Origin of the sequence: Actinoplanes derwentensis (assembly GCF_900104725.1) — a bacterium.
In the GTDB taxonomy this organism is placed as follows: Bacteria; Actinomycetota; Actinomycetes; order Mycobacteriales; family Micromonosporaceae; genus Actinoplanes; species Actinoplanes derwentensis.
The window spans coordinates 3,081,133-3,196,475 of sequence record NZ_LT629758.1; the positions used below are offsets into that span (position 1 = coordinate 3,081,133).

General features: G+C 70.5%; 75 protein-coding genes and 2 pseudogenes (2 of these 77 only partly in view). 30 read left to right on the forward strand and 47 right to left on the reverse strand.

Translation table 11 applies throughout. The features are described from left to right. The 3 genes from BLU81_RS50620 to BLU81_RS13675 form a co-directional block, all read right to left on the reverse strand. A protein-coding gene (locus BLU81_RS50620) for a type I polyketide synthase (RefSeq protein ID WP_231954492.1) crosses the window boundary here: on the reverse strand, nt 1-27,055 show its 5' portion. It extends 15,020 nt beyond the left edge of the window; the window shows 27,055 of its 42,075 coding nt (coding positions 1-27,055); it begins with the start codon at nt 27,053-27,055; its stop codon lies beyond the left edge, outside the window. Between the two features lie 98 nt (nt 27,056-27,153). Then, entirely contained in the window at nt 27,154-28,626 is a 1,473-nt protein-coding gene (locus BLU81_RS13670; RefSeq protein WP_092544817.1) for a PH domain-containing protein, read from the reverse strand. Beyond that, on the reverse strand, nt 28,623-29,123 hold the full coding sequence (locus tag BLU81_RS13675; RefSeq protein ID WP_231954493.1) for a PH domain-containing protein: 501 nt from the start codon (nt 29,121-29,123) through the stop codon (nt 28,623-28,625). The genes BLU81_RS13670 and BLU81_RS13675 overlap by 4 nt, the downstream gene beginning before the upstream one ends. A gap of 151 nt (nt 29,124-29,274) precedes the next feature. Here BLU81_RS13675 and BLU81_RS13680 point away from each other — a divergent pair, with 151 nt between their 5' ends. Next, nucleotides 29,275-30,093 (forward strand): carbon-nitrogen hydrolase family protein, encoded by an 819-nt coding sequence (locus tag BLU81_RS13680; protein WP_231954494.1) that lies wholly within the window; start codon nt 29,275-29,277, stop codon nt 30,091-30,093. Continuing rightward, complete coding sequence (locus BLU81_RS13685; protein ID WP_197686223.1) at nt 30,090-31,745, forward strand: flavin monoamine oxidase family protein; 1,656 nt, start codon at nt 30,090-30,092, stop codon at nt 31,743-31,745. The genes BLU81_RS13680 and BLU81_RS13685 overlap by 4 nt, the downstream gene beginning before the upstream one ends. Before the next feature lie 20 nt (nt 31,746-31,765). Here the strand turns inward: BLU81_RS13685 and BLU81_RS13690 are convergent, their stop codons facing one another. The 4 genes from BLU81_RS13690 to BLU81_RS13710 all read right to left on the reverse strand — a co-directional run bounded on the left by BLU81_RS13690 (nt 31,766) and on the right by BLU81_RS13710 (nt 36,871). Further along, a complete protein-coding gene (locus BLU81_RS13690; RefSeq protein ID WP_231954495.1) occupies nt 31,766-32,635 on the reverse strand; it encodes a hypothetical protein in 870 nt (289 codons plus the stop codon). 797 nt (nt 32,636-33,432) lie between these two features. Beyond that, nucleotides 33,433-34,332: an ACP S-malonyltransferase gene (locus BLU81_RS13700; RefSeq protein ID WP_092544827.1), complete on the reverse strand. Its 900-nt coding sequence runs from the start codon at nt 34,330-34,332 to the stop codon at nt 33,433-33,435. Continuing rightward, complete coding sequence (locus BLU81_RS13705) at nt 34,329-35,732, reverse strand: class I adenylate-forming enzyme family protein (protein ID WP_092544829.1); 1,404 nt, start codon at nt 35,730-35,732, stop codon at nt 34,329-34,331. The genes BLU81_RS13700 and BLU81_RS13705 overlap by 4 nt, the downstream gene beginning before the upstream one ends. Before the next feature lie 20 nt (nt 35,733-35,752). Then, on the reverse strand, nt 35,753-36,871 hold the full coding sequence (locus BLU81_RS13710) for an agmatinase family protein (RefSeq protein ID WP_092544831.1): 1,119 nt from the start codon (nt 36,869-36,871) through the stop codon (nt 35,753-35,755). A 499-nt stretch (nt 36,872-37,370) separates the two neighbouring features. Here BLU81_RS13710 and BLU81_RS13715 point away from each other — a divergent pair, with 499 nt between their 5' ends. Further along, nucleotides 37,371-40,127: a helix-turn-helix transcriptional regulator gene (locus BLU81_RS13715; RefSeq protein WP_092544833.1), complete on the forward strand. Its 2,757-nt coding sequence runs from the start codon at nt 37,371-37,373 to the stop codon at nt 40,125-40,127. Nucleotides 40,128-40,134: 7 nt separating this feature from the next. Here the strand turns inward: BLU81_RS13715 and BLU81_RS13720 are convergent, their stop codons facing one another. Next, a complete protein-coding gene (locus BLU81_RS13720) occupies nt 40,135-40,998 on the reverse strand; it encodes a metallophosphoesterase family protein (RefSeq protein WP_373873382.1) in 864 nt (287 codons plus the stop codon). Nucleotides 40,999-41,032: 34 nt separating this feature from the next. Between BLU81_RS13720 and BLU81_RS13725 the strand changes: the two genes are divergently transcribed. Next, nucleotides 41,033-41,884, forward strand: a complete 852-nt coding sequence (locus tag BLU81_RS13725) for an ABC transporter ATP-binding protein (protein ID WP_092544835.1) — start codon at nt 41,033-41,035, stop codon at nt 41,882-41,884. Beyond that, nucleotides 41,881-42,729 (forward strand): ABC transporter permease, encoded by an 849-nt coding sequence (locus BLU81_RS13730; RefSeq protein WP_092544837.1) that lies wholly within the window; start codon nt 41,881-41,883, stop codon nt 42,727-42,729. The genes BLU81_RS13725 and BLU81_RS13730 overlap by 4 nt, the downstream gene beginning before the upstream one ends. Before the next feature lie 21 nt (nt 42,730-42,750). Here BLU81_RS13730 and BLU81_RS48230 read toward each other — a convergent pair. The 4 genes and pseudogenes from BLU81_RS48230 to BLU81_RS13750 all read right to left on the reverse strand — a co-directional run. Further along, a pseudogene (locus tag BLU81_RS48230) lies at nt 42,751-43,059 on the reverse strand (MMPL family transporter); the annotation flags it as partial. Nucleotides 43,060-43,089: 30 nt separating this feature from the next. Beyond that, nucleotides 43,090-44,094, reverse strand: a complete 1,005-nt coding sequence (gene meaB, locus BLU81_RS13740) for a methylmalonyl Co-A mutase-associated GTPase MeaB (protein ID WP_092544839.1) — start codon at nt 44,092-44,094, stop codon at nt 43,090-43,092. Beyond that, nucleotides 44,091-46,289 carry a methylmalonyl-CoA mutase gene (gene scpA, locus BLU81_RS13745; RefSeq protein ID WP_231954496.1) on the reverse strand — a complete coding sequence of 733 codons (2,199 nt, stop codon included), beginning with the start codon at nt 46,287-46,289 and terminating at the stop codon, nt 44,091-44,093. The genes meaB and scpA overlap by 4 nt, the downstream gene beginning before the upstream one ends. After that, the gene (locus BLU81_RS13750; RefSeq protein ID WP_197686224.1) at nt 46,286-48,136 is read right to left on the reverse strand and encodes a methylmalonyl-CoA mutase subunit beta; all 1,851 of its coding nucleotides are present in this window, start codon (nt 48,134-48,136) and stop codon (nt 46,286-46,288) included. Before BLU81_RS13750 ends, scpA begins: the two co-directional genes overlap by 4 nt. Before the next feature lie 102 nt (nt 48,137-48,238). On the opposite strand from BLU81_RS13750, the gene BLU81_RS13755 reads away from it, so the two are divergent. Both BLU81_RS13755 and BLU81_RS50630 read left to right on the forward strand, forming a co-directional pair. Then, nucleotides 48,239-49,189 (forward strand): alpha/beta fold hydrolase, encoded by a 951-nt coding sequence (locus BLU81_RS13755; protein WP_157751546.1) that lies wholly within the window; start codon nt 48,239-48,241, stop codon nt 49,187-49,189. After that, the gene (locus BLU81_RS50630) at nt 49,183-52,176 is read left to right on the forward strand and encodes a BTAD domain-containing putative transcriptional regulator (protein ID WP_231954497.1); all 2,994 of its coding nucleotides are present in this window, start codon (nt 49,183-49,185) and stop codon (nt 52,174-52,176) included. Before BLU81_RS13755 ends, BLU81_RS50630 begins: the two co-directional genes overlap by 7 nt. Nucleotides 52,177-52,346: 170 nt before the next feature. Here the strand turns inward: BLU81_RS50630 and BLU81_RS51520 are convergent, their stop codons facing one another. The 5 genes from BLU81_RS51520 to BLU81_RS13785 all read right to left on the reverse strand — a co-directional run bounded on the left by BLU81_RS51520 (nt 52,347) and on the right by BLU81_RS13785 (nt 56,738). Beyond that, nucleotides 52,347-54,188, reverse strand: a complete 1,842-nt coding sequence (locus BLU81_RS51520; RefSeq protein WP_092544843.1) for an alpha/beta fold hydrolase — start codon at nt 54,186-54,188, stop codon at nt 52,347-52,349. Continuing rightward, nucleotides 54,181-54,936 (reverse strand): GNAT family N-acetyltransferase, encoded by a 756-nt coding sequence (locus BLU81_RS13770; RefSeq protein WP_092544844.1) that lies wholly within the window; start codon nt 54,934-54,936, stop codon nt 54,181-54,183. The genes BLU81_RS51520 and BLU81_RS13770 overlap by 8 nt, the downstream gene beginning before the upstream one ends. 62 nt (nt 54,937-54,998) lie before the next feature. Beyond that, nucleotides 54,999-56,132 (reverse strand): glutamate--cysteine ligase, encoded by a 1,134-nt coding sequence (locus BLU81_RS13775; protein WP_092544846.1) that lies wholly within the window; start codon nt 56,130-56,132, stop codon nt 54,999-55,001. 19 nt (nt 56,133-56,151) lie between these two features. Then, nucleotides 56,152-56,361, reverse strand: a complete 210-nt coding sequence (locus tag BLU81_RS13780; protein WP_092544848.1) for a hypothetical protein — start codon at nt 56,359-56,361, stop codon at nt 56,152-56,154. Further along, complete coding sequence (locus BLU81_RS13785; RefSeq protein ID WP_157751548.1) at nt 56,358-56,738, reverse strand: hypothetical protein; 381 nt, start codon at nt 56,736-56,738, stop codon at nt 56,358-56,360. Before BLU81_RS13785 ends, BLU81_RS13780 begins: the two co-directional genes overlap by 4 nt. A 60-nt stretch (nt 56,739-56,798) precedes the next feature. Here BLU81_RS13785 and BLU81_RS13790 point away from each other — a divergent pair, with 60 nt between their 5' ends. Continuing rightward, on the forward strand, nt 56,799-58,313 hold the full coding sequence (locus BLU81_RS13790; protein ID WP_231954498.1) for a class I SAM-dependent methyltransferase: 1,515 nt from the start codon (nt 56,799-56,801) through the stop codon (nt 58,311-58,313). Here BLU81_RS13790 and BLU81_RS13795 read toward each other — a convergent pair. The 6 genes from BLU81_RS13795 to BLU81_RS13820 form a co-directional block, all read right to left on the reverse strand. After that, the gene (locus BLU81_RS13795; RefSeq protein WP_231954500.1) at nt 58,310-59,314 is read right to left on the reverse strand and encodes an endonuclease/exonuclease/phosphatase family protein; all 1,005 of its coding nucleotides are present in this window, start codon (nt 59,312-59,314) and stop codon (nt 58,310-58,312) included. The genes BLU81_RS13790 and BLU81_RS13795 overlap by 4 nt on opposite strands. Before the next feature lie 68 nt (nt 59,315-59,382). After that, nucleotides 59,383-60,684, reverse strand: a complete 1,302-nt coding sequence (locus BLU81_RS13800) for a UDP-glucose dehydrogenase family protein (RefSeq protein ID WP_231954775.1) — start codon at nt 60,682-60,684, stop codon at nt 59,383-59,385. A gap of 27 nt (nt 60,685-60,711) precedes the next feature. Continuing rightward, a complete protein-coding gene (locus tag BLU81_RS13805) occupies nt 60,712-61,923 on the reverse strand; it encodes an MFS transporter (protein ID WP_172890544.1) in 1,212 nt (403 codons plus the stop codon). A gap of 16 nt (nt 61,924-61,939) precedes the next feature. Then, a complete protein-coding gene (gene asnB, locus BLU81_RS13810; RefSeq protein ID WP_092544858.1) occupies nt 61,940-63,739 on the reverse strand; it encodes an asparagine synthase (glutamine-hydrolyzing) in 1,800 nt (599 codons plus the stop codon). A gap of 63 nt (nt 63,740-63,802) precedes the next feature. Continuing rightward, a complete protein-coding gene (locus tag BLU81_RS13815; RefSeq protein WP_092557046.1) occupies nt 63,803-65,563 on the reverse strand; it encodes an NAD-dependent epimerase/dehydratase family protein in 1,761 nt (586 codons plus the stop codon). 46 nt (nt 65,564-65,609) lie between these two features. Beyond that, nucleotides 65,610-66,386 carry a phytanoyl-CoA dioxygenase family protein gene (locus BLU81_RS13820; protein ID WP_092544860.1) on the reverse strand — a complete coding sequence of 259 codons (777 nt, stop codon included), beginning with the start codon at nt 66,384-66,386 and terminating at the stop codon, nt 65,610-65,612. 430 nt (nt 66,387-66,816) lie between these two features. On the opposite strand from BLU81_RS13820, the gene BLU81_RS13825 reads away from it, so the two are divergent. Then, on the forward strand, nt 66,817-67,413 hold the full coding sequence (locus tag BLU81_RS13825) for a hypothetical protein (protein WP_092544862.1): 597 nt from the start codon (nt 66,817-66,819) through the stop codon (nt 67,411-67,413). Between the two features lie 169 nt (nt 67,414-67,582). After that, on the forward strand, nt 67,583-68,014 hold the full coding sequence (locus tag BLU81_RS48250; RefSeq protein ID WP_231954502.1) for a hypothetical protein: 432 nt from the start codon (nt 67,583-67,585) through the stop codon (nt 68,012-68,014). Here BLU81_RS48250 and BLU81_RS13835 read toward each other — a convergent pair. From BLU81_RS13835 to BLU81_RS13845, 3 genes are all read right to left on the reverse strand, one after another. After that, nucleotides 67,954-68,721: a DedA family protein gene (locus BLU81_RS13835; protein WP_092544864.1), complete on the reverse strand. Its 768-nt coding sequence runs from the start codon at nt 68,719-68,721 to the stop codon at nt 67,954-67,956. The genes BLU81_RS48250 and BLU81_RS13835 overlap by 61 nt on opposite strands. A gap of 95 nt (nt 68,722-68,816) precedes the next feature. Further along, complete coding sequence (locus BLU81_RS13840; RefSeq protein ID WP_092544866.1) at nt 68,817-69,194, reverse strand: hypothetical protein; 378 nt, start codon at nt 69,192-69,194, stop codon at nt 68,817-68,819. Between the two features lie 62 nt (nt 69,195-69,256). Continuing rightward, complete coding sequence (locus BLU81_RS13845) at nt 69,257-70,819, reverse strand: sensor histidine kinase (protein ID WP_092544868.1); 1,563 nt, start codon at nt 70,817-70,819, stop codon at nt 69,257-69,259. 264 nt (nt 70,820-71,083) lie between these two features. Here BLU81_RS13845 and BLU81_RS13850 point away from each other — a divergent pair, with 264 nt between their 5' ends. From BLU81_RS13850 to BLU81_RS13875, 6 genes are all read left to right on the forward strand, one after another. Next, on the forward strand, nt 71,084-72,004 hold the full coding sequence (locus tag BLU81_RS13850) for a hypothetical protein (RefSeq protein ID WP_092544870.1): 921 nt from the start codon (nt 71,084-71,086) through the stop codon (nt 72,002-72,004). A gap of 67 nt (nt 72,005-72,071) precedes the next feature. Continuing rightward, the gene (locus BLU81_RS13855) at nt 72,072-73,079 is read left to right on the forward strand and encodes a FecCD family ABC transporter permease (RefSeq protein ID WP_231954503.1); all 1,008 of its coding nucleotides are present in this window, start codon (nt 72,072-72,074) and stop codon (nt 73,077-73,079) included. Further along, nucleotides 73,076-74,101, forward strand: coding sequence for a FecCD family ABC transporter permease (locus tag BLU81_RS13860; protein ID WP_092544872.1), 1,026 nt, complete (start codon nt 73,076-73,078; stop codon nt 74,099-74,101). Before BLU81_RS13855 ends, BLU81_RS13860 begins: the two co-directional genes overlap by 4 nt. Beyond that, nucleotides 74,098-74,901, forward strand: a complete 804-nt coding sequence (locus BLU81_RS13865) for an ABC transporter ATP-binding protein (RefSeq protein WP_092544874.1) — start codon at nt 74,098-74,100, stop codon at nt 74,899-74,901. The genes BLU81_RS13860 and BLU81_RS13865 overlap by 4 nt, the downstream gene beginning before the upstream one ends. After that, entirely contained in the window at nt 74,898-75,902 is a 1,005-nt protein-coding gene (locus BLU81_RS13870) for an ABC transporter substrate-binding protein (RefSeq protein ID WP_092544876.1), read from the forward strand. The genes BLU81_RS13865 and BLU81_RS13870 overlap by 4 nt, the downstream gene beginning before the upstream one ends. A 6-nt stretch (nt 75,903-75,908) precedes the next feature. Continuing rightward, nucleotides 75,909-76,727 carry an alpha/beta fold hydrolase gene (locus tag BLU81_RS13875; RefSeq protein ID WP_092544878.1) on the forward strand — a complete coding sequence of 273 codons (819 nt, stop codon included), beginning with the start codon at nt 75,909-75,911 and terminating at the stop codon, nt 76,725-76,727. Between the two features lie 46 nt (nt 76,728-76,773). Here BLU81_RS13875 and BLU81_RS13880 read toward each other — a convergent pair whose 3' ends face one another. Beyond that, nucleotides 76,774-77,268 (reverse strand): DinB family protein, encoded by a 495-nt coding sequence (locus BLU81_RS13880; RefSeq protein ID WP_092544880.1) that lies wholly within the window; start codon nt 77,266-77,268, stop codon nt 76,774-76,776. A gap of 97 nt (nt 77,269-77,365) precedes the next feature. On the opposite strand from BLU81_RS13880, the pseudogene BLU81_RS13885 reads away from it, so the two are divergent. Beyond that, nucleotides 77,366-78,502 (forward strand): annotated as a pseudogene (locus tag BLU81_RS13885) (NF041680 family putative transposase); the annotation flags it as partial. Here the strand turns inward: BLU81_RS13885 and BLU81_RS13890 are convergent. Further along, nucleotides 78,499-79,011 (reverse strand): hypothetical protein, encoded by a 513-nt coding sequence (locus tag BLU81_RS13890; RefSeq protein WP_092544882.1) that lies wholly within the window; start codon nt 79,009-79,011, stop codon nt 78,499-78,501. The pseudogene BLU81_RS13885 and the gene BLU81_RS13890 sit on opposite strands and share 4 nt — an antisense overlap. A gap of 185 nt (nt 79,012-79,196) precedes the next feature. Here BLU81_RS13890 and BLU81_RS49840 point away from each other — a divergent pair, with 185 nt between their 5' ends. Then, nucleotides 79,197-79,355: a hypothetical protein gene (locus BLU81_RS49840; protein ID WP_197686225.1), complete on the forward strand. Its 159-nt coding sequence runs from the start codon at nt 79,197-79,199 to the stop codon at nt 79,353-79,355. A 33-nt stretch (nt 79,356-79,388) separates the two neighbouring features. Here BLU81_RS49840 and BLU81_RS49190 read toward each other — a convergent pair whose 3' ends face one another. Beyond that, nucleotides 79,389-79,535 (reverse strand): hypothetical protein, encoded by a 147-nt coding sequence (locus tag BLU81_RS49190; protein WP_172890545.1) that lies wholly within the window; start codon nt 79,533-79,535, stop codon nt 79,389-79,391. Between the two features lie 235 nt (nt 79,536-79,770). After that, nucleotides 79,771-80,556: an inositol monophosphatase family protein gene (locus BLU81_RS13905; RefSeq protein ID WP_092544887.1), complete on the reverse strand. Its 786-nt coding sequence runs from the start codon at nt 80,554-80,556 to the stop codon at nt 79,771-79,773. A 67-nt stretch (nt 80,557-80,623) separates the two neighbouring features. On the opposite strand from BLU81_RS13905, the gene BLU81_RS13910 reads away from it, so the two are divergent. Next, complete coding sequence (locus tag BLU81_RS13910; RefSeq protein WP_092544889.1) at nt 80,624-81,535, forward strand: LysR family transcriptional regulator; 912 nt, start codon at nt 80,624-80,626, stop codon at nt 81,533-81,535. On the opposite strand, the gene BLU81_RS13915 is transcribed toward BLU81_RS13910, so the two are convergent. After that, nucleotides 81,505-83,760, reverse strand: a complete 2,256-nt coding sequence (locus BLU81_RS13915; protein ID WP_092544892.1) for a M4 family metallopeptidase — start codon at nt 83,758-83,760, stop codon at nt 81,505-81,507. The genes BLU81_RS13910 and BLU81_RS13915 overlap by 31 nt on opposite strands. A 223-nt stretch (nt 83,761-83,983) precedes the next feature. Between BLU81_RS13915 and BLU81_RS13920 the strand changes: the two genes are divergently transcribed. Then, the gene (locus BLU81_RS13920; protein WP_092544894.1) at nt 83,984-85,204 is read left to right on the forward strand and encodes an ABC transporter substrate-binding protein; all 1,221 of its coding nucleotides are present in this window, start codon (nt 83,984-83,986) and stop codon (nt 85,202-85,204) included. Nucleotides 85,205-85,258: 54 nt separating this feature from the next. Here BLU81_RS13920 and BLU81_RS13925 read toward each other — a convergent pair whose 3' ends face one another. Next, the gene (locus BLU81_RS13925) at nt 85,259-86,287 is read right to left on the reverse strand and encodes a substrate-binding domain-containing protein (RefSeq protein WP_157751550.1); all 1,029 of its coding nucleotides are present in this window, start codon (nt 86,285-86,287) and stop codon (nt 85,259-85,261) included. A gap of 89 nt (nt 86,288-86,376) precedes the next feature. On the opposite strand from BLU81_RS13925, the gene BLU81_RS13930 reads away from it, so the two are divergent. Beyond that, on the forward strand, nt 86,377-88,326 hold the full coding sequence (locus tag BLU81_RS13930; RefSeq protein ID WP_092544899.1) for a putative bifunctional diguanylate cyclase/phosphodiesterase: 1,950 nt from the start codon (nt 86,377-86,379) through the stop codon (nt 88,324-88,326). Between the two features lie 5 nt (nt 88,327-88,331). Here BLU81_RS13930 and BLU81_RS13935 read toward each other — a convergent pair whose 3' ends face one another. Continuing rightward, the gene (locus tag BLU81_RS13935) at nt 88,332-89,405 is read right to left on the reverse strand and encodes a cellulose binding domain-containing protein (protein WP_092544901.1); all 1,074 of its coding nucleotides are present in this window, start codon (nt 89,403-89,405) and stop codon (nt 88,332-88,334) included. 312 nt (nt 89,406-89,717) lie between these two features. Between BLU81_RS13935 and BLU81_RS13940 the strand changes: the two genes are divergently transcribed. Beyond that, a complete protein-coding gene (locus tag BLU81_RS13940) occupies nt 89,718-91,256 on the forward strand; it encodes a ricin-type beta-trefoil lectin domain protein (RefSeq protein WP_197686226.1) in 1,539 nt (512 codons plus the stop codon). A gap of 3 nt (nt 91,257-91,259) precedes the next feature. Here the strand turns inward: BLU81_RS13940 and BLU81_RS13945 are convergent, their stop codons facing one another. The 5 genes from BLU81_RS13945 to BLU81_RS13965 form a co-directional block, all read right to left on the reverse strand. Next, complete coding sequence (locus BLU81_RS13945) at nt 91,260-92,840, reverse strand: tetratricopeptide repeat-containing diguanylate cyclase (protein ID WP_092544903.1); 1,581 nt, start codon at nt 92,838-92,840, stop codon at nt 91,260-91,262. Between the two features lie 46 nt (nt 92,841-92,886). Continuing rightward, on the reverse strand, nt 92,887-93,846 hold the full coding sequence (locus BLU81_RS13950) for a hypothetical protein (RefSeq protein ID WP_092544905.1): 960 nt from the start codon (nt 93,844-93,846) through the stop codon (nt 92,887-92,889). Between the two features lie 69 nt (nt 93,847-93,915). Next, nucleotides 93,916-94,116 carry a hypothetical protein gene (locus BLU81_RS13955; protein ID WP_092544907.1) on the reverse strand — a complete coding sequence of 67 codons (201 nt, stop codon included), beginning with the start codon at nt 94,114-94,116 and terminating at the stop codon, nt 93,916-93,918. A gap of 58 nt (nt 94,117-94,174) precedes the next feature. Continuing rightward, nucleotides 94,175-95,773 carry a tetratricopeptide repeat-containing diguanylate cyclase gene (locus BLU81_RS13960; RefSeq protein ID WP_092544909.1) on the reverse strand — a complete coding sequence of 533 codons (1,599 nt, stop codon included), beginning with the start codon at nt 95,771-95,773 and terminating at the stop codon, nt 94,175-94,177. A 76-nt stretch (nt 95,774-95,849) separates the two neighbouring features. Continuing rightward, nucleotides 95,850-96,458 (reverse strand): CGNR zinc finger domain-containing protein, encoded by a 609-nt coding sequence (locus tag BLU81_RS13965; RefSeq protein ID WP_092544911.1) that lies wholly within the window; start codon nt 96,456-96,458, stop codon nt 95,850-95,852. Between the two features lie 78 nt (nt 96,459-96,536). Between BLU81_RS13965 and BLU81_RS13970 the strand changes: the two genes are divergently transcribed. Both BLU81_RS13970 and BLU81_RS13975 read left to right on the forward strand, forming a co-directional pair. Then, nucleotides 96,537-96,737, forward strand: a complete 201-nt coding sequence (locus BLU81_RS13970) for a hypothetical protein (protein WP_092544913.1) — start codon at nt 96,537-96,539, stop codon at nt 96,735-96,737. A 13-nt stretch (nt 96,738-96,750) separates the two neighbouring features. Next, nucleotides 96,751-97,410: a tetratricopeptide repeat protein gene (locus BLU81_RS13975; protein ID WP_092544915.1), complete on the forward strand. Its 660-nt coding sequence runs from the start codon at nt 96,751-96,753 to the stop codon at nt 97,408-97,410. A gap of 18 nt (nt 97,411-97,428) precedes the next feature. On the opposite strand, the gene BLU81_RS13980 is transcribed toward BLU81_RS13975, so the two are convergent. Genes BLU81_RS13980 through BLU81_RS13990 form a run of 3 tightly spaced genes read right to left on the reverse strand, consistent with a single transcriptional unit; the run spans nt 97,429 to nt 100,806 of the window. Then, nucleotides 97,429-98,745, reverse strand: coding sequence for an MFS transporter (locus BLU81_RS13980; RefSeq protein WP_092544917.1), 1,317 nt, complete (start codon nt 98,743-98,745; stop codon nt 97,429-97,431). Next, nucleotides 98,742-99,563: an SDR family NAD(P)-dependent oxidoreductase gene (locus BLU81_RS13985; RefSeq protein WP_231954507.1), complete on the reverse strand. Its 822-nt coding sequence runs from the start codon at nt 99,561-99,563 to the stop codon at nt 98,742-98,744. The genes BLU81_RS13980 and BLU81_RS13985 overlap by 4 nt, the downstream gene beginning before the upstream one ends. A 25-nt stretch (nt 99,564-99,588) precedes the next feature. Beyond that, on the reverse strand, nt 99,589-100,806 hold the full coding sequence (locus BLU81_RS13990) for a flavin-containing monooxygenase (RefSeq protein WP_092544921.1): 1,218 nt from the start codon (nt 100,804-100,806) through the stop codon (nt 99,589-99,591). Between the two features lie 130 nt (nt 100,807-100,936). Between BLU81_RS13990 and BLU81_RS13995 the strand changes: the two genes are divergently transcribed. Continuing rightward, nucleotides 100,937-102,001: a helix-turn-helix domain-containing protein gene (locus tag BLU81_RS13995; protein ID WP_092544923.1), complete on the forward strand. Its 1,065-nt coding sequence runs from the start codon at nt 100,937-100,939 to the stop codon at nt 101,999-102,001. Then, nucleotides 101,998-102,732, forward strand: coding sequence for a hypothetical protein (locus tag BLU81_RS14000; RefSeq protein ID WP_092544925.1), 735 nt, complete (start codon nt 101,998-102,000; stop codon nt 102,730-102,732). The genes BLU81_RS13995 and BLU81_RS14000 overlap by 4 nt, the downstream gene beginning before the upstream one ends. Before the next feature lie 30 nt (nt 102,733-102,762). Here the strand turns inward: BLU81_RS14000 and BLU81_RS14005 are convergent, their stop codons facing one another. Further along, nucleotides 102,763-103,455, reverse strand: coding sequence for a class I SAM-dependent methyltransferase (locus tag BLU81_RS14005; RefSeq protein WP_092544927.1), 693 nt, complete (start codon nt 103,453-103,455; stop codon nt 102,763-102,765). A 217-nt stretch (nt 103,456-103,672) separates the two neighbouring features. On the opposite strand from BLU81_RS14005, the gene BLU81_RS14010 reads away from it, so the two are divergent. Continuing rightward, a complete protein-coding gene (locus tag BLU81_RS14010) occupies nt 103,673-105,253 on the forward strand; it encodes a GMC oxidoreductase (RefSeq protein WP_092544929.1) in 1,581 nt (526 codons plus the stop codon). A gap of 129 nt (nt 105,254-105,382) precedes the next feature. On the opposite strand, the gene BLU81_RS14015 is transcribed toward BLU81_RS14010, so the two are convergent. The 4 genes from BLU81_RS14015 to BLU81_RS14030 form a co-directional block, all read right to left on the reverse strand. Then, nucleotides 105,383-107,062, reverse strand: a complete 1,680-nt coding sequence (locus BLU81_RS14015; RefSeq protein WP_092544931.1) for a cellulose binding domain-containing protein — start codon at nt 107,060-107,062, stop codon at nt 105,383-105,385. 164 nt (nt 107,063-107,226) lie between these two features. Then, entirely contained in the window at nt 107,227-108,570 is a 1,344-nt protein-coding gene (locus tag BLU81_RS14020; protein WP_092544934.1) for an endo-1,4-beta-xylanase, read from the reverse strand. A 29-nt stretch (nt 108,571-108,599) separates the two neighbouring features. Continuing rightward, complete coding sequence (locus BLU81_RS14025; protein WP_172890546.1) at nt 108,600-109,997, reverse strand: non-reducing end alpha-L-arabinofuranosidase family hydrolase; 1,398 nt, start codon at nt 109,995-109,997, stop codon at nt 108,600-108,602. Nucleotides 109,998-110,274: 277 nt separating this feature from the next. Continuing rightward, nucleotides 110,275-111,750 (reverse strand): non-reducing end alpha-L-arabinofuranosidase family hydrolase, encoded by a 1,476-nt coding sequence (locus BLU81_RS14030; RefSeq protein WP_092544936.1) that lies wholly within the window; start codon nt 111,748-111,750, stop codon nt 110,275-110,277. 294 nt (nt 111,751-112,044) lie between these two features. Here BLU81_RS14030 and BLU81_RS14035 point away from each other — a divergent pair, with 294 nt between their 5' ends. From BLU81_RS14035 to BLU81_RS14045, 3 genes are all read left to right on the forward strand, one after another. Continuing rightward, nucleotides 112,045-113,400: a sigma-70 family RNA polymerase sigma factor gene (locus tag BLU81_RS14035; RefSeq protein WP_157751554.1), complete on the forward strand. Its 1,356-nt coding sequence runs from the start codon at nt 112,045-112,047 to the stop codon at nt 113,398-113,400. 161 nt (nt 113,401-113,561) lie between these two features. After that, the gene (locus BLU81_RS14040; protein WP_092544941.1) at nt 113,562-113,756 is read left to right on the forward strand and encodes a hypothetical protein; all 195 of its coding nucleotides are present in this window, start codon (nt 113,562-113,564) and stop codon (nt 113,754-113,756) included. Between the two features lie 8 nt (nt 113,757-113,764). Then, complete coding sequence (locus BLU81_RS14045; RefSeq protein ID WP_231954509.1) at nt 113,765-114,298, forward strand: HAD family hydrolase; 534 nt, start codon at nt 113,765-113,767, stop codon at nt 114,296-114,298. Between the two features lie 6 nt (nt 114,299-114,304). Here BLU81_RS14045 and BLU81_RS14050 read toward each other — a convergent pair whose 3' ends face one another. Continuing rightward, nucleotides 114,305-115,343 carry the 3' end of a diguanylate cyclase gene (locus BLU81_RS14050; RefSeq protein ID WP_092544943.1) on the reverse strand. It continues 3,788 nt past the right edge of the window, so only the last 1,039 of its 4,827 coding nucleotides appear in the window; the start codon falls outside the window, past its right edge; the stop codon is at nt 114,305-114,307.

Genomic DNA, 115,343 nt, shown 5'->3' on the forward strand with positions numbered 1-115,343 from the left:
CGTACCGCCGCCGGTCCGCCGGAGTCAGCGACGCCAGCCGGGCGGCCAGGGCCGATCCACCGGCGGGCGCCGGAATCGGGACCACTCCCGCCTCGGGCAGATCACTCAACAGTGGCCGTGGCCGGGCCGCCGTGAACAGTGGCAGGAACTCGTTCCACCGCACGTCAGCGATGGTCACCAGTCCGTCACCACCACCCGGCCCCTTGTCGGCGCCGACGGCGAGAGCCAGTGCGGTGATCGCGGTCGCCGGGTCGAGGGCGACGAGCCCCTGACGGCGCAGCGCGGTGGCGGCTTCCGGATCGGCGGCCATGCCCACCCGGGCCCACGGACCCCACGCGATCGAGATTCCGGGCCGTCCAGCGGCGCGGCGGCGCCGGACGAGCGCGTCCAGGGCGGCGTTCGCGGCCCCGTAGGCCGCCTGGCGACCACTCCCCCAGACAGCCGAGATCGAGGAGAAGACGATGAACGCGTCAACATCCCCGATCAACTCGTCAAGATGGATCGCGCCGTCAACCTTGCCACGGACCACCCGGTCAAGATGTTCGGCGTCAATGTCGACGAGAGCCATGTCCTCGCTGACCCCGGCGGCGTGCACGACCGCGTCGACCGGCCCGACCGCCGCGAGCAGCGCCGCGACCTCGGAACGGTCCGCGAGGTCACAGGCATGCACCTCGGCGGTGGGCAGTTCGGCGAGCAGTTCGGCGACGCCGGGCGCGCCGGCACCGCGACGGGAGACCAGTACCAGCCGTTGCGCACCGTGCGCGGCAGCCCAGCGGGCCACCTCGGCACCCAGCCCACCGGTGCCACCGGTGATGAGCACCGTGCCAGCCGGCTGCCACGCGACGCCGGCTCCGGCCGGCACGTGCGACGGCGCCGGCGCGTGCACCAGCCGCCGAACGAGAACACCGGCCGGCCGAAGCGCGATCTGGTCCTCGTCCCCCAGCTCACCCCCGAGAACGGCGGCAAGCCGACCCGCAGCACGAGCATCAAGCCCGGCAGGTCCGCGCACGGCACGCGCGTCAAGAACGCCAGACCGCCCCTCGGCGTGAGCGCCAAGCCCATCGGACGTGCTCTCGGGGCGGCCATCAAGCTCACCCAGCCGCCCCTCGGCGGGAGCTTCGAGCTCACCGGGGCGGGCTGTGGCGGTGCCTTCGGGGGCGGTTGTGGGCTGGGGGACGGCGGTGGTGGGGAGGTCCAGCAGGCCGCCTCGGCGGTCGGGGTGTTCCAAGGCCAGGACCCGGCCCAGGCCCCAGACGGTGGCGGCCTCCGGGTCGGCGGTGTCGGAGCGGCCGGTGGCGATCGCTCCACGGGTCACCAGCCACAGAGGAGCAGGGGTACCGAGAGCAATCACGGTCTGGACCAGGGGCAGAGCATCCGTCGCGGAGACCGGCATCGCCAGGATCCCGGCGATCTCCCGGCCGACTGTCTGTGCCGTGATGTCGTGGACGGGGACGTTCACGACATCGGCACCGAGGCCGGCCAGGACCTCGGTGAGAGCGAAGCGGTCGGGGTCGGCGATGATCCAGGTGCCGGTGAGGGCCTTGCCGACGGGAACGTTGGCAGTGGGAGTGGTGACGCTGGCGGCAGCGGCGCCGGCGGCGGGGACAGCAGCAGCGGCAGCGGCAGCGACGTTGGCGGGCTTCCAGGTGATTCGGTAGCGCCAGCCGTCGATCAGCGATTGGTCCCGGCCTCGGTCGCGCCATGCGGCGAGGGCTGGGAGGAGGTCGGCGAGGGTGTTGGCTGGCACACCGAGGCGGTCCGCGAGTGTGGCCGCGTCGCCGTTCTCGACTGCGCTCCAGAAGCCGTCGTCGTCGTGGGGCGCGGTACCGGCGGTCACAGTGGGCCAGTAACGCTCCCGTTGGAAAGCGTAGGTGGGCAGGTCAGCGGGCTTGACCCCAGCGAACAGCGGCTTCCAGTCAACCTCGGCACCGCGAACATGCAGCGTGGCCAGAGCGGTCAGTGCGGTGGTGACCTCGTCGCGATCCCGGCGCAGCAACGGAACCGCAGTGCTGTGGGCACTGCTCAAGGCCGCGGCACTGGCGGAGTCACCCGGAACTGCGGTCTCCACCAAGGCCGACAGCACACCGTCCGGGCCCAGCTCAACAAACGTCGTCACGTCATCAAGAGCAGCGATCGCGTCAGCGAACCGCACCGGCTCGCGCACCTGACGAACCCAATACTCCGGATCCGTCCAGTCACCAACACGATCAACAGTTGACACCACAGCCACCCGCGGCGAATGAAACGTCAACCCCCGCACCACTGCACGGAACTCATCCAACATCGGATCCATCAACCGCGAATGGAACGCATGACTCGTCCGCAAACGCGTCGCCTTCCAACCCGGCATATCCGGAATATCCGAACCAGACACCACCACCGACCGCGGACCATTCACCGCCGCGATATCCACATCCGGAAACGCCGCCCGCACCTCAGCCTCAGACGCCTGCACCGCCACCATCACCCCACCAGCGGGCAACGCCTGCATCAAACGCGCACGAGCAGAAACCAGAACAGCCGCGTCCTCCAGAGACAACACACCAGCGACGTGAGCAGCAGCAATCTCACCGATCGAATGACCCACCACAACATCCGGAACCACACCCCACGACCGCAACAACGCCGCCAGAGCCACCTCCAGAGCAAACAACGCAGGCTGCGCATTGACCGTCTCATCAAGAGCCGACTCATCAATATCAAGATGAAGCGCAACTTCGTCGTAGACGTCGGCGTAGACCGGGAACACCTCGTAAAGCCCACGCCCCATACCAGGACGCTGCGAACCCTGACCCGTGAACAAAAACCCCAGACGCCCACTCGACACCACACCACGAACCGTCGCCGAACCCAGAACCACCGCACGATGCGGAAGCCCAGCACGCCGCACCGACGCCGCACCCACCGCCAGCAGGTCAATCCCGAGGGGAAGACGCGACTCCTGCGCCTCCAGAGCCGACGCTGTATGCCCGGAAGCAAGAACCGGCACGATCGGGAGCACCACGGGAGCCCTCGGAAGCACCACCGGCACGAGCACCGGCGCCTCCTCGAGGATGACGTGGGCGTTGGTGCCGCTGATACCGAACGACGACACCCCGGCACGACGGGGGCGGTCGCCGGCGGGCCACGGCTGGGTCCGGTGGAGCAGTTCGACGTTCCCCGCGGACCAGTCGACGTGCGGGGACGGCGTGTCGGCGTGCAGGGTCGCGGGCAGGGTCCGGTGGTTCAGGGCCAGGACCATCTTGATGATGCCGGCGGCTCCCGCGGCGGCCTGGGTGTGGCCGATGTTCGACTTGATCGAGCCCAACTTCAAAGGCCGATCACGATCGCGGCCGTACGTGGCCAGCAACGCCTCGGCTTCGATCGGATCGCCGAGCGTGGTGCCGGTGCCGTGTGCTTCGACCACGTCGATGTCGGCCGGGGCCAGACCCGCTCCGGCCAGGGCGGAGCGGATGACCCGCTGCTGGGCGGGACCGTTCGGAGCCGTGAGCCCGTTGGAGGCGCCGTCCTGGTTGACCGCTGTCCCACGTACCACAGCAAGAATGTCTCGTCCTGCGGCCCGGGCCGCGGAGAGGCGCTCGATCAGGAACACGCCGGCGCCCTCGCCCCACGCGGTGCCGTCGGCGTCGGCGGCGAACGACTTGCACCGGCCGTCGGCGGCGAGGCCGCGCTGCTGGCTGAAGTCGAGGAAGGCGGTCGGGGTGGCCATCACGGTGACGCCGCCGACCAGGGCCATCGTGCATTCGCCGGACCGCAGGGCCTGTGCGGCCAGGTGCAGGGCTACCAGCGACGACGAGCACGCGGTGTCGACGGTGACGGCCGGGCCTTCGAGGCCGAACGTGTAGGAGACCCGGCCGGAGAGCACGCTCGCGGCGTTTCCGGTGCCGATGTGGCCGGCCGATCCGGCGACGTCGGTGTGGGCTTCGTCGAGCAGCGCCACGTAGTCCTGGCCGTTGGTCCCGGCGAACACGCCGATCTGTTCGCCGCGCAGCGATAGCGGGTCGAGGCCGGCGCGTTCGAACGCCTCCCAGCTCGTCTCCAGCAGCAGCCGCTGCTGCGGATCCATGGCGAGCGCCTCACGGGGCGAGATCCCGAACAGGGCGGCGTCGAAGTCGGTGGCGCCGGAGACGAAACCGCCTGCCCTCGCGTACGTGCTGCCGGGGTGTTCGGGGTCCGGGTGGTAGAGGGTGTCCAGGTTCCAGCCACGGTCAGCGGGGAAGTCACCCATCGCGTCGGTGCCGGTGGCGAGCAGGTCCCACAGTGCCTCGGGGGTGTCCGCGCCACCGGGGAAACGGCAGGCCAGGCCCACGATGACGATCGGGTCGTCGCCGGTGTCCGGACCGGCCGGGTGCGGTGCGGCCGGGTGCGCCGCGGGCTGGACGAGCGCGAGCCGATCCAGGAGGAGACCGGTGAGGCGTTCGGCGTCCGGGTAGTCGAAGATCAGCGCCGCGGGCAGGGTGAGCCCGGTGACGGCGGCCAGCCGGTTGCGCAGTTCCATCGCGGTCAGCGAGTCGAAACCGAGGTCCTGGAACGATCGGTCCGCCGCGACGGCCGTGGCCGATCCGTGGCCGAGGACGGCCGCGGCGTGGTCCCGCACTTCGGTCAGCAGCGCGCGGCGCGCTTCCGGTTTCGGCAGACCAGCCAGCCGTACGCCGAGAGGCAGCCGCCCGGTCACGGTGATCTCCCGGGCGGCCGCCTGGACGCCCGGCAGGTCGGCCAGCACCGTGGCGGGCCGGACGGCGCCCAGCGCGGTGGCGAGCCGATCCCACCGTACGTCGGCGACGACCACGGCCGGCTCGTGCCCGCCGACTGCGGCAGCCATCGCGGCCAGGGCCGGAGCGGTGTCGAGCGGTTCCAGTCCGGCCCGGCGGAACTCGCTCCGGCCGGTGTGTCCCGCCATCATTCCGGCGTCGGCCCACGGCCCCCAGGCGATCGAGGTGGCCGGCAGGCCGTGGGCGGCCCGGTGCCGGGCGAGCCCGTCGAGGGCGGCGTTGGCGGCCGCGTAGTTGGCCTGACCAGGGTTGCCGAGCACGCCCGCGGTCGACGAGAACAGCACGAACGCGCTCAGCGGCCGGTGTGCGGTGAACATGTGCAGCCACCACGCGGCGTCGGCCTTGGGCTTGAGCACCGCGTAGAGGCGCTCGTCGTCGAGCCCGTCGATGACCCCGTCGGCGAGGGTTCCGGCGGCGTGCACGATCGCCAGGTCGTCCTCGTCGTCGAAGGCCCGCACGAGTGCCGCCACCGCGTCCCGGTCGGTGAGGTCACAGGCACGGAACTCGGCTACGGGCAGATCGGCGAGCAATTCGGTGACCTCGCCGGACTCCCCGGACTCGCCGCGGCCGATCAGGACGACACGGCGAGCGCCCTGTTCAGCGGCCCAGCGGGCGACCCGGCGACCGACTCCACCGGTACCGCCGGTGATCAGAACGGTGCCGTGCGGCTGCCAGGTCGCGCCGATGGTCTCGGGAGCCGGTACCAGGCGCCGAACCAGCAGACCGCCACCACGGATCGCGGACTCGGACTCGGTTCTGGGCCGGGCCTGGGTCTCGGCTGTCGTCTCGTTGCCGGGATGTCCGGCGAGGACGGCGACCAGGCGGGCGGCGGCTCGGTCGTCGAATCGCTCGGGCAGGTCGACGAGACCACCCCAGCGGTCCGGGTGTTCGAGTGCGGCGACACGGCCGAAGCCCCAGACCGCGGCCGCCTGCGGTGCTACGGCCGGGTCGGCGGTACCGGTGCCGATCGCGCCGCGGGTGACCAGCCACAACGGGGCTGTACTGCCCGCGTCCCCGAGAGCCTGGACGATCGCGAGCGCCGCCCGGACCTCTCCGGTTTCAGCGACGACACCGGCGATGGGCTCCTCGAGAGCGTTCAGGCGGCCGGCGAGTTCAGCCCGGCCCGCCCCGGCAACCCGGTCAGCCCGGCCGACCCCGTCTTCCCTGCCGACTCCATCGGCCTGGTCGGCCTGGTGGAACTGGTCAGCGGCCTGGATGGCCAGAGGCTCGGGCAGGGTTACCACTGTCGCGCCGTACCGGGTCAGGGTCTCGGCCAGGACTTCGGGGCCGATCACCAGCCAGGTGCCGGTCAGGCGGGAGTGGCCGGGATCGGGGATCGGCTTCCAGATCTCGCGGTGCCTCCACCCGGCGATCCGGGAACGCTGCCGGCCCCTGGCCCGCCACGTCGACAGGGCGGGCAGCACCGTGGCCACGGCTTCGCTGTCCACGCCCAGTTCGGCGGCCAGACCGGGCAGGTCGCCGCGCTCCACCGCGGTCCAGAAGCCGGTCTCGGCGTGAGTGCTGGCGGAACGGAGCCAGTACCGCTCCCGCTGGAAGGCATAGGTGGGCAGGTCAGCAGGCTGAACCCCGGCAAACAGCGGCGCCCAATCAACCTCGACACCACGCACATGCAACGTAGCCAACGCGGTCAGAGCCGTCGTGACCTCATCACGGTCCCGCCGCAGCAATGGAACAGCATTTTCAACCAGCGACGTGAGTACGCCGTCCGGGCCCAGTTCAACGAAGCTCGCCACGTCATCAAGGGCCGCGATCGCGTCAGCGAACCGCACCGGCTCGCGCACCTGACGAACCCAATACTCCGGATCCGTCCAGTCACCAACACGATCAACAGTTGACACCACAGCCACCCTCGGCGAACGGAACGTCAACCCATACACAACTGCACGGAACTCATCCAACATCGGATCCATCAACCGCGAATGGAACGCATGACTCGTCCGCAAACGCGTCGCCTTCCAACCCGGCATATCCGGAATATCCGAACCAGACACCACCACCGACCGCGGGCCATTCACCGCAGCGATATCCACATCCGGGAACGCCGCCCGCACCTCAGCCTCAGACGCCTGCACCGCCACCATCACCCCGCCGGCAGGCAACGCCTGCATCAACCCGGCACGAGCCGTGACCAACCTCGCGGCGTCCTCCAAAGACAACACACCCGCAACGTGAGCAGCAGCAATCTCACCGATCGAATGACCCACCACAACATCCGGAACCACACCCCACGACCGCAACAACGCCGCCAGAGCCACCTCCAGAGCAAACAACGCAGGCTGCGCATTGACCGTCTCATCAAGAGCCGACTCATCAATATCAAGATGAAGCGCAACTTCGTCGTAGACGTCGGCGTAGACCGGGAACACCTCGTAAAGCCCACGCCCCATACCAGGACGCTGCGAACCCTGACCCGTGAACAAAAACCCCAGACGCCCACTCGACGCCACACCACGAACCGTCGCCGAACCCAGAACCACCGCACGATGCGACAGAACAGCACGCCGCACCGACGCCGCACCCACCGCAAGCAGATCCATGTCGCGAGGAAGACGCGACACCTGCGCCTCCAACGCCGCAGCCGTCTGCCCCGACACCAGAACCGGCACCACCGGCAGGTCCGAAAACGGAGACACGGCCTCGTCAAGTGCCGGGGGCTCCTCCAGGATCACGTGGGCGTTGGTGCCGGACACGCCGAACGCCGACACGCCCGCGCGACGAGTCCGGTCGCCGGCGGTCCACGGACGGGCCTCGTGTACGAGTTCGACACCGCCGGAAGCCCAGTCCACCTGTGGGGTGGGCTCCTGCGCGTGCAGGGTGGCGGGCAGGCTCTCGTGCCGCATCGCGAGGATCATCTTGGCGATACCGGCGACACCCGCTGCTGCTTGAGTGTGGCCAATGTTCGACTTGACTGAACCCAACCACAACGGATCGTCAACACGATCCTGTCCATACGTCGCCAACAACGCCTGCGCCTCAATCGGATCACCCAACGTGGTGCCCGTGCCATGCGCCTCGACCACATCGACATCAGCCGCAGACAGACCGGCGTTCGCCAGCGCGGCCCGGATCACCCGCTGCTGGGCAGGACCGTTCGGAGCCGTCAACCCGTTGGAAGCACCGTCCTGGTTGACCGCTGTCCCACGTACCACAGCAAGGATCTTTCGCCCTGCCGCCCTTGCCGACGACAAACGCTCCACCAGCAACATCCCGGCGCCCTCGGACCAACCCGTGCCGTCCGCGCCCGCACCGAACGAGCGGCAGCGGCCGTCGGCGGACAGACCACGCTGGCGGGAGAACTCGACGAACACGTCGGCCTCCGGCATCACCGTCACACCACCGACCAGCGCCATCGAACACTCACCCGACCGCAGCGCCTGCCCGGCCAGATGCAGCGCCACCAGGGAAGATGAACACGCCGTATCCACGGTGACCGCCGGACCCTCCAGACCGAACGTGTACGAGATCCGGCCGGACATCACCGACGACGCCGTTCCCGTCAGTAGATGGCCCTCGATGCCTTCGACGGACTCGACCGGGCCGCTGCCGTAGCCCATCGCGGTCGCGCCCACGAAGACACCGATCGGCTGGCCGGTGAGCCCGAGCGGGTTGACGCCGCCGCGTTCGAGGGCTTCCCAGGACGTTTCCAGGAGCAGTCGCTGCTGCGGGTCCATCGCCAGGGCCTCACGCGGCGAGATCCCGAACAGCCCGGCGTCGAAATCACCGGCACCGTAGAGGAAACCACCACCACGCGCATAGAACGTCCCCGGGTGATCGGGATCCGGGTGGTACAGGCGGTCCAGGTCCCAGCCACGATCCGCCGGAAACTCCCCGATCCCCTCACCACCGGAAGCCATCAGATCCCAGAACTGCTCCGGCGACTCCACCCCACCGGGCAGCCGCAGGCCCATACCCACGATGACGACCGGATCGTCGACTGCCGCGACGACGGCGGGTCGGGTGTGCACGGCCTGGTCCGCGCCGGTGAGCTGGCCGAGCAGGAAGCCGGCGAGCCGGGTCGCGCTCGGGTGGTCGAAGGCAAGAGTGGCGGGGAGGGCTAGACCGGTGGCGGCACGCAGGCGGTTGCGCAGTTCGACGGCGGTCAGCGAGTCGAAACCGAGATCCTTGAAGGCGCGGCCCGGCTCGATGGTCGCGGTGGAGTCGTGGCCGAGGACCGCGGCGACGTGGGTACGAACCACGTCGGCCACGACCCGGGCACGTTCCGCCGGTGCCAGTCCCGTCAGCCGCTGGGCGAAAGCGGACAGTTCCGGGCCGCCGGGCACGGTGGCGGTGGTGCGGGCGGCCTCTGTTCCGTCGAACAGCGGCCGGGCCCGGGTAGCGGTGAAAGCGGGCAGGAACGTGTCCCACCGGACGTCGGCCACCGTGACGTGGTCGTCGTCCGCGCCGACGGCGGCGGCGAGCGCGGTCAGTGCGGCGGCCGGTTCCAGTGGGTTGAGGCCGCGGCGGCGCAGCAGGGCGGCGACCTCGGGATCGGCGGCCATGCCGGACTCGGCCCACGGCCCCCAGGCGATCGCCGTGCCGGAGCGGCCAAGGGCACGCCGGGCGGCGACCACCGAGTCCAGGGCGGCGTTGGCGGCGGCGTAGGCGGCCTGGCCCGCACTGCCCCACACCCCGGCGATGGACGAGAACACCACGAACGCGCCCACGTCACCGGCGAGTTCGTCGAGATGCCGGGCGCCGTCGACCTTGCCGGACATGACCCGGTGCAGGTGCGCTGCGTCGGCATCGGCCAGTTCGGCGTCCTCCGCAACACCGGCGGTGTGCACGATCGTGTCGACCGGCCCGACCGTGGCGAGCAGATCGGCCACCTGGGAGCGGTCGGCGAGATCGCAGGCGTACGCCTCCGCGGCCGGGCAGCCGGCGAGCAGCTCACCGGCGCCGGGGGCGGCCGGGCCTCGACGGCTGACCAGGATGATCCGCTGTGCGCCCTGCTCGGCGGCCCACCGGGCGACCCGGGCCCCGAGCCCACCGGTTCCACCGGCGACGAGCACGGTGCCCCGTGGCCGCCAGACGCCACCACGGCCGGGACCGCTGGCGCCGGTAGCGTCTTCAGTGAGACGCCGCAGCAGGATGCCGTTGCCGCGGATGGCGACCTGGTCCTCGGTCCCTAGTCCCCCGGCCAGAATCATCCCGAGCCGCCCGGCGGCCCGCGCGTCGAGAGCCCGAGGCTGTCGCGAACCATCGGCCGCCAGCGATTCGAGTACCCGAGGCTGGGCGAGATCATCGGCCGATCGGGCTTCCCGAGTAGCGGGCAGGTCCGCGCCAGGCTTTTGAGCGCGGGGAAGATCCGCGCCGGGTTCCTGAGCGCGGGGCAGGTCGATCAGGCCGCCCCACAGGTCCGGGTGTTCGAGGCCTACGACACGGCCCAGACCCCATTTCGCGGCCTCGGACGGGTCGGGCGCGCCGTCGGAGCGGCCGACGGCGACCGCGCCGCGGGTGAGGATCCACATCGGCACGCCCGCACCGACCGCTGCCTGAACAGCGGTGAGCAGCTCCGGGAGGCTCACGGCGGGCAGCACAAGGAGACCGGCCGGGGCCAGTTCCCGCAGGTTGACGGTCATGGAGTCACGGTCCGTGACTGGAACCGGCACCGGGTCGGCACCGAGTTCAGCGATCGTGCCGGCGATGCCGTACGGGTCGGCGCCGAGAATCGCCCACGTGCCGCGCGGACCGGCCCCGCCGCTGTTTCGCCCGTGCGGGGTGGCCGGGGTGGGAGCGGGGGCGGGTTGCCAGGTGACGCGGTACCGCCAGCCGGCCGCCAGCGAACGTTCCCGGCTCCGGGCGCGCCAGGCGGCCAGCGCGGGCAGCAGAGGAGCCAGGTCGGTGACGCTGACACCGAGACGGTCGGCGAGCCCTTCGGGGTCACCGCGGTCGACCGGCTCCCAGAAACCGGCATCGGCGGCCGTGGCGGCGGCTTCGGCCCGGGCCCGCAGCCAGTACCGCTCACGCTGGAACGCGTAGGTAGGCAGTACTGCCGGACGCACCCCGGCGAACAGTGGCGCCCAGTCCACCCGCACACCACGCACATGCAACGTGGCCAGCGCGGTCAGAGCCGTCAAGGCCTCGTCGCGGTCCCGCCGCAGCAGCGAAACCGCGTTGACCACCGGAATCCCGGCGGCCGTAGACGTGTCGGCCACCCCGATGGTCTCCACCAGCGCCGACAGCACGCCGTCCGGGCCGAGTTCCACGAATGTCGACACATCATCGAGTGCGGCGATCGCTTCGGCAAAGCGCACCGGCTCGCGTACTTGCCGAACCCAGTACTCCGGGTCCGTCCAATCACCGCCGATTTCAACGGTGGACATCACGGTCACCCGTGGCTGGTGGAACGTCAGCCCCCGGACCACGGTACGGAAGTCGTTCAGCATCGGATCCATCAGACGCGAATGGAAAGCGTGACTCGTCCGCAGACGGCGGGTCTTCCACCCCTGCGACTCAACCGGCGCCACATCCGACTCGACACCGGACACCACCACCGACGACGGCCCGTTCACCGCCGCGATGTCCACATCCGGGAATACCGCCCGCACCTCAGCCTCGGACGCCTGAACAGCGACCATCACACCACCGGCCGGCAACGCCTGCATCAACCCGGCACGAGCAGTGACCAGCGTCGCCGCATCCTCCAACGACAGCACCCCAGCCACATGAGCAGCAGCGATCTCACCGATCGAATGTCCGACCAGCACGTCCGGAACCACACCCCACGAACGCAACAACGCCGCGAGAGCAACCTCCAGAGCAAACAACGCAGGCTGCGCATTGACCGTCTCATCAAGAGCCGACTCGTCAATATTGAGGTGAAGAGCGACTTCGTCGTAGGCATCCGCATAGACCGGGAACGTCTCGTAAAGTCCACGCCCCATCCCGGGACGCTGCGCGCCCTGACCGGTGAACAGGAACCCCAGACGGCCACCCACCGCCATCCCACGAACCGTGACCCCGCCGAGAATCACCGCACGATGCGGTAGAACAGCCCGCCGCACCGAGCCCGCACCGATCGCCCGAAGGTCAACATTGACCTTACGACGGTCGAATTCGACACCAGAACCATCAACATCGACCGCGCTTCCGTCAACGTTGATACCGCCGTCAATGTTGATCCCGCCGTCAATGTTGATCCCGCCGTCAATGTTGATTCCGTGGAGACCGGCGTGAAGGACCAGTTGAGACTCCTGCACTGCCAACGCCTCTTGCGTCTGGCCCGACACCAATACCGGCACCACCGGCAGGCCGAATGCTGATGCGACGTCCAAGGCGCCGACCGGGATTTCGACAGACGCGGACTCGACAGACGGGAGCACCCCAGCCAAAGGTTCGACGGGCGAGACCTCGACGGGCCCGGGCTCGCCGCCCAAAGAATCAACGGGCAAGGGCTGGCCGAACGAGGACTCGGCGGGCAAGGGCTCGGCGGGCGAGGACTCGACGGAGAGGGTCTGGCCGAACGAGGGCTCGGCGGACGGGGGCTCCTCCAGGATTACGTGGGCGTTGGTGCCTGAGACGCCGAATGCCGATACGGCGGCTCGGCGGGGGCGCGGGCCGGTGGGCCAAGGGCGGGGGGAGGTCAGCAGTTCGACCTCGCCGGCTGTCCAGTCGATGCGTGTGGAGCGGGTGTCGGCGTGCAACGTTGCGGGCAGCAGCGAGTGCCGCATCGCGAGAATCATCTTGGCGATACCCGCAACACCGGCGGCGGCCTGCGTGTGGCCGATGTTCGACTTGACTGAACCCAACCACAACGGACCGTCAACACGATCCTGTCCATATGTAGCTAGCAGCGCCTGCGCCTCGATCGGGTCGCCGAGCGTGGTCCCGGTGCCGTGTGCCTCGACCGCGTCCACGTCAGCCGTGGACAGGCCGGCGCCAGCCAGGGCGGCGCGGATGACACGCTGCTGGGCGGGTCCGTTCGGGGCGGTCAGGCCGTTGGAGGCGCCGTCCTGGTTGACGGCGCTGCCTCGGACTATCGCGAGCACCTCGTGCCCGGCGGCGCGGGCGGTGGAGAGGCGTTCGACCAGGAGCATGCCGGCGCCCTCGGACCAACCCGTGCCGTCCGCGCCCGCACCGAACGAGCGGCAGCGGCCGTCGGCGGACAGACCACGCTGGCGGGAGAACTCGACGAACACGTCGGCCTCCGGCATCACCGTCACACCACCGACCAGCGCCATCGAACACTCACCCGACCGCAGCGCCTGCCCGGCCAGATGCAGCGCCACCAGGGAAGATGAACACGCCGTATCCACGGTGACCGCCGGACCCTCCAGACCGAACGTGTACGAGATCCGGCCGGACATCACCGACGACGCCGTACCCGTCAGTAAATGACCCTCGATGCCTTCGGCCGACTCGACGGGACCGCTGCCGTACCCCATGTAGGTCGCGCCGACGAACACGCCGACCGGCTCGCCCCGCAACCCGAGCGGGTTCACCCCGGCCGATTCGAGGGCCTCCCACGAGGTCTCCAGAAGCAGACGCTGCTGCGGGTCCATCGCCAGGGCCTCACGCGGCGAGATCCCGAACAGCCCGGCGTCGAAATCACCGGCACCGTAGAGGAAACCACCACCACGCGCATAGAACGTCCCCGGGTGATCGGGATCCGGGTGGTACAGCCGGCCCAGGTCCCAGCCACGATCCGCCGGAAACTCCCCGATCCCCTCACCACCGGAAGCCATCAGATCCCAGAACTGCTCCGGCGACTCCACCCCACCGGGCAGCCGCAGGCCCATACCCACGATGACAACCGGATCGTCGTCGGTGCGGGCGGTCGCACGGGCGACGGTGCGGTCCGAGACCACGGTCTCCGGGACGAGACGGGCCAGGACAAAAGCGGTCAGCCGTACGGCGTCCGGATAGTCGAACACCAGTGTCGTGGGCAGGGTGAGCCCGGTTTCGGCGGCGATCCGGTTGCGCAGTTCGACGGCGGTGAGCGAGTCGAAGCCGAGTTCCTGGAACGCCCGGTCCGGTTCGATCGCCTCGGCCGAAGCGTGGCCCAGCACACCGGCGACGGCAGCCCGGACGATCTCCAGCACCGCACGGTGCCGCTCAGCCGGGGAGAGACCAGAGATCGCCGACATTCGGGGCGAGCCCGACGACGACGCGCCCGGCACCGGCGCTGGTGCCGACGCGAGCCGGGTGAAGAGGGGACGATCCCGAACCGCGTTGACCAGGGGCAGGAAGTCGTTCCAGCGGACGTCGGCGATCGTGATCTGGTCATCGCCGGCGCCGACAGCCGTGGCGAGCGAGGTCAGGGCGCGGGCCGGTTCCATCGGGTCGAGTCCACGGCGGCGCAGTTGGTGGGCCACGTCGGTGTCGGCGGCCATGCCGACTTCGGCCCAGGGACCCCACGCGACGGCGGTTCCGGGCCGGCCGCCGGCGCGACGGCGGGCGACGACGGCGTCCAGGGCGGCGTTGGCGGCACCGTAGGCGGCCTGCTGGGCACTGCCCCAGACACCGGAGATCGACGAGAAGACGATGTACGCGTCCAGGTCACCGGCCATTTCGTCCAGGTTCAGGGCGGTCCGGACCTTACCGTCGACGACCCGGTGCAGGTGCGCGTCGTCGGCGTCGAGCAGCGCGACGTCCTCACCGACACCGGCGGCGTGGATCACCGCGTCGAGCGGGCCGATCTCGGCGAGCAGTTCCGCTACGGCGGTCCGGTCGGCGAGATCGCAGGCGTGGATCTCGGCACCGGGCAGTTCGGCCAGCAGCGCGGCGGCGCCGGGCGCGTCCATGCCCCGCCGGGACACCAGCACCAGGCGCTCGGCGCCCCGGGCCGTCACCCATCGTGCGGCCTGCGCTCCGAGGCCTCCGGTGCCACCGGCGACGAGCACGGTTCCTCGCGGAGTCCACGACGGCACACCGGCAGTGGTGAGGGGAGCCGGGGTCAGCCGCCGGACCAGGACACCACCGGGACGGACCGCGATCTGATCCTCGGCCCCGAGAGCCCCTCCGAGTACGGCGGCGATCCGTTTCGCGGCCCGCGAGTCGATCGTGGCGGGCAGGTCGAGCAGGCCACCCCACAGGCCGGGGTGTTCCAGCGCGACCGCTCGGCCGAAGCCCCACAGAGCGGCCGCGTCCACGTCGATCTCACCGTCGGACCGGCCCACGACGACGGCTCCGGCGGTGACGAGCCACAACGGAACGTCACCCCCGGCCGCGGCCAGGCCCTTGACCAGCGCAAGCGCGTCAGCGAGGGAGGCCGGCGAGGCGATGACACCCGCGAGGGAAGCGGACGCCGCGAGAGATCCGGGCGCTGCAGGAGAGCCGGACACCGCGAGAGAGCCGGACACCGTGAGAGGAGCAGACGCCCCGGAAGCAAGCGCTCCAGGGGCGGCGTCGAGCGGCACGACCGTGGCGCCGAGGGATTCGAGGACGGGGCCGAGGCCGTGTACGTCGTCGCCGGCCACCGCCCAGGTGCCGGACAGAGTCGCGGACGGGGCCGGGGTAGCCGGTTCCCAGGTCACGCGGTAGCGCCAGCCGCTGGTCAGGGAGCGTTCGTTCTCCCGGACGCGCCAGGCCGCCAGGGCCGGAACGAGGTTTTCCAGGTCGGACGACGACACCCGCAGCCGGTCGGCGAGCGACGACACGTCGCCGCGTTCCACCGCGTTCCAGAATCCGGAGTCGTCCCGGTCCAGGGTCACCGGGGCGGCGGGCATCTCGTCGGGCCAGTAACGCTCCCGTTGGAAAGCATAGGTGGGCAGGTCAGCGGGCTTGACCCCGGCGAACAGCGGCTTCCAGTCAACCTCGGCACCGCGCACATGCACCGTGGCCAGGGCCGTCAACGCGGTCGTGACCTCATCACGGTCACGCCGCAACAGCGGAACAGCATTCTCAACCAGCGACGTGAGTACGCCATCAGGGCCCAACTCAACAAACGTCGTCACGTCATCAAGAGCAGCGATCGCGTCAGCGAACCGCACCGGCTCCCGCACCTGACGAACCCAATACTCCGGATCCGTCCAGTCACCAACACGATCAACAGTTGACACCACAGCCACCCGCGGCGAACGGAACGTCAACCCCCGCACCACTGCACGGAACTCATCCAACATCGGATCCATCAACCGCGAATGGAACGCATGACTCGTCCGCAAACGCGTCGTCTTCCAACCCGGCATATCCGGAATATCCGAACCAGACACCACCACCGACCGCGGACCATTCACCGCCGCGATATCCACATCCGGAAACGCCGCCCGCACCTCAGCCTCAGACGCCTGCACCGCCACCATCAACCCACCAGCGGGCAACGCCTGCATCAAACGCGCACGAGCAGAAACCAGAACAGCCGCGTCCTCCAGAGACAACACACCAGCGACGTGAGCAGCAGCAATCTCACCGATCGAATGACCCACCACGACATCCGGAACCACACCCCACGACCGCAACAACGCCGCCAGAGCCACCTCCAGAGCAAACAACGCAGGCTGCGCATTGACCGTCTCATCAAGAGCCGACTCATCAATATCAAGATGAAGCGCAACTTCGTCGTAGACGTCGGCGTAGACCGGGAACACCTCGTAAAGCCCACGCCCCATACCAGGACGCTGCGAACCCTGACCCGTGAACAAGAACCCCAGACGCCCACTCGACACCACACCACGAACCGTCGCCGATCCCAGGATCACCGCACGATGCGACAGCGCAGCACGCCGCACCGACGCCGCACCCACCGCCAACAGATCCATGTCGCGAGGAAGACGCGACACCTGCGCCTCCAACGCCGCAGCCGTCTGCCCCGACACCAGAACCGGCACCACCGGCAGGTCCAGAACCAGAGTCATGGCCTCGTCAAGCGTCGGCGGCTCCTCCAGGATCACGTGCGCATTCGTGCCGCTCATGCCGAACGACGACACCGCCGCCCGACGGGGCCGCTCCCCCGCCTCCCACGGCGTGGCGCCGGTGAGCAGCTCGATACTTCCGGCGGTCCAGTCGACGTGCGGCGACGGCGCGTCCACGTGCAGGGTCGCGGGCAGCAGCGAGTACCGCATCGCGAGAACCATCTTGATGATGCCGGCGGCTCCGGCTGCGGCCTGGGTGTGGCCGATGTTCGACTTGATCGAGCCCAACTTCAAAGGCCGATCACGATCGCGGCCGTACGTGGCCAACAGCGCCTGTGCCTCGATCGGATCACCGAGCGTGGTGCCGGTGCCGTGAGCTTCGACGGCGTCCACGTCAGCTGTGGACAGACCGGCGTTCGCCAGCGCGGCCCGGATCACCCGCTGCTGGGCAGGACCGTTCGGAGCCGTCAACCCGTTGGAAGCACCGTCCTGATTGACCGCTGTACCACGTACCACAGCAAGGATCTTTCGCCCTGCCGCCCTTGCCGACGACAAACGCTCCACCAGCAACATCCCAGCGCCCTCGGACCAACCCGTGCCGTCCGCAGCGGCGGCGAACGGCTTGCAACGGCCGTCCTCGGCGAGCCCACGCTGGCGGGAGAACTGCACGAACGTCTCCGGGCCGGACATCACCGCGACACCACCGGCGAGCGCCATCGTGCACTCGCCGGACCGCAGCGCCTGGACGGCGAGGTGCAGCGCTACCAGCGACGACGAGCAGGCGGTGTCGATGGTGACGGCGGGGCCTTCGAGACCGTACGTGTAGGACAGCCGCCCGGAGACCACGCTGGCGGCGGTGCCGGTGAGCAGGTGTCCTTCCAGGCCGTCGGGGAGCCGGTCGGCACGGCCGGCGTAGTCGAGGCTGTTGGTGCCGGCGAAGACGCCGATCTGTTCACCGCGAAGTCCGAGCGGGTTGATGCCGGCGCGTTCGAACGCCTCCCACGACGTCTCCAGCAGCAGGCGCTGCTGCGGGTCCATGGCGAGCGCCTCACGCGGCGAGATCCCGAACAGTCCGGCGTCGAACTCGGCGGCGTCGTAGAGGAAGCCGCCCTCCCGGGTGTAGGAGGTTCCGGGCCGGTCGGGGTCGGGGTGGTAGAGGGCGTCGAGGTCCCAGCCGCGGTCGGTGGGGAATCCGCCGATGGCGTCGGAACCGGCGGCGACCAGGTCCCACAGTGCCTCGGGGGTGTCCGCGCCACCGGGGAAACGGCAGGCCATGCCCACGATGACGATCGGGTCGGCGGCGATGCCCGTGCCGGAGCCGGAGCCGGAGCCAGCGGAGACCGGGGCGGTGACGGCGGTGACCGTGCCGGTGAGTTCGGCGAGTAGATGGGCGCCGAGGCGCTCGGCGCTGGGGTGGTCGAACGCGACAGTGGCGGGCAGGGCGAGGCCGGTCGCGGCCCGGAGCCGGGTACGCAGTTCGACAGCGGTGAGCGAGTCGAAACCCAGGTCCTTGAAGGCCCGCCCGCCGGTGATCCGCTCAGTGGTGGAGTGGCCGAGTACGGCGGCGACGTGGGTCCGGACCAGGTCGATGACGAACCGTTCCCGGTCGGCGGCGGGCAGTTCGGCGAGGTGCTGGGCGAACGTGGAGAAGACAGTCCCGGTGGCGGTTGGCGTCCCGGCCTCGGACAGGTCGGCCTCAGGCAGGTCGGCGAAGAGCGGACGGGCCCGGCTCGCGGTGAACGACGGCAGGAACCCGGCCCACCGCACGTCAGCGATGATCACCGCCGATTCCGGGGCGTAGCCGGAGGCTCCGGAACTGAAGGTTGAGCCGGAACCGGAACCGGAGGCGGGGCCGGAGGCAGAGGCGGAGGCGGGGCCGCGACTGAAGGCGGGGCCGGAGGCTCCGACGGCGGCGGCGAGGGCGGCCATTGCGCGGCGCGGGTCCATCGGTTGCAGGCCACGGCGTCGTAGTTGCTGGGCTACCTCGGCGTCGGCGGCCATACCTACCTCGGCCCACGGTCCCCACGAGACGGCGGTGCCGGGCCGGCCCTGGGCGCGGCGACGGGCGATCAGGCCGTCCAGGGCGGCGTTGGCGGCACCGTAGGCGGCCTGATGGGAACTCCCCCAGATGCCGGAGATGGAGGAGAACACGATGAACGCGTCAACATCACCGATCAACTCGTCAAGATGGATCGCACCGTCAACCTTGCCGGTCAACACCTCGTCCAGGTGTGCCGCGTCGGCGTCGAGGATCGGCACATCGGCGGCGATACCGGCGGCGTGTACGAGCGCGTCGACCGGTCCGACGGCGGTCAGCAGCGCCTCGACGGCAGACCGGTCGGCCAGGTCGCAGGCGTGGATCTCGGCGCCGGGCAGTTCGGCCAGCAGTGCGGCGGCGCCGGGTGCGTCCGGGCCTCGCCGGGACACCAGCACGAGCCGTTCGGCGCCCTCGGCCGCGGCCCACCGGGCGACCTGGGCGCCGAGACCACCAGTGCCACCGGTGATCAGCAAGGTACCGCGGGGCCGCCACGCGGAAGCGTGGGAAGCGAGGGTTGTCGAGGCAGAGACGGTCGCGGCAGAGGCGGGCGAGGCAGGGACGGGCGAAGCCGAGGCGGGCGAAGCGGGAACGGGCGAGGCAGGGACGGGCGAAGCGGGGGCTCGCTGGAGGCGGCGGACGAGCGCACCGGCCGTGCGCAGGGCGATCTGGTCCTCGGCGCCCAGGCCTCCGGCGAGGATCGCACCGAGGCGGGCGGTGGCGCGGGCGTCGAGGCTGGCGGGCAGGTCGAGCAGGCCACCCCAGAGTTCGGGGTGTTCCAGGCCGGCGGCACGGCCGAGACCCCACACGGCGGCCTGGTTGACGTCGACCTCACCGTCGGCACGGCCGGTGGTGACCGCGGCCCGGGTGATCAGCCACAGTGGCGCGCGTCCGGTGGCAACGGCCTGAACCGCGGCAAGAGCGTCGGCCGGGGTCCGCGGCGAGGAGACGACACCGGTCTCGGCGTCGCCGACTTCGACGACGGTGGCGCCCAGCCCGGTCAGCAGTGCGGCCAGGCCGTAGACGTCCGCACCGAGAACCGCCCACGTGCCGGTCAGCACAGAGCCGGGCAGAGCGGTGGCAGGCAGGGTGGTGGCAGGCAGAGCGGTGGCGGGTAGGTCGGCGGGTTTCCAGGTGATGCGGTAGCGCCAGCTGTCGACGACGGAGCGTTCGCGGCCTCGTTCGCGCCAAGCGGTGAGGGCGGGCAGGACCGGTTCCAGGGCTTCGGCGGGGATGCCTAGGTGGCCGGCGAGTGCGGGCAGGTCGCCGCGTTCGACGGTGGCCCAGAAAGCGGCGTCGGCCGGGTCGGCGGCGGCCACCGGCGCGGGACCGTTCTCCAGCCAGTATCGCTGCCGCTGGAAAGCGTAGGTGGGCAGCTCAGCGGGCACAACACCGGCGAACAGGGACGGCCAGTCGACCGGAACGCCGTTCACGTGCAGGGTGGCCAGGGCGGTCAGCGCGGTGGTGGCCTCGTCACGGTTCCGCCGTAGCAGCGGCACCGCGTCCTCCACCAGGCCGGACAGCACCGCGTCAGGGCCCAGTTCGACGAACCGCGAGACGCCGTCCAACTCGGTCATCGCGTCGGCGAACCGGACGGTCGACGTGACGTGCCGCGCCCAGTAACCGGGATCGGTCCACTCGCCGGGTCCCACCGGGCGCCCGGTCACCGTGGAGACGATCGGGATCTGCGGTTCGTGGAAGGTCAAAGACCCCAGCAGACGGCGGAACTCCGCGACCATCGGTTCCATCAGCCGCGAATGGAAGGCGTGGCTGGTCCGCAGCCTCACCGTCTTCCATTCGGACATATCCGCAATGTCGATGCCGGACACCACCACCGCAGCGGGACCGTTGACCGCTGCGATGTCCAGATCCGGGAACGCCGCCCGCACCGAAGCCTCCGACGCCTGCACCGCCACCATCACGCCCCCGGCGGGCAACGCCTGCATCAGCCTCCCGCGAGTCGCCACCAGGGCCGCCGCGTCCACCAGCGACAGCACCCCGGACACATGCGCGGCGGTGATCTCACCGATCGAATGACCGGCCAGCACGTCCGGGACGACACCCCAGGAACGCAGCAGGGCGAACGACGCCACCTCGACGGCGAAGACCGCGGGCTGGGCGTATTCCGTGCGGTGGATCAGTTCCGGATCGGCGATGACGGAGGCGAGCGGCCGGTCCAGGTGGGCGTCCAGGTGCAGGGCGACCCGGTCGAAGGCGGCGGCGTACGCGGGGAACGTCTCGTAGAGGCCCCGGCCCATGTCGGCGCGCTGTGAGCCCTGCCCGGTGAACAGGAACGCGAGGCGTCCGGGCTGGGCGACCCCACGGACGGTGACGTCACCGAGGACGACCGCCCGGTGCGGCAGGACGGCACGGCGAGCCGCGGCGGCACCGACCGCCAACGGATCGACGGTGTCCAAAGGCAGCAGCGCGAGCTGAGCGTCGAGCGCCGCCGCCGTGTGCCCCGACACCGGCACCGGCACCACCGAAAGAACCAGCCCGGAGGCCGGCAGAGGGTCGATGGCCGACAAAGAACCAGAGGCTGGCGGCTCCTCCAGGATCACGTGGGCGTTGGTGCCGGAGACGCCGAACGACGAGACGGCGGCCCGGCGGATCCGGTCGCCGGCGGGCCACGGCCGGGCAGCGGTCAGCAGTTCGATGTCGCCGGCCGTCCAGTCCACGTGCGGGGACGGCGAGTCCACGTGCAGGGTCGCGGGCAGCAGCGAGTGCCGCATCGCGAGAACCAGCTTGGCGATACCGGCGACACCAGCGGCAGCCTGCGTGTGGCCGATGTTCGACTTGACCGAACCCAGCCACAGCGGACCGTCAACACGATCCTGTCCATACGTCGCCAGCAACGCCTGCGCCTCGATCGGGTCGCCGAGGGCGGTGCCGGTGCCGTGGGCCTCGACCACGTCCACGTCGGCCGGGGCGAGACCGGCCGCTCCCAGGGCGGCGCGGATGACACGCTGCTGGGCGGGACCGTTCGGGGCGGTCAACCCGTTGGAGGCGCCGTCCTGGTTGACCGCTGTCCCACGTACCACCGCAAGGATCTTTCGCCCTGCCGCCTGTGCCGACGACAACCGCTCGACCAGCAGCATGCCGGCACCCTCGCCCCACGCCGTGCCGTCGGCGCCGGCGGCGAACGACTTGCACCGTCCGTCGGCGGCCAGCCCGCGCTGACGGCTGAAGTCGAGGAACGCGTCCGGGGTGGACATCACCGTGACACCACCGGCCAGGGCCATCGTGCATTCGCCGGACCGCAGCGCCTGCACCGCCAGGTGCAGGGCGACCAGCGACGACGAGCACGCGGTGTCGACGGTGACGGCCGGGCCCTCCAGGCCGAACGTGTAGGAGACCCGGCCGGAGACGACGCTGCCGGCGGTGCCGGTGCCGAGGTAGCCCTCCAGGTCGGTGGGGATGTCCTGGCGGCCGCTGGCGTAATCCTGGCCGTTGGAACCGGCGAACACACCGATCTGTTCACCGCGCAGCGACAGCGGGTCGATCCCGGCGCGTTCGAACGCCTCCCACGAGGTCTCCAGCAACAGCCGCTGCTGCGGGTCCATCGCCAGGGCCTCACGGGGCGAGATACCGAACAGGGCGGCGTCGAAGTCGGCGGCGCCGTAGAGGAAGCCACCTTCGCGGGCGTACGAGGTACCGGCGTGGTCGGGGTCCGGGTGGAAGAGAGTGTCCAGGTTCCAGCCACGGTCGGCGGGGAACTCGCCCATCGCGTCGGTGCCGCCGGCGAGCAGGTCCCACAGCGCCTCGGGGGTGTCCGCGCCGCCGGGGAAACGGCAGGCCAGGCCCACGATGACGATCGGGTCGTCGCCGGTCGCGGCGGTCCCGGCCGGGGTGGTCCCGGTCGCGGACACGGCACCGGCGAGCTGCCGGCCGACGAACGACGCGAGCTGTTCCACGCTGGGATGGTCGAAGGCGAGGGTGGCGGGCAGCGCGAGCCCGGTCGCGGCCTGCAGCCGGTTACGCAGTTCGACCGAGGTCAGGGAGTCGAAGCCGAGTTCCTTGAATGCGCGCCCGGCGGGGATCGTGCCGGCCGAGTCGTGGCCGAGGACCGCGGCGACGTGGGTGCGGACGACGTCGGCGACGAGCCGTTCGCGGTCCGGGGCGGCCAGGCCGAGCAGTCGCTGGCCGAATCCGGAGAAGACGGTTCCGCCGGTGGCCGGGGCGAGTTCGGCGAGCAGCGGGCGCTCGCGGGTGGCGGCGAACAGCGGCACGAACTCGTCCCAGCGCACGTCGGCGACGGTGGTGACGGTGTCCCCGGCGCCGACCGCGGCGGCCATCGCGGCGACGGCCCGGTCCGGGGGCAGGGCGATCAGGCCCTGGCGGCGTAGCAGGCCGGTCTCGTCCTGGTCGGCGGCCATCCCGATCCGGTCCCACGGTCCCCAGGCCAGGGCGGTGGCGGGACGCCCGGCGGCGCGGCGGCGTTCGGCGAGGGCGTCCAGGGCGGCGTTGGCGGCGCCGTAGGCGGCCTGGCCCCGGCTGCCCCACACACCGGAGATGGAGGAGAACATCACGAACGCGTCGACGTCGCCGACCAGTTCGTCGAGGTGCCGGGCGCCGTCCACCTTGCCGCTGACCACCCGGTGCAGGTGCTCGGCGCCAGCCTCGGCGAGGGTGGCGTCCTCGCCTATCCCGGCGGCGTGCACCACCGCGTCGACGCCGCCGATCCGGGCCAACAGCGCCTCGACGGCAGCGCGATCACCCAGGTCACAGCGGTGGACCTCGGCGTTCGGCGGAAGGTCGGCACCGGAACCGCGGCGGGACACCAGCACCACCCGGTCGGCGCCCTCGGTGAGGGCCCACCGGGCGACCTGCGCGCCCAGGCCACCGGTTCCGCCGGTGATCAGCACGGTGCCGCGGGGCTGCCAGGGGCGGCCGGAACTCGCCGGGGCCGGGGTGAGCCGGCGCAGCAGGACACCGCCGCCACGGACCGCGATCTGGTCCTCGGGGCCGAGCGCTCCGGACAGGACCGCGCCGATTCGGGTGGTGGCGCGGGCGTCGATCGTCTCCGGCAGGTCGAGCAGGCCACCCCAGAGGTTCGGGTGTTCCAGGCCGACGACCCGGCCCAGCCCCCAGAGGGCGGCCTGGTCCACGTCGGGGGCGGCGTCGGCCCGGCCGGTGCTGACCGCGCCTCGGGTGACCAGCCACAACGGCACGTCCCGACCGGCCGTGATCAGCTCCTGGACCAGGTGCAGGGCCTGAGCCAGCGAGGACGGTGACGCGACGACACCGGTCTCGGCGTCGGCGGGCGCGACGACGGTGGCGCCCAGGCCGGTCAGCAGCGCGGCCAGGCCGTGCACGTCGTCGCCGGCCACCGCCCAGGTGCCGGACAGGGTGGCCGGGGCGGATTCGGCTGCCGGGCGCCAGGTGATCCGGTGCCGCCAGCCGTCGATCAGGGACCTTTCCCGGCCACGTTCGCGCCAGGACGCCAGGGCGGGCAGGACCCCGGCCACGGCGGCCGGGTCCACGCCCAGTTCGGTGGCGAGCGCGTCCGGGTCGGCGCGGTCCACGGCGGCCCAGAAGTCGGCGTCGCCGGCGGTGGCCGGGAGGCTCTCCAGCCAGAAACGGCGGCGCTGGAAGGCGTACGTCGGCAGGTCGGTGAGGCGGGCGTGCGGGTAGAAGGCCCGCCAGTTCACCGGGGCGCCGAGGGTGTGCAGGGTGGCCAGGGCGGTGGTCGCGGTGGTGTGCTCGCCGTGGCCGCGGCGCATCATCGGCACCGTGCCCGGTACCAGGGCGGAGAGCACCGCGTCCGGGCCCAGTTCGACGAGGCGGGCCACTCCGGACAGGGCCTCGATGGCGTCGGCGAACCGCACGGTCGCAGTGATCTGGCGTACCCAATAGTCGGGGTCGGTCCACTCCCCCACGCCGACCGGGCGTCCGGTCACGGTGGAGATGATCGGGATCCGGGGTTCGCGGAAGTTCAGGAACCGCAGCAGGCGGCGGAACTCCGCGAGCATCGGTTCCATCAGCCGCGAGTGGAAGGCGTGACTGGTTCGCAGCCTCGTCGTCTTCCAGCCGGGCATCTCCGGGATGCCGGCACCGGACACCACGACCGCGCGGGGCCCGTTGACCGCAGCGATGTCCACGTCCGGGTACGCCGCCCGGACCTCCGCCTCGGAAGCCTGCACCGCGACCATCGTGCCGCCCGCGGGCAACTCCTGCATGAGCCGGCCACGGAGGCCGACGAGGGCCGCGGCGTCGGCGAGGCCGAGGACCCCCGCCGCGTACGCTGCGGCGATCTCACCGATGGAGTGCCCGACCAGCACGTCCGGAGTGACGCCCCAGTGTTTCAGGAGCGCGAGCAGACCGACTTCAACGGCGAAAATCGCAGGCTGCGCGTACGCGGTACGAGCCAGCAGTTCGTCGTCGGTGAGCGCTTCGGACAGCGGACGGTCGAGCTGGATGTCCAGGTACCAGGCCACCTCGTCGAAGGCGGCGGCGAACGCGGGTTCCCGTTCGTACAGTTCCCGCCCCATGTCGAGGCGCTGCGAGCCCTGTCCGGTGAACAGGAACGCGGTCCCGCCGGTGACGGCCTCGCCGGTGACCAGCCGGGTGGACGGCTCACCGGCGGCCAGGGCGGCGAGCCCGTCGGCACCGAGGACGACGGCCCGGTGCGGGAAGTGGGTGCGGGAAGCAGCCAGGGACCAGCCGATGTCCTGCCGGACGGCGTCCGGTTCGGCGAGCCGGGTCAGCAGTGCGGCGGCCTGTGCGGCCAGGGCCTCCGGGGTCCGCCCGGAGATCGGCAGCAGCATCGTGGCGGGATCCGGTCCGGGTTCCACCGCCGCGGCCGCCGGGGGTTCCTCGATGATCAGGTGAGCGTTGGTGCCGCTCATCCCGAACGAGGAGACCGCCGCGCGCCGGGGCCGGTCACCGTCGGCGGGCCAGGGCTGCGACTCGGTGAGCAGGCGCACCGTGCCGGAACTCCAGTCCACATGCGGGCTGGGTTCGTCCACGTGCAGGGTGCGGGGCAGTAGTCCGCGGTGCAGGGCGTGCACCATCTTGATGACGCCGCCGACTCCGGCCGCGGCCTGGGCGTGCCCGATGTTGGACTTGAGCGAGCCGAGCCACAGCGGTTCCGCCGTCCGGTCCCGGCCGTAGGTGGCCAGTAGGGCCTGCGCCTCGATCGGGTCGCCGAGGGTGGTGCCGGTGCCGTGTGCCTCGACGGCGTCGACGTCGGCGGTGGTGAGACCGGCGTTGGCGAGGGCCTGCCGGATGACCCGCTGCTGGGCGGGGCCGTTGGGGGCGGTCAAGCCGTTGGAGGCGCCGTCCTGGTTGACGGCGGATCCGCGGATCACGGCGAGGACCGGGCGGCCGGCGGCCTGGGCGTCGGAGAGCCGTTCGACGAGCAGCATGCCGGCGCCTTCGGCCCAGGCGGTGCCGTCGGCGGCGGCCGCGAACGGTTTGCACCGGCCGTCGGGGGCGAGGCCGCGCTGGCGGGAGAACGCGAGGAACGAGGCGGGGCTGGCCATCACGGCGACGCCACCGGCCAGGGCCATCGTGCATTCGCCCTGGCGGACGGCCTGGGCGGCCAGGTGCAGGGCGACCAGCGACGACGAGCAGGCGGTGTCGATGGTCAAGGCCGGGCCCTGTAGTCCGAGGGTGTAGGAGACCCGGCCGGAGGCGACACTGGCGGCGTTTCCGGTGACCAGGTAACCCTCCAGGCCTTCGGCGGCGTCCTGCAGGCGCGGGCCGTACTCCTGGGCCTCGGCGCCGACGAAGACGCCGACCCGCTGGTCACGCAGGGTCTCCGGCGGGATGCCGGCCCGTTCCAGGGCTTCCCAGGAGGTCTCCAGGATCAGGCGCTGCTGGGCGTCCATGGCCAGGGCCTCGCGCGGGTTGATGCCGAAGAAGTCGGCGTCGAACTCGGCGGCATCGTAGAGGAATCCGCCGTGCCGGGTGTAGGTGGTGCCCGGCCGGTCGGGGTCGGCGTCGTAGAGGGCGCCGATGTCCCAGCCCCGGTCGGCGGGGAACTCACCGATCGCGTCGGTGCCGGTCTCGACCAGCTGCCAGAGGGCTTCCGGGGTGTTCGCGCCGCCGGGGAACCGGCAGGCCATGCCGACGATCGCGATCGGTTCGCCGGGGTCGGCGGCACCGGTGGCGGCCTCGGCCGGTTCGGGTGCCAGGCCGAGCAGTTCGGCGTAGAGGTGCCGGGCCAGCGCGGCCGGGGTCGGGTAGTCGAAGGCGAGTGTCACCGGCAGTGCCAGGCCGGTGGCCGCGGTGAGGCGGCTGTGCAGTTCCACTGCGGTCAGTGAGTCGAAGCCGTTCTCGAAGAACGTGCCGTCGGCGGCGACCGGTTCCCCGGCCGGGCGGCGCAGCGCGGCGGCGGCCAGACCGGTCACCAGATCGGTGAGGACACGGCGCGCGCCGGCAGCCGGCAGACCGGCCAGACGTGCGGTGAAATCCTCGGACGAACTCATCATCTGACGCCCACCATTCGGCAAAAAAGAAACCGCGAACAGCTCACACTTCGGTGTGAAGCTATGCGCGGTCACCTACTGCCGAAGCCCCTGCCGCACCCCTAGACGAGGAATGGTTCGAGCATTCCTGGAGTGGCCTCGTCGATGAGGGTGAGGCCGTCGGTGAGGGCGATGTCGCGAATGCGGAATCCGCCCCGGCCGGCGGCGACGAAGGCGACCAGGGTGGCCAGTCCGGCACGGCGCTGGGCGGCCGACTGATCGACGCCCCAGCCGATGATCGAGGAGCGGTCGAGCAGGACGGTGCGGCGGGCGTAGGTCCCGCAGCGGGTCACCAGGTAGGGGCCGTGCAGTCCGGTGCCGAGGTTGCGGTAGGCGTCCACCGCAGCGGCCAGCGCGACCGGCAGCAGTACCAGGGCGGAGATCCCGGCGATCCACAGCAGTACGTCGGTGAGCAGCACGCCGAGGATCACCAGCGGCAGTTCGGCGACGGCGACGGCGCCCAGCGCCCAGGTGATCCGGCGGCGCAGCGCGGCCCGGGGCGCTCCGGCCAGGACGATGCCGTCGAGCAGGTCCGGCGGCTCGCCCAGGACGGTGGTGGCGATGTGTTCCACCTCGGTCCGGGAGGCGGGCGGCAGCAGGGCGCTGCGCATCGACGTCGGCCGGTCGTCGGCGGAGCCGAGGCCGGTGGCGACGGCGTTCAGGCGGGCGCCGCGGGCCAGGCGCAGCGGCAGCGGTTCGGTGATCTGCACCCCGTGCAGCCGGCGGCGTTCCAGCCACACCGACCGGGTGCTGAACAGGCCGCGGTGCAGCCGGAAGGCTCCCTCGCCGGCTTCGTCGAGGCGGTAGTCCCACCACGTCTCGACGAAGGTGGCGAGCGAGGTGACCACGCCGAGAAGAACGACGACCAGGATCGGTACGACGATCGCCAGCCACAGTGGCAGGCCGGCCAGGGTGAACCAGATGTCGCGCAGGAAGCCGACCTCGGCCGGGTTGATCCGCAGCGAGTCGAGCAGCCGGGCGAATCCGCCGGCCACGAAGCCGACCCCGGCGACACCCCACAGAGTGAGCGGGGCGTACCGCAGCCAGCGCCAGGTCAGCGCGGCGATGACGCGGTCGCCGCCGATGCCGGCCCGGGCCAGCCGCCGCAGCCGGTCAGCGTGTTCGGCGGTCACGCCGTCGAGGGTGAGGTGCCGGCCGTCGCCGGCCACGTGCTCGCCGGTGCTGATCCGGACCGCGCGCAGCCCGAGCAGCCGGTGCAGCGGGGTGGCGGTGACGTCGACGGTGCGGATCCGGTCCCGGGGGATGGTCCGGTAGCGCCGCAGGAACGCGCCGGTGCGCAGCTCCACCCGGTCGCCGGTGATCCGGTAGCGGGTGGTGCGCAGCCGGACCGTGAACGCCACCGCGATGATCACGAAGCTGAGGCAGATCGAACCGGTCGTGATCACCGCGGCCAGGTCCAGGTCACCGCCGGTGAGCAGCAGGGTCACCAGGATCGAGCCGAGTGGCGGGACCAGCCAGGTGAGACTGATCGCGACCATCCGGGGGTGCAGCCGCTGCCAGTCGGCTGTGGTCATTGACCGTCTCCGGGATGCTCCTGGGCCCGGCCGGCGAGTTGTTCGGCGAGTTGTTCGGCGAGCGCGCGATCGAGGCCCTGGATGCGGATCGGGCCGGCCGCCGACGCGGTGGTCACGATCAGGCCGGTGAGCCCGAACAGCCGCTGGATCGGGCCGCTGACGGTGTCCACCGTCTGCAGCCGGGCCAGCGGAGCGATCCGGGACCGCTGCCAGAACCAGCCGGAGACGGCGTAGACCGCGTCGGCGGTGCTCTCCCAGCGGTGCACCCGGTATCGCCAGAACGGCATGGCCAGGACGTAGATCAGCCCGATCGTGCCGACGATCGCGCAGCTGAGCCCCAGCCAGAAGCGGGCCGGGGGGATCAGCGCGGTCAGCAGGGCGAGGACCGCGACCGGGGGCACGGCGACGACGGCGGCCTGCACACTCCACCAGCCGAGGGCGCGGCGATCGAGACGATGACGGGGACGCCGGAGGCGCGGGGGGTCGCGGTCGGACACCCCGCCAGCATAGGTGCCATTCATTTTCCGGGCTTTGTGGAATTGCGCACTGGGGTGGTCCGGCCGGGTAGGGGTTGCCGATTCCGGGGCGCGTGGATAGCAATTGCCGGTCACGACACAATGCCTGCTCGAAATGCGGGGCGAACGACCGGTGAATGCTACGGAAACTGCGGGGACGACGCGGGTCGCGTGCTGGCAACCGGAATGGGTGGCGGGCCGGCCGTACCGCGCGGGCTTCCTGTCCCGGCTGTTCCTGGCCGCGGAGCGGGCGGCGGACGGCGGTGCGGCGCTGCTGATCACGCCGGAGATGTCGGCGACCGGCTACCACCTGGGCCGGGCCCGGACCGCGGAACTGGCCGAGCCGGACGGTGGGCCGCTGGCCGACGGTGTCCGGGCGATCGCCGAGCGGACCGGGGTGTCCATCGTCTACGGCTGGCCGGAACTCGACGGCGACCGGATCTACAACAGTGTGCGGATCACCGGCGCCACCACGGCCCGGTATCGCAAGACCCACCTGTACGGCGAGTTCGACAACTCGGTCTTCAGCGCCGGTGACGAACTGGTCGTGCAGGCCACCGTCGGCGCTCTCACCGTGGGCCTGCTGGTCTGTTACGACGTGGAGTTCCCCGAGACGGTCCGGGCTCACGCGCTGGCCGGGACCGATCTGTTGATCGTACCGACGGCGCTGGTTCGGCCCTGGGAGGTGGTCGCGTGCACGCTGGTGCCGGCGCGGGCCTTCGAGAGTCAGATGTTCATCGCCTACGTGAACTGGTACAGCGCGAGCGCCGACGGCTATTGCGGGCTGAGCCGGGTCGCCGCCCCGGACGGCACACTGCTGGCCGAGTGCCCGCCGGACCGGGCGGAGACGCTGTTCTTCGCCGACCTCGATCCGGCGGTGCTGACCGCGGCGCGGCGGGCCACCCCGTACCTGGCCGACCGCCGTCCCGACCTGTACGGGCCGGCACGATGACCACGTTCGGTGAGGCGCCGCCGGTCACCATGTTCGGGCCGGACTTCCCGTTCGGGTACGACCGCTGGCTGGCCCACCCGGACGGTCTCGGCATGCTGCCGGCCGACCGGCTCGGCACCTCGGTGGCGGTCGTCGGCGGAGGGATCGCCGGGATCGTCGCCGCTTACGAGCTGATGCGCCTGGGGCTGCGCCCGGTGGTGTTCGAAGCCGAGCAACTGGGCGGGCGGATGCGGTCGGTGTCCTTTCCCGGGCATCCGGGGGCGATCGCCGAACTGGGGGCGATGCGGTTCCCGCCGGCGGCCACCACGCTGTTCCACTACATCGGCCTGGCCGGGCTCAGCACCCGCCCGTTCCCCAATCCGCTCGCCCCGGCCACCCCCTACACCGTCGTGGACGTCAACGGCGAACGGCACTTCGCCCGGGACGCCGACGATCTGCCGACGGTGTATCAGGAGGTCGCCGACGCGTGGGCGAAGCTTCTGGAGGAGGGTGCCGACTTCAGCGCGGTGGAGTCGGCGATCCGCCGCCGGGACACCCCGACGCTCAAGGCCCTGTGGAACCGTCTGGTGCCGCTGCTGGACGACCAGTCGTTCTACGGTTTCCTGGCCGCCTCCCCCGCGTTCGCCTCGTTCCGGCACCGGGAGATCTTCGGCCAGGTCGGGTTCGGTACCGGCGGCTGGGACACCGATTTCCCCAACTCGATGTTGGAGATCCTGCGGGTCGTCTACACCGGGGCCGACGACCGGCATCTGACTCTGGCCGAGGGCGCTCAGCAGTTGCCGTTGCGGCTCTGGGACCACGCGCCGGACCGGATGGCGCACTGGCCGGCCGGCACCTCGCTGGCCGCGCTGCATCCCGGTGGGCCGCGACCGGCCGTCGCCCGGATCTCCCGCGGCGCCGGTGGATTCCGGGTGGACGCCGTCGACGGGAGCGGCGAGTTCCCGGCGGTGGTGCTCACGCCCCAGGTGCGCCTGCTGCTGAACCGGATCGACACGGCCGAGGACCTGTTCACCACCGACGTGTGGACCGCTGTGGAACGTACCCACTACATGGGTGCTTCGAAGTTGTTCGCCCTGGTCGACAGGCCGTTCTGGACCGATGTCGACCACCGCACCGGCCGTCCGGCGATGGGTATGACACTCACCGACCGGTCACCGCGCGGGGTCTACCTGTTCGACGGCGGGCCGGCCGAGCCCGGGGTGATGTGCCTGTCCTACACGTGGAACGACGACTCGCTGAAGACGGCCGCGCTGCCACCGGCCGCCCGTCTGGACGTGATGCTGCGCCATCTGGGCCGGATCTATCCGGGTACGGACATCCGGAGCCGGGTCATCGCCGCGCCGGTGACGGTGACGTGGGAGACCGAGCCGAACTTCATGGGCGCGTTCAAGGCGAACCTGCCCGGCCACTACCGCTACCAGCGCCGTCTCTACACCCACTTCATGCAGCGTGGCCTGCCGTCCCACCAGCGCGGGGTGTTCCTGGCCGGCGACGACGTCTCCTGGACCGGCGGTTTCGCCGAGGGCGCGGTGACGACGGCTCTGAACGCGGTCTGGGGTGTCCTGAACCACTTGGGCGGCGTCACCCCGGCCACCAATCCGGGCCCGGGTGACGCCTTCGACACCATCGCGCCGGTGGACCTGCCGCTCTGATCCCGGTCCGGTCGCGCTGTTCACTGTCGCGGCACGCCCCCTCCGGGTTGCGCGAAATCCCAGCCGTAGCGGCGCCCGGCCGGCTGATCGTCGCGCCAGGTGACCTCCCATGTCCGGTCGGACTTCTGTTCGAAGCCCATCAGTTGCCCGTACCCGTTCTGTTCCTTGACCGTCGGCTGCTGGGTGCTCGGCGGAAACCGGAAGATCGCGGTGAAGCTGGTGAAGGCGGACGGCGCACCGTTGGCGGTCTGCAACCGGTCGTCCCAGTGCAGGGTGTCGAATCCGCGGCGGCGGAACGGTCCCCACAGTTCCTTGGGGCGGTACTCGACCCGCCACTCGGTCTTCGTGTGGATCGGCGGGTCGAAGACCAGCCATACCTTCAGTTTGTTGATCTGTTCACGCACCGGGATCAGCGTTATCTCGCCGTCGGCCCGGTAGGCCCGGAAGCCGATCGCCTCGAGGGTGGCGATCTGTTCACCGTGCATCGGAACGATCGGGCGCATCGTCCGGTTGGTCACCAGCGGTTCGGGAGTGGTGACCCGGCGCTCGACGATGAGGTCCGATTCGTCGTCCGTCCCGATGTTGATGGTGACTTCGAGGGTCTCGGAGTACAGCGGGCGTTCGCGTTCACTGATCCGTTCGATGGCCTCCAGGCAGCGCTGGTGCGCGGCACGGACGAGGGTCACCCGCTCCGCCTCGACCGCCACCTGTTTGCGCAATTCGCGCACCTTCGCCTCGTAGTAGACCTGCCAGATCTTGACGGCGAGAACGACCAGGCCGGTGAGTACGACCGCGATCAGCAGTCCGCGAGCCAGCAGCGTGGGAACGACACCCAGTTCGGCGATGTCGGCGACGATGCCGAGAAGCGAGGCGGCGAAAAAGCCCGCCACGGCGACCGGTGTCCTCCAGCGATGCGTTCTCTCTCGATCGGGTAGCGGCGATGACATCGGTCCCGGCCCCCCTGGCTGTCTGAGTCACCAATGATGCCCAGCAGTTGGAGAGGGGGAAATACTCTAGCGGGTGATGCGACTCGGTCGAGGGTCTTTTGTGCGCTGTCCGAGAACGGCCTCTTACGGTGGGCTGAGGTTATTCGGCAGCCCTTGCCTGATGGCGATTCTCTGGGCATTCTGCGGATGGTTACATCACGCTCTATCGATCACCATGCGGAGGATCGGCCATGTCGAGACCGGGGTTCTCACGTCCCAGACCGAAGGATCATCTAGCCGATTCGACCGGCGAGGGCGGCAACTTCGCGTTCCGCCTGACCACTGTCATCGGGCCTGCCAGGCTGCTCGCGGCGGCACTCACGGTATCGGCGGTCCTGGTCGTGCTGGCGACGGTCCTCGTGGGATGGGCGACCGTGGGAATTCCCTAACTTCCGCCTTCACCGGTGCGGCGGGCGAGGCGGTAAGCGGTCGAACAGGCCCACTGAATCATGACGTCTCCTGAATGCTCGTGACTGTTCCGGCCCATCGGCCCCGGGGCGGATCGTGACCACCTTACGGCGCACCATTGCCGTAACGCCGATGACCACGATCGGGTAACGGGCCCGCGAGGCGGGAATTCACCCGTCCGGCATCGCTGACCGGTTCCGGATCGGCGTCGAAGTATGCCCTGATCAATTTACTCCGGCTCCGTGCGCGGCGCGGGTGAAGCCAGGTAATGCTCCCGGGCGTCGGGAAAAGCGTCAGCGGCGCGGGCGGACCAGGGCGCGCCGCAGGTCGCAGAGTTCGACGTCGAAGGCGGCGGTGGTGCCCCGCAGTTTGGCGAGCATCGTGTCGGGCCCGGCGATCCACAGCCGGTCCACACCCCGGTCGCGCAAGCCCTGGATGGTGTCCAGCCAGCGGATCGGCCGGACGAAACCGTCGAGCAGGGCGGTACGCAGCGCATCGGGCTCGGTGATCTCGGCGCCGTCGTGGTACGAGATGATCGGGACGCGGGGGGCCGCCAGCTCGTACCGGGCGTACACCTGCTCCATGCGGTCCCGGACTCCGGTGAACAGGGCGGCGTGTGCGGGCGGGCGCATCGTGTAGAGGGAGTAGCCGCCGGCGTCGCTGATCGCCGCTTTGAACCCGTCCAGCTCGTCCTCCCGCAGCGTCACCATGTGGAAGTCGGTGTCCAGCCGACCGGAGATCTCGTACCAGGCCAGCCCGGCCAGCAGTTCGCCGAGTTCGGGCACGCGGGTGAACGAGTGGGTGACGACGTCGCGGTGTTCGGTGGCGAAATACTCCTGTTCGGTACGGGCGATCTCGTCCACCAGGCGCACCGTGTCGGCCGCCGGGAGCGCTCCGGTCCAGCTCAGGGCGGCCCGTTCGCCGAAGCTGGGGCCGGCGCAGTACGCCGGGTCGGCGCCGAGTTCCTGTTGCGCCCAGTCGGCCAGGGCGAGGCAGGCGAGCAGCACCGCGACCTGTACCGGTGGTGAGTAGTCGTCCTCCGGCGCGTCGGCGAGGGCGTCGGCGAGGTGGTACCCGAGGGTGTCGTCGGCTTCAGCGAGCCGCTGCCGGGCGTACGGCGAGATCATCAGGAATGTCCCGAGGTCTCGTCGCCGGACCGGGGAGAGAGCGGGGAAGACGATGGCGCTGGTCATGCCAGGGACTCCAGGGCGGCGCGGTCGGGTTTGCCGTTGCGGTTGAGGGGCAGCCGGGGCAGCACGACGACCTTGTTGGGCTGCTCGTACGCCGGGAGCACCGCGTCGATGCGGGCCCGCCAGTAGGCGACGTCCGCGCCGTCCTCGTCCTCGACGAAGAAGGTGAGGGAGCTGCCGCGGCGCTCGTCCGGAGTGGCGATGACCTTGGTGGAGCAGCCGGCCTCGGCCATCCGGGCCTCGATCAGTTCCGGGTAGAGCGTGTACCCCATCCGCCGCACGGCCAGTTTGCGCCCGGCCACGAACAGGTTGCCGTGTGCGTCGAGCCGGCCCAGGTCACCGGTGCGCCGCCAGGTGCGCGGGGCCGGTTCCACTTCGCCGTCCTCGCCGAGGTAGCCCCGCATCAGATCCGGCGAGTCCACCTCGATCTCGCCGATCCGCCCGGCTTCCACGGGCTGCCCGGCGTCGTCGACGATCCGGACGCCCATGCCGTCGACCGGTTGCCCGGTGGCGATCGGGTTCTCGGCGGTGGCGAAGGCGACGTTGCCGAGTTCGGTGCTGCCGTAACTGTCCAGTAGCGGCTTGCCGCACAGGGCGACGTAACGCTCGGACAGGGTCGGGTCCAGGGGCGCGGCGCCGCTGCAGTAGAGCCGGACGTGGCGCAGGTCGGCCAGCGGGTCGGGGCGCCGGGAGACCAGGTTGTGGATGGTCCGGTAGCTGGCCGGGGTCGCGTCGATCACGGTGGCCCCGGTCTGGCCGGCCATCCGCAGCGCCCGGTCGATCCGCCGGTACGGGGCGACCACCAGCGAGCACCGGACCAGCCAGGCGATCAGGACCATCGACAGGCCGTACTGGTGGGAGAAGGGCAGCAGCGGGAGCAGTACGTCGTCCGGCCGGTGACCGATCTGGACGGCGTTGCGTTCCAGGTTGCGCAGGAAGTCCGCGCCGGTCTTGACGATGCCCTTGGGGACGCCGGTCGACCCGGACGACCACATGATCAGGCCGTCCGGCAGTGCCCGCCACTCGTCCAGGTCGAGGGGACCGTCCAGGACCGGCGCGGGCCGGGCGGCGGCCTCGGCCAGCAGCTGGTAGACGTACAGCGTCTCGCCGTCGTCCGGCGGCACCGAGTCATCGTCGACGATCGTCAGGGCGGCCCGGGTCAGCCGGTGGATCCGGGTGGTCTCCTCGGCCTTGTCCTGCTGGTCGAGCAGCACGATGGAGGCACCGGCCCGGGCCAGGCCGAGCAGGACGGTGACCCAGGCGGCCGAGTTGCCGGCTTTGAACAGCACCCGGGTGCCGGGCCGGACTCCACGATCGGTGAGGACGGCGGCGACCGCGGTGGCGGCGCGTTCCACGTCGGCGAGGGTCTGGGCGGAGTCGGGCGCGTAGACAGTGGCCGTCATCGGCGGGGCCTTTCCAGGGCTCAGGTCAGCGGGAACTTCAGCTGGCCGGAGGCGATCGGGTTGACGTAGTCGGCGCTGACCATCCCGGCCTTGCGCATGGCCAGGCCGGTCAGGCCCTCGAAGATGGCGCGGCGGGCATTCATCGTGGTGGTGTAGCCGGGGTCCAGGTGCGGGGCGACCTCCACCACGTCGATGCCGATGACGTTGGTCTCGGCACAGATCCGCCGGAAGGCCGGAAAGAGTTCGCGAGGTGTCAGGCCGCCGGGTTCCGGGGTGCCGGTGCCGGGGGCGTACGCGGGGTCCAGGACGTCGATGTCGAGTGACAGGTAGACGAACTCGGGGCCGTCCTGGATCTCCTCGATGACCTTGTCGAGAACGGCGGTGAAGCCCTTGCGTTCGATCTCGACCATGAAGTGGGTCCGCAGTCCCTGCCGCCGCATCCAGTTGAACAGCTGGTCATCCGGCCCGGTCGGGGTGCGCAGCCCGACCTGCACGAAGTTCTTGCCGGGGATCTTCTTCTCCTCGATCAGCCGCCAGATCGGCGTGCCGTGGGTGATGCGGTGACCGAAGATGTGCTCGTGACAGTCGGGGTGAGCGTCGAAGTGGACGACGCCAACCTTGTCCGGGCCGTACAGGTCGGCCAGCGCGCCGACGCTGGCGATCATCAGCGAGTGGTCGCCGCCGAGGATCACCGGCACGGCTCCGGTCTCGGCGACCTCCTTGACGGTGCCGGCGATCGAGGGCAGCGACTTCTCCACGCTGAAGATGTCGATCGCGGCGTCCCCGTAGTCGACCACCTTGAGCTGCTGGAACGGACTGACCCGAGTGCTGGCACTGATCATCAGCTCGGGCGTGTTGAACAGGTAGCGTTCGTCGGAGCGCAGGGCGCGGGGACCGTAAGCGGCACCCCGGTGACCGGACGACGAGTCCAGCGGCACGCCGAGGACAGCGACGTCGACGCCACCGGCGCGCAGGTCCGCCGGTTCCAGGCAGACCGGCAGGCCCATGAAGGTCGGGATGCCGCTGTAGGCGGCCTGCAGGAAGTTGCGGCGCAGGTCGATCGGGCCGGGTTCGCGCGCGGGCGCCTGCGAACGGTCCACCGGAAGCTGCCAGACCTCACCCGCTCCGTTTTCCTCCACGCCGCCTCTTCCTCGTTGTTCATCGGTTCGTCCGGGACCGCGCTGGACACTATGGAATTAAGCGGATGCGCCATACCCCAGGACACCCCCTAGTCCGGCATTCCCGATTCAGGTTCCAGTCGGTTTCCGGAAAGAATCTGTTAACTTCCCACACAAAAGAGACGGAGACAACACGAACTTTTACCGTACGTGTTGTTTTCGCAGGCCAGCGACGCTTATAAGCGCGAACGTATAGAGTGCTTCGTCCAGATATAAGGTGATCGCATGTTGCCGGGTTTGATGATAATTGCCCCATTTAGCCAGGCCGTCAGCGACGATTGTTAACGCTTCCTTTCATTGCTGGCCGCCCCTGCCCGGTGCCATACTCGCCGCGTTGATCAACGCAGGTTAAACGGTTCAGAATCCCACCCGGAATACCATTCTTTTCGACCTGTGCAACGTAGGCATACGCCGATGAGAGTCATGGAAAACGGGGGGTGACTTCGAGGAGAAGCAACGCATGTTCGTCGAACGAGAGGGACAACTCGCCGCCTTCACGGAGGCACTGGCCGGCGCGGTCGCCGGCCGGGGCGGAGTCCTCGCCACCACCGGTTCGATGGTCAGCGGCAAGTCAACCCTGCTCCGTGCCTTCGCGGATCAGGCGCACCACACCGGCTTCACCGTGCTGCGCGGCACCGGCGCCCGCAACGAACGCGAACTGCCGCTGAGCCTGGTCAACCAGTTCGGCCACGATCTGCCGTACCTCAAGACCGGCAAAGCCGAACTCGTCCGGGAGATCCACGAGGCGGCGGTACGCCACGGCCGCGGCCGCATGGTGGTCGGCCCCCGCCTGGCCGGCATCCTCGCCACCGCCACCGCCGACCTGATCATGGCCGCCGAGCACACCCCGATCCTGGTGACCGTCGACGACCTGCACCACGTCGACCCGCTGTCCCTGCACTGCCTGCTCTACCTGGTCCGGCGCCTGCGCAGCTCCCGCATCCTGGTCGCGGTGACCGGCGGCGACCTCGTCGAACCCACCGACCCGCAGCTGTACGCCGAGTTCATGGAACTGGCCGCCGAGGACCAGCTGACACTGCCGGCGCTGACCCGGCACGGCGTCGGCGAGATGCTCACCGGCATCCTGGGCGGCCGGCCCGACGAGGCACTGGTGCGCGCCTGCACTTCGGCCTCCGGCGGCAACCCGATGCTGACCCGCACCCTGATCTACGACCTGCGCACCTCCGGCACCCCCTACCTGGACCGCAACGGCCAGGTCCAGCCGGGACACATGTACGCCACGGCGCTGCGCCGCTACGTCGAACGCTGCGCCCCGGAACTGCGCCGGGTCCTGGCCGCCGCCGCCCTGTTCGACGGAACCCCACCGGCCGACGCGCTCACCATCGCCCGGCTAGCCTCGGTCGACACCGCGGCCGCCAGCCGGGCACTCACCGCCCTGGAGAACGCCGGGCTGGTCACCGGCGCCGGCCTGCCGCACCCCGGCGCCCGGCAGGCCGTCCTCGACCAGCTCCCACCGGCCGCCCTGACGAGCCTGCACCTCCGGGCGGCGCACCTGCTCTACGAACGTGGATCGGCGCCGCTCTCGGTCGGCCGGCATCTGCTGGCCGCCGGGCAGGCGCCCGAGTGGTCCGGTCCGGTGCTGCGGGCCGCCGTCGAGAGCCTGCTCGCCGCCGGCGACAACATGACAGCGGTGGGGCTGCTGCGCCTGGCCCACGACGGGGCCCCCGACGACCGGAGCCGGGCCGAACTGCGGGTCGCCCTGCTCCGGGCCGAATGGCGCAGCGGCCCCGGCTGTGCGGAGCACCGGCTCGACCAGCTGATGGCCGACGCCCGGGCCGGGCACCTCACCGCGGCCGACCGGCTGGTCCTCGCGCACTACCTGCTGTGGCTCGGGCGTACCACCGAAGTGGTCGAGCTGCTCGACGGGATCACCGGCGACACGCTCCGGCCGGAGATCCGGCTCCTCAAGGCCTGGATCCGCTTCACCTGCCCCGGCCTGCTCCGGCACGACGACACCGATCCGGCCCCCACCGGCCGCACCGCCGAGACCGCGAACCTCGCCGACCCGATGGCACACGCCCTCGACACCCTGGCCAAAGGTCCCAGCCTCGCCGCCGTCCTCGCCGCCGAACAGGCCCTGCAACGTTCCCCGCTGGCCGGCCGCAACCAGACGATCATCGCCGCCGCGCTCACCGTCCTCGTCCACTGCGACCACCTCGAGACGGCGTCACTGTGGACCGAGCGCCTGCTCGCACAGGCCATGGCGCACGCCGCCCCGATCTGGCAGGCCCAGCTGCTGGCCACCCGGGCCGACATCGCGCTGCGCTCCGGCCGCCCGGCGGAGGCCGAACACTCCGCCGAGGCCGCCCTGGCCATGGTGTCGCGGGACAGTTGGGGCCCGGCGATCGGCTACCCCCTCAGCACCCTGATCATGGCGCACGTCGCCCGCGGCCGGCTCGACGAGGCCGGCCGGCTGCTCGACGACCCGGTGCCGGACAGCATGTTCGACACCGTGTGGGCGCTGGCCTTCCTGCGCGCCCGCGGCAGCCTGTACCTGGCCCGCAATCGCGCGCAGGCCGCCCTCGACGACTTCATCTCCTGCTGGGACCTGACCGCCCGCTGGAACCTCGACCTGCCGTCGCTCGCACCGTGGCGGGTCGACGCCGCCCACGCGTACCTGCGGCTCAACCAGCCGGAACAGGCGCGGGCCCTGGCCGAGGGTCAGCTCACCCAGCTGTCACCGGAGCCGAACCGGGCCCGGGCGGCGACCCTGCGGGTGCTGGCCGCCACGGTGCCGCTGGCACAGCGGCCGTCACTGCTGCGGGAGGGCGCGGAGATCCTGCGAGCCTGCGGCGACCGCCTGGAACTGGCGCACACCCTGGCCGATCTGGGTGAGGCGCAGCGGGCGCTCGGCGACTTCCAGCGGGCCCGGATGACCATGCGCCGGGCGTACGACCTGGCCGGTGAATGCCGGGCGGACGCGCTGCGCGGACGGCTGATGCCGGACATCGACGACCTGGCGGGCGAGACCGCCGACGAGACCGACGCCGAGGCCTTCAACTCGCTCAGCGACGCCGAACGGCGGGTCGCCATGCTGGCCGCGCAGGGCAGCACCAACCGGCAGATCGCCACCAAACTGTTCGTCACGGTGAGCACCGTGGAGCAGCATCTGACGAAGATCTACCGCAAGCTCAACGTGGCCCGCCGGGCCGACCTGCTGATCAAACTCGGTCCTCGGCTCAGCAATGTGGCCTGACCCGGGTTCAGCCCAGCACCAGCCGCGGGGTGCCCGGCGTGGTGCCCCGATGGCGCCACTCCCGCGGGTAGCCGAGCGACACCTCCACGAAGCGGACGCCGTCGTACCAGGTAGTCCGGGGAATGTGCAGGTGACCGTAGACGGCCGCGGTGGCCCGGTACCGCACGTGCCAGTCCGCGGTCAGCTCGGTCCCGCACCACTGGGCGAATTCGGGCTTCCACAGAATGCGCGTCGGTTCCCGGACCAGCGGCCAGTGGTTGATCAGCACGGTCGGCAGGGACTCGTCGACGGCGTCGAGACGGCGGCCGGTCTCCTCGACCCGGGCCCGGCACCAGTCCTCGCGGCTGGCGTACGGGTCCGGGTGCAGCATGAACTCGTCGGTGCACACCACACCCACCTCGTACGCCCGGGCCAGCGACGCCTGTTTGGTCTCCAGTCCCGGCATCCGGAAGGTGTAGTCGTAGAGCAGGAACAGCGGCGCGACCACCGCCGGTCCACCGGCACCCGTCCACACCGGGAACTCGTCCTCCGGGGTGACCACACCGAGCCGGCGGCATTGTTCGACCAGCAGCCGGTAGCGCTCCACACCACGGGCCCGCACCGGATCGTCCTTCATCGTCCACAGTTCGTGATTGCCCGGCGACCAGATCACCTTGGCGAACCGGCCGGCCAGCAGTTCCAGGGTCCGCACCACGTCCTCGAAGATCTCGCCCACGTCACCGGCCACGATCAGCCAGTCACCGTCATGAACCGGCCGGATCCCCTCGGTGATCAGCCGATTCTCGGGATAGGAGACGTGCAGGTCGCTGATGGCGTACAGGCCCGGGGTGCTCACGGCCGCAGCGTAACCACGCCCGGCCGGGCCGCCCACCCCTGAACCACCCCGACTCCAGGAGACCTGACCCGTGACAGAAGCAGTACGTGTACGCGACCTCCGCAAGAGCTACCACGGCTCCCCCGCCGTCGACGGTGTCGACCTGGACATCGCCGAAGGTGAGATCTTCGCCCTGCTCGGGCCCAACGGCGCCGGCAAGACGACCACCGTCGAGATCCTCGAAGGCTTCCGCAAACGGGACTCCGGTGAGGTCCGGGTGCTCGGCGAGGACCCGCAACGGGCCTCCCGGCGCTGGCGGTACGGCATCGGGCTGGTGCTGCAGAACGCCTCCGACATGGCCGACATGACGGTGGCCGAGACCGTCCGGCACTTCGCCCGCTACTACCCCGGCCCACGCCCGGTCGACGAGGTGATCGAACTGGTCGGCCTGACCGCCAAGGCCGGCGCCAAGGTGCGGACTCTCTCCGGCGGCCAGCGCCGCCGGGTCGACGTCGCCATCGGGGTGATCGGCCGGCCCCGCCTGCTGTTCCTGGACGAACCGACGACCGGTTTCGACCCGGAGGCCCGCCGTCAGTTCTGGGCACTGATCCGGCTGCTGTCCGAGCAGGACGGCACCACCATCCTGCTCACCACCCACTACCTCGACGAGGCGGAGACCCTGGCCGACCGGGTGGGCGTGATCAACGCCGGCCGGGTGCTGGCCGTCGACACCCCCGCCGAGCTGGGCGGCCGCTCGACGGCCGAGGCCGAGGTGACCTGGCTCGAGAACGGCGCCACCCAGAGTCTGCACACCAAAGAGCCCACCGCGGCGGTACGGGACATCGCCGCCCGTTTCGGTGACAGCGCGGAGATCCCGCACCTGGCCGTGCACCGGCCCACCCTCGAAGACGTCTACCTCGACCTGATCGGAAGCCCGCGATGACCACCGCGACCACCCCGCGCGAACCCTCGGTCGCGTCCCTGCGCGAACCCTCGGTCGCGTCTCTCTGCGCGGCCCGCGCCGGCGTCGAACTGCGCCAGTTCTTCCGCGAACGCACCGCCATGGTGTTCACGTTCGCGTTCCCCGTCGTCCTCCTGGTGCTGCTCGGCTCGATCTTCGACCGGCAGATCGCCGGCCTCGGCATCCCGGCCAGCCAGCTCCTGGTCGCCGGCATGATCGCGGCAGGTGTCGGTTCGACCTGCTTCGTCAACCTCGCCACCAGCATCACCAGCGACCGCGAGGACGGCACCCTGAAACGGCTGCGCGGCGTGCCGATGCCGCCGGTCGCCTACTTCGTCGGCAAGGTCGTGCTGGTCCTGGTCACCGCCGCAGCCGAAGTAGTGATCGTGCTGGCGGTCGGGGTGGGCTTCTACGACCTGCCGCTGCCCTCGGACGCCACCCGCTGGGCCACCTTCACCTGGGTCTTCCTCCTCGGCGTCATCGGCTGCGCGCTGCTGGGCACCGCCATCAGCAGCATCCCCCGCTCGGTCCGGGCCGCGGCACCGATCGTCAACCTGCCGTTCCTGATCCTCCAGTTCGTCTCCGGCATCTTCATCGTGCCGCTGAGCGCCCTGCCGGAGCCGTTGCAGCAGTTCGGCGCGGTGTTCCCGCTCAAATGGATGGCGCAGGGCTTCCGCTCGGTGTTCCTACCGGACTCCGCGGCCTCCTTGGAGGCGGCCGGCACCTGGGAACACGGCCGCATCGCCCTGGTACTCACCGCCTGGTGCCTGGGCGGCCTGGCCCTGTGCCTGACCACGTTCCGCTGGCAGGGCCGCAAGGACGGCTGACCCGAAGGGCCGGGGATCTCTTCAACGCCGGTGCCGGGGCCCCTGGGCTACGTGGGATCTCGGGGTGTCGGCGGGGTCGGGACCGCGGTCGGCGTCGGCCGCGCTCCTGACGTCGCCGGCGTGCAGGTGCAGGTGGGCGCCGCCGGGCCGGGCCAGGCCGGCGCCTTCGATGTCCACGTCCGGCAGGGCCCGGTCCAGCCACCGCGGAAGCCACCATGCGCTGCGGCCCAACAGGTGCAACACCGCGGGGACCAGTGTCATGCGGACGATGAACGCGTCCACGACGACGCCGACGGCCAGGGAGAAGCCGATGGCCTTGATGGTGGCGTCGCTGCCAAGATGAAGGCCGCGAACACGCCGTCATGCTCCGAAGGGCAGTGATCCCCGGGTGGCCTGCGGGAGTGCTGAGGCGCGATCGTACGAGGCGAGCAGTTCCTGGACGGCCTGGGCCGGAGTGAGGGACCCGTCCAGGACCCGTTGCCGTACGTCACCGGCGGTGGCCCGTACCGCCGGGTGGGTTTCGAAGCGGGTCAGCACGGCTTGCCGGGCCATCGCCCACATCCAGTCCGCCTGCTGGGCCCGCCGCCTCCCGGCGATGTCCGTCTGCGCGCGGTGCGCGGCCAGCTGGGCCCACACCTCGTCGACGCCGGTCTCCTCCAGGGCACTGCACGTCAGGACGGGTGTCACCCAGCCACCGCCGTCGTCGAGCATCCGCAGCGCGCCGGACAGGTCCCGGGCTGCGCGTTTCGCCTCGACGACGTGCGGGCCGTCGGCTTTGTTGACGGCGATGACGTCGGCGAGTTCCAGGATGCCTTTCTTGATGCCCTGGAGCTGGTCGCCCGCGCGGGCCAGGGCGAGGAACAGGAAGGTGTCGACCATGCCGGCGACGGTGGTCTCGGACTGGCCCACGCCGACCGTCTCCACGATCACCACGTCGTACCCGGCGGCCTCCACCACGACGATCGCCTCACGGGTGGTCTTCGCGACACCGCCCAGGGTGCCGCTGGTCGGTGACGGCCGGACGTAGGCGGCCGGGTCGGCGGCGAGCCGGGCCATCCGGGTCTTGTCGCCGAGGATGCTGCCGCCGGTACGCACCGACGACGGGTCGACGGCGAGCACCGCGACCCGGTGCCCGGCAGCGGTGAGGTCGCTGCCGAGCGTGTCGATGAAGGTGGACTTGCCGACGCCGGGCACCCCGCTGATGCCGATCCGGTGGGATCGGCCGGCGTCCGGGGTGAGCAGGGCGAGCAGTTCCTGTGCCCGGATCTGGTGGTCGGCCCGGGTGGACTCGACCAGGGTGATGGCGCGGGCCACCCAGGCCGGGATGCGGGACCGCACCCCGGCGGCGATCGTCTCGGGGGTCATCCCGGGTGGCCGAGCCGGGCGGACAGGTCGCTGAGCAGACCGAGCGCGGCCTCGGCGAGGACGGTTCCGGGCCCGAAGATCGCGGCGGCACCGGCGGCGCGCAGCGCGTCGTGGTCCTGCGGCGGAATCACCCCACCCGCGATGATCATGATGTCGGACCGGCCCTGAGCGGCGAGTTCGTCCCGGAGCGCGGGCACCAGGGTGAGGTGGCCGGCCGCGAGGGAGTTGACGCCGACGATGTGCACGTCGGCTTCGACGGCCTGCCGGGCGACCTCGGCCGGGGTGGCGAACAGCGGGCCGACGTCCACGTCGAAACCGAGGTCGGCGAAGGCGGTGGCGATCACCTTCTGACCGCGGTCGTGGCCGTCCTGGCCCATCTTGGCCACCAGGATCCGCGGCTGGCGGCCCTCCGCCTCGGCGAACACGGCGGTGGCCGCACGGGCCTGCTCGATGTTGGTCACCACGCCGGCCTCCTTCCGGTAGACCCCGGAGATCGTACGGATCTGGGCGACGTGCCGTCCGTACACCCGCTCCAGGGCCGCGGAGATCTCGCCGACGGTCGCCTTCGCCCGGGCCGCGTCGACCGCCAGGGCCAGCAGGTTCCCGTCACCGTCGGCCGCGGCTCGGGTCAGCGCGTCCAGTGCGGACGTGCAGGCGTCCTGATCACGCTCGGCCCGCAGCAGGCGCAGCCGCTCGACCTGGCCCGCCCGTACCGCCGCGTTGTCGATCTTGAGAACGTCGATCGGCTCGTCGGCGTCCGGACGGTACTTGTTGACGCCGATGACGGTCTGCCGGCCCGAGTCGATGCGGGCCTGGACCCGGGCGGCGGCCTCCTCCACCCGCAGTTTCGGGATGCCCTCGTCGATCGCCCGGGCCATCCCACCGGCCGCCTCGACCTCGGCGATGTGCTCCCGCGCGCGAGCCGCCAGGTCCCGGGTGAGGCGCTCCACGTAGGCACTGCCGCCCCACGGGTCGATCGCCCGGGTGGTGCCGGACTCCTGCTGCAGCAGCAGCTGGGTGTTACGGGCGATCCGGGCGGAGAAGTCGGTCGGCAGAGCCAGGGCCTCGTCGAGGGCGTTGGTGTGCAGCGACTGGGTGTGCCCCTGGGTCGCGGCCATCGCCTCGACACACGTACGCATCACGTTGTTGTAGACGTCCTGGGCGGTCAGCGACCAGCCGGAGGTCTGGCAGTGCGCCCGCAGGCTGGTCGACCGCGGATCCTTCGGCGCGAACTCGCTCACCAGTTCAGCCCAGAGCAGCCGGCCGGCCCGCAGTTTGGCGACCTCCATGAAGAAGTTCATGCCGACGCCCCAGAAGAACGACAGCCGGGGCGCGAACGCGTCGATGTCGAGGCCCGCCTTACGCCCCGCACGCAGGTATTCCACGCCGTCGGCCAGGGTGTAGGCCAGCTCCAGGTCGGCGGAGGCACCGGCTTCCTGCAGGTGGTAGCCGGAGATCGAGATCGAGTTGAAGCGGGGCATCCGCTGCGAGGTGAACGCGAAGATGTCCGAGATGATCCGCATCGACGGCGCCGGCGGATAGATGTAGGTGTTGCGGACCATGAACTCCTTGAGGATGTCGTTCTGGATCGTGCCGGACAGTTTCTCCGGCGCGACACCCTGCTCCTCGGCGGCGACGATGTAGAGCGCGAGCACCGGCAGCACCGCGCCGTTCATCGTCATCGACACGCTCATCCGGTCCAGGGGGATGCCCTCGAACAGGCGGCGCATGTCGTAGATCGAGTCGATCGCCACCCCCGCCATCCCGACGTCACCGGTCACCCGCGGGTGGTCGGAGTCGTAACCACGGTGGGTGGGCAGGTCGAACGCCACCGACAGGCCCTTCTGCCCGGCGGCCAGGTTGCGGCGGTAGAACGCGTTCGACTCCTCCGCGGTCGAGAACCCGGCGTACTGCCGGACCGTCCACGGCTGGTTGACGTACATCGTCGGGTACGGACCACGCAGGTACGGCGCGAGACCCGGATAGCCGTCCAGATCACCCAAACCCTCAAGATCAACACCGGAGAACAGCGGCGGTACGGCGATGCCCTCGGGCGTGTGCCAGGTCAACTCGTCGGGGGTGTGCCCGGTCTCGGCGAGCACCGCGGCCTGCCACTCCGCTCGGCCGTCCGGACCGCCATCCGGACCTTCCGCCGCGGTGGAGGTCAGCTCGGCGGTGGAGAAATCGGGGATCACTGCGGTACTCCCAAGTCGGCGAGCGTGCTGGTCAGAACGGCGATGGCGTCCCCGCCGACCCGGATGTCACCACGGCCGGCGATCAGGACCCGGGTCGCTCCGGCCGCCCGCCACTCCTCGGCCACGGCGTCGGCCCGCTCGGCGTAGTCCCGGTCCGAACCGCACAGACAGACGACGCCGGGCGGCTTCTCGCGCCGTTGCACGTCGCCGGGCGGGTTCTTCTCCTCGCCGGGCCGCTTCTCGTCGCCGGGCGGGTTCTCGTCGCGGGCGGTGGTGACCGCGATGCCACCAGCGGCGAACAGGTTGGTGGCGAACGTGACGCGCTGACCGGACGCCGCCGGGGAACCGATCGGGACCAGCAGAACCGTGGGCTCATGGCCCGCACTGCGGTCCCGCAGACGCTCGAACTCCTCCGCGTAATGATGCCGAGGCAGGCCACCCCCGGCCGGCACCACGGCCGGGCGCCGCTGCAGCGGCTTCTCGTCCAGGTTCGGGAACTCGCTCACACCGGTGATCGGGTCACGGCGATGCGCGAGGTTCTCCCGCCGTCGCTGCCAGGTAGCGGCGAGACGGTCGGCGACCAGTCCGCTGTCCAGAGCGGCGGCGAGCCCACCGGCACGTTCGACAGTGGTGAACCAGTCCCACGCGGCACGGGCCAGCTCGTCGGTGTACCGCTCCACATACCAGGAGCCGCCGGCCGGGTCCGCCACCCGCGCCACATGCGCCTCCTCGACGAGCAGGATCTGGGTGTTACGGGCCAGCCGCCGGGCGAACCCGTCCGGCCGGCCGAGCCGATGATCGAACGGCAGCACCGTCACCGCGTCGGCCCCGCCCACTCCCGCGGCGAACGCGGCGACCGTGGTGCGCAGCAGGTTCACCCACGGGTCCCGGGCGGTCATCATCGCCGCCGAGGTCACCGCGTGCTGGCGCTGCCCACCCGCCCCCGGCACACCACAGATCTCGGCGACCCGGGCCCACACCCGGCGGGCCGCCCGCAGCTTCGCGATGGTGGCGAACTGGTCGGCGGTCGCCGCGAACCGGAACTCCAACTGGTCCAGAGCCTGCACCACGGTCAGGCCCGCCCCGGTGAGCGCCCGCAGGTAGCCGACCCCGGCCGCCACCGCACAGCCCAGCTCCTCCGCCTCGGAACCACCGGCATCGTGGTAGATCGTGGCGTCGACGGTGATCGCCCGCAGCCCCGGAGCCTGAGCCGTGCATCGGGCGGCCAGCACCGCGGCATCCCGCAGCGCTCCGGCCAGTCCGCTCGGGTCACCGGTCCGGGCCCGCCAGCCCAACGGGTCAGCACCGAACCCACCACGAGCCTTCCCGGCAGCGCGAGTCGTCCCGGCACCGCGGGCCTCCAGCAGGGTGAACCATGCTGGGCCGGCTGCGGCGAAGGCGTCGCCGGAGTCCAGGACCACGGCCGCGAGATCGAGATGGATGCCGTCCAGGGCGTCCGGCAAGGCCTCCAGAGGCAAGGCGCCGTCACCGACCCGCAGCCAGAGCGAGGTGGCACCGTTCTCCAGATCGGCGAGCGCGGCCTCACGAACCTCTTTGTGGTTCGCGTCGGTGTGCCGCTGGCGGACATCCCACCCACCGATCAGCCCACCGGCGGCCCGGGCGCCCCGCACGAACGGAAACCGGCCGGGCAGTCCGGTCGGCGGCAGGTCCGCACTACCGGCCGTCTGCAGCGCCGGGATCCGCAGCCCGTCATAGGTCTGGGCGGCGAGCAGCTCCGCGACCTGTTCCGGACCGGCGTCGTCGCCAGCCGTGCCCGACCTGCGGAGTGCGGCCAGCGCCAAGCGCCGCCACTCCGTATCCGGTTGATGATCCTCCGACACCGTCACGCCACCCAATATGCGTGTTGCCGGGCGGCAAGGCCAACCCCTATCGCCCTCGATCCACCCGGATCAAGAATCAGTAAACTCGCTTCTGCGACGATCAGCGTCATGAATCCGAGGTCGGAGAGCAGGCGCGTGGTGCGAACCGGTGACCTGTCGCTGGTCTGTCACGTCCGTGGTCGCGGCCCTCGCTGTGTGGCGCACCCGGCGGGGCCCGGCATGCACTGGAGCTACCTGCGGATGCCGCTGGCCGAGCGGGACCACACGATGATCTACGTCGAGCCGGCCGGCACCGGCGACTCCAGCGCCCTGCCACGCGGGGTGCGGTATGACTTGGCTACTTACGTGCGGCACCTGGACGCGGTGGTGCGGGCCTTCGACGACGAGCCGGTCTTCGTGCTCGGCCACGGGCACGGCGGATTCATCGCACAGAGTTACGCGCTGACCGACCCGGACGGCCTGGCCGGCCTCGTCCTCTATTCCACCGGTCCGGCGGCGGACGCGCAGATGCTGGCGCAGGCCCGCTGGAACCTGCATCGCGACACCCTCGACAACCCCACGGGCGCGGCCGAACACGGAGCAAATGGCGATTACTCGGGCGACACGGGCGCAGCCAACAGCGGCACCGGCACGAGTGCCGCCGACACCGGCGAGTACGACGTTGACGCCGCGACGCGCCGGTTGCGTGAGATCCTTCCGTCGCATTTCGCCCATTGGGAGCACCGGCGGATCGAGTTCGCCCCGATGGTGGCGCAAGTGCGGTGCTGGCCACGCCCGGCAGCTGACTTCGCCGCCTTCGACCTGCGCCGGGAGCTGTCCTCGATCACCGTGCCCACCCTGATCCTCGCCGGGGCCCACGACTTCGTCTTCGGCCCGCCCGCCGCCGCGACGTTGCGGGCCGCGATGCCCGAGGCCAGTGTCGCGATCTTCGAGAACAGCGGCCGTTTCGCACACGTGGAGGAGACGGAACGGTTCGTGCACGTGCTGGCAGAGTTCACGAGCGGCAGCCGACAGCGACAACTCCACGGCCCCGCCGGCGGAGACGGCCTCGCATGGTGAGCCCGAGTCCCGCGCTCCACCTGCAGATCATGGGCCCGTTACGGGTGTGGCGAGACGGCACCGAGATCGACACCGGCCCCCGCCAGCAGCGCTGCCTACTGGCCCTGCTGTTGGCACGGGTGGGCCAGCCGGTCACCATGACCGATCTGGTGGCACTGATCTGGGGCCCGGCCGCCCCGCCGAGCGCGGTCAACGTCGTCCACAAGTACATCGGCGTCCTCCGCCGCCTGCTCGAACCCAGCCTTCCCCTCCGCATGCCCGGCACCTACCTGCAGCGCGACGCCGGCGGCTACCGCTTCACCGCCGGTCCAGAAGTCCTCGACCTGTCCGCCTTCCGAGCCGAGGTCACCGCAGCCCGAGCCGGCGTCATCGCCGCCCAGGCCGATCCCGGCCCGGTCCAGACCAGGCACGACGCATTCCGATCAGGTCTCGGCACGACGCAGGGCAGGCACCACACACCCCAAACCGGGCACGACGCGATCCGAAGCGGCCACAACGCGCCCCGGGCCAGTCTCGACCCGGACCAGACCAGGCACCACACACCCCAGACCAGGCACCACGCACGCCAGATCGGGCACGATGCACCCCAGATCGGGCTGAACACGGACCAGGACGGGCACAGCGCAGCCCTGGGTGGGCTGGACACGGGCCAGAACAGGCACGACGCAACCGGTGCAGCCCCGGGCGTGGATCCAGACGGCGTCGATGATCCACTGGTTCGTTATGCGAACGCTCTGCGGCTCTGTCACGGGCTCTCCGGTGGGTCGCTGGCTGACAGCGTCGGAGCGTCGGCCGTGTTCGCGGCGATCGACAGTGAGTTCTGCGAAGCGGCGATCGAGGCGGCGGGCCTCGCCATCCGGTCACGGCGGCCGTCGTCGGTGCTGGCGCCGTTGCGGCTCGCCGCCGAACTGAACCCCCTCAACGAGGCGGTGTACACCGAGCTGATCACGGCCCTCGCCACCGCCGGGCAGCAGGCGGAGGCCCTGGCCGTCTACCAGACGATTCGCGGGCGCCTCGCCGAGGACCTGGGCATCGACCCGGGCCAGACCTTGCAGGACGCCCACCGAAAGGTGCTGACCCAGGACGGCGACACCGAGAGACGCCCGGCCCAGTCGCCTCCCGGCAGGGTGTCGACCCAGAACGGCGACACCGGCGTACGTCCGGCGCAGTTACCTCCCGACCTGCCGGTGTTCGTAGGGCGGACAGCCGAACTCGCCACCCTGGGCGCCCTGGTCGACGAGGCTCGCCAGGAGGCTCCATTGATCATTGCGCTGGACGGGATGGGTGGCGTCGGCAAATCGACCCTCGCCGTCCATTTCGCGCACCGGTGTGCCGACCGGTTCCCGGACGGTCAGCTGTACCTGGATCTTCAAGGCGACCGGGCCGACGAGAGCCTCCGGGCCGGTGACGCGTTGCGGTCACTGCTGTACGGGCTGGGAATCCCGTACGCCCGGATTCCCGGCACGTTCGACACCCGGGTCGGCGCCTACCGCAGTCTGACCGCCGGCCGCCGGATCCTGGTGCTGCTGGACAACGTGCGCGACCCGGCGCAGGTCCGCCCGCTGCTGCCCAACTCGGCCCAGAGCCTGGTACTGCTGACCAGCCGCCGTCCGCTGCTGGGCCTCGCCGCTCTGGAGGGCGCACACCTGCTGCGAACCGAGTTGCCGGACCTGGCCACGGCCCAGCAACTGCTACGGCGACGCCTGCCCGCCGACCGCAGGCACCTTCCCCGCGCCCCCGGCCGGCTGGCCAACGCCCCCGGCCGCCTGCATGGCAAGCCCGGACACCTGTCTGACGGCCCCGGCGGTCAGCCTGGTGACCGCAGACGGGTGCCTGCCGACCCCGGCCGTCTGGCTGAGGGCCTCGGGCACCTGCCTGATGACCGTGGGGACATCGACGAGATCATCGAGTTGTGCGGACGGCTGCCGCTGGCGCTGGCGGTTCTGGCCGCCCGGCTGACCGCTCGCCCGGCGCTGTCGCTGGATTCCGTCGCCGCGGACCTTCGGGACGGCGCGCGACGGCTGGGCGTGTTCACCGCAGGCAGCGGCACACCCGACCCGCGGACTGCCTTCTCTTGGTCGTACCGGCAGCTCAGCAGTGGCGCAGCTCGGCTGTTCCGGTTGCTGTCGGTGGCATTCGGCGCGGGTGTCACCGCCGGCGCCTGTGCCGGCCTGTCCGGCGACACCCCGGACCGGACCCGCGCCGACCTGGACGAGCTGACCGAGGCGGCTCTGCTGGACGAACACGACGACGGTCGTTTCACGACACATGTGCTGGTGAAGGCGTACGCCGACGAGCTCTTCCACACCATCGAGGGCCCGGACGAGCACCGGGCGGCGGTGGACCGGCTGCTGCGCTACTACTTGCACAGCAGCCTCCACGCGCAGGCGATCCTGTCCCCGAGCCGACCGCCGATCATGCCGACACCCCCAGCAGCCAGCACCCACCCCGCTCGGACGCAGACCCACGAACAGACCGGTAACGCCCACTCCGAGCGGCCGCAGAGCCCGAATCGGATCGCCGACAACCGCGCCGTACGGCCGCAGGGCCCGGAACAGATCGTCGGTGTCCACGCCGAACGGCCGCAGACCTATGCGCAGGCGCTCGCCTGGTTCGACGGGCAGCGGGAGGCGCTGGCCGAGGCGGTTCGGCTGGCGGACGGGCCGGTGGCCTGGCGGCTGGCGATCAGCATGCAGCAGTATCTGCAGGTCACCGGCCGTTTCAAGGATTGGGAGGACGTGATGCGGTCCGCGCTGCCGGCCACTCGCGAGAGCCGGGACCCGGTCGGCGAGGCACACCTGCTGCGCAGCCTGGCGGGTGCACGATGGTCACTCGGCGCCTCCGAGGAGGCGTTGGACCTGCTCTCCTCAGCCCTGAAGATCTTCGAGAAGCAGGGTATGCGCCAGGAACAGGCCCTGACGCACACCAACATCCACCGGATCCTCGAGACTCACCCGGCCCGGCTTATGACCAAGCCACCCGCATAACCGAACCTGCGCGCGGACCGCCCACGGGTCACCCGCCTGGTCGGGTTCCCGCACCACCCGAATAGCCGAGCCCGCGGGTCACCAGCGCAGCCGGGTTCCACGACCGTGACGCCCGCAAAACCAAGCCTGTGGGCGGCCGGGCTGACCGCGACCGCCCGTCAGGTGATCGGTCAGATCACGGGCCAGCTGCCCCAGTCGGGTTCCAGGACCGCGCCACTCGCGTAGTCGAAGGCGAACTGGTCGTCGCCCAGTGCTGATTGCGCCGTGGTTCGGGCTCGGGACAGTTCCACCGCGTCGTCGGGGTCGGGTACCTGGCCGGCGGCAGCGAACGCGCTGTCCGCGTAACCGACCATTCGCGCCGTCCGGGGGTGGTCCCCGTCGGCTGAGGCCATCGCGGCGTAGCCGATCGCCAGGTACGGCACGAACGATTGCCAACCCTCGGCGAACACCCGGGCCCGGCACTCGGTGAGCAACTCCCGGGCCCGGGTCAGGTCGCCCAGGTGCAGTTCGACGAAGGCCAGGTTGTACGACTCGGAGTTCACCTGCTCCGGCTGCCCCAGTTCCTCGTTGAGCGCGATGCTGGCCGAATACCGCTCGCGGGCCAACGTGTAGTCACCGGAGAGCCGGGCCACGGCGGCGAGCACATGCCGGGGCCGCTCCTCCAGCCGCCGGTCGCCGGACTTCACCGCGACGTCCAGCGCCGCCCGGGCCCGCTCGTCGGCCAGGACCAGGTCTCCGGCACGGAGGGCGACACGCGCCGTCGCATACAGCGCCTCCACCCGGCCGTCCGGCGGCCCCGCTGCCCGCTGCAGTTCCGCTTCGGCCAGCAGCATCACCCCGGCGTCATCGCCACGCCGGAAGGCACCACGGATCTCCTCCGCAAAATCCCGCGACAACCCGCCCCACTCCTCCCCCAAAGAATCCCGCAACAACTGGTAGAACGACTCATCCGCAGAGTCCGGCAACCGCTGATCGCCCGGCTCGTACGCGGACACCGGCAATGACCGGCCGTCCGGCTCGACACCGGAGACCGCCAACGACCGGCCGCCCGGACCGGGCGGACCGGGCGGACCGGGCGGACCGGGCGGACCGGGCGGACCGGGCGGACCGGGCGGACCGGGCGGACCGGGCGGACCGGGCGGACCGGGCGGACCGGGCGGTGGATCTCGCAGCAACCAGAGGACTGCCTCGGTGAAGCGGGCCGGCTCCTCGATGTGGCCGAAATGGCCGCTGTCCTCGAGGATCGTCAGCCGCGAGCCGGCGATGCCTTTGTGCAGCATCTCGGCCCAGACCGGACCGCACACGAAGTCGTGCCGGCCGGTGAGGACCACGGTCCGCGCGGCGATCGACGGCAGCTCGGACCGGTAGTCGATCTCGGTCGAGTCGAAGTCGGTCGGCCACGCGCGGATGCCGGCGCGCAGCGACGCGAACTCGGCCTGCCGGCCCCAGTAGTCGGCGAAGTAGACAGGCAGGACCGCCGCCATCCGAGCGCTCCGGCCCTCATGACTCCGGTCGGTGAACGGCTGCGCCATGGCGGCAGCCGTCTCGGCGGCCTCGGGAACGGCCGGGAAACGCCGTGGATGCGCCTCCGCCTGCACCGCACCGGCTTCCCAGAACGCCGCGTCGGTCACCGGTGTCGAGCTGTAGAGGACGAGCCCCGCGACCTTCCCGGGATACCGTATGGCGAACCGCTGGGCCACGACACCGCCGTGCGAGTGCCCGAGCAGATGCACCGGTGACACACCGAGATGCCGGACCAGACTCCGGAGCATCGCGACATAGGTGTCCACATACGTCGCGTCCTCGGGCAGCGGCCCGGACGCCCCGGTGCCGGCCGGCTCCACATAGACCATGGTGAAGTGGGCTTCGAGCTGTGGCGAGCGCAGGTAGGAGTGCTCGACGCCGGGTCCGCCGGAGTGCGCGATCATCACCGGCCCGGTCCCGGCGACGTGGTAGACCTGCCGGGTGCCGGCGGAGGTGTGACTGTGGGTGCCGGGGGTCAGGTCAGTCATGGCTGAACATGGCCCACGTCTCGACGTCACTGAAGCCGATCGACTCGTACAGCGGGCGGCCCTCGACCGACGGCATCAGATAGGCGATCTCGGCGCCGGCGGCGAAACCGTCGGCCAGCGCCCGGACCGTCATCGCCCGGCCCAGCCCTTCGCCACGCCGCGACGGGACGACGGTGACGTTGTACAGCCCGATCACGCCGTCGCCCTGCACGCCCAGCCCGGTCGCGGCCGAGCCCGCCAGGTATCCGGCGAAGCCCGGCGCGTCGAGCACCTCCCCGCCCATCACCAGGTCGAACACTTCGACGGGAGCCCCGAACCCGGCCGCCATCGTCGCGATGTAGACATCGGCGGCCTCCGCGCCGGCCCGCTCCACCCGGCCGGCACTCGCGCGGTCCACGGTCAGCACGGCATCCGCGGCGGGGCAGGCCATCACCGGCATCGCGTGACACTCGGTCAGCCCGTGCCGGGCCGCCACCGACGCCGCCACCCCGGCTGCGGCCTCGCGCACCACGATCGACCACGGCAGCCCTTGCCGGGCGACGGTGGCGGCCATCTCGTCCAGTGTGCTCAGGTCCGGGTCGGGAGCCAGCGCGTAGGCGACGTTCAGTGCGGGCGCCGCGGCCCCGATGACGACCGCACCGGTCGTACCCCGCTCGGTGTGCCAGCCCTTCAGGCTCGCGGCGGCCAGCCGGCGGATGGCATCGGCCCAGGATCTGGCGAGCCGGTCCGGGAGTGGTTCGAACGACATGGTGGAAACGCTAGTGGTGGGTTGTTGACGGGAACTTTACGGCGGGACGGCAGGTCGTTTCGTCAACTGAAACGGTCGTCGCGCATCTCCCGGACCAGGGCGGACACCACCGCTTTGAGGCTGCCGTCGCTGGCCGCGGCGGTCCGCAACTGACGCTGGTAACTGGCGCCGTGGGTGACGATGTCGCGCAGGCCCTCCAACTCGGCCGTGCAGTCCAGCGACTCGGCGATCGGCGCCAGCCGCCGCAGCAGGTCGTCGAGGTCCTTGGTGACGAGTTCTTCGTCGCCGACCGCGTTCTGGATGATGATCGCGTCCATCCCGTACCGCGCGGCGCGCCATTTGTTCTCCCGGACGAACCACGGCTGGAGCCTCGGTACGGCCCGGCCGGCGTCGAGTTCGGCGGAGAAGTACTCCACCAGGCACTGGGTCAGCGCGGCGAGGGAGCCGATCTCCCGCGCGGTGGGGATGCCGTCGAAGGTCCGCACCTCGATCGTGCCCCACACCGGTGACGGGCGGATGTCCCAGCGCAGTTCGTTCAGTTCCTCGATCACGCCGGTGTGCTGCAGGTCGGCGACCATCGCCTCGTACTGCGCCCAGTCGGTGAACTGCGGCGGCAGCCCGGCCGTCGGCAGCTGCTGGAACGTCAGGGCGCGGTTGGAGGCGTACCCGGTGGTCTCCCCCGCCCAGAACGGGCTGGACGCGCTGAGGGCCTGGAAGTGTGGCAGGTAGGTGAGCAGGCCGTCGATGATCGGCAGCACTTTGCGGTGGTCCTCGACGCCGACGTGGACGTGCACGCCCCAGATCATCATCTGCCGGCCCCACCAGCGGGTCCGGTCGATCAGGGTGTCGTAGCGCGGTTTGCCGGGGGTCACCTGCTGGCGGAACCACTGGCTGAACGGGTGGGTGCCGGACGACATCAGGTCGACGCCCCGTGGTTCGGCGATGGTGGCGACCCGCTCGGCGAGCCGGGTGAGGTCGGCGACCGCGTCCCGGACCCGGTGGTGCGGCGCGCTGACGATCTCGACGGTGTTGGTGAGCAGTTCCCCGGTCACGTGCGGGAAGGTGTCCGCCGGGCCGAGCTGTCGGAGCAGGTCGGGTGCGGCCGCGGTGAGTTCGCCGCTACGCCGGTCGACGCAGGCGACCTCCCACTCGATCCCTAGACCCGATCTGTTCGATGGGGCGAAGTCGATACCCATGCCCCCGAGTCTAGAAAGGCTATTTGATGATCACCGCGGCCGAGGTGCCCGACGAGGCCTTCCCGTAGGTGTCACCGGCGAAGGCGGCGGCGAACCGGAACTGGACTCCGCTCGCCGCCTCGATCAGGGTGAACTGTTCGGTGCCCGAGGCCAGGGTGAACTTCGAGGTCTGCACGGTCGTGACGCTCCGGCCGGCCACCGGCGCGGCGACGGTGAGGGTGGCGATCACGTCGGACTTGTCGTGGAAGTAGGCGCCTGGTACGGGCCGGTCCCGGCGGTGGCGTCGACGGAGCCGAGGCCGGGTGTGCCATTGGTGGGGCAGCCGAATCCGTAGAACAGGCGGGTGCCGGCGAACGCCAGGTGGACCGGGCACGGGCTGGTCGCCCAGCGCCCGGCCTCGGCCAGGGTGGTGGTGTCCAGCACGGCGACGGTGTTGCCGTCGGAGACGAAGAGTCTCCCGTTGGCGGCGGCCATCGCCGTGGGCGCGGTGAGCGTGGTGACCGCGGTCGGCACCGCTGAGGTGCCCGCTGAAGTGCCCGCTGAGGCCGGGGTGGACATCAGACTCGCCGCGATGACACCGATCAATGCTGCCGCCGTATACCTCATGGCCCGATCCTAGGCAAAAGCCGCATTCCGCATCCGTGCTTCGCCGGTATGATCGAGCGGGTGATCAACAGCGAGCGCTTCGTACTGTTCCCCGGGCGCCACCACCTGCTGACCCGCTTCCAGGCGGAGTACCTGAACCGGCTCGCCGCCACCGGCCGGACCACCATCGTGTGGGCCGTCACGTCGGCCAATCACGACAACACCCGGCGCAATCCGGTGCCGTACCACCGCCGGGAAGCCGCCATCGAGCGGTTCAGCCTGCTCAGCGGGTTGCGTTCGCTGGTCGTGCCGATCTTCGACGCCGCGCCCACCGACACGTTCGCCGAGGTCACGCTGAAGAGCATCGCGGTGGCCACCGGGATCGAGCTGACCCCGGCGGACACCGTGGTCGCCTGTTCGACACCCGAGGTGGCGAAACTGTACGAGCGGCTGGGCTTCCCGATCGCCCTGGTCGAGGCCGAGCCGTTGCTGCCGGTGACGCCGGAGCGGCCGTTCGACGTGCTGCTGCGCCTGGCCGCCGGGGACGTGTCGTGGCGCGAGCTGGCGCACCCGGCGACGATCGACGTCTTCGAGCGGTACCGCCTGGTCGACGCGGTCCGGACGGTGGTCAACGATCCGCTGGTCGGTGACGAGGGCGGTCTGACGGCGACCCGCGACTACCGGACGTACGTGGAGGCGTTCGCCGACGCCGCGGAGCGCAAGTGGGCGGCGGTCCGCCGGCACGTGCGGCCGGGCCGGATCGTGGACATCGGCTGCGGCGCCGGGTCGCTGCTGGAACTGGCCGACCGTGAGCCGGGCCTGCACGAGAGCGACCTGATCGGCGTCGAGGTGGCCCGGCACCTCTACCAGGAATGCCTGCACAAGAAGGCGCAGGGTGTCTTCCGCAACGCCAACGTCTACTTCTACCAGCGCAACGTCCTCGGCGGCGCGATCTTCACGGACCGTTCGGTGGACACCACCCTGACCTTCGCCCTGACCCATGAGATCTGGTCGTACGGCCGTCAGCGCGAGTCGTTGCTGCAGTTCGCCCGGCGCATCTTCGACCACACCGCACCGGGCGGAGTCTGGATCAACAGTGACGTGTGCGGCCCGGACGACCGCGGGCAGAAGGTGCTGCTCCGGCTGGCCACCGACGACGGCGACAATCCGGCCGGACCCCGGCGTGACCTCGACCCCGAGGAGGTCCGCGGATACGTGAGCGGCCTCTCGACCCGGGCCCGGCTGGACCAGTTCGCCGTCGACTTCGCCTTCCCGTTCGACTTCGAAGCGGTCGACGACCAGACGGTCCGCATCGAGCTGGGCCCGGCGATGGACTTCCTGACCCGCAAGGACTACGTGGACAACTGGCTGTCCGAGACGAAGGAACAGTTCTGCGGGCTGTCCTTCGCCGAGTGGGGCGAACTCCTCGCCGAGGCCGGTTTCGTCCTGGACCCGGCGTCCACCCCGATCCGCAACGACTGGATCATCGACAACCGGATCGCCCCGGTCGCGTCGCTGACCGACGAGCGGGCGCAGCCGCTCGACTGGCCGACCACCCACCTGTTCGTGGTCGCGAGGCGGCCGCACAACAGCTAGGACGCGGCTGGAACCGTCAGCGACGCGAAGACCGCCCGGTGGTCGGAATCGGTCACGCTGTGCACCGCGACGGCACGCACGCCGATCCGCTCGTCGACCAGCACGTGGTCGATGGTGACCAGGCCCTTGCCGCCGTTGAAAGCGGGCCAGCTCGGGACCAGGCCCTTGCCGACGGTGGCGGCGGCGTCCCGGTAACCGGTGTCGATCAGGTCCCGCAGCGGCGCGTGGTCGAGGGTGGCGTTGAAGTCGCCGAGCAGGATCTTCACCGGGCCGTCGCCACCGGCGGCCGGCTGCTCACGGAGGTCGGCACGCCAGCCGTCGTACATGTCCGGCCCGGCCGGGGCGAGCGGGTGCACCGACTCCAGGTAGACAGGGGCGGCGCCGTCGGGCTGGATCGTCGCGGTGGCCTGCTGGAATCCGCCGTCGTTGTCCCGGGTCGACTGGGACAGCATCGGATAGCGCGAGTAGAGACCCGAGCCACCGGCGTCGCGGGCGGCGGTGAGCTGCTGATGCGGCAGCAGGTCACCGATCCCGGCCGCTTTCAGTGAGGCCTCGCCGCGCGGGGTGAACTCCTGCACGGCGAGCACTGCCACGTCACCGTCGCGGACCAGCTGGACGATCTGGGCCGCGTCGGCCTCCCCGTACAACATGTTGATCGTCAGCACCCGCAACGCGATCCCCTCGGTGGGGCCTTTGTCCAGGTCCGGCAGCGCCCGCGGCAGCACGCAGACGGCCATCCCGACGGCGACCGCCCCGGCCACCGCGGCGGCCGCCCAGCGCCGGGCGGCCAGCGCGGCGAGCAACGGGACCAGGGTCCACGCCGCCACGAACGGGGTGCCCGCGAACAGCATGATCAGGGCGCCGCGCTCCAGCCCGAACACCCGGCCGGCCAGCCAGAGTGCGCCGGGGATCAGCAGCAGCCAGATGATGACGGACACCGCGACTCGGCGTCCGGCCGGAGACACCACGGGTGGAGCGGTCGGCGAGTCGGTGATCGTCACGCGGCAAAATTAGCCGCCGCACCCTGACAGCACGCTGTGACAGCGGCCGAAGTCACAGCGTGGGACGGTCAGGGACGGCCCGGCGCCCGGTACTGCCAGCCGGCGTCGCGCCAGACGTCCGGGTCGAGCACGTTGCGGCCGTCGACGATGTTGCGCCGGGCGACGACCGCGCCGAGCACCTCCGGGTCGAGCTCGGTGAACTCGGTCCATTCGGTGAGCAGCAGGACCACCGTCGCCCCGGTGGCCGCGTCGAGCGCGGACTCGGCGTAGTTCAGGGCGGGGTACTTCTTGCGGGCGTTGTCGAGTGCGGCCGGGTCGTAGACCGAGACCAGCCCGCCCTCCCGGTCGATCGCGGTGGCCACGTCGAGGGCCGGCGAGTCCCGGATGTCGTCGGAGTCCGGCTTGAACGCGGCGCCGAGCACCGCCACCCGGGCACCGTCGATCGAGCCGCCGAGCAGCTGCCGGGCCAGGGCGGCGACCCTGGTCCGGCGCCTGGTGTTGATCGCGTCGACCTCCTCGAGGAAGGCCAGCGCACGGCCGGCGCCCAGTTCGTCGGCGCGCGCCATGAACGCCCGGATGTCCTTGGGCAGGCAGCCGCCACCGAACCCGACGCCCGGGTGCAGGAAACGGCCGCCGATCCGGGTGTCGTACGACAGCGCCCGGGAGAGTTGGACCACGTCCCCGCCGGTGGCCTCGCAGACCTCGGCCATCGCGTTGATGAAGGAGATCTTGGTGGCCAGGAACGCGTTGGCGGCGACCTTGACCAGTTCGGCGGTGGTGAAGCCGACCGTCACGGTCGGGATGTCGCCGAGGGGCGAGTACACCTCCCGCAGGATCATCTCGGCGCGCCGGTTGCGGACCCCGAGCACGATGCGGTCCGGGCGCAGGGTGTCCTGCACGGCGAAGCCCTCGCGGAGGAACTCCGGGTTCCACGCCAGGTCGGTCCGCACCCCGGCCGGGGCGAGTTCGGCCAGCCGGTCGGCCAGTCGTTCCGCGGTGCCGACCGGGACCGTGGACTTCCCGACGACCAGGCAGTCCTTGACCAGGTGCGGTGCCAGGGCCTCGATCGCCGCGTCGAGCTGCGAGACGTCGGCCCGGTACTCCCCCGGCTTCTGCGGGGTGCCGAGGCACAGGAAGTGCACGTCACCGAACCCGGCGGCCTCGGCGTACGACGTGGTGAACCGCAGTCGCCCGCTGTCCAGCCCGCGGCGCAGCAGTTCACCCAGCCCGGCCTCGTAGATGGGTAGTTCACCCGCGTTGAGCTGGCGGACCTTGTCCTCGTCGATGTCCAGCCCGAGCACCTCGTAGCCCAGGTCGGCCATGCAGGCGGCGTGGGTGATGCCGAGGTAGCCGGTGCCGATGACAGTCATCCAATACCGCATGTGCTGACTCCACTTCTAGGGTGAGACGGCCCGCAGCCGCCGGATGGGTGCCACCAGCAGCAGGGCGATGGCGCAGCCGAGACTCATCACGGTCGCCAGCAGCAACAGCGGCCGGACGCCGAGCAGGTGGGTGGCCGGGCCGGAGATGACCTGGCCGAGGGGGACGGCCAGGATCGACCCGGCGATCTCGTACGCGGAGACGCGGTTGAGCCGGTCGGCCGGGATCTGGGTCTGGATCGTGGTGGCCCACTGCACGCCCCAGAACGCCCAGCCGAGCCCGCTCACCGCGTAGCCGAGCAGCAGCAGCGGGATCGACGGGGTCAGAGCCGCGGCCAGGGGCATCAGCGGGAAGAGGAACATCGCGATGCCACCGGCCAGCAACGGGCGCGTGGCCCGGATCCGGATCGCGACCAGGGCGCCGAGCACCGAGCCCGCGCCGAAGGCCGCCTCGGCGTACCCGAACGCGGCCTTACCGTGCTCACCGATGATCGACACCGCGCCGACCGGGGTGATCGGGCCCCAGACGAAGACGCCGAGCACCCACCAGATCAGGATGACCGCCCACAGCCAGGATCGGGAGCGGAAGTCGTCCCAGCCGAACCGCAGGTTCTCCAGCATCGAACCGGACCGGTCGACGGTGAACGCCGGCAGGCGCAGCGCGGCGAGGCAGATCCCGCTGATCACGAAGGTGGCGGCGTCGACGGTGAACGCCACCGCCGGTGTCGTGGTGGCGACCAGGACGCCGCCGATCGCCGGGCCGGCCATGGTGGCCAGTCCCTGGCTGACCCGGACCACCCCGTTGGCCTTCTGCACGTCGGTGGAGACCTGCGGCACCAGGCTGTTCAGGCCGGGCTGGAACATCGCTGTCGCGAGACCGCCGATCAGCGAGGTGCCGATCAGGAACCACAGTGGGGTGTCGCCGGCCCAGATCCAGGCGGCCAGGGCCAACTGGACCACCGCGCGGACCACGTCGGCGCCGATCATCTGGGGCCGGGGGTGGAAGCGGTCCGCGAACACCCCGCCGAACACGACGAAGAGCGCGAACGCTCCCATCCAGGCGCCGAGGGCGTAGCCGATGCCGCTCACGCCGTAGCCGAGGCCGAGCATAGCGACCGCCAGGGCGACCGGAACCATCGTGTCGCCCAGCACCGACATGATGCGGGCGGTGAAGTACAGGGTGAAGTTGCGGTTCCACAGGCGCACGGGCGGAGCGTCGGTCACAGCCATCTGGAAAGTTCCTTTGCTATTGGAGGGACAGCTCGACACCATAGGTGCTGATCCAGCTGTCCACTTGCAACACGGTCTCCAGCACGGCGCGGCTGACGCCGCCTTCCAGAGCCTTCACCCCGATTTCCCGTACGTCCTTCAGGAACCGTTGCGACAGCAGCGGGCCGATCGCGCTCGCCGGATCACCGGCCAGCGTCACCACCCGCTCGCGCAGCACCTGGTCGTAGATCCGGTCCCGCAGGTTCGGGTAGGGCAGCTTGACCCGGTTCGCCACCGGCTCCGGCAGCAGGTCCTTCATCGCCGCCCGCAGCAGGCTCTTCTCCCGGCCGTCGAAACTCTTCATCGCCCAGGGGATGTTGAAGGTGTAGTCGACCAGCCGGGGATCGGCGAACGGGATCCGCACGTCCAGCCCGGACGCCATGCCGAGCCGGTCGAGGCGATCGAACAGGACCCGCGAGTGCCGGGTGTGCGCCAGATAGGTGACCTCCCGGAACCGGGCCTCGGTCTTGTCGTCGAGGTGGTCGCCGGCCGCGATCTCGGCGAGCGCCGCCCGGTGACAGTCGTATTCATAACCGGCCAGGTCGAGCCCGGCGAGCAGCGCCGGATCGAAGACGACGTCGTTGCCGGCGAACCGCGGCCGGCCCTCGTGGACCCACGGGAACGTGTCGGTCATGACCAGTTCGGGCAGCCGCAGCCAGTTGTAGCCGCCGAACACGTCGTCGCCGAGTTCGCCGGAGAGCGCGGCGGGCGAGTGCTCGCGGGCGGTCCGGAACAGCAGGTGCAGCGACGCGTACTGGTCGCCCTTGTTGATCGGGATGTCGTAGGCGGCCAGCACCGACGCCCGCAGCTGCGGGTCGAGCAGCCGCCCGGTGTCCAGCGGCAGCTCACGGTGGTCGGTGCCGACGTGGTCGGCGAGCATTCTGGCGTAGAGGTGGTCGTCGTTGCCGGGCGCGCCCGAGTCGTGGGCCGGGTCGCGGTCGCTGACGGCCAGGGAGAGCAGCGGGCCGCGGCCCTGCCGGTTCGCCTCCTGAACGGCCAGGGCGGTCAGGCTGCTGGAGTCGAGCCCGCCGGAGAGCAGTGAACAGGGCAGCGCGTCGCCGGCGAGGCGTTCGGCGACGATGCTCTCCAGCATCTCCCGGACGGTGCCGATGGTGCGGTCCAGCGAGTCGGGGTGATCCCGGACCGCGAGACGCCAGTAGGGCTGCTCGTCCAGGCCGGCTCTGGTCACCCGTACGACATGACCGGGTTTGACCTCTCGCATGCCGCGGAAGATCGCGTGGCCCGGCACCCGGGCGACGGACAGGATGTCGCGGAGCCCGTCGGTGTCCAGGACGGCCCGGAAACCGGGATGCGCGAGGATGACCTTGGGCTCGGAGCCGAAGATCACCCCGTCCGGAGTGGGCGCGAAGAACAGCGGCTTGACGCCCATCTGGTCCCGGACCAGGAGCAACTCCTGACGGCGGACGTCCCAGACCGCGAAGGCGTAGGTGCCGCGCAGGTGACCGGCCAGGTCGGGCCCCCACTCCAGGTAGGCCCGCAGCACCAGCTCCCGGTCGCCGGCGCCGGACGCTCCGAGACGGGCCCGGATCTCGGCCCGGTTGTGGATCTGTCCGGCGAAGGTCACCACGGCGTGTGGTGACGGCTCACCGGCCGCGGCGGCCGGCTGTCCGCGATGGGCCAGCACCGCGTGCTCGAAGGACCAGACGGTGCCGGTGCCGGGGGCTCGCCGTGCCAGGGTGGTGGTCATGGCGTGCGCGACGTCCAGCTCCGGGGAAACGTCCCGAACGAAATCGACCCAGCCCGCAATGCCGGACATGAGACTCCTCTGAAAAGTCGTGGGGGTGGTGCCGGGGCGCCCGAGGACGCCCCGGCGGTGGGGTCAGATCCGGTGGTCGTTGGCGCCGTGGATGTCGCAGGCGTACCACTGGGCCAGGGCGCGCATGCCCTCGAAGATCGGCGCGGTCGGCCGCCACCGCAGCTCGGCGGTGATCAGGCCGGTCTCCAGAGCCCAGTGCTCGGCGGGCCCGTCGACGGTTTCCCAGGGCGTCTTGCGGGAGGCCTCGGCCAGCAGAGCGGCCAGTTCCTGTTCGCCGTACGTCGCCGAGGCCACGTTGAGCACCGGCCGGGCCGCCGGGGCGGACAGCACGGCGCCGATCGCGCCGGCCATGTCCCGGTAGTCCAGCACGTGGTGCACGCCGTCCGGGTTGAGCCGCAGCGGCTGGCGGGTCCATGCCAGGTGGACGAACTCCCGTGGGGTGGTGCCGTCCGGGGCGTACGGGCCGACCGGTGCGGCGAGCCGCAGGACCTGGACCGGGATCCCGCTGTCCCGGCAGCGTTGTTCGGCGAGCCACCACTGCCGGGCCACCGGATCGGCGGGTTCACCGGTGACCGACGACTCGGTGGCCGGTCCCGCCCCGAGACCCCGGTAGACCGCGGTGGAGGAGAGGTAGACGAGCCGGCCGGCCACCGCGAGCACGCCGTCCAGCAATGTCGCGTCCTCGGCGGGGCTGCCGAGGTGCACCACGGAAGCGGTGTCCCCGATGTCGGCCGGGGCGGCCACGTAGGACGCCCGGAACCCGAGATCGCCCAGCAGCGCGGCCAGTTGGCGGCCGGCGTCCCGGTCGGGGCCGGTGACGGCCACCCGTGGGCTCACCGCGGGTGCCGGGTCCTGACGTCCCTGGTGGAGCGCCTGCAGCGCCAGGTCACGGACCGGGTGTGACAGGGCGATCAGCTCGTCGACGGTGTACTCCTCGCACAGGCCGCCCGCCCCCAGGGTCTCCATCACCGCGGCGGCGACCGACGGGTCCGGCTCGGGTTCGTCGGCGGTGACGGCGCCGATAGCGAAGGCGGTCAGCCAGACCGCCCGGCTGATCCGGCCGGGCAGCTCGGTGGCCGCCGCCGCGTAACCGGCCAGGCAGCGGTCCAGCACGCCGATCCGGCTCAGGTAGCGATCGGTCTCGACGTAGTCCCAGTCCGCACCGTCCCGCACGGCGCAGCGGGCGTCGCCGTACTGGTAGAACGGCACCACGTCGAACCGGGCGGCGTCGTACGACTCCGGTTCGCCCGCCTTGCCGGTGTAGAGGGTGGCCTGCCGGTAGCCGTGGTAGCTGTTGCCGGCCAGGCTGGGCAGTTCGGTGTGCTGGACCGTGCTCGGGGTGCAGAACCGCACCGGGATGCCACGGGCGTTCAGGTAACGCTGCACGACCACGTCGTACGGCCAGCCGTCGCCGTGTTCCTCCTGGTAGGCGGCGTAACCGCGGGCGACCTCGGCAGGCAGCATCAGCGCCTGGCACGGCGTGTGCTCCTGCAGGGTGTACGCCCACTCCACGCCGGTCAGCGCGGCCAGCCGGGCCACCGCGCCGTTACGGGCCTCCCATCCGGCGTAGAACGAGATCGCCTCGCCCGGCGCCGCCGCGGCCGCCCGCTCGGCGTGGTCGAAGAATCCGTCGGCCAGCTCCACGTCGTCCTGGAGCACCAGGTGGTGGGTGGCGTCCGGCGGCACACACGACCAGGTCAGCGGGGCGGTGCGCAGGGCGGTCGGACGGCCGGACGGATCGGGGTCGGTGACGACCAGGATCCGGCCCGCCGGGTCGGCGTCGGCGATGAGCTGGGCTTCGGCGAGGCGCTTCGGGTGCGCCATCACCGCTCCGCTCAGGGTCACGGGCTGTCGTGATGTCACCGGTGCCTCAGTTCTCGGCGAAGTCGGCGTTGCGGACCTTGCGCTCGTTGTCCTCCAGGCCGTGGTCCATGCCCTGTTCCCGTTCGAGCGCGATCATCGAGGCCGGGCGGTAGTTGAGGATGTACGCCCGGCGCTGCAGCCCGGTGGTGTTGCCCCGCGAGTAGTGCAGTGTGGTGCCGGAGTGGGCGGCACCCTGACCGGGCGAGAGCGGCACCGCGGTCGCGCCGGGCTCGTCCTCGGAGCAGTCACATTCGATGTTGCTGCCGTCGCTGGTCGGGCGGTGGACTCGCAGCGGCTGCCGGTGCGAGTCCCGGACGTACCACATGCAGCCGTTGTCCGGCACGGCCTCGTCGAGGGCCACCCAGATGGAGACGGCGCGCTTGTCGGGCAGGTCGATCCAGTACGCCGCGTCCTGGTGCCAGGGCGTCGCGACACCGCTGTGCGGGGCCTTGTGGATCAGCATGTCGAAGTCGAGGATCGCGTCGTCGCCGATCAGCTCCTTGGCGATGGCCAGTCCCCGGACGTGCAGCGGCATCTCGATCAGCTGCTTGTACAGGTCGGACGGCCACATGATCTGCGTGATGTTCTCCCTTTCGGCGTCCTTGCGGGGCACGTGCGATCCCAGGTCGGAACGCTTGTCGCCACTCTCGATATCGCCACTGATGAAACGGTCGTAAATAGCGCGGTACGTTTCGACCTCATCCGGCGTGAGAATGGAGTCAATAACAGCGAAACCGTTCTGGTGGAATTCTTTGGACAGGTCGGTGCCGGCACTAACGGACATGACGGATCCCTTTCTCGAAACAGATGACTCACACGCCGCCGGCGGAACCCGGGCAGGCGGAATCGACCTGGGACACCGCGATGTGTCCAGGCGTATCAGCTGGTGGAAGGCCACTCGGCGATCAGACGCCGAGGGCGGGATGGGTTCCGGCTACGCCCGACGCGCAGCACCCTGGATGTGAAGCATTCCCTCTGACCCCCGTCAATGTTCTGCAACTTGCACGACCCTACCAACAGGTTTCTTAACAGAACAACCCCGTTACCCTCCGCAGTGGATGCACCGAGGGCCGGTAACCAGGAAACCCAAGGCCAAAGAGTGTGCGGATCGGCAAGTGATCCAGGTTACATTGTGGTTCTTGATTCAGCCTGCTGTGATCCTGGCGAAAACGGCCCGCCTCCCATTCGGGCCGGTGAATTCAGGAGGATCCGTCATGACGGTCGTGCGCGCACACCATCACCACAACCCCTATGACCATCTGTTCGGCGGCGACGAGTTCGACGAACTGCTGCGGGACCTCGGACAGCGGCGCGCGGCCAGCATCGAACACCACCACCGGGCCGGGACGTACCCGCGCGCCGCCATGGGGTTCGTCATCCTGGACCCGACCGCGGGCCCCTGGGTCCCGAACACCTCGGCGGTACTGGGTGCCATCACGATCGGGCCGGACAGCGAGCGTTTCCTGCCCAACGCCGCCGCCAAAGCCGGCGGCCACCGGCGGCTGGGCCGCAACTACGGCGAGGCGGTCCTGGTCGACCCGCATCTGTGCGGGCGGGCCGCGTTCCGGTACGGCCACTCCGCACAGGTCCGCGGAGTCATCGTCGGCGCCAGCTCACAGGCCCCCGACCAGGATCTCTACGAAGCGGGACAGCTGGCCGCCGACTTCGTCACCGCGATCGCCGCACGGCAGGCCGGCTGGGAGTCGAAGACCGGCGAGACCGACTGGCTGTCCGCCGACGACCGCCCCGACCGGGAATACCGCGACATGGTGTCCTTCTTCGATGCCGGAGCACCTGCCGATCGGCCATGATGCCCCCGGCCACCTCGCGGACCGTCGTTACTGGCGCTCCGCGCGATACCGTCACCTGACGTGAACGAAGCGCAACCGGCACGGCCTACGTTGCGGGCATGACGAACCCGCATGTGCTCTTCATCCACTGGACAGCAAGCCGATCCCGATCGGGCACTCGTTCGGCGGCATGATCGCCCAGAAGCTCCTCGGCCAGGACCTCGCCGCGGCGGCCGTCGCGATCGACGCCGCGCAGGTCAAGGGGGTGCTGCCGCTGCCGCTGCCCTCGCGGCGGGTCACCTTCCCGGTCGTCAAGAACCCGGCCAACCGCAACCGGTCGGTGTCGCTGACGGCCGAGCAGTTCCGGTACGCAGCACGGCCTCTGAGCAGTCCGACCAGGCCGCCGCCGGCGCGGCCACCGGCCGTTTCACCGAACCGGACGAGGCCCCGACCTGGTCCTGCTGCTGGCCAGCGACCGAGCCGGCACCGACAGTGGCCTGACCGCACTGTGTGGTGGGTTGGGGTTCGGATCGCACCCCAACCCACTACAGAAGTGGACCGTCAGTGGTGGTCGCTGGGCACCCGGGCCGTGCCGCGGGCCGGGTGCCGTGGGGTCGGGTAGTGGTTCGGGCTGCCGAGCCCGTCGAAGTCCGCGGCCACATGCCCGTCCACGTCGGCCTCGGCCGGGTCGACCCCGGCAGCCAGGGCCCGGCGGCGGGCCAGCACCCGGCGCACCACCAGGAAGATCACGAACGAGATCCCGAGGCCCAGCACGACCTTGCTGAGCGGGCTGAGGTAGCCCTCGACGCTCTCCCAGTTGTCGGCGAGCGTCCAGCCCGCGCCGATCAGCGCGGCGTTCCAGATGCCACTGCCGACCGTGGTGAACACGATGAACCGGATCAGCGGCATGCGGGCGACACCGGCCGGCAGCGAGATCAGGCTCCGCACGATCGGGATGCAGCGGGCCACCAGGACCAGCCAGCTGCCGTACTTCTCGAAGAGCGCGTAACCCCGCTCCACGTCCGCCCGGGTGGCGAGCACGAACCAGCGTTTCCCGGCGAGGGCGTGCAGCCGGTCGTAGCCGAGCAGGGCGCCGACGTAGTAGAGCACCAGCGCACCGGCGACCGCGCCGATGGTGGCGGTGATCCAGACGGCGATCAGGTTGAGATCACCGGCTCGCGCGTGGAATCCGGCGAGCGGCAGGATCAGCTCCGAGGGGATCGGCGGGATCACCGTCTCCAGGAAGAGCAGCAATCCCACGCCGACCGCGCCGAGGCCGTCAACCAGGCGAAAGACCCATTCGGTGATCAAGTCGGTGATACCACCCATGCAACAGTCGTCTCCCGCTCCGTGGCCGGCGGCCGTCGCCGGTCCCCTTCGCCGCCGAAGATACGTGCGCTACCTGCACACCTGCTGTGAGACGGTCACAGGATCCCGGTGGTGGCGAACGAGTAGGCCATCACGGCGCCGGTGACCGCCCAGACGATCACGATGTGCCCGGCGATGGTCAGAGCCGTACGGGCCGCGGTGGGCGCGGACGGCCCCCGCTGCGCGAAGTTGACGGCCGCGAACGGCGACACCGCCATCAGGACCGCGACGAGCACTGCGGGCGGCGCCCAGAGCACGTCGCTGTCGTCGCATTCACTGCCGAAGCACACGATCGTCGCCAGCGCGGTGAGCAGGAAGTACAGCACCGGCACCGTCACGGTGAGCAGGCCGGCGACGAGGACCGTGGTCGCCTTCCCGGAGCGCGGCAACCAGGACGAAGGGGTCGGGGTGGCGTAAATCGGTTCGGTGGACACGCTGTCGAACCGTACAGCAAGGTATGAATGTCTTTCATGTTTGGTTCGGTAAAGTTTCCGACCTAACGAGTCAGCGGCTCCCGGGGCAGCCGGACCACGAACGTGGTGCCGGGCCCGGCGGTGTCGGCCACGGCGATCGTGCCGTGATGCCGCTCGATGATCGTCCGGGTGATGACCAGGCCCAGCCCGGTTCCGGGGATCTTGGCGGCCACCGCCGTCGACGCCCGGTAGAAACGCCGGAACAGCCGGGACCGCTCCTCCGGCGGAATCCCGATGCCGGTGTCGGCCACCGCCCAGGTCACCCAGCCGGGCCGGTCCGCGTCCGGGCCCGCGGTGACCGTGATCGTGCCGCCCCGCGGGGTGTACTTGACCGCGTTGGCCAGCAGATTGTCGGCCACCTGCCGGAGCCGGTCCGGATCGCCGGTCACCGGCAGCCGGGCCGGCAGGTCGGTCCGCACGGTGAGGTCCTTGGCGCTGGCCGCGATCACGGCGGAGGTGATGCTCTCGTGCAGCAGTCCAGCCAGGTCCAGCTCAGCCGTCCGGATCTCCAGGCTGCCGGACTCCAGCCGGGCCAGGTCGAGCAGGTCGTCGGCCATCACACTGAGCCGTTTCGCGCTGGTCTCGATGATCCCTAGATGCCGGTGCCGTTCCGCGGCGGCGATGTCGTCGTCGAGCAGGGCGATTGTACCGAGAATGACGGCCAGCGGATTGCGCAGCTCATGTGTGACCAGGGTGAGGAACTCGTCCTTGGTCCGGGCCAGGTCGATGGCGAGTTCCTCGGCGCGGCGCCGCTCCAGGTACTGCCCGACATGCGCGGCCAGCCCGGAGAGCAGGCCGATCAGGGTGGTGTCGGACTTCTCGGCCCGGTCACCGAAGACACAGAGAGCGCCGAGCACTTGGGGCCCACTGCGGATCGGCACACCGACCGCGACCCGCAGGCCGACCCGGGCGGCGGCCTGACGGCGCGGCGACGAGGCATCGGCGGCCAGGTCCGGCACCCAGTGCGGGCGGCCGTCCCGGTAGACCGCGCCGGGCAGTCCGGAGTCCCGCGCCATCTCGGGCAGCGCGAACCCGGTCAGGTCCCGGCGGGCCCGGTTGTGGCGGGCGATGCAGATCAGCGCCGCCCGGTCGGGGTCGAACAACCACAGTTCGCAGACCGGCCATCCCATCCGCACGCCCAGTGCCTCGACCACCCGAACCGCCGCGTCGTCGCTGCTCGGCGCTTCCGCCAGGGCCCGCAGGACGGCTGCTTCGACCATGATGAACCGGCTGCCCCGCAGGGCTACCGACACGTCGTGGGCGAGCGCGTGCACGACCTCGCCGGTGATGGTCAGGATGGTCTCGACCGGCAGCTCGTGGCCGTCCCGGTGGATCGCGGTGAACTGTAGACGGCGTTCGAGGAACCGGCCCGGGTCACCGCCGGCGATACGCCGCAGCGCCTCCCGATAGCTGTCCCGGTGCCGGTTCGCAATGATCAGCCGGACGACGTCGGCGCCGATCGCCTGGTCCCGGGTCCAGCCGAAGGTCGCCTCGGCCGCCGGATTCCACTCCACCACCCGGCCGTCGCCGGTGACCGCCACGTACGCCTCGGAGATCACCGCGAGTACCGCCGCCGAGTGGTTCATCAGGGCTCGATCGTCAGGTTCCCGGCGTCGGCCGCCATGAGGACACGTTCCACCGGCTCAACCTAGGTGCCGATGACAGCGGTGTCCCGGAATTCCCGGTTCCTCACCCGTGTCGTGCAGATGGGCAGATGTGACGTGGGGACACGGCCAGCCGCTGGTGGCCGAGCTGTTGTCACTCGTACCGGCGGCAATGATCCTGGGTCGTGCCTTGACCGGCAAGCGCGGGCACTGGCCGTCCGCCACGACATCGAGTTGAATGACTGCATGCTGAATAGCCTCGTCTACCTGCTGACAGGCAGCCTTCTCGCCGCGGTCATCGGGCTTCCGGGCTGGTGGGTCGTGGACCGGAACACCGTCAGCGACGCGGACCTGCAACGGGAGTCGGCGCGGCTGGTGCAGGAGTACGTACCGAGCTGTGACGGCGAGACGATGCGCCCCGGAGACACCTGCCTCGCCTACGGCAAGGGCTCCGGCGGCCGGGCCGGGTCGTACGAGCGTCTGGTGGAGCAGCACACGAGCAGCGTCGCGCCGGCCGAACTGGCCAGGACTCACCGCAACTGGCGCTGGTTCGGCCAGGGACTCGAGGCACTGGCCGGAGCCGTACTGCTGATCGGGGTGCTCGTCGCTCTGGTCTCGCTGGTGAAGGAACTTCGGCTGCGCTCGGTTCTGCGCCGGGCCGCGGCGGGCCGGCGGGTTCTGGCCGCCGATCACGGCTGGACCTACACCGACGTGCACAAGACCCTGGCCAAGCAATCCGCGGCCGGGATCTTCGTCCGCGACGGGACAGCGACCGGAGTCGTCGACGGCGTCCGGGACGGCACACCGTTTCAGATGTACACCCATGTCACGAACCTGGCCTACACCGAGGCCAGAGCCGTCTACCGGGTGACACTGCCCGTCTCTCTCCCCCAGTTCAGCGGGTACCCCGGGCAGTCCAGAAGCATCAGTAGCGCCGAGGATCCGCTGGTCGGCCGCTGGCTCGTGAAGACGCTCGGTCCCGCGCTCACCGATTCCACGTTGCCGAAGTTCACCGTCGACGGAACGGATCTGGTCGCCGAGACCCGGGCCGGATCCGATCCGGAGGCCATGCTGACTGTCCTGGACCGCACTCTGGAACTGCGCCGCCGGTTGGTCGCCGCGGCGGAGAAGGCGCCACCGGTTCCGGCCAGCGGCGCTTCGGCCTGATCAGGACCCGGCTGTCCTTGATCACATCGAGTTGACCAGAAAATAAAGGTAGCCTTACCTTACCTCCGTGCGACCCTCACTCATCCGAAGACTCGGTGTCTTCGCCGGGACGGTGGCCGTCCTCGGCGTGGCCGTCGTCCTCAGCCTGATGGTGGGCCGGCAGGCGATCTCCCCAGTGGACGTCCTCCACGCGCTGATGCCCGGCGCGACCGGCGACAACGCTGACATCGTCCGTGGACTCCGGCTCGAACGAACCGTCATCGGCCTGGTCGCCGGTGCGGCCTTCGGCGGTGCCGGCGCCCTCATGCAGGCCCTCACCCGCAACCCGCTCGCCGATCCCGGCCTGCTCGGCGTCAACGCCGGAGCCGCCGCCGCGGTGGTGACCGGCTTCGCGGTCTTCGGTGTCACCGACGGTTTCGCACAGACCTGGCTCGGCCTGGCCGGCGCCGCCATCGCGTCGGTCGCCGTCTACCTGCTCGGCAGCGGCTCCCAGTCGGCGGCCACCCCGGCCCGGCTCGCCCTGGCCGGGGCCGCGCTGACCGCGGTGCTGTTCTCCTACATCACCGCACTGTCCATGCGTGACCAGGACAGCTATAACGAGATGCGGTTCTGGGTGGTCGGCTCGGTGGTCAACCGCGGCATGGACCGGCTGCTGCTCGCACTGCCGCTGATCCTGGCCGGCGTCGTGATCGCGTTGCTGGTGACCCGGTCGTTGAACGCGATCGCGTTCGGCGACGACACCTCGAAAGCCCTCGGCCTCGGTCTCGGCAAGGCCCGGATCGCCACCGCCGTCGCCATCACCCTGCTCTGCGGCGCCGCCACCTCGGTCGCCGGGCCGTTCGTCTTCGTCGGACTCGCCGTACCGCACGTGGCCCGGATCCTGGCCGGCGCCGACCAGCGCAAGGTGATCCCCCTGTCGATGCTGCTCGCGGCCGCGTTCCTGGTCCTCTGCGACACCCTCGGCCGGATCGTCTCCAGCGGCGCCGAGATCGAGGCCGGCGCGGTGACCGCCATCCTGGGAGCCCCCTTGTTCATCGCTCTCGTGCGCCGCCGCACCCTGACGGCCACCTCATGACCCTCTTGAAAGCGGGCCCCTTCTCGGTACGGGTTCGCCACCGCAGCCTGCTCGTCAGCGTCGTCCTGCTCGCGCTGCTGGCCGCGGCCCTGCTCGCGACCCTCGCGGCCGGGGTCAACGCGTTCCCGATCCCGCGCGTGATCGCCGCCGTCCTCGGTGACGGCACCCCCGCCGAGAACCTGATCATCGGCGAACTGCGCCTGCCCCGAGCCGTCGTCGCCGCCCTGGTCGGCATCGCGTTCGGAGTCTCCGGCGGCATCTTCCAGTCGATCACCCGCAACCCGCTCGGCAGCCCCGACGTCGTCGGCTTCAGCGTCGGCGCCTCCACCGGCGCCCTCGTTGTCCTGCTCGTCCTCAAAGGCAGCCTGGCCGCCACCTCACTCGGCGCCGTCGCCGGTGGCACGGTGACCGCCGCGCTCGTGTTCGCACTGTCCTCCCGGGGCGGCGTCGCCCCACTGCGGCTGGTCCTGGTCGGCATCGGCCTGGGCGCCGCCCTGAACGCCCTGAACTCGCTGCTGATCGTGCGCGCCCAGGTCTACGACGCGCAGAGCGCCTCGGCGTGGCTGGTCGGCAACCTGGTCGGCCGCGACTGGGACGAAGCCCGCCTGGTCGGCGGGGTCCTGATAGCCGGCTTCGTGCTGAGCCTGGTCCTGCACCGGCCGCTGTCGCTGAGCGAGTTCTCCGACGAACGGTCCGCCAGCTTCGGCCTGTCCACCGACCGGACCCGGCTGCTCGCCGTCGGCACCGGCGTCCTGCTCGCCTCGGGTGCCGTCGCCGTCGCCGGGCCGATCCAGTTCATCGCCCTCACCGCCCCCCAGGTCGCCCGCCGGCTGACCGGCGCGCCGGGCCCCAACCTCGTCGCCTCCGGACTGACCGGCGCGCTGCTCCTGGTACTCGCCGACCTGGCGGCCCGCGAGGCGTTCCAGCCGCGGCAGCTGCCGGTCGGCGTCCTCACCGGCCTCGTCGGAGGCCTGTATCTCGCGTGGCTACTGAGCCGCGAATGGCGAAAGGGCAGAGCATGACCTCGCGACTGCGGGCCGAACAGGTCACGCTCGGCTACGACGGCCGGGCGATCGTGCACGACCTGGACCTGACCGTGCCGGACGGGTCGTTCACCGCCATCGTCGGCGCCAACGGCAGCGGCAAGTCCACCCTGCTGCGCGGGCTCGCCCGGCTGATGAAACCGCAGGGCGGCGCGGTCATCCTGGACGGCAAGGCCATCCACGACCACCCGTCCAAGGAGGTCGCCCGCCGGCTCGGGCTGCTCCCCCAGTCCCAGTCCGCGCCGGAGGCGATCAGCGTCGCCGACCTGGTGGCCCGCGGCCGCTACCCGCACCAGTCACTGTTGCGCCAGTGGTCACCCGCCGACCAGACCGCGGTGACCGCCGCCCTGGAACTGACCGACACCTCCGGTCTCGCCACCCGAGGATTCCACGAACTGTCCGGCGGCCAGCGGCAACGGGTCTGGCTGGCGATGGCCCTCGCGCAGGAGACCGACATCCTGCTGCTCGACGAGCCGACCACCTACCTGGACATCGCCCACCAGATCGACGTGCTCGACCTGTGCGCCCGGCTCCGCCGCGAACGCGGCTCCACCCTGGTCGCGGTCCTGCACGACCTGAACCTCGCCGCCCGCTACGCCACCAACCTGGTGGCCATGAAGGACGGCCGGATCGTGGCCGAGGGCGACCCCACCACGATCATCACCCCCGAACTCATCGAAGAGGTCTTCGGGCTCGCCTGCCGCATCATCACCGACCCCGAGTCGAAGACGCCTCTGGTCATCCCGCGTCACACCCCTGAGAGGACCCCCACTTCATGATCAATAAAATTGCCGGTACGGCCATGGCGCTCGTCGCGTCACTCGCCCTGACCGCTTGCGGTGGTGGCACCGAGGCCGCCACCACCGACAGCGCCGCCTCCACCGCGCCCGCCGGCCCGTTCGAATACACCGACGCCCTCGGCAAGGCCATCAAGCTGGACAAGGCGCCGTCCGTCGTCGTCGCGCAGAGCAGCGTCGCCGCCGCACTGCTGGACGCCGGTTTCCAGGTCAAGGGCGCCTACGGCGAACTGAAGCCGGACGCCGCAGGCAAGCTCAGCTACCAGGCCGGTTCGCTGGACCTCAACAAGATCACGGTGGTCGGCAGCACCTACGGTGAGTTCGACACCGAGAAGTACGCGCTGATGAACCCGGAACTGCTCGTCGACTACACGTTCGACGCCAAGACCCTCTGGTACGTCCCGGCCGCCCAGTCCGAGAAGATCCTCGGCCTCGCGCCCGCCGCCGCCGTCCCCGGCAACTACGAGACCACCGACGAAGCCATCGAGACCTTCGTCGACCTGGCCGGCAAACTCGGCGCCGACACCGCCCGGACCGACCTGACCACCGCCAAGGCCGACTACACCACCGCCCTCACCGCCATCGGTGAAGCCGCCAAGGCGTCCGGTCTCAAGGTCGCCATCATGTCGCCGGGCACCGACAGCCTCTACGTCGCCGACCCCGCGTACCTGCCCGAGGGCAACACCCTGAAGAAGGCCGGCCTCGACGTGGTCAGCCCGGAGAACCCGAAGAAGGAGGTCTTCGCGCAGCTCAGCTGGGAGCAGGCCACCCAGTTCACCGACGCCGACGTGATCCTGGTGGACGCCCGCACCTACGACGCCGGCAAAGCCGACCTGGCGAAGGTCGCGACCTGGGCGAACCTGCCCGCTGTCAAGGCCGGTCAGGTCTACAACTGGTACGCGGCCGCGCCGTACTCCTACCAGTCGTACGCGAAGATCTACGCCGAGCTGGCCGCCCAGCTCAAGGCCGCGAAGAAGCTCTGACCCACGATGCAGTCCCGGTTCGTGGCGGTCGGTGACCGGCGCCTGCACGCACGCGTCGCCGGCGACGGTGCGGCCACCGTCGTGTTCGAAGCGGGACTCGGCATGTCCGGGGTGTACTGGGGCCTGGTCGCCCCGGTGATCGCGCAGCATGCCCGCACGGTCGTCTACGACCGTGCGGGCATCGCCGCCAGCGACGACGGCCCCCGCCCGCGCACCCTGGACCGGCTCGCCGACGACCTCGGCGCGCTCCTGGACTCTTTCTCCGGGCCTTTCGTGCTGGTCGGGCACAGTTACGGCGGCCCGATCGTGCGACTCGCCGCAAGCCGGCGACCCGACGTGCACGCTCTCGTGCTGGTCGACCCGTCCGACGAACGGTTCGACGAATTCTTCACCCCCGGCACCGCCCGGCGGATGGCCGTCGCCGGCCCGGTGACCAGGATCCTGGCCGCCACCGGTGTCTACCGGATGGCCGCCCGGATGGGCAGCGCCCTACCGGCGGACCAGTTCGCCCGGTTCCGCACCGAGAACTTCGGCCGTCGTGCGGCCCGTGCCCTGCACGACGAGGTACGGCACTTCATGCCCGGCCTGGCCGCACTGCGCTCCAGCCCACCCGACCTGGGCGACCGCCCGCTCACCATCGTCTCGACCGGCGCCACCGACGGCACCGCACCAGGCCTCCGCGCAGCCCACGCCGCCTCCGCGGCGGCCACCCCGAACGGCCGCCATGTGGTAGCCGAGGGATCCGGCCACAACGTCATGCTCGACCGCCCCGACCTGCTGATCACCGAAATCCTCGCCGCCCTGCCCGGCCCTCGCACCCCGTAAGCTTGCCGTTTAACCTTCGACCGTTCACCTCGGCTGGCTGCCCAGGTCAGCGGCCGGTGGCACCATCGATGAGTTCCCGCAGGATGTCGGCGTGCCCAGCGTGCCGAACGGTTTCACTCGTCATGTGGGCGATCACCCAGCGAAGCGTGCGCGTCTCGTCGTTCACCGGCTGCGCTGTGCGCACGTTGAGGTCGTCGGCTCCCCGGATGTGCGCGTCGCTTTCGACAATCGCGGCCCGGTAGCCGGCGATAACCTCCTCTGCGGATCGCTCAGGGGCGACCACCATGTCGGAGGTAACTTCGGCGTACCTCGAGTCGCCAGCCAGCGTGTACCCGAACCAGTACCGCTCGGCGTCGGTCAAGTGCTGAACCAGTCCCAACAAGGTCGTGTCTGACACGACCAGGCGGCGGCGAAGCTGTTCCTCGTCCAGTCCGTTGACCTTCTTCAGTACGCAGGATCGAGCGAAGGCCAGGAATGCCAGCGCCGTATCCGGCTCACCGCCGTCAATTAAGGGCACACGTTCGCGTTGTGACTCGAGCATGCGGCCGACCTTACATTCGGGCGGGCGCGCAGCCGCGTCTTGGCCAATCGATGCTCGTTGTCGTCGTCATGGCTGACCAAGCGAAAGTGAAGGATGTCCTGGCGGAGTTCCGCGACCGCAGCGCTCGTTCTGCCACACCTACGGGCGCGGCAAGGACGAACACCGCATGATCCCCGGCTGGCCGTACTCGATCGTCGACGCCTTGGAGACCGGCCGGACCTCCTGGACCGCGCTGCTCGACGCGGTTCGCCTGCCGCCCGGCGCGAACGTCACCACGATCACGTGCGCGCAGATCCGGCAGCTCGTCGACCGCCTCACCGGCGCCGGGCAGTGGAAGCTCGGTGACCGCGACATTCTCATCGTGCTCGACGCTGGCTACGAGGCGCCGCGCATAGCGTGGCTGCTGCGTGACCTGCCGGTGGAGATCCTCGGCCGGATGCGCTCCGACCGGGTGCTGCGCCGAGCGACCCCTCCACGGGCCTACAACCCCGACGGCGGGCGCCCGGCCAAGCACGGCGGGGAGTTCGTCTTCGGTGACCCCGCCACTTGGGATGTCGAGCAGGCGGTCACGCGCACCGACACCCGGCTCTACGGCCAGGTGAAGACGCAGGCGTGGGACCGGCTGCATCCGCGGCTGACGCGTCGGGCGGCCTGGGTCGACCATGACGGGGCGTTGCCGATCATCGCCGGCACGGTCATCCGGCTCACAGTCGACCACCCGCCCAGCCACGGTGAGCCGAAGCCGGTTTGGCTGTGGTGGTCCAAGGTCGACGCCACCGATGCTGATGTCGACCGGTGCTGGCAGGCATTTCTGCGCCGTTTCGACATCGAGCACACCTTCCGCCTGCTGAAACAGACGCTCGGCTGGACCGCCCCGCAGCTCCGCGAGCCCGCCGCCGCGGACCGCTGGACCTGGCTCATCCTGGCCGCGCATACTCAGCTGCGCTTGGCCCGGCCCCTCGCCCAGGACCTACGCCGACCATGGGAACGCCCGATGGCACCGGAGCGGCTCACGCCGGCCAGGGTGCGACGGGGGTTTCGGAACCTCCGAGCGACCAGCGGCTCACCAGCGCGTGCACCTAAACCCAGCCGCCCGGGCCCCGGACGCCCGCCAGGCTCCCGCAATCGGCAGTCCGCCGCTCGCCACGACGTAGGACTCATCCTGGTCACCGGCCAGGCACACCAACGACCGGCCCGCCACAAGAAGGGCACCAAGCCCTGCCGAACTGGTTAAACGACAAGGTAAGGCCTTGTTCCGGAACGATATTCGCCCGGAGGTACGCGCTGGTTCTGCGATCGGGCGCCGGGTCCACCGGAGCCGCGACGCTTCGGCCAGGGCGCGGTCGCCTCGTCGTGAGCGCCGCCGAACACCTGGACCAGCGCGCTGACCGCCACATCGGCGCGTGATTCGTCACCGGTCTCCGGCTGATACGCCTGGGCGGCCGCACGAACCAGATCGACGATCGGTCCGGTGACGCCCATCGCCCGAGCCAGCGTCTCCACCGGGTGTGCCGGGTGCGGCGGGTGCGGCGGGTCGTTGTTTCTCAGTGTCTCGGGTGGGATTTCGGCCAAGATGGCGATCTGGGTGGCGCGTCTTCGTTCGTGGGCCTCGCCGTTGGTGAAGCGGCCGACGGTGGCCCGCAGCCAGGCGATCCCGGATGTGGCGGGCAGCGCCGGGGTCACCACGAACGTGACGTCGTTGAGTACGGCTCGGGCGGTTTCCAGGTCGTCGATCAGGTGCATGTTCGGACCGTACGACCGCGATTGTTCGGTCTTCGCCGAACTTCCGTCGCCCTGACCTGGGACGGTCTGTTCGCCGAGGAGCGACAGGGCCGCCATCGGTACGTGCGGCTCGCCGATCCGGGAGTCGCACAGTTGATCGAGGATCTGGCGGGTGGGCTCGCCCCGCGCCCGGTCCGGTTCGAGGGTTGCGGGCGGCGGCCGCTTCGGAGGCGCTGCGCCGGGGCCGGACCTGCTACGACCATCTGGCCGGGCGGCTCGGGGTTCAGGTGACCGAGGCGATGACCGGCCGGGGACTACTCGATCGAGCGGGTGGTTTCGCGCTCACCTGCTGGGCCTGCGGGTGAAGCCGGTGGACGGCCTCACCCGCGACGGCACGGTCAGTCGGTGAGGACGGGCCAGGAGTAGGCCAGCAGCGCGAAAGCGGCACCGAGCAGGGCCAGGCTGATGCGGCCGGTGTTGACCGGCAGGGCGGCGATGACCAGCAGGATGATGGCGACGATGTAGAAGAGTCCCTGGATGGACATCTTGTGCTCCTCATGTGGGGGGTGGTGGGGCGGCGTCGCAGTACCCGCACCGCGCGGAGCGTTAAACCAGGGTGACGACCCGGCCCGGTAACGGTTCTGCACCGCCTCGTCCACCATGGCCGCGGCCACTGTCGCGCGGCTCACTCCGGCGGGGAACAGGCGCCGTGGGGCCTGGTCCACCGGGAGCACCTGCCACGAGGAGGACAGTGCGCCGGGGCGGGCGCCACCCGGCGGGTCACAGCGCGCCCTGCAGCACCGTCAGTGCGGCGGCGTGCACGCCGGGCGCGGCGGCCAGGTAGCCGCTGCTGGTGATCTCCCATGGCTTGCCGTCGAGATCGGTCACGGTCGCGCCGGCTTCGCGGGCCAGCAGGACCGGGCCGATGTGGGAGCGGACGTTCTCGAACTGCCAGTGGGCGTCCATCCGGCCGGCGGCGACCTGGGCGAGCTGGTGGCCGACCGGGACCGACGAGCGGACGTACAGAACGTTCTGCATCATCGTGGCGATCGAGTCGCCGAACCGCCGGGTCACCTCGGGCGAGTGGCCGGGGCGGGCCTGACCGGTTCCGGTCAGGGCGAGCGCGAGGTCGGTCTTGGCGGAGACCGTGATCGGTACGTCGTTCAGGAACGCTCCCCCGCCGTCGCTCGCGGTGTACATCTCGTCGAACAGCGGCGCGTAGAGCACCGCGAAGGCCGGGCGGCCGTCGCGGACCAGGCTGACGCCGATGTTCCAGTCGGGCATGCCGTGCACGTGGTTCATGTTGCCGCCGACCGGGTCGACGACCCAATGGTCACCGCCGGCGATGGGGCCGGTGGCGTGTTCGTCTTCTTCCCAGCCGGAGCCGGGCAGTGCGGCGAGCAGTCCGGGCTGGAGCAGGGCGGTGACGATGTCGTCGTTGGCGCGCACGGCGGCGTAGAGATCGCGGGGCCGGTTGCCGGGCGAGTAGCGCTCGAGCAGGAGAGCGCCCGCGGTGCGGACGAGGTCGGTAGAGGCGGAAAGAGCGGCAGCGGTGGAGGAGGTCATGGGAAAGAGCCTGATGGACCCGTACGGATAAGTCCAATGCACTGTCTTTAAGCTAAGATTTACCCCCATGCAATTGGATCTGAATCTGCTGACGGTTCTGGACGCTCTGCTGACCGAGGGCAGCGTGATGGGCGCGGCGGACCGGCTGCATCTGTCGTCACCGGCGGTGAGCCGTTCCCTCGGGCGGATCCGGCGGCTGACCGGCGACGACATCCTCGTGCGCACCGGCCGGACGATGACCCCGACGCCGTACGCGATCACGATCCGTGAACAGGTCAGCGCCCTGGTCCGGCAGTCGGAGGAGGTGCTGCGGCCGAGCCGGGACCTCGACCTGGCGACGTTGGAGCGCACCTTCACGCTGCAGTGCCACGATGCTCTGACCGCCGCTCTGGCGCCGGCTCTGCTGGCCGCGACGATCCACACCGCGCCGGGGGTACGCCTGAGGTTCCTCACCGAGGCCGCCGCCGACACCGACGATCTGCGGCACGGCCGGGTGGACCTGGAGATCGGCGCGTCGACGCCGGAGCAGCCGGAGTTCCGCGCCGAGACGATCGGGTACGACCGGCTCGTCGTGGTCGTGCGCCCTGGTCACCCGTACCAGAGCAATCTGGATCTCGGGGTCTTCGCGGCGCAGGCGCATGTGCTCGTCTCGCGCCGGGGCCGCCTGAGCGATCCGGTGGACGACCTGCTCTCGGCGCGCGGGTTGCGGCGGCGGGTGCTGGCGTCGGTCGGCAGCACCGCGAGCGCTTTGCGGATCGTCGCGGGCAGCGACGCGGTGGTGATCGCGGCGGAGTCGACGTGCCGCCCGTTGATCGAGGCGTTCGGGCTGCTCACCGTGCCTGCTCCGGTGGAGTTGCCGCCGTTGCCGGTGGTGACGGTGTGGCATCAGCGTTACGACAGCGAACCCGGTCACGCATGGCTGCGTGACCGGGTCCGGGAGGCGCTGGATCAGAGGTTCAGGGACCAGCTGTTGAGGTAACCGGTGTCGATCGACGCCGCGTCCTGCACCCGCAGTTTCCAGGCGCCGTCACCAGCCTCGGCGGACAGGTTGACGGCGTAGGTGGTGTCGATGTTGTCGGTGCTACCGCCGGTGCGGCTCTGCAGCGTGTAGACGCTGCCGTCCGGGGCGACCAGGGAGACGACCAGGTCACCGATGTACGTGTGGACGATGTGCACCTCGACGCTGCTGGTCGAGGAGGCGTTGCCGGCACAGCCGTTGATCACGATCGTGGACTCGACGGTGGTGTTGTCGGAGATCGCGACGTCGGTGGCGTTGCTGCCGGAGCAACCGGGCAGACCGTTGACGGTCAGTGCCACGTTTGCCTGGCGGATCGTCGCCGGCGAGGTGCCGATGACGGTGACGGTGGACTGGCCGCTGTCGGCTTCGGCCGAGGCGGTGAGCGTCAGCGTGGTCGTCTCGCCGGCGGTGACCGACGGGGAGGCGAACGCCGCGGTCACGCCGGACGGCAGGGCCGAGGTGGTCAGATTGATGGTCTGCGCTTCACCGTCGAGGCTCGCGGTGGTGACGGTGACGTCGGCCGTGGTGCCCGGGTCGAGGGTCACCGTGGTCGGCGAGACCGCGACGGAGAAGTCGTTGGCGACCGGGCATTCGAGGTCGCTGCCGGCCACGTTGACCGCGGTCCACGCCGCCTGGACCGCCTTGTACTCAGTCGAGCACAGACCGTACAGGTCGGTCGCGGCGGACAGGGTGTAGGCGCGGGAGGTGTTCGCCGGGGTGGTGGTGTTGACGTAGCGGGTGTTCGAGGTGAAGTACACGTCGAGCGCCCGGTACCAGATCTTCTCGGCCTTCTCGCGGCCGATGCCGACGACGCCGGGGGCGGTGCCGCAGATCGGGGAGGTGCCGTACGCGGTGGCGCCGGTGCCTTCGGCCAGGTTGAAGAAGAAGTGGTTGCCCGGACCGGACGAGTAGTGCACGTCGACGCTGTTGGTGCTGGTCGACCAGCAGCCGTGCGAGCGGGAGTCCAGGGTCGGGTTGTACATGTAGCGCAGCGGGGTGCCGTTGCCGTTGATGTCGATCTTCTCGCCGACGTCGTAGTCACCCGGGTCGCTGGCGGTGTTGGCGTAGAACTCGACCATCGAGCCGAAGATGTCGCTGGTGGACTCGTTGAGGCCACCGGACTCACCGGAGTAGGTCAGGCCGCCTGCGACCACGTTCTCGGTCACGCCGTGCGCCATCTCGTGCCCGGCCACGTCCAGGGAGACCAGCGGCTTCGCGTTGCCCGTGCCGTCGCCGTAGGTCATCTGGGCGCCGTCCCAGAACGCGTTGACGTACGCACTGCCGTAGTGCACCCGGGACGGCACGCCGCGCCCGTCGCCGAAGATGCCGTCGCGGCCGTGCACGTTCTTGAAGTAGTCGAACGTGGTCGACGCGCCGAACGCGGCGTCCACGGCGGCCGACTGCCGGCTGGTGTAGACGCCGGTGCCCCACACGTTGTCGTCGTCGGTGAACGTGGTGCAGGTGCTGGTGCCGTTGTTCATGTCGCAGGTACGGCCGTTGCCACGTACCGGGTCGATCAGGCTGTAGGTGGTGCCGGACAGCGTGGACTCGACGGCGACGGCGCCGGAGTAGATGCTGTTGCCGGTTCCGGTGATGTGGTTGATCTCGTCGTATTCACCGATCTGCTTGCCGGTGACGGCGTCGGTGATGACGTGGAAGCGGGAGGGGGTCTGCCCGTCGGCCGCCCAGCCGTGCAGCACGGTCTCCCAGGCCAGGATGCCGTAGCCGGTGCTCGCGTCGACGAACAGTTCGGGCTGGTCGCTCTCGGTCAGCTTGCCTTCGAAGCGGGCCTTCGCCGCTTTCAGCGCCTTGGCGCTGGTGACCTTCGGGGTGACCTTCAGGGCGAGTGGTTTGGCCAGGCCGAGTGACGTGCTCTCCAATGAGCCGTCGGCTTTGGTGTGCACGACGAAGTCGCCGCCGTAGACCCGCAGGCCCTGGTATTCACGGCTGTAGCGGACGTGGGCGTCGCCGTCGGCGTCGACCTTGGTGCGGTAGGCGGTGTAGGACTCGCCACCGGCGCCGGCGATGGCTGCCGGGCGGGCTTCGATCAGGTCGTCGGCACGGCTCACGGCCTGTGCGGGCGAGGGCGGAGCGGGTTTCGGCGCGGCCGAACTGCTCGCGGCGGTGGCCACGAGGGTGCTACCGACCAGCGCGGTGACGCCGGCCAGCGCGAGGGATTTCTTCACGCGGTTCCTCCCGAACCAGAGATTCACACATTGGAATGTGTATATGAATTATGACCCGAAGATAGTGACGATCTTATATATCTTCCGGGTCATACCAACAGGATCGGAATCGGCCACGGCCCGCTAGTGCCAGTGTTACGGTGAATGCGGGGAAAGGGGTGTTTTGCGACCTATATCCAGAAGGCAAGCGCTCCTGCTGGGACTCGGCTGCGCCGCCGGGACGATGACCGCGTGTGCGCAGGAGACCCCGGCGGCCGACACCACTGGCCGGACCCGGCTGCTCTACTGGCCGGGCGGGCTGAGCACCGGCATCCTGAACAAGGCGAAGAGCCAGTTCGACTCGCGCACCGAGATCGCGCCGGAACTGCTGCAGGGCGACTACCGGGAGCAGCTCGTCGCAATCCTCAACAGCGGTCAGGACCGGCCCGGCATCGTCGGCATCAAGGGCGAGGAGGTCGCCTCGCTGGTGCCCCGCGCCGACCTCTTCGTCGACCTGCACACCCTCGGCGTCGACGACCTGATGAGCGAGTACGTCCCGTGGAAGTGGCAGCAGGCCGCGTCACCGGACAATCGGCAGATCGGGTTCCCGATCGACATCGGGCCGACCGCCACGTTCTACCGCGCCGATCTGTTCGCCCGCGCCGGACTGCCCAGCGAACCGGCCGAGATGGCCACGGTGGTGCGCACCTGGGCCGACTACATCGCCAACGGTGTGAAGCTGGTGAAGGCGACACCGTCGGTGAAGCTGGTCCGCAACGGCAGCGAGCTGTACACCATCAAGCTCTGGCAGGGCACCCAGCGGTACATCGACGAGACCAACCACTACATCGGCGGCGAGCCGCACGTCCGGGCCGCCTGGGATCTGGCCGTCGACCTGATCGGTAAGGACCTGTCGGCCGGCATCCTCGGTGACGACGAGTCCGGCTGGGCCGAGGCGATGAAGAAGGGCACGGTCGCCACCGCCCTCGGCGCATCCTGGCTGGGTTACGACCTGACCAGTCTGGCCCCGGACACCAGCGGCAAATGGCGGGTCGCGGCCGGTCCGGCGATCGGCGCCAACTACGGTGGCTCGTTCCTGGCCATCCCCGAGGGCAGCGCCGACCCCGAGCTGTCCTTCGAGATCATCAAGTGGATCCTGGCGCCCGACAATCAGGCCGCCGCGTTCACCGACGCCGCACTGTTCCCGGCCGCGACCGCGGCGTTCGACATGCCGGCGCTGCAGGAACCGGACCCGTTCTTCGGCGGCCAGAAGACCATCGAGATCTTCGCCGAGTCGGCCCGCAAGGCGCACCGCGTCTACGAGGCGCCGGCCGACTCGAAGATCCACGAGGTGTTCGTGGATCAGCTCTCCGAGATCGAACTGGGGACTAAGGCGGCTACCCGGGCCTGGACCGACGCGGTCGCCGCGGGCCGTTCGATCGGCGAGTCACTGGGCGTCAACTAGAGGGAGTCACTGGGCGTCGACCAGAGGGAATCACTAGGCCTCAACGAGAGGGAATCACTGGGCCTCGACCAGAGGGCGGAGATGGTCCGGCAGGTTCGCCAGGATCGCGTCGGCCTGCGGCTTGAACCACGCCCGCCGGGCCTGATCGCTCGCCTGCCGGGCGACGATCTCCCCGACGTTGACGGTGTCCACCACGAGGCCCGGCACCGCCAGCCAGCCGGCCGGCAGTTCGTCGCCGTCCTTCGCGCACCGGGCCTGGATCGCCCCGGCCAGCAGACCCTGCAGGTACGGTTCGGTGGACACCAGCACCAGCGCGCCGGTCCCGGCCACCGACAGCGCCTTCGGATCGGTGCCGACCCCGCCGTCGATCCGGGTGGGATGGGTGTCGCGCAGTTCGGCCAGGCTGTGCGCGTCCGCGCCGCCCACCCCGATGAAGGCGAGCGCGTGCGGATTGGCCTCCTGCAGGGTCTTCCAGGCCTGCTTGTTCGCGGCCGGGTCCTGCTTGGTGTCGAACGGCCCGAGCACTGTCACGTCCGGCCGGAGCTTCTCGACGGCCGCCCGCACGCCACTGGCCCGCTGATCGAGGACGACCACACCGGGGTACGGCGAACCGATGATCACCAGACCCTCGGTCTGGGCCGGGATCCGGTGCGCCATCGCCTCGCCCAGCTGGGTGCCGATGGCGAGGTTGTCGTTGCCGATGAAGAGCGGCACCCGGGAACCCGGCGCCGGGATGGTGTGCAGCCCGACCAGCGAGGTGCCGGCCGCAGCGGCCTTGCCCAGCGAGTCGGCGAACAGTTCCGGGGCGAACGTGAACAACGAGATCGACCCGTGCTTGCCGTCCAGGAAGCCCCGGATCATCCGCATCTCGGCGGCGTTGTCGACGGTCTCCGGCCCGATGATCTTCTGCCCGACTCCGGGAACCCGGCGGACGCCCTCTCCGAAACCGGTGGCGAGTTCCCGTACGAAGTCGACCTGCCGGCCGGCCACCACCAGCACCGCCGGCGCCGGCTCCGACGGGGCCTCACCACTGCACGCGGCGAGCACGAACGCCGCGGCGAACGCGGCGGGACCAGCCCTCATCTGCACCCCCGGCTATCCATCGGCAGCGCCCGCCCCTGGCTGAGTCTCAACAACACGACAAGACCGCCGATAGGCTTTCGGGAGGTGCCATGCGGGACTGGTTACGACGGCGGGTGGTCGCCCGTAGCGCGGTGGCGGCCCTGACCGTGGGTCTCGCCCTGCTCGCCGCGATGGCCGTGGTCAGCAGCCGGTCCACCGCGCGGGCCGCCGACATCGCGGCCGGCACCCAGCAGACCAGCCAGCAGTGGAACGAGATCTACCTCAAGATCAGCATGGAGTACGAGCTGCTGGAGGACTATCTCGACTCCCCCGATCTGGGTGACCGGCAGCCGCTGTTGTCGTCGATCGGCTCGGCCGAGCCCAACCTGCGGTGGCTGCTGGCCAACGGCGGCGAGGACGACACCCGGCAGGTGATGGCCCTACAGAACGCGTACGGCGGCTACACCTACACGTTGCGCAACCTGATCGACGCGGCGGCCACCGCGGACCGCGACGGCACCCTGAAGTACGCCCGGCAGGCCGCCCTGAGCGCCTCCGGTCTGCGCCGGCAGGCGTCGGTGAACGTGGCCCGCAACAACCTCGCCATCGCGGTGGTGCTGCGTGACGCCAAGGAGCAGAACGCCCGCCAGCTGATCGCGGTCGAGGTGCTGTCGCTGGCCGACCTGCTGCTGGTGATCTTCTGCGGGCTGGTGCTGCTGGCGTACCAGAAACGCACCGAGCGTCAGGCCGCCGACAACGACTACCGTGCCTCCCACGACGGGCTCACCGGGCTGGCCAACCGGCGGCTGCTCGGCGAGCGGGTGTCGCGCGCCATCGCCGACGCCGACCGGGACGGCCCCGGAGTCGGGTTGCTGTTGCTGGACCTCAACCGGTTCAAAGAAGTCAACGACACCCTCGGCCACCACTCCGGCGACCTGCTGCTGATCGAGGTGGCCCGGCGCCTGAGCAACGGCAGCCGGGCCTCCGACCTGGTGGCCCGGCTGGGCGGCGACGAGTTCGCGATCCTGCTGGCCGGCGTCGAGGACATCACCGATGCGCACACGGTCGCCCAGCGTGTCCTCACCGAACTGTGCGGGCCCGCCCAAGTCGGCGACCTCTCCGTCGACATCAGCGGCAGCATCGGCTACTCGCACTACCCCTCGCTCAGCAGCAGCGCCGAGGAACTGCTGCAGCACGCCGACGTCGCGATGTACCACGCCAAACGCAACCGCCTCGGGCTCGCCGGATACGAGCCGGAGAACGACAACAACAGCTACGAACAGCTCACCCTGCTGACCGATCTGCGCTACGCGATCGACCGCGGCGAACTCGAACTGCACTACCAGCCCAAGGTCCGGCCCGCCGACCGCTCGGTGGCCGGGATGGAGGCGCTGGTCCGGTGGCGGCACCCGACCCGGGGACTGCTCGGCCCGCACGCGTTCGTGCCGGAGGCCGAACAGAGCGACCTGATGCTGTCACTGACCGAGGCGGTGCTCGACATGGCCCTGCGGCAGCAGCGCGAATGGCGCGACACCGGCCGGCACATCCCGGTCGCGGTCAACATCGGCGCCGCCTGCCTGCGGGACGCAGGCTTCCCGGCCCGGGTCGAGGAACTGCTCCGCCGGTACGGCGCGGTCGCCGGCCACCTCACCATGGAGATCACCGAAACATTCCTGATCATCGACCCGGAAGCCGCGGCCGCCGCCCTCACGCTGCTGCGTGACCGGGGCGTCCGGGTCTCCATCGACGACTTCGGGGTGGGCTATTCGTCGATGAGTTATCTGCAGTCGATGCCGCTGGACGAGCTGAAGATCGACCGCAAGTTCACCGCCGAGATCCTCACCACCGAACGGGGCCGGGCCATCGCCACCGCGATCGTCGATCTGGCCCACGCCCTCGACCTGACCGTGGTGGCCGAGGGCATCGAGGACGAGAACACCCTCACCGTCGTCGGCGAGATGGGCTGCGAACAGGCCCAGGGCTACTTCATGTGCCGCCCGCTGCACCCGGACTCCATCCCCGCCTGGCTGGACAGCTGGAGCGTTCCCGCCCTCAACTGACCACCTCAGGACAGCAGGCCGCCGTACGGGCCGGACAGGATCGCGTTCTTCTGCGCCTGACTGAAGTGGGTGTTCGGGTAGTCGTAGAACGACCCGGACATCGGGGTGCCGTCGGTCGACGTGGAGTCGGGAAGGCCGAAGGCGTGGCCCAGTTCGTGCACCATCCCGCCGTACCAGCGGTTCATCGGGCCGTTGATCCCGGCCGCGCCGTCCGCGTCGTGGCCGCTGAGCACCACCCAGCCGGGGCTGGCACCGCCGCCGGACTGATTGGTCTCCTCCGCGCTGATCTCGCCGACGACCAGCCAGCGGCTGTCCGGGTTGGCGATCCCGAAGCGGCGCATCAACTCCTGATGCATGTTGCCGACGACGCACCAGTAGTGGTCGCTGCCGGAACAGTTGGTGGTGATGTACCAGTTCCGGTCGTGCTCGCCGGTGACCACCTCGACGACGGTGCTGTTGAGGGTGAAGGTCTTGCCGAGTTCCTGCCGGTAGTAGCGCTGGGCCTCGCGCATGACGGCCGCGATGCCGTCGGGGTAACGCTGGTCGAAGGCGACATCGGTCGGCTTGAGCCAGAAGACCCGGACCGTCTTGAGGGCCGGCGACGACGACGGAACGGGCGTCGAACTGCTCGACGGGCTGGTCGACGGGCTGCCGGAGGGGACCACTCCGCCGGTGCAGGCGACACCGTTCAGGGTGAAGGCCGTCGGTACCGGGTTGGTGCCGGTGAACGATCCGTTGAAGCCGAACGAGGTGCTGCCCCCGGTCCCGAGCACGCCGTTGTAGCTGACATTGACAGCGGTCACCGCCGTGCCGCTCTGGGTCACGGTCGAATTCCATGCCTGAGCTACGGCTAGCCCGGAAGCGAAAGTCCAGCGCAACGACCAGCCGTTGATCGGGTCGCCGAGATTCGTGATCGCCACGTTCGCCCCGAACCCGCCCTGCCACTGTGAACTGATCGTGTAATTCACCTGACAACCGGCCGCCGCCGCGCTGGCAACCGGCGCGAGCACGGCCGCCGTGACAGCCAGGACACCGGTGGCGGCGACCGCCAGCAGGCTGCGGATCCGTCGAGTTCCCATCGTCGCCCTCCAGCGGCAAGAGATTGAGTGATATCAATCAACATGCGCGCCGAAAACGTTTTCGGCAAGACCTCCGCGAACTCTCCCGAGCCTTCAGGCCCCCGGCGCCGGGGCGACACTCCTACGCGGCCACCGCACTGGACGAACCCGGCGCCGGTTCGGCCGGCCATTCGCTTCAGTGAAGTTTGTTGACGATTTTGTATCGATCGTCGAGAATCCCTGCGAGAGCGCTCTCTTCGCCCATCCCCAGTGGCCACCGCCACGTCCCGGCACCCCCGGACGTGTGATGGCCCGTGCGCGAAAGGCCCCCGCATGCCCCGAACCCTCGCCGCCGCACTCGCCGTCGGCGCGGCGGCACTCGCCACCGCAACCATGAACCCGGTCGCCGGTCACGCGGCCCCGAAACCAGCACCGCAAGCCGCGCCCGCCGACCTCGGGCTGGCACCGGGCATGATGGCGGCGCTGCGCCGCGACCTCGGACTCGACGACGCCCAGATCCACCGCCGGCTCGCCACCGAGGCAGCGGCGCCGGCCGTCGAGCAGCGGCTGCGCGCACAACTCGGCGACCGCTTCGGCGGGGCCTGGATCGCCGCCGGCGCGACCCGGCTCACCGTGGCCGTGACCAGGGCGAAAGACGCGGCGAGAGTACGCGCGGAGGGCGCCGTCCCGACGATCGTGGCACGCGGTGAGCGCTCCCTCGACACCGCCCGGGCCACCCTGGACCGCAACGGTGCGGCGGCACCGGGCACCGTACGTGGCTGGTTCGTCGATCCGGCCGCCAACAGTGTCGTCGTCACGGTGCAGCCGGGTGCCGAGGCCGACGCCCGCCGGTTCGCCGCCGCCAGCGGGGCCGGTGCGGTCACGATCCGGACCGCCGCCGCACGGCCGGAGCCGATGTACGACACCCGCGGCGGCGACCAGTACGTCATCAACGGCAACACGCTCTGCTCGGTCGGTTTCGCGGTCGCGGGTGGTTTCGTCACCGCCGGGCACTGTGGCGGCACCGGCAGCCCGACGCTGGGCTTCAACAACGTGGCGCAGGGTACGTTCGCCGGCTCCAGCTTCCCCGGCAACGACTACGCCTGGGTCCGTACCAACGCGAACTGGGTCTCGCAGCCCTGGGTGAACAACTACTCCGGCGGCAACGTCCTGGTGTCGGGTTCGCAGGAGGCCGCGATCGGCAGCTCGATCTGCCGGTCCGGGCGCACCACCGGCTGGCGCTGCGGCACGCTGCTCGGCAGGAACGAGACGATCAACTACGCGCAGGGTTCGGTCTCCGGGCTGTCGCGCAGCAACGCGTGCGCGCAGCCGGGTGACTCGGGTGGCTCGTGGATCTCCGGCAACCAGGCGCAGGGTGTCACGTCCGGCGGCACCGGCGACTGCACCTCCGGCGGCACGATGTGGTTCCAGCCGGTCAACGAGATCCTTCAGGTGTACGGCCTGTCGCTGACCACGTCCGGTGGCAATGCGGGTTCCGCCCTGATCAGCAACTGGAACAACAAGTGTCTCGACGTCCCGAACGGCGACTTCTCCGACGGCGTACCGACGCAGATGTGGAACTGCAACGGCTCGGCGGCACAGCGCTGGGAGGCGACCGGCGGCACCCTGCGGACCGGGAACAACAAGTGCCTGGATGTGGCGTGGGGGTCGACGGCGAACGGCGCGGTCATCCAGATCGCCACCTGCAGCGGGAACGCGGCCCAGCAGTGGGTGCTCAGCGCCGCCGGTGACCTGGTGAACCCGCAAGCAAACAAGTGTGTGGACATCTCGGAGTGGAACGGCAACGACGGCGCCCGGCTCCAGCTGTGGGAGTGCGCCGGCACGCTGAACCAGAAGTGGCGGCGTGGCTGACCGTCAGAGGACGCAGCGGTTCCGGCCGGAGTTCTTGGCTTCGTAAAGCAGCCGGTCCGCGGCGGCGAGGACCATCGTCTGGGTGTCCGCCGGCCCTGACTGAAGCGCACCGATGCTGACGGTGACGGGCAGGTTGCCGGTGAGCTGCGACCACGGATGGTCCTGGACCGACTGCCGGAACCGTTCCAGGGCCGGTGCCGCTTCGGCGGTGCCGGCCCCGGTCAGGACCAGCAGGAACTCCTCACCGCCGAGTCGCGCGGCGAACCCGCCGGAGCGGGCCGCCTGAGTGAGCAGGCCGGCGACGACGGTGAGGACCCGGTCGCCGATCTCGTGCGAGCACAGGTCGTTGACCCGTTTGAAGTGATCCAGATCGACCAGCGCGACCACGATCGGACCGCCGGCGGACAGCAGGACCGGCAGGTGCTCGTCGACGTACCGCCGGTTCGGCAGCCCGGTCAGCGGGTCCCGGCGGGCCTGTTCCCGGAAACGTTCGGCCTCCCGGCGGGCCTCGGCGGTCTCGAACACGGCGTGCCGGGCCCGCGCCTGCGCGTCCCGCTGCTGGGAATGCAGCTCCCGTTCGGCCGCGTGGAACCGTTTGTGCACGATGAACGCCCGCGCGTGATCACCGCGGGCCGCGTGGAGTTCGGCCTGCTCCTCCAGCGCCCGGACCCGGACTCCGGCGAGTTCCCGCTCCTCACAGATCGTGGCGCAGCGGTCCAGCGCGTCCTGTGCGGCACTCTGGTCCCCGAGGTGCCGCTGCGCGATGGCCAGGGTCAGCAGGAACTCGGCCAGACCGTCGGCGTCGTCCGGTCCGGCACTGGCGTAGGCGTCGACGTTACCGACGGCGATCCGGGCCGCCTCCGGGTACCGGCCGCGCGCGATCTGGATCATGGCCATCGTGTCGAGCGCGTCCGGGGACAGGTCCCCGCCGGTCGCCTCGGTCACCGTCCGCAGCCGCTGGATCGCCTCCCAGGCCTGCTCACTGTTACCGGCCAGGTGTTCGGCGTACGCCAGGTTGTTCAGCACCACCAGGCGCAACTCGACGTCGGCGGCCCCGATCGCGACCTGTTCGGCGTGCCCGTACCGGGTGCGGGCGGCGTCCGGCGACCCACCCTCGGCGAGCACGTCGGCCAGCCGCAGCAGGATCACCCCGCGCGCCCGGGGCGACGTGTCGTCGTCGACGGCCTCCACCGCCCGGACCGCGTGTTCCAGACCGGCGGCGATGTCACCGAGGTTGCCGTGGATGATCGACAGCTGCTGGTGGCTGCGAGCCAGGAGCGGGCGGTGCTCCCGTTCCCGCGCCCACGCGTTCACCTCCGAACAGATGCCGGCCGCCACCGCCAGTTCCCCGGACCGGCGGCGCATGTTGGCCTCCAGCAGGCGCGCCCAGAGATACAGCGGGTGATCGGCGCGGGCCCGGGCCTCGGCGGCCAGTGCGACGGCGCGAGCCAGCACGTGGGAGCCGTCGGTGCCGAACCGGAACTCCAGCGACTGGATCTCCGCGGCGATCTCCGGCACCGAACGGGCGGCGACAGCCGGCTGCGTGGCCGACGGGATCGAGCCGGTACCCAGTGAACCGCTCACTGGCCCATTATCGGCAGCGCGAGCGGATTGCCAAGACTTCCGGAGCTCAGAGTGGCAGTGAGACCCGTTGCGGGACTGTTCGCGGGCACGGGGGACGTGTCATCGCGTAATACGACGCGGACGCCACCAGCAGGCCGGCACCCCAGAGTGTGTAGCCGCCCATCTCCAGCAGCAACGGGAGGAAGGCGCCGCCGAAGCTGCCCCGGATCCAGGCGGTCATCCCGGCGATACCGAAGTAGGCGGTCAGGCTCGTTCCGACGAACAGGCCGGTGCCGAGAACCAGCCACCGCGGCACGGCCCGGCCCCGCACCGGCCACACCCAGGCGGGCCACAGCCGGCCCCAGCGGTGTGCCAGAGCCAGCGGCAACAGGGTGCCGGCCAGGGTCATCAGCACCATGAAGACCGTCAGCGCGGTCCACGAGATGTCACTCGCCGCGGACGGCCACCGCCCGGCCAGCGTGTCGGCCAGCCACACGCTCATCCGGGCCACGAATCCGGCGACGGCCAGGTAGGCGCCCGCGAAAGCCCATCCGGGTGCCCGCGCCTCCCGGCTCTCCGGGGATCTGCCGTGGACCCGCCCGCACGCTTCGCAGGGACGCGCGGCCCGCCGACGCTCGGCTGCGGCGACGAGCAGGCAGAGGAGTCCACCGCCGACTCCGGCGCCGGTCGCCAGCAGACTGGCGACCATGCCGGGCCCGGCGCCCTCGAAGAGCAGCGCGACCACGATCACCGGGAACAGGAACGAGTACACCCACAGGGCGGCGCCCGCGACGGCGGTGAAGGCCGCGAGCACGTAGCGAACCTTGTCGTGCACCGCACGGCCGGCGACGACCGCTGCGACGGAGCACCCGGCCAAGGCCAGGACGCCGAGCGCCACCGGAACCCAGCCGCCGGGGAAATACGATTCCTGGCCGTTGAAGAAACGCGGGGTGCCGTGGATCGCCCACCAGGTGGACCAGGACGTATCCGGTCTGGCAGGCGGGCGCGGCGAACCGGGCCCGGACATCGCTGCTCATGAATTGATCGACCATGGTCGCAGTCTCCGAGACACGGCTTGGACGACGCTGAGGAACACTCAGGTCCGGGTGTGGGCGAAGACCTCGAACGCGGCCACGATCAGCAGGAGGGCGCCGAACTGGACGTACCAGTGATCCAGTGCCGGTTCGGTGTTGCCCAGCAACCGCAGGACTACGCCGGCCACGATCGCCACCACCCAGCCGGCCACCTCGTACCGCCGCCGGGTCTGCCTTTTGTCTGTCTCTTCGATCGTCGTCATGGGAAGCAGTCTGGCCGCCGGGCAGCGCCCGCGGATCCCTCCACGGCCGGACCCCGGTCTATATCGCTGGTTGGACAGCCGGGGCCGGGCCGTGCACCCGGTTGCGGCCGGCGTGTTTGGCGGCGTAGAGCCGTTCGTCGGCGCGGGCGAGGACCACCCCCGGGTCGGCGGACTCGTCGCCCATGGCCAGGCCGATGCTGACGGTGACCGTGATGCCCGGCGCGACGGAGTCCCAGTCGTAGGCCGCCACCTGCGCGCGCAGGCGCTGCGCGGTGACGGTGGCGTCCGGCAGATCCGAGTTCGACAGCAGGACCGCGAATTCCTCGCCGCCGAACCGCACCACCGTGTCCTGACTGCGACAGGCGGTGCGCAGCAGGCCGGCGAGAAGTCGCAGCACCTGGTCGCCGACCATGTGCGAATGGTCGTCGTTCACCCGTTTGAAGTGGTCCACGTCGACCAGGAGGATCCCCCGGCCGGACAACCCTTCGGCCATCAGTTCGTCCAGGTGCCGGCGGTTGGCCAGGCCGGTCAGCGGGTCCTCGAGGCTCTGCCGGAGCAGTTCCCGGTTGGCGTGCTGCAACGCCGTGACGCGCGCCCGTTCCTCCTCGGCGGCGGCCTTGGCGCGCGTGGTGTCCATGCGGACGACCGCGATGTGCCCGCTGCGCTGGGCCGCCTCGGACGCGACGGCTTTGGAGAGCGAGTGATAGATCTTGTACGTGTCCAGCGCGCCCCGCAGGTCACCGTGCCGTTCGTAGGCGTCGGCCAGGTGCATCGCCGCGGTCATCTCACTGGCTTTGCTCTCCGCCACTTCCAGTGCCGCGCGCAGGTGACCGATGGCCTCCTCGTCACGGCCGCCGGCCAGACAGATGGTGCCGTGGGTGGCGAAGTAGTGGGTGAGGATCGACGGGGTGTCCCGGGCCGGCTCGATCCGCCACTCGCTGAGCATCTCCAGGGCCTCGTCCGCACGGCCGCAGAAGGCCAGGCTCTCGGCCAGGTTGCCGATCGCCGTCACCTCGTGCCGGCGGTGGCCGGTGCGGCGGGCGACGCTGAGCGCCTCCCGTGACTGGCTCTGGGCGATGGCGCTGAGGGCCAGGGCGGCGGGTTCGTCACCGGCTTTGCGGGCGTTCTCGGCCAGGCACATGTTGGCGCAGGCCATGGTGTCGATCATGGCGCCGTTGGTGTTGTCGTCGCCGAGCAGCCGGGCCATCTCGGCGGCCCGCTCGCAGAACTCGAAACAGTGGTCGAACTGTTCCAGGTAGTAGTACACCACTCCGGCGATGGCGGTGGCCGCCGTCAGCGCGGTCAGATCGCCGCTGGCCTCGGCCACCTCCAGCGCGGTCATGATCTCCGCCGTCGCGCTCACCGGGTCGGAGGTGATCAGCAGGATCCGGGCGACCGTGGCGTGCACGACCGCCTCGCTGGCCGTGTCGCCGATCGCCCAGCAGACTTCGAACGCCTCCGCGGCCAGGGCCAGCGCCTCGACCAGCTCGTCGAGCACCTGATGGCACTTGACCGCCAAGGTCAGCGCCTGCGCCCGGAGCGCGGGCACACCGCTGCCGGCGACCGCCAGTGCCAGGTCTCGTGCCGCCACAGTCTCCGAGCGATCGAAGTGCACGACGGCACGCGCCAGCAGATCAGCCGGGCTTGCGCTGTCCATCAATCGCTTCGCACCCCCAGAATTGTGGCTGTCGCCCCCCACCGTCGGCCGGGCCGGGCGAAACTTGAGAACTCCGTCAGCGGCGGGCGGCACGACGGCGGTCGGTCTGGCGGTGGATCTTCGCCTCGGTGCCGCAGTCCTCCATCCGGCACCAGCGGCGCGAGTTGTTCTTACTGGTGTCCAGGAACAGGCCGTCGCAGCCGAGGGTGGAGGCGCATGTCTTCACCCGGCCGGCCGGGCCCGCGGTGAGGAGTTCGATCGCGGCCAGTGCGGCCGGCCACCAGACCCGGTCCAGGTCGCCGTCTGGCAGTGCCCAGCCGAATCGGTCGCCGTGGGCTTCCAGCCGGGCGGCGGCCATCGCGGACGCGTACGCCCGCTGGATCTCCGCCAGGTCCCCGGACGGCGGCGGCTCCCCACCGGACAGCGCGGCGAAGACGCGGTTGATCGCCTCGCGCACCGCGATCCCGGCTCGATAGGACGCTTGCGCGGCAGAGGGCTGTGCCTCGGCGCGGGCGGTCAGGCTGCGGGCGATCCCGGGGTCGACCCATTGGGCGTACGCCGCCCAGGTCGCCAGATCGGCATAGTCGTGCAGGTGCTCCTCGTGCACGGGCTCACCCCGGGCGTCGACGGTGTTGGCGAAGTCGAGGCACGGGTGGGCTCCGTAGAGCGGGGGGAAATCCGGCATTGCTTCCACCAAAGTAAGTTTAGGGGGTAGGCTTCCAGTTAAACCATCTTAACCAGCATCATGCGAGAGGACGTCTCCATGTTCGATCTGATCCTGCCGATGCTGCGCGAATCCGCCACCTGTATCAGTCACTCCGCTCTCCCCGACGCCCCCATCATCGCCGACCCGACGCCCGGCCCGGTCCGCCGCCACACCGCCCGCCTGCTGCGCGACGCCGCCGCCCGTCTCGACCACACCCCGGCCGCCCACTTCGGACTAGGATGCGAATCCAGCACGTGAACGGGGGAAGCGGATGCGGATCGAACGAGCCAGAACGGCGTACGAGCAAGCCGTCTATCGCGGTGACGTCAGCGGCCTGACCGACGCCGGGCGGGGCCTGGACGCGCTGGAGGCGGACACCGCGCTGGCTCGCGGGCGGATCCTGCACGCCCGGTTCCTGGCCGAACGGGCCGACGGCGAGGCCACTGTCGAGGATCCGGGCGAGATGCCGTTGTTCGAGCGTGCGGCCGAGCTGTACCAGGCGCTGGGCGACGTGCGCGGTGAGGGCGAGGCCGCGTTCTGGATCGGCTGTGTGCATCAGGTCATCCGGCGCGACGACAGAACCGCCGTTCCGCATCTGGAGCACTCCCGCAGCCTGGCCGCACAGTCCGGTGACCAGCACACCGAGGCCGAGGCGCTGCGGCACCTCGGCATCTCGGCGCACATGGCCGATCGCCTGGACGAGGCCCGCGAGCACCTGGAGGAGTCGACCCGGCTGCGCCGCGAGATCGGTGCGCTGCCGGGAGTGGCCGCCAACATGGTCGGGCTGGCCTACATCGCCGTCGGCCAGGACCGCCATGCCGACGCCGCCGCGATCCTGGACGAGGCCGGCGCCATCGCCCGGTTCCAGCAGGCCCACGCCATCGTGCGGCAGATCGAAGAGGCGAGGACAGCGATCCGGGCCCGGCCATGATCGGCAGGTCCGGACCGGTCACGCGGGGTGGGTCTCCGGCTCGGCGGGGATGCTGCGGTCGAGGGTCCAGCGGAGCTGGAAGGTCAGGGCCACCGCCATCAGGGCCGCCGGGATCACGGTGAAGCCGAGCAGCAGGGCCGTGCGGGCGGATGCCGTCTGGGTCACGGTCTGGCCTTCGGTGGTGGCGGCGAAACCGCCGAGTGCCAGGGCCGCCGAGTAGACGTACGGGCCGATGGCGGTGCCGGTGGCCTCGGTCGCCGTCCACACACCGGTGTAGGAGCCGGCTCGTGCGGACGCCGCCGCCACCGCGTCGGGGACCATCGAGAACGCGAACAACTGCAGGCCGGCGAAGGCGATCCCGAGGAAGACCGTGACGATGACGGCCGGGGCCACCCCGTACCTGGAGAGGGGCGCCAGCGAGCCGGCCACGAAGACCGCCTGGGAGATCAGCAGCCCGCGCTGTTTGCCGATGCGACGCGACACCGCCAGCCAGACCGGGCCGGCGATGACGGCCGGGCCGAGGAACGCACCCATGAAGACCGCGGTCAGCGCCGGGTCGCCGAAGACGTGTTCGGTGTAGAACGGCAGCGCGGCCAGGAACAGGTGGGTCGTCGTGCCGGTGAACAGGTACGACAGCACGAGTGCCCGGAAGTCCCGGTCCCGCCAGGCGATCCGGACGTCGGCGAGGGTGGAGTGGGTGTCCGCGTCGGGTGTGCGGATGCCCACCTCGCGGGTGAGCCGCCGGACCCCGGTGACGGCGACCAGTCCGGACACCACCATCGCCCCGGACAGCAGTAGTGCCATCCGGGTGTAGTCGCCGCGCCCACCGGCCGCCACCAGCGCGGGCGCGGCGACTCCCGCGCCGAGCAGTCCGAGGGTCAGGAACAACATCCGGAACATGAAGACCCGGGTGCGTTCGTGATAGCCGACCCGCAGATCGGACGGCGTGGTCAGGTAGGGCACCTGGAAGCAGGCGAAGAGCAGGTTCCCGGCGATGAACCAGCCGCCGACCCACAGCGCCGCGGAGGCTCCGGACAGACCGGCGGGGACGGTGAACATCCCGGTCATGGCGACCGCGAGCAGCAGGCCGAACCGCAGCAGGCCGAGCCGGTGCCCGGTACGGCGGGCGGCGGCGTCGGAACGGCTGCCGAGGTAGGGGTGCACGATCACGTCGATGATCTTCGGCAGCAGCAGGGTCAGGCCGGCCAGCAGCGGCGGGACACCGAGCGTGTGGGTGAGGAAGTAGAGCAGCAGGAGGCCGGGGACGGTGACCCAGACACCCATCCCGACGGATCCGGTGGCGTACGCGACCAGGTCGCCGCGCCGCACCGTCACGAGTTCCTGCTGACGACCCCGGCCGCCAGCGAGGAGTCGTGGAACGCTCCGGACCGGACCCGGCCGGCCAGGGTCCGGGCGACGATCCGATCGGTGAGTGCGGGCAAATGCCGGGCCAGGAAGAACTCGACGGCACCGCGCCGGGTGGTGGCCAGGTCACGGTACGGACGGTGGCTCAGGGCGGCCCGGAGCACCGTGTCGACCACACCGTCCAGCGGCTCGTACCGGCTCAGGCCCTCCAGCGAGAGCCCGGCCGCCGCGGTGGAGGCGTGGATCGGGCTGCGCACCGCGGAGGGGTACACGCAGGTCACGCCGACATGAGTGCCGATCTCCAGGCGCAGTGCGTCGGCGTACGCCACCAATGCTCTTTTCGAGGCGCCGTAGCCGGCCGCCAGTGGCAACTGCATGACCGCCATCCGGGAGCTGAGCATCACGATCCGGCCGCGGGAGGCGACCAGCGGGCCGACGCAGGCGGCGGTGACACGCCAGGTGCCGAGCAGGTTGATGTCGAGCTGGCGGCGGACCTCGTCGCCGGGTGGCAGTTCGGCGGGTGCCGGGCCGCCGACTCCGGCGTTGTTGACCAGCAGGTCGAGGCCGCCGAGCAGGTCGGTGGCCTCGGTGACGGCCGCGGGCACGGCGGTGTCGTCGGTGATGTCACAGGGCAGCACTTCGACCGGGTCGTTGACGCGGGGTGCCACGTCGAGACCGACGACGCGGGCGCCGAGCCGGTCGAACCGGGTGCAGACGGCCCGGCCGAACGTCCCGGACGCGCCGGTGACCAGGACTCGCATACCGCGGGGGTCACGGCGGGTGTTCATCTCGGGGCTCCTCGGGCGATCTCGGCTAGACACTGATCGAAGCTAGATACTGATCGAAGTCGATGCGCAGGTGCGGGCGGCCGTGTTCGCCCCACCGGTCGACGGCGGCGCGCAGTGCCCGGTCGGCGTCGCGTTTCCGATCGGCGGCGGACGGAAGATCAACGGCCTTGCTGAGGTAGGCCGCGGCAAGCTTGCCCTGTGCCTCGACCACCGGAAAAGCTGATCCGGTGGACTGCATCAGGCCGACGAACGCCAGCGTCGGGTCGTCCAGGTGGAAGACCCGCCGGTAAAGTGGCAGCCGTTCCGGGTCGGGCCCGAGCCAGCGCTCGGACAGGAACGGGATGTGCACCCGATAGCCGGTGGCCCACACGATCAGGTCGACGCTCTCGCTGTCACCGTCGGTGAACACCACCCGGTCGCGGTCCAGGCGTTCGAGACCCGGCCGGGGCAGCACCTCACCGTGCGTGAGCCGGTGCAGGATGGTGTCACTGACCGTCGGGTGGTTCTGCAGCAGCCCACCGGCGGGCGCGGGCAGCCCATAGCGTTGCGGAGTGCCGACCGCCAGCCGCAGCATGGTCTCGGCGATCCGCTGCCGCAGCCGCCAGGGCAGGCCGGCGAGTGCGGCAGCGGTCGCGTCGGCCGGGCGCCCGAACAGGTACTTCGGCACGATGTGCACGCCGTGCCGGGCGGAGAGCAGGACCGGACCGCGGGCGGTGTACGAGGCGTCCACGGCGATGTCCATGGCGGAGTTGCCCATCCCCACCACCAGCACCCGCCGGTCCCGGAAGACATCGGCGGTCCGGTAGTCGTGGGCGTGCATCTGCACCCCGTCGAACGTCCCCGGACAGCTGGGCTGCCGCGGATACCAGTTGTGACCGTTGGCGACGATCACCGCGTCGTGACGTTCGCCGTCGACCGTCCACCCGGCTTCGTCCCGTTCCACCCGGTCGACGCGGTGACCGAACCGGATGTGCTGGAGCAGCCCGAACTTGTCCGCGTAGTCGGCCAGATAACCGGCGACCCGTTCGGCCGACGGATAGTCCGGCCAGTCCGCGGGCATCGGGAAGTCGGCGAACTCGGTGCGCCCCTTGCTGGTGTTCAGATGCAGCGAGGCGTAGGTGTCGGTCCACAGCCCACCGGGCCGGTCGCCGCGTTCGTAGCCGACCGCCTCGCAGCCGGCGTCGAGCAGCGCCTTGACCGTGGCCAGCCCGGCGGCACCCGCGCCGATCACGGCGACACGCATCGACGTTCTCCCACCGAGGTTGTAGTGATTGCCAAACCGTAGGGCCCGGCAGCCGGGCTGCCCATGGTGTGGCGTACGCCGTTGGGCCCGGAGGTTGTGGGCCACCACAACGGGCGGCAGCATGTCGGTCATGACTGCTGACGGCTGGACCGCCGTGGTCGACCTCATCGAACGGGTGATGGTCGACGAGGATCTGCTGCCGTCGGTGGTCTCCGGGGTCCGCGCGAACGTGCGGGAGGTCGCGGTGCTGCCGCCGTCGGACATCGCCGGGCACACCAGAGCGCTGCTCACCGCGGCGACCCGGGCCCTGGCGGCCCGGCGTGGTCCGACCGAGGCCGAGTTGTCGTTCGTGGCGGAACTGGGTGTCACCCGGGCCCGGCAGGGCGTCCCGATCGAGGCGGTGCTCGGCGCCATCCACGTGGCCGAGCGGGCGATCTGGGCGCGGGCCCGGGAGGTGGCCCGCGCCGAAGGGGTGGACGCGGACCGGCTGCTGGACGCGCGGGAACTGTACGACGACTGGGCCGACGCGGTCCGGTCCCGGCTGATCACCGCGCACCGCACCACGAAGGCGACCGCCGATCCCCGGCCCCGGGACGCGGCGATCCTGCGCCGACTGATGCAGGGCGGGTCGTCGGCGGCGCTCGCCGTCGCCGAGGCGGGCCTGCCGGCCAACGGCCGGCTGTGGGTGCTGGTCGCCCGGCCGGGTTTCGACGAGCGGTACCCGCTGTGCGCGATCGTCGACGACCTGTTCGTCGCGGTCTCCGCCCGGATGCCCACGGCCCGCGCGACCGCCGGGCTCGCCGGTCCCGCGGAACCCGACCAGCTGGCCCCGGCCCGGAACCTGGCCCTGGCCGCCCTGACCACCGCCGAGTCGACCGGCCGGACCGGGATCGTGCACATCGCCGACGTGGCCTGGCAGGCGGCTCTCACCGACCGGACGGACCTGGCCGGGGCACTGCTGGACCGGCATCAGCGGGCCCGCGCCACCCTCGGGCCGAACGCCGAACCGGTGGCCCGGGCCGTCCTGGCCTGGCTGGACAGCGACCGGGACGTCACCGCCGCCGGGGCGAGCCTGTTCGTGCACCCGAACACGGTGCGCAACCGGGTCCGGCGGTTCGCCGAGGTGACCGGCGTCGACCCGGCCGGCCCGAACGCCTGGTGGCTGTGCCGGACCTGGCTACGGGAGGCCACATGACCGCCGCCGGGCGACGTCATCGCGCGGATCTCGTCGTCGCCGGTGTCGCCGTGGTCATCTTCCTGATCATCGCCGTCACCGTCCCGTACCGCCGGTGTTCGAACGCGGTGCCGTGCGATCCCGAACCGGTGGCGTCGTTCGCGATCAGCCTGCTCCCGGCAGTGGTGGTGATGACGTTCATCCACCGCTGGGCGGCCGCGGTCACGGCTGTGCTGTGCGCGATCGCGTGGCCGATCGCCAACCACGTCGACGACTCCGAGATGGGCTGGCGGGCGCTGCTGCCGATCGCCCTCGCGGTGACGGCGGTCGCGGTGGCCCGGCAACGCGACGACAGGCCGAGACGGCCGCGGGCCGGCACGCTGGTCGCCGGTTCTCTGCTGCTGATCGGGACGCTCGCCGGGATCGCCGCGACGTTGCAACGGCAACAGCAGGTCACCGCGCAGGAGGCCGCCTCCACCTCGCTCACCGCGGTGGCCCGCGCACACCTCGACGACTCCACCCTGACCGTCGAACTGCCGGACGGCACCCGGTGGAACGTGAAGGTGCTGTCCGCCAGCGACTACCCGATCGGCACACCGGTGGAGTTGCTCGTCGACGACGACGGGCTACGGCAGCTGCGCAGCGAACCCTACGACATCTCCTTCTCCCTGCTGCTGCCCTTGGTCATCGGGGCCGGCGCCGGGGTGGCGCTGATAGCTCGGGCCGCCCCACACCGCCGGCTCCCCCGGTGATTCCAGCCGATCGCACGGCACGGAGAGGCGTCAGGGGCGGCGCAGGCGCAGGGCTACGAAGCTCGGGCGATCGGTGAGCCGCTCGTAGCGTTCCGGGTTCACGGCCCGGAGCGCCTCGACGGCCTTCGGCTCGACCAGCCGCTCCAGCACGAACCCGGCGGCCAGCACCTCGGTCATCAGGGATTCCAGGGTCATCCGCTGGAAGCGCATGCTGATCCCGTCGGCCATCGGCATCTCGACCCAGCTCTCATCGAAGTACGACCCGCCGAAGTATCGCCAGTCCGACACCGGATGTGTCGTCGACAGCACGAACCATCCGCCGGGCCGCAACACCCGGCGCACCTCGCCGAGGAACCGGGCCCGGTCGGTCAGGTGATGCAGCACCAGCGCGCAGACGACGCCGTCGAACGAGGCGTCGGCAGCGAACTCCAGCGGGGTGTCCAGGTCGTGCTGCCGGACTTCCGCACGCTCGCCGAGCAGCGCGCGGGCGTGCCCGGCCAGCGTCGCGCTGCCGTCCACCGCCACCACTTCGGCGCCTCGGCCGACCAACTCGGCCGCATGGTGCCCGGCGCCGCAACCGGCGTCCAGGATCCGGAGAGCGGCGACATCACCGGCGAGCGCCAGCACGGCCGGCCGGTCCGTGTAGGCGTTGTGCGGACCCTCGGCGGCGTGCGCCGCGAACACGTCGCCGGCTTGGTCGTGGTACGCGTGGGCAGCGGGCATCCGGACAGCCTGCCCGGACGGTGGCACGGCCCGCAACCCGGGCGAGTCAGCCTGAGGCAGGTGCCCGTCTCAGCGCCCGAGGCGTCTGATCATTATCGGCCGCCACGGCGACTCCCCCGGCTAGACATCGAACACTGGCGATATGACCTGAACGCGTTCTATGCCAATGGATTCCGGCGCGAAACGATGAGGTTCCCCTCGTACCGGGAGCGCCATCATGAACGGACTTTCGCGACGGACCCTTCTGGCCGGTGGCGCCGCCGCCGCGGCCTCCACACTCCTCGGGGCCGGCCGGGCCGCGGCGGCACTGAACTCCGGCGATCACGTACCGGCCCTCGTCATCGGCAGCGGCTACGGCGGCGCGGTGGCCGCACTGCGGCTCACCCGGGCCGGGGTGCAGACGCACATCGTCGAGATGGGCATGGACTGGACCGGCCAGACCTACAGCAGCATGCTGGAACCCGACGGGCGCTCCTACTGGCTGCGCACCCAGACCGTCCAGCCGGTCTCCTCGATCCTCGGCATCCCGGCCGACCGGACGATCACCAAGTACACCGGCGTGCTCGACCCGGAGACCTTCGCCGGGATCCGGGTCTACCAGGGCCGTGGGTACGGCGGTGGTTCGCTGGTCAACGGCGGGATGGCGGTGACACCGCGGCGGGACTACTTCGCCGAGGTCCTGCCGTCGGTGGACGTCGCCGCCATGTACGCCACCTACTTCCCGCGGGCCAACGCGGCCCTCGGTGTCAACCACGTCGACCAGGCCTGGTTCGAGACCGCCGACTGCTATCGGTACGCCCGGGTCGGCCGCGACCAGGCGAACGCGTCCGGTTATGCCACCACGTTCGTACCGAACGTCTACGACTTCGACTACATGAAGAAGGAGCAGGCCGGCACGGTCACCCGGTCCGCGCTGGCCAGCGAGGTCATCTACGGCAACAACCACGGCAAACGCTCCCTGGACAAGACCTATCTCGCCGCGGCCGCCGCCACCGGGCGGCTGCACGTCACCACCCTGCACACGGTGACCGCCGTGGCGCCCGCGGCCACCGGCGGCTACTCGGTGACGATGAACCAGATCGACACCACCGGCGCCACCGTCACGGTCAAAACGGTCACCGCCGACCGGGTGTTCTTCGCCGCCGGCAGCGTCGGCACCAGCAAACTGCTCGTCGCCATGCGCGCCCAGGGCAGACTGCCCGGCCTCAGCTCCACCGTCGGGCAGGGCTGGGGCACCAACGGCAACGTGATGGTCGGCCGCGCCAACCACGTCTGGGTGCCGACCGGTGGCCTCCAGTCCGGCATGCCGGCGATGGGCATCGACAACTGGGCCGACCCGGCCGGGCCGGTGTTCGCCGAGATCGCCCCGTTCCCGGCCGGCACCGAACTCTGGATCAGCCTCTACCTGGCGATCACCAAAAACCCCAACCGGGCCCGATTCTCGTACGACAGCAGCACCGGCTCTGTCGGCCTGAACTGGACCGCCGCCCAGAACGCGCCGTCGGCGGCCGCCGCCAAACGCGTCTTCGACACCATCAACGCGGCCCAGGGCACCGTCTACCGCACCGACCTGTTCGGCTCGAACAAGGTGTGGGGCGACGAACTGACTTACCATCCGCTCGGCGGCTGCGTGCTGGGTCAGGCCACCGACGGTTACGGCCGCCTCAACGGCTACCCCGGCCTGTACGTGGTGGACGGCTCCCTGATCCCCGGCAGCATCGGCGTCAACCCGTTCGTCACGATCACCGCCCTGGCCGAACGCAACATCGAGAAGATCATCGCCACCGACCTGGCGTGAGCACCCCGGCCAGGCGGCCGGTCCCTCACGGGGCCGGCCGGGTCGCGAGGCTTGAGCGGCGCAAGAGGTGGGCATCAGGCTGGGAGTCACCGGAATCGATCCGGTGCCGGAGGGGAGCTGGCCCGGATCTCAGAGCGTCAGTACGACAGTGGAGATGCTGCGGGCCGGGACGTCGACGGTGACCTGGCTGCCGTTGACGCTTGTCGTCTGGGCGGCCGCGTTCGCGGTTCGCGAGGTGAGGTAATGCTCGGCCCGGGTGAGGTTCTGCGGCGCCTGGAGAACCGCGCCACCGACGGCGCTGGACGACCGGTTGAGCAGCACCAGCGTGATCTTCCCGCCACCCTGATAGGCGGTTACCTCCAGCGGCGACGCCTTGTTGCTCTTGGTCAGGGCGATCCGCTGGTAACCGGGGCGGACGTACTTCGAGAACTGGGCGAACGCGTACCCGCGTTTGAGCGGAGCCCCGGCGGTGGTGCCGTAGACGGACTCGCCGTCTCCGATGAACGAGTAGTAGCGCTTGCCGTACCACCAGATGTAGGCGCTCCAGTTGGACTCCATCGACTTGTGCACGGTGCGCATGATGTCGTCGAGGGTCTCGTTCCAGACCGTCTGGTTGGCCGGGTCGCCCCAGATGTTGGAGCCGCTGCCGTCGGCCGCGTGCAGGTTCCATTCGGTCATCCACACCGGCTTGCCGTGCTGGGCGGCGAGGGAGTACGGGCCGAGCCGCCCGGAGGCCTCGGTGCCGTAGAGGTGACCGCCGATGTAGCCGATGTTGCCGCGGGCGGTCGTGTCGTTGAGGGCCGGGTCGGTGTAGCCGTAGTTCAGGTTCACCGCCTCGGCGACCATCAGCTTGGTGTTCTGCACCTTGGCGCCCTGATCACGGACGAAGTCCCGCAGTTCGGTGCCGCTCCAGTCCATCGAGTCGTAGTCGGGGTGCCAGTCCGGCTCGTTCTGGACCGAGGTGACGTCGACGGGCACACCCTGGCCACGCATGTACTGGACGTAGCTGTTGAGGTGACCGGCGTAGTCGTCGTAGTAGTCGGTCTTGAGTTTGCCGCCGTTGATCCGGCTGTTGTTGGTCTTCCACGCCGCCGGTGCGGTCCACGGCGAGGCGAGGATCTTGACCCCGGAGCCGTACGACTTCGCCGTCTTCAGGGCGTTGACCTGGGTTCCCCACTCGCCGGAGACCGGGGAGACACCGGTCCGCACGATCGACAGACCGAGCTGGCCGGCCCCGAGTCCCACCAGTGTCTGCGTCTCGGCCGTCGACCAGGCGCTGCCCCAGATCGACACCGCGGCCCCGAACCCGTCGACCGTCTGGTACTTGGTCGCGGTGTTCACCGTGATGTCCGCCGCCGCCGAGGGCCCGGTACTGGGAGTGGTGCTGGGAGAACCGCTGGGACTCGGTGTGGTGCCGCCGGTGCAGGCCACCCCGTTGACGGCGAAATTCACCGGCGCCGGGTTGCTGCCGGTCCACGAGCCGTTGAAGCCGAACGAGGCGGTTCCGCCGGTCGCGATCGCGGCGTTGTACTCGACGTTCCTGGCGGTGACCGCGGTCCCGGTCTGGGGCACCGTCGCGTTCCACGCCTGCGTGACGGTCTGCCCCGCGCCGTAGGACCAGGTCAGGTTCCAGCCGGTGAGCGGGTCACCGAGGTTGGTGATCGTCACGTCGGCGCCGAAGCCGCCCTGCCACTGCGACGACACGGTGTATTTCACCGCGCAACCGGCGGCCGCGGCACCGGCCGGCAAGGCCACGGCGACGGCCGCCGCGGCCACGGCGACGGTGCCGGCCGAGATGAGTCTTCTCATGAGATCGCTCCTGGTGTGGTGACAGCGAACCGGTTGACGGCGACGGCTCCACCGAGGGCCCGGGTGGTGGCTAACAGGACTGTGCTGAGCACGGGGCGACTCCCCGGGAGCGTTCCGGCGGCCCCGGCCGCAAACCGGGCCGGGGCCGCCGAACCGGTGTGGACTCAGCCGGCCGTGCAGGTCGGCGTCGCGGTGGGTCCGGTGCCGGTGCCCTGGAAACCGAACTCGGTGAAACCGCCGGCCGCGATCTGGCCGTTGTAGCTGACGTTGCGGAACGTCACCTGGCCGCTGGTGCCGGAGTTGGTGGCGTTCCAGGTGCTGGTCACCGCACCGCCGGACGGCACGGTCACCGCCACGGACCAGTTGCTGACGGCGCTCGATCCGGCGCTGACCCGGACGGTCGCGGTGTATCCGCCGTTCCACGAGTTCAGGGTCACCTGGGCGGCGCAGCCACCGGGTACCGGCGGGTTCGAGGTGGACGGCGAGGGTGACGGCGAACCCGGTGTGGTCGGGCCGCCCGCGTTCAGGGCGTTCAGCACCGACGTGTAAGCGGCCTTCTTGTTGCCGCTGTTGTCGAACAGCAGCGGATTCTCCCCGGTCCGCCAGGAGTCCGAGTCGCGCACACCCCAGACCGTGATGCCGGTGCACCGGGCCACGGCCAGGCAGGCCCGGGTCACCGCGGCGAAGATGTTCGCCTGGTTGCCGCCCTGCGCCACGTCCAGTTCGGTGATCTGCACGTCCACGCCGAGGTCGGCGAATCGCTGGATGTTCTGCTGATAGGTGGAGTCCAGCGTGGTACCCAGGTGCGACTGGAGGCCGACACAGTCGATCGGCACTCCCCGGGACTTGAAGTCGCGGACCATGTTGTAGATGCCCGTCGACTTCGCGTTGACGCCGTCGGTGTTGTAGTCGTTGTAGCAGAGTTTGGCCCCGGGGTCGGCGGCCCGGGCGGCGCGGAACGCGGCTTCGATCCAGTCGTTGCCGGTGCGCTGCAGGTTGGAGTCGCGCCGGCCACCGCTGCCGCCGTCGGCGAACGCCTCGTTCACCACGTCCCAGGCATAGATCTTGCCGCGGAAATGCGTCGCCACTTGCGTCACGTGGTTGATCGCGGCGTTGCGCAAGGCGGATCCGGACATTCCCTGCGCCCAGGACGGCTGCTGCTGGTGCCAGAGCAGGGCGTGCCCGCGTACGGACATGCCCTGGCTCTGGGCGTGGCTGACCAGGCGGTCACCGTTGGTGTAGTTGAACCGGCCCTGCTGGGGTTCGGTGGCGTCCCATTTCATGTCGTTCTCGGCGACCAGCGAGTTGAACTCACGGTTGACGATCGTCATGTAGGCGGTGTCGGAGAACCGGTTGGCGCCGGTCGCGACGCCGAAGTAGCGGCCGGTCTGTGCGGCCGAGGCGCCGAGGGTGGTGGCCGCCTCGGCGGAGCCGACCACGGCGATGCTGGCCGCGGCCACGACGCTCGCGACGGCTGTCGCGAGCAGCGCTCTTCTGGGGATGGGCATGATGAGCGGACCTTTCGGGGGAGGGAATGTCAACGGCGCAGGGTCAGGAGCCCCGGCCGGTACGGCAGCAGGCCGTAATCACCACCGGAGCTCGGGGAACGGCCCTGGTAGAGAAGCTGCAGGTTGCAGGGGTCGACGGTCATGGTCTGATCCGCGCTGACCCGGATCAGCTCGCCGTGGCTGATGTCGTTGGTCCAGGTGGCACCACTGTTGGCCTTGCCCGCGAACGGGTTGCTCTCGGTGGCCGCCTGCGGGGTCCACGTACCGCCGAGGCTGCTCGCGGTGAACGACCGGAAGTAGCGTCCCTGCCCGCCGATCGCCTCGACGATCATCAGGTACTGGTTCTGACCGGCCACCTTGTAGACCTGCACGGCCTCGAACAGGTTGTTGGTGGTGTCACTCATGACCACCGTCGACGTGCTGCCGAAGTTGCCCGGGAAGTTCCCGATCGGCATGCTCGCCCGGTAGATCTTGCCGTTGTCCCCGGCGAAGAACAGGTACATGTTCTGACCGTCCCCGATCACCGCCTGGTCGATCGGACCGGTGCCGGAACCGGTGATACTGCCGGAGAACAGTGTCTGCGGTGCCGACCACCCGTTCGGATTCGTCGGATCGCTGGAGGTCCGGTAGGAGAACGCCGGACCGCCCCATTGGTAGGCGAGTACCCAGATGTTCTTCGGCGCGAAGTAGAACAGTGACGGTGCCACCGTTCCGGACGACATCGCGTTCTGGCTGGCCGAGGCCATCTCGGACCAGTTGGTGAACAGGCCGAAGTTCATCGACCCCCAGGACGTCCCGGTGTCGTGGGTGGTGGCATAGACCAACTGCCGGCCGTTGTACGGGACGGTCGTGAAGTCCTTCAGCGAAACCCAGCCCGACCGGGGTGTGGCCAGCGAACCCGTCGACGTCCAACGGTAGGACGACGGCAGGGCGCAGCCGCCGGGCGGCGTGGACGGGCTGGTCGACGGGGAAGGCGAGGCCGGGGGTGGGGGTGAGGAGGACGGGGGTGTGGTGCCGCCGGTACAGGCGACCCCGTTGAGGTTGAAGGCGGCCGGGGCCGGGTTGCCGCCGGTCCACGAGCCGTTGAAGCCGAACGAGGCGGTCCCGTTGGTCGCGATCGCGGCGTTGTACTCGACGTTCTTCGCGGTCACGGCCGATCCGCTCTGGGTCAGTGTGGTGTTCCAGGCCTGGGTCACCTGCTGACCTGCGGGGTAGGACCAGGTCAGGGTCCAGCCGTTGACGGGATCACCGAGATTCGTGACCGTCACGCTGGCGCCGAAGCCGCCCTGCCACTGTGACGACACCGCGTAGTTCACCGAACAGCCCGCCGCCGCGGAAGCCGGTGCCGCCATCACGACCGCCGCGGATCCGAGCAGCACCGCGCTGCCCAGCGCGGCGCCGATCCTGGCTCCTTTTAATTTGCGCATGATCTTCTCCGGGGATTGGGTATGGCGACGGATTCGACCGCGGGGAACGATCGTTTCGCCGGTGTTAACAGCCGCCTTTTCGCATGCTACGGGAGCGCTCCCAGTCGCTCAATGAATCGTCCGGCGACTAAATCGACCCGGGCCGCGTAACAGTTTCTCGCCGACGTTTTCCGCCCGCTGAACGGCAGTCAGGCGCGGGTGACGCCGCCGGCGTCGGCGGCTGTGGACGCCACGAGCCGCCCAGCGGACGGCTGGGCGGCTCGCGGTCGTGCCGGGGTCAGCGCTGCAGGGTCAGCACACCCGGGCGGTACGGCAGCAGGCCATAGTCACCACCGGAGCTGGGGGAACGGCCCTGGTAGAGCAGCTGCAGGTTGCAGGGGTCGACGGTCATGGTCTGGTCGGCGTTGCTGCGGATAAGTTCGCCGTGGCTGATGTCGTTGGTCCAGGTGGCGCCACTGTTGGCCTTGCCCGCGAACGGGTTGCTCTCGGTGGCCGCCTGCGGGGTCCACGTACCGGCAAGGTTTGTCGCAGTGAAGGAACGGAAGTAGCGGCCGTTGCCACCGATCGCCTCGACGATCATCAGATACTGGTTCTGACCGGCCACCTTGTAGACCTGCACCGCCTCGAACAGATTGTTGGTGCTGTCGCTCATGATCGTGGTGTAGGACGAGCCGAAGTTGCCCGGGAAGTTCCCGATCGGCATGCTCGCCCGGTAGATCCTGCCGTTGTCCCCGGCGAAGAACAGGTACATGTTCTGGCCGTCCCCGATGATCGCCTGGTCGATCGGGCCGGTGCCGGAGCCGGTGATGCTGCCGGTGAACAGTGTCTGCGGCGCCGACCAGCTGTTGACGTTGGTGGGGTCGGTCGACGTGCGGTAGGAGAACGCCGGGCCGCCCCACTGGTAGGTCAGCACCCAGACGTTCTTCGGCGCGAAGTAGAACAGCGACGGTGCGACCGCGGCGAACGGCATCGCGTTCTGACTCGCCGAGCCCATCTCGGACCAGTTGGTGAACAGGCCGAAGTTCATCGAACCCCACGAGGTCCCGGTGTCGTGGGTGGTGGCATAGACCAACTGCCGGCCGTTGTACGGGGCGTGGGTGAAGTCCTTGAGCGAGACCCACCCGGACCTGGGGTTGGCCAGTGAACCGCTCGACGACCAGCGGTAGTTGGACGGGAGGGTGCAGGCGCCCGGTGTGGTCGGCGTGGTGCCGTCGACTCGCGCGAGCTGCCACTGCTGGTTGGCGCCGTTCCAGTCGGCGTACTGCACGACGTTGGCGCCGTCGGCCGTCGATCCGCCCTGCACCTCGACGGCTCTGCCGCTGTTGCGGTTGATCAGCTGGATGTAGCCGTCGATGTCCTGAATGGCGAACTGCTGACTGGTCGCGTTGCTGTCGGCCCACTGGACGATGGCGCCACCGTCGGCAGTCGAGCGGTTCTGCACGTCGAGGACCTTGCCGGAATGCTTCGACCGGAGCCGGTAGTAGCCGTCGCCCGAATCGGTGAACTGCCACTGCTGCTGGGCCTGGTCGTTACGGGTCCACTGGGTGATGCGGGCACCGTCGCCGGTGGCCAGGTTGTAGACGTCGAGGGCCCGGCTGCTGTTGCGGTTGACCAGCACGTACCAGGCATTGGTGTCGATCGTCGCGGCAGCGGCCGGGGAAGCGGTGAGCACCGCCGTGACGCCGGCGACGACCACGGTGAACACCGCGATCAGAGCCGCGAAACGGCGAGAGAGGGGAATGGGGAACGGCATGGGTGCTCCTTGCTCGTGGGGATACCCGCAGGTCGGGGAAAACCGCGGTGTTAGCGATAACAGAACGGCACCGACAAGACCGGATATTGCCAGAGTATTTCCGGCCCATCAAGTGTCAGAAGTCGATTTATATTCTGATTTCAGAACCAATTAATTACAGGACGAGCGGCCGTACGCCACCACATCGAAATCCACCGTCACCCACAATTATGGGCGTGTATTAAACGTTTACCGCCGGTAACATCGTGCTCGTCGAAGGGGAGGCGTGAGTTGTCGGCAGGGGGTGGCGAGTCCGTGAGCCACGCACGTCTGGGAGACCACGGCCGGCACGACGGCGTAACAGAAAGCAGCGCCGAACTGACGGATCTGGTGGTCGCGGCCCGGCACGGCGACCGGGCCGCCGCAGCGAGACTGATGGCCGGGCACCTGCCGATGCTCTACCGGATCGTGGGGCGGGCACTCGACGGTCACGCCGATGTCGACGACGTCGTTCAGGAGACGGTGCTGCGGGCCCACCGGGACCTGCCGTCCCTGCGGGCGCCGGAGAGTTTCCGATCGTGGCTGGTCGCCATCGCGATGCGCCAGATCAGCAGCCGCCTGCGATCGTGGCAGCAGGACCGGGACCGGACCTCGACACTGGAGGACGCCGCCCGGATCCCCGACCCGGACGCCGAGTTCGCCGACGTCACCCTGCTGCGGCTGGGCCTGTCGGCACAGCGGCGGCAGGTCTCCCGGGCGGCCGGCTGGCTCGACCCCGACGATCAGGAACTGGCCGCACTGTGGTGGCAGGAGCTGACCGGCGGCCGGACCCGGGCCGAGCTGGCGGCGGCACTCGGCATCGGCGCGGCCCACGCCCGCGTCCGGATCCAGCGCATGCGCAACCAGCTCGAACTCTGCCGCCGCCTGGTGGCCGCCCTGGAGGCCGAGCCGCCGTGCCCAGAGCTGGAAGCCCTCACCGACGGCTGGAACGGCCTGCCCTCACCCCGATGGCGCAAACGGTTCGCCCGGCACCTGCGCGGCTGCGACCGTTGCGGGCCGGCGCGCCCGGTACTCGTACCGCTGGAACGTCTTCTGCTCGTTGGGTCGTCGGCCTTGCCGCCCCCGCCGGACGTCGCCGCACCGGTGTCCGCGGGCTGGCTCGCCGGGGCGAAGGTGGCGGCCGTCGTCACGGTCGGCGCGGTGATCTCCGCCGGGGTGCTGACGGCACAGCCGGACGTCTCCGTCGGCGAGCCGGTCGCCGCGGCCTCCGCCGGGAGCCGGGTGGTGATCCGTTCGGCGGCCCGCCCGGACGCCGTCGTCGACCTCGACGGCGACCGGCTCGCGGTGATGACCGGCACCCGCGGTGTCACGCTGACGATGGTCCCCGGCTTCACCGACCCGCGGTGCTACTCGCTGCGGTCCGCGGACGGGCGGTACGTCCGGCACGCCTCGTTCCGGATCGTGCTGGCCGGTGAGGAGGACAGCCGGCTGTTCCACGAGGACGCCACCTTCTGCATCGTGCCGGGCGCGGCTCCCGGCACAATCCGGCTGGCCTCGGCGAACTATCCGGACCGGTTCGTGCACGCACCGGACCGCCAGTTGCTCCTCGACCCCGGCGAGCCCGCCGCCGAATACCTCGAGGACTCCACGTTCACTCTGCTCACCGCATGATCGGAACCCGTCGACGGGCGCGGCGGGGCCGCTCCGTCGTGACTGTCGGGTTGCCGACAGAGGGCTGTGGTGAACATCGGTGGAGGGCTGCCGACAGAGAGGTCAAGGTCCGTTTCGCAGAGAGGTTCGTCATGACAAGCAGTCGTACAAGGCCCGGCCTGATGACGCTGCGTACCACCGTGATTCTCACCATCTCGCTCGTCGCCGGCAGCGTGGTGGGTGGTTTGACGTACGTGTCCGGCGAGAACGTCCCGAAGTCGCTGCTCGCCGGCCTGGCCACGGTGCCCGCCGGTGTCGCGTTCCTGCACTCGATCATCCAGGCCGGCGCGGCGCGCGGCGGTGAGGGTGAGGCCTAGGTTCGGCGGTGGATCAGGCCGGCGGCGACCGGTTCGACGGTGACCGGCAGGATGGGTGGATGGCGGAACAACCGATGGCCGTGTTCGACGTGGACGGGGTGGTCGCTGATGTGCGGCACCGGCTGCGGCATGTCGCGCGGCGGCCGAAGAACTGGATCGCGTTCTTCGCGGCCGCCGACCGGGATCCGGCGCTGGCCGACGGCGTCGAGCTGGTCCGGAAGTATGCGGCCGATCATCGGGTCGTCTGGCTGACCGGGCGGCCGGAGCGGCTGCGGCCGGTCACCGAGCGATGGTTCGCCGAGCAGGGGCTGCCGGCCGGGCGGCTGTTGATGCGGCCCGACCACGATCGGCGGCCGGCGCGGGACTACAAGCTCGGGCAGCTGCGCGGCCTGTCGAAGGACGGGATCGTCGCGGTGGTGGTCGATGACGATCCGGCGGTGGTGAAGCGGCTGACGGCGGAGGGCTTCCCGGTGCGGCTGGCCGACTGGGTGGGATATGAGGATTCGCTGCGCCGGGCCCAGGAGCGCGACGGGCGTACCTGATCGGCCTCAATGTCGTGCGACGCGGTCCCGGCCGCCGTTCTTGGCGTCGTAGAGAGCGGTGTCGGCGGCTTTCAGCAGGAACTCGGGCAGGGCGTCCGGCCGGGGCACCTCCGCGGCGACCCCGATACTGACGGTGACCCGGCCGGAAAGTGACCCGGAGTGTTCGATGTCGAGGGCGGCGACCGTGAAGCGGACCCGTTCAGCGGCGACCACCGCCGCGTCCAGATCGGTGTCGGCCATGACGATGCAGAACTCCTCGCCACCGTAGCGGGCGGCGATGTCGGTCGAGCGGATGTTCGCGCCGATCGTCGCGGCCACCCGGCGCAGGCATTCGTCACCGGCTTGATGGCCGTACTCGTCGTTGTATCTCTTGAAATGGTCGACGTCGAGCATCGCGATCGCCAGCGGCAGCCCGGACCGCAGGCGCCGCCGCCATTCGGTCTCCAGAGAATCCTCGAGGTGCCGGCGGTTGAACAGGCCGGTGAGGGCGTCGGTGACGGTGAGGACCTCGAGCTGATGGTTGGCGTGTTCCAGGGCTTCGGTACGTTCGGCGACCTTGCGTTCCAGTGAGGCGTACAGCAGCGCGTTGTCGATGGCCACGGTCAACTGCCCGGCGATGAGCTGGACGGCTTCCAGGCGGCTGACCGTGAACGCGCCCCGGGCCAGGCTGTTCTCCAGGACCAGCATCGCCCGCTGGGTGCCGTGACTGATGATCGGCACGATCAGCAATGAGCTGCGCTGATGGGTGTCGACGTAGCGTTCCCTGGTGCACAGTTCGTGGCTGGTCACGTCGTCGATGGTCAGGGGTTCGCCGGTGCGCTGGGCGTACCGGACGGCGGCCAGCGGGAGCAGCCCGCGGGCGCCTGCTTCGGCGAGGGAGATCGGCACCCCGCCGGGGTCGGGCAGCAGCCAGTCGCCGGTGGTCTCGTCGGGGACGGCCATCAGCACCCGGTCGGCGCCGGCCAGCGCGCCGAGGACGTCACCGACCCGCTCCCGCAGCCGCGTCAGATCGGTCTCACCACTGAGAGCCTGCCCGGCTCGTACG

What these genes read in the sequence shown, in the direction of transcription:
- BLU81_RS13670 (WP_092544817.1), bottom strand. Translation starts at nt 28,626, where the DNA reads ATGACCACAGCCGACTGGCAGCGGCTGCACCCCCGGATGGTCGCGATC.
- BLU81_RS13685 (WP_197686223.1), top strand. Translation starts at nt 30,090, where the DNA reads ATGACCACGTTCGGTGAGGCGCCGCCGGTCACCATGTTCGGGCCGGAC.
- BLU81_RS13700 (WP_092544827.1), bottom strand. Translation starts at nt 34,332, where the DNA reads ATGACCAGCGCCATCGTCTTCCCCGCTCTCTCCCCGGTCCGGCGACGA.
- BLU81_RS13705 (WP_092544829.1), bottom strand. Translation starts at nt 35,732, where the DNA reads ATGACGGCCACTGTCTACGCGCCCGACTCCGCCCAGACCCTCGCCGAC.
- BLU81_RS13715 (WP_092544833.1), top strand. Translation starts at nt 37,371, where the DNA reads ATGTTCGTCGAACGAGAGGGACAACTCGCCGCCTTCACGGAGGCACTG.
- BLU81_RS13730 (WP_092544837.1), top strand. Translation starts at nt 41,881, where the DNA reads ATGACCACCGCGACCACCCCGCGCGAACCCTCGGTCGCGTCCCTGCGC.
- meaB (WP_092544839.1), bottom strand. Translation starts at nt 44,094, where the DNA reads ATGACCCCCGAGACGATCGCCGCCGGGGTGCGGTCCCGCATCCCGGCC.
- BLU81_RS13755 (WP_157751546.1), top strand. Translation starts at nt 48,239, where the DNA reads ATGAATCCGAGGTCGGAGAGCAGGCGCGTGGTGCGAACCGGTGACCTG.
- BLU81_RS50630 (WP_231954497.1), top strand. Translation starts at nt 49,183, where the DNA reads ATGGTGAGCCCGAGTCCCGCGCTCCACCTGCAGATCATGGGCCCGTTA.
- BLU81_RS51520 (WP_092544843.1), bottom strand. Translation starts at nt 54,188, where the DNA reads ATGACTGACCTGACCCCCGGCACCCACAGTCACACCTCCGCCGGCACC.
- BLU81_RS13770 (WP_092544844.1), bottom strand. Translation starts at nt 54,936, where the DNA reads ATGTCGTTCGAACCACTCCCGGACCGGCTCGCCAGATCCTGGGCCGAT.
- BLU81_RS13775 (WP_092544846.1), bottom strand. Translation starts at nt 56,132, where the DNA reads ATGGGTATCGACTTCGCCCCATCGAACAGATCGGGTCTAGGGATCGAG.
- BLU81_RS13785 (WP_157751548.1), bottom strand. Translation starts at nt 56,738, where the DNA reads ATGAGGTATACGGCGGCAGCATTGATCGGTGTCATCGCGGCGAGTCTG.
- BLU81_RS13800 (WP_231954775.1), bottom strand. Translation starts at nt 60,684, where the DNA reads ATGACTGTCATCGGCACCGGCTACCTCGGCATCACCCACGCCGCCTGC.
- BLU81_RS13805 (WP_172890544.1), bottom strand. Translation starts at nt 61,923, where the DNA reads ATGGCTGTGACCGACGCTCCGCCCGTGCGCCTGTGGAACCGCAACTTC.
- asnB (WP_092544858.1), bottom strand. Translation starts at nt 63,739, where the DNA reads ATGTCCGGCATTGCGGGCTGGGTCGATTTCGTTCGGGACGTTTCCCCG.
- BLU81_RS13815 (WP_092557046.1), bottom strand. Translation starts at nt 65,563, where the DNA reads ATGGCGCACCCGAAGCGCCTCGCCGAAGCCCAGCTCATCGCCGACGCC.
- BLU81_RS13820 (WP_092544860.1), bottom strand. Translation starts at nt 66,386, where the DNA reads ATGTCCGTTAGTGCCGGCACCGACCTGTCCAAAGAATTCCACCAGAAC.
- BLU81_RS13825 (WP_092544862.1), top strand. Translation starts at nt 66,817, where the DNA reads ATGACGGTCGTGCGCGCACACCATCACCACAACCCCTATGACCATCTG.
- BLU81_RS48250 (WP_231954502.1), top strand. Translation starts at nt 67,583, where the DNA reads ATGATCGCCCAGAAGCTCCTCGGCCAGGACCTCGCCGCGGCGGCCGTC.
- BLU81_RS13835 (WP_092544864.1), bottom strand. Translation starts at nt 68,721, where the DNA reads ATGGGTGGTATCACCGACTTGATCACCGAATGGGTCTTTCGCCTGGTT.
- BLU81_RS13845 (WP_092544868.1), bottom strand. Translation starts at nt 70,819, where the DNA reads ATGAACCACTCGGCGGCGGTACTCGCGGTGATCTCCGAGGCGTACGTG.
- BLU81_RS13850 (WP_092544870.1), top strand. Translation starts at nt 71,084, where the DNA reads ATGCTGAATAGCCTCGTCTACCTGCTGACAGGCAGCCTTCTCGCCGCG.
- BLU81_RS13860 (WP_092544872.1), top strand. Translation starts at nt 73,076, where the DNA reads ATGACCCTCTTGAAAGCGGGCCCCTTCTCGGTACGGGTTCGCCACCGC.
- BLU81_RS13865 (WP_092544874.1), top strand. Translation starts at nt 74,098, where the DNA reads ATGACCTCGCGACTGCGGGCCGAACAGGTCACGCTCGGCTACGACGGC.
- BLU81_RS13870 (WP_092544876.1), top strand. Translation starts at nt 74,898, where the DNA reads ATGATCAATAAAATTGCCGGTACGGCCATGGCGCTCGTCGCGTCACTC.
- BLU81_RS13875 (WP_092544878.1), top strand. Translation starts at nt 75,909, where the DNA reads ATGCAGTCCCGGTTCGTGGCGGTCGGTGACCGGCGCCTGCACGCACGC.
- BLU81_RS13880 (WP_092544880.1), bottom strand. Translation starts at nt 77,268, where the DNA reads ATGCTCGAGTCACAACGCGAACGTGTGCCCTTAATTGACGGCGGTGAG.
- BLU81_RS13890 (WP_092544882.1), bottom strand. Translation starts at nt 79,011, where the DNA reads ATGCACCTGATCGACGACCTGGAAACCGCCCGAGCCGTACTCAACGAC.
- BLU81_RS49190 (WP_172890545.1), bottom strand. Translation starts at nt 79,535, where the DNA reads ATGTCCATCCAGGGACTCTTCTACATCGTCGCCATCATCCTGCTGGTC.
- BLU81_RS13905 (WP_092544887.1), bottom strand. Translation starts at nt 80,556, where the DNA reads ATGACCTCCTCCACCGCTGCCGCTCTTTCCGCCTCTACCGACCTCGTC.
- BLU81_RS13910 (WP_092544889.1), top strand. Translation starts at nt 80,624, where the DNA reads ATGCAATTGGATCTGAATCTGCTGACGGTTCTGGACGCTCTGCTGACC.
- BLU81_RS13920 (WP_092544894.1), top strand. Translation starts at nt 83,984, where the DNA reads ATGACCGCGTGTGCGCAGGAGACCCCGGCGGCCGACACCACTGGCCGG.
- BLU81_RS13925 (WP_157751550.1), bottom strand. Translation starts at nt 86,287, where the DNA reads ATGAGGGCTGGTCCCGCCGCGTTCGCCGCGGCGTTCGTGCTCGCCGCG.
- BLU81_RS13930 (WP_092544899.1), top strand. Translation starts at nt 86,377, where the DNA reads ATGCGGGACTGGTTACGACGGCGGGTGGTCGCCCGTAGCGCGGTGGCG.
- BLU81_RS13935 (WP_092544901.1), bottom strand. Translation starts at nt 89,405, where the DNA reads ATGGGAACTCGACGGATCCGCAGCCTGCTGGCGGTCGCCGCCACCGGT.
- BLU81_RS13940 (WP_197686226.1), top strand. Translation starts at nt 89,718, where the DNA reads ATGCCCCGAACCCTCGCCGCCGCACTCGCCGTCGGCGCGGCGGCACTC.
- BLU81_RS13950 (WP_092544905.1), bottom strand. Translation starts at nt 93,846, where the DNA reads ATGTCCGGGCCCGGTTCGCCGCGCCCGCCTGCCAGACCGGATACGTCC.
- BLU81_RS13955 (WP_092544907.1), bottom strand. Translation starts at nt 94,116, where the DNA reads ATGACGACGATCGAAGAGACAGACAAAAGGCAGACCCGGCGGCGGTAC.
- BLU81_RS13960 (WP_092544909.1), bottom strand. Translation starts at nt 95,773, where the DNA reads ATGGACAGCGCAAGCCCGGCTGATCTGCTGGCGCGTGCCGTCGTGCAC.
- BLU81_RS13965 (WP_092544911.1), bottom strand. Translation starts at nt 96,458, where the DNA reads ATGCCGGATTTCCCCCCGCTCTACGGAGCCCACCCGTGCCTCGACTTC.
- BLU81_RS13970 (WP_092544913.1), top strand. Translation starts at nt 96,537, where the DNA reads ATGTTCGATCTGATCCTGCCGATGCTGCGCGAATCCGCCACCTGTATC.
- BLU81_RS13975 (WP_092544915.1), top strand. Translation starts at nt 96,751, where the DNA reads ATGCGGATCGAACGAGCCAGAACGGCGTACGAGCAAGCCGTCTATCGC.
- BLU81_RS13985 (WP_231954507.1), bottom strand. Translation starts at nt 99,563, where the DNA reads ATGAACACCCGCCGTGACCCCCGCGGTATGCGAGTCCTGGTCACCGGC.
- BLU81_RS13990 (WP_092544921.1), bottom strand. Translation starts at nt 100,806, where the DNA reads ATGCGTGTCGCCGTGATCGGCGCGGGTGCCGCCGGGCTGGCCACGGTC.
- BLU81_RS13995 (WP_092544923.1), top strand. Translation starts at nt 100,937, where the DNA reads ATGACTGCTGACGGCTGGACCGCCGTGGTCGACCTCATCGAACGGGTG.
- BLU81_RS14000 (WP_092544925.1), top strand. Translation starts at nt 101,998, where the DNA reads ATGACCGCCGCCGGGCGACGTCATCGCGCGGATCTCGTCGTCGCCGGT.
- BLU81_RS14005 (WP_092544927.1), bottom strand. Translation starts at nt 103,455, where the DNA reads ATGCCCGCTGCCCACGCGTACCACGACCAAGCCGGCGACGTGTTCGCG.
- BLU81_RS14010 (WP_092544929.1), top strand. Translation starts at nt 103,673, where the DNA reads ATGAACGGACTTTCGCGACGGACCCTTCTGGCCGGTGGCGCCGCCGCC.
- BLU81_RS14015 (WP_092544931.1), bottom strand. Translation starts at nt 107,062, where the DNA reads ATGAGAAGACTCATCTCGGCCGGCACCGTCGCCGTGGCCGCGGCGGCC.
- BLU81_RS14020 (WP_092544934.1), bottom strand. Translation starts at nt 108,570, where the DNA reads ATGCCCATCCCCAGAAGAGCGCTGCTCGCGACAGCCGTCGCGAGCGTC.
- BLU81_RS14025 (WP_172890546.1), bottom strand. Translation starts at nt 109,997, where the DNA reads ATGCGCAAATTAAAAGGAGCCAGGATCGGCGCCGCGCTGGGCAGCGCG.
- BLU81_RS14030 (WP_092544936.1), bottom strand. Translation starts at nt 111,750, where the DNA reads ATGCCGTTCCCCATTCCCCTCTCTCGCCGTTTCGCGGCTCTGATCGCG.
- BLU81_RS14040 (WP_092544941.1), top strand. Translation starts at nt 113,562, where the DNA reads ATGACGCTGCGTACCACCGTGATTCTCACCATCTCGCTCGTCGCCGGC.